The organism is Paenibacillus sp. sgz302164, assembly GCF_056120505.1.
Genome location: NZ_JBVYOL010000027.1, coordinates 1 through 93,351 on the forward strand (window position 1 = coordinate 1; position 93,351 = coordinate 93,351).

General features: G+C 53.0%; 81 protein-coding genes and 2 pseudogenes. 31 read left to right on the forward strand and 52 right to left on the reverse strand.

What is annotated here, in order from left to right; genetic code table 11:
* The 4 genes from AC0LWT_RS31645 to AC0LWT_RS31660 all read right to left on the reverse strand — a co-directional run.
* Window positions 1-720, reverse strand: a 720-nt coding sequence (locus AC0LWT_RS31645; RefSeq protein WP_474685278.1) for a DUF58 domain-containing protein, incomplete at its 3' end; no start/stop codon positions are given.
* A gap of 11 nt (window positions 721-731) precedes the next feature.
* Window positions 732-1,709 (reverse strand): AAA family ATPase, encoded by a 978-nt coding sequence (locus tag AC0LWT_RS31650; protein WP_474685279.1) that lies wholly within the window; start codon window positions 1,707-1,709, stop codon window positions 732-734.
* Window positions 1,710-1,767: 58 nt separating this feature from the next.
* On the reverse strand, window positions 1,768-3,249 hold the full coding sequence (locus AC0LWT_RS31655) for a polysaccharide deacetylase family protein (RefSeq protein WP_474685280.1): 1,482 nt from the start codon (window positions 3,247-3,249) through the stop codon (window positions 1,768-1,770).
* A gap of 342 nt (window positions 3,250-3,591) precedes the next feature.
* A complete protein-coding gene (locus AC0LWT_RS31660) occupies window positions 3,592-4,836 on the reverse strand; it encodes a response regulator (RefSeq protein WP_474685281.1) in 1,245 nt (414 codons plus the stop codon).
* A gap of 331 nt (window positions 4,837-5,167) precedes the next feature.
* Here AC0LWT_RS31660 and AC0LWT_RS31665 point away from each other — a divergent pair, with 331 nt between their 5' ends.
* Window positions 5,168-9,877, forward strand: a complete 4,710-nt coding sequence (locus AC0LWT_RS31665) for a DUF8202 domain-containing protein (RefSeq protein WP_474685282.1) — start codon at window positions 5,168-5,170, stop codon at window positions 9,875-9,877.
* A gap of 127 nt (window positions 9,878-10,004) precedes the next feature.
* Here the strand turns inward: AC0LWT_RS31665 and AC0LWT_RS31670 are convergent, their stop codons facing one another.
* Both AC0LWT_RS31670 and bcp read right to left on the reverse strand, forming a co-directional pair.
* A complete protein-coding gene (locus AC0LWT_RS31670; RefSeq protein WP_474685283.1) occupies window positions 10,005-10,361 on the reverse strand; it encodes a VOC family protein in 357 nt (118 codons plus the stop codon).
* Between the two features lie 12 nt (window positions 10,362-10,373).
* On the reverse strand, window positions 10,374-10,844 hold the full coding sequence (gene bcp, locus AC0LWT_RS31675) for a thioredoxin-dependent thiol peroxidase (protein ID WP_474685284.1): 471 nt from the start codon (window positions 10,842-10,844) through the stop codon (window positions 10,374-10,376).
* Window positions 10,845-11,017: 173 nt separating this feature from the next.
* On the opposite strand from bcp, the gene AC0LWT_RS31680 reads away from it, so the two are divergent.
* Window positions 11,018-12,289 carry a DUF6612 family protein gene (locus tag AC0LWT_RS31680; protein ID WP_474685285.1) on the forward strand — a complete coding sequence of 424 codons (1,272 nt, stop codon included), beginning with the start codon at window positions 11,018-11,020 and terminating at the stop codon, window positions 12,287-12,289.
* Window positions 12,290-13,088: 799 nt separating this feature from the next.
* Here AC0LWT_RS31680 and AC0LWT_RS31685 read toward each other — a convergent pair.
* From AC0LWT_RS31685 to AC0LWT_RS31700, 4 genes are all read right to left on the reverse strand, one after another.
* A complete protein-coding gene (locus AC0LWT_RS31685; protein ID WP_474685286.1) occupies window positions 13,089-14,585 on the reverse strand; it encodes a right-handed parallel beta-helix repeat-containing protein in 1,497 nt (498 codons plus the stop codon).
* Window positions 14,586-14,798: 213 nt separating this feature from the next.
* Complete coding sequence (locus AC0LWT_RS31690; protein WP_474685287.1) at window positions 14,799-15,584, reverse strand: ABC transporter permease; 786 nt, start codon at window positions 15,582-15,584, stop codon at window positions 14,799-14,801.
* Window positions 15,585-15,589: 5 nt separating this feature from the next.
* A complete protein-coding gene (locus tag AC0LWT_RS31695; protein ID WP_474685288.1) occupies window positions 15,590-16,384 on the reverse strand; it encodes an ABC transporter permease in 795 nt (264 codons plus the stop codon).
* Window positions 16,377-17,432, reverse strand: a complete 1,056-nt coding sequence (locus AC0LWT_RS31700) for an ABC transporter ATP-binding protein (protein WP_474685289.1) — start codon at window positions 17,430-17,432, stop codon at window positions 16,377-16,379. Before AC0LWT_RS31700 ends, AC0LWT_RS31695 begins: the two co-directional genes overlap by 8 nt.
* Window positions 17,433-17,674: 242 nt before the next feature.
* On the opposite strand from AC0LWT_RS31700, the gene AC0LWT_RS31705 reads away from it, so the two are divergent.
* The 4 genes from AC0LWT_RS31705 (at window position 17,675) to AC0LWT_RS31720 (ending at window position 26,329) form a co-directional block, all read left to right on the forward strand.
* Complete coding sequence (locus tag AC0LWT_RS31705) at window positions 17,675-18,670, forward strand: LCP family protein (protein ID WP_474685354.1); 996 nt, start codon at window positions 17,675-17,677, stop codon at window positions 18,668-18,670.
* 193 nt (window positions 18,671-18,863) lie between these two features.
* Complete coding sequence (locus AC0LWT_RS31710) at window positions 18,864-20,216, forward strand: glutamate-1-semialdehyde 2,1-aminomutase (RefSeq protein ID WP_474685355.1); 1,353 nt, start codon at window positions 18,864-18,866, stop codon at window positions 20,214-20,216.
* Window positions 20,217-20,741: 525 nt separating this feature from the next.
* Complete coding sequence (locus AC0LWT_RS31715; protein ID WP_474685290.1) at window positions 20,742-25,292, forward strand: glutamate synthase-related protein; 4,551 nt, start codon at window positions 20,742-20,744, stop codon at window positions 25,290-25,292.
* 908 nt (window positions 25,293-26,200) lie between these two features.
* Window positions 26,201-26,329, forward strand: coding sequence for a DUF6254 family protein (locus AC0LWT_RS31720; protein ID WP_474685291.1), 129 nt, complete (start codon window positions 26,201-26,203; stop codon window positions 26,327-26,329).
* Window positions 26,330-26,664: 335 nt separating this feature from the next.
* On the opposite strand, the pseudogene AC0LWT_RS31725 reads toward AC0LWT_RS31720, so the two are convergent.
* Window positions 26,665-26,859 (reverse strand): annotated as a pseudogene (locus tag AC0LWT_RS31725) (hypothetical protein); the annotation flags it as partial.
* A gap of 656 nt (window positions 26,860-27,515) precedes the next feature.
* Between AC0LWT_RS31725 and AC0LWT_RS31730 the strand changes: the two are divergent.
* Complete coding sequence (locus AC0LWT_RS31730) at window positions 27,516-27,842, forward strand: ArsR/SmtB family transcription factor (RefSeq protein WP_474685292.1); 327 nt, start codon at window positions 27,516-27,518, stop codon at window positions 27,840-27,842.
* A gap of 97 nt (window positions 27,843-27,939) precedes the next feature.
* Window positions 27,940-29,724 (forward strand): SulP family inorganic anion transporter, encoded by a 1,785-nt coding sequence (locus AC0LWT_RS31735; protein WP_474685293.1) that lies wholly within the window; start codon window positions 27,940-27,942, stop codon window positions 29,722-29,724.
* An 8-nt stretch (window positions 29,725-29,732) separates the two neighbouring features.
* Here AC0LWT_RS31735 and AC0LWT_RS31740 read toward each other — a convergent pair whose 3' ends face one another.
* The 3 genes from AC0LWT_RS31740 to AC0LWT_RS31750 all read right to left on the reverse strand — a co-directional run bounded on the left by AC0LWT_RS31740 (window position 29,733) and on the right by AC0LWT_RS31750 (window position 33,030).
* Complete coding sequence (locus AC0LWT_RS31740; protein ID WP_474685294.1) at window positions 29,733-30,377, reverse strand: TetR/AcrR family transcriptional regulator; 645 nt, start codon at window positions 30,375-30,377, stop codon at window positions 29,733-29,735.
* Between the two features lie 4 nt (window positions 30,378-30,381).
* On the reverse strand, window positions 30,382-30,909 hold the full coding sequence (locus AC0LWT_RS31745) for a hypothetical protein (RefSeq protein ID WP_474685295.1): 528 nt from the start codon (window positions 30,907-30,909) through the stop codon (window positions 30,382-30,384).
* Between the two features lie 522 nt (window positions 30,910-31,431).
* The gene (locus tag AC0LWT_RS31750) at window positions 31,432-33,030 is read right to left on the reverse strand and encodes a glycoside hydrolase family 28 protein (protein WP_474685296.1); all 1,599 of its coding nucleotides are present in this window, start codon (window positions 33,028-33,030) and stop codon (window positions 31,432-31,434) included.
* Between the two features lie 226 nt (window positions 33,031-33,256).
* Here AC0LWT_RS31750 and AC0LWT_RS31755 point away from each other — a divergent pair, with 226 nt between their 5' ends.
* The 7 genes from AC0LWT_RS31755 to AC0LWT_RS31785 all read left to right on the forward strand — a co-directional run bounded on the left by AC0LWT_RS31755 (window position 33,257) and on the right by AC0LWT_RS31785 (window position 39,302).
* Complete coding sequence (locus AC0LWT_RS31755) at window positions 33,257-34,843, forward strand: plastocyanin/azurin family copper-binding protein (protein WP_474685297.1); 1,587 nt, start codon at window positions 33,257-33,259, stop codon at window positions 34,841-34,843.
* A 13-nt stretch (window positions 34,844-34,856) separates the two neighbouring features.
* On the forward strand, window positions 34,857-35,684 hold the full coding sequence (locus AC0LWT_RS31760) for a cupredoxin domain-containing protein (RefSeq protein ID WP_474685298.1): 828 nt from the start codon (window positions 34,857-34,859) through the stop codon (window positions 35,682-35,684).
* A gap of 120 nt (window positions 35,685-35,804) precedes the next feature.
* The gene (locus AC0LWT_RS31765; protein ID WP_474685299.1) at window positions 35,805-36,374 is read left to right on the forward strand and encodes an RNA polymerase sigma factor; all 570 of its coding nucleotides are present in this window, start codon (window positions 35,805-35,807) and stop codon (window positions 36,372-36,374) included.
* Window positions 36,375-36,376: 2 nt separating this feature from the next.
* Window positions 36,377-37,135: an anti-sigma factor gene (locus AC0LWT_RS31770; protein WP_474685300.1), complete on the forward strand. Its 759-nt coding sequence runs from the start codon at window positions 36,377-36,379 to the stop codon at window positions 37,133-37,135.
* 146 nt (window positions 37,136-37,281) lie between these two features.
* Window positions 37,282-37,512 (forward strand): hypothetical protein, encoded by a 231-nt coding sequence (locus AC0LWT_RS31775; protein ID WP_474685301.1) that lies wholly within the window; start codon window positions 37,282-37,284, stop codon window positions 37,510-37,512.
* A gap of 453 nt (window positions 37,513-37,965) precedes the next feature.
* Window positions 37,966-38,421, forward strand: coding sequence for a MarR family winged helix-turn-helix transcriptional regulator (locus tag AC0LWT_RS31780; RefSeq protein WP_474685302.1), 456 nt, complete (start codon window positions 37,966-37,968; stop codon window positions 38,419-38,421).
* Between the two features lie 65 nt (window positions 38,422-38,486).
* Window positions 38,487-39,302: an SDR family oxidoreductase gene (locus tag AC0LWT_RS31785; protein WP_474685303.1), complete on the forward strand. Its 816-nt coding sequence runs from the start codon at window positions 38,487-38,489 to the stop codon at window positions 39,300-39,302.
* Window positions 39,303-39,423: 121 nt separating this feature from the next.
* Here AC0LWT_RS31785 and AC0LWT_RS31790 read toward each other — a convergent pair whose 3' ends face one another.
* Together AC0LWT_RS31790 and AC0LWT_RS31795 are read right to left on the reverse strand one after the other, a co-directional pair.
* A complete protein-coding gene (locus AC0LWT_RS31790; RefSeq protein ID WP_474685304.1) occupies window positions 39,424-40,455 on the reverse strand; it encodes an S-layer homology domain-containing protein in 1,032 nt (343 codons plus the stop codon).
* A gap of 169 nt (window positions 40,456-40,624) precedes the next feature.
* Window positions 40,625-40,969 (reverse strand): winged helix-turn-helix transcriptional regulator, encoded by a 345-nt coding sequence (locus tag AC0LWT_RS31795; RefSeq protein WP_474685305.1) that lies wholly within the window; start codon window positions 40,967-40,969, stop codon window positions 40,625-40,627.
* 160 nt (window positions 40,970-41,129) lie between these two features.
* On the opposite strand from AC0LWT_RS31795, the gene AC0LWT_RS31800 reads away from it, so the two are divergent.
* On the forward strand, window positions 41,130-41,483 hold the full coding sequence (locus AC0LWT_RS31800; protein WP_474685306.1) for a DoxX family protein: 354 nt from the start codon (window positions 41,130-41,132) through the stop codon (window positions 41,481-41,483).
* A 50-nt stretch (window positions 41,484-41,533) separates the two neighbouring features.
* Here AC0LWT_RS31800 and AC0LWT_RS31805 read toward each other — a convergent pair whose 3' ends face one another.
* The 10 genes from AC0LWT_RS31805 to AC0LWT_RS31850 all read right to left on the reverse strand — a co-directional run bounded on the left by AC0LWT_RS31805 (window position 41,534) and on the right by AC0LWT_RS31850 (window position 51,974).
* Entirely contained in the window at window positions 41,534-42,196 is a 663-nt protein-coding gene (locus tag AC0LWT_RS31805) for a bifunctional 2-keto-4-hydroxyglutarate aldolase/2-keto-3-deoxy-6-phosphogluconate aldolase (protein ID WP_474685307.1), read from the reverse strand.
* Between the two features lie 30 nt (window positions 42,197-42,226).
* Window positions 42,227-43,198 carry a sugar kinase gene (locus tag AC0LWT_RS31810; protein WP_474685308.1) on the reverse strand — a complete coding sequence of 324 codons (972 nt, stop codon included), beginning with the start codon at window positions 43,196-43,198 and terminating at the stop codon, window positions 42,227-42,229.
* A 446-nt stretch (window positions 43,199-43,644) separates the two neighbouring features.
* Window positions 43,645-44,028 (reverse strand): hypothetical protein, encoded by a 384-nt coding sequence (locus AC0LWT_RS31815; protein ID WP_474685309.1) that lies wholly within the window; start codon window positions 44,026-44,028, stop codon window positions 43,645-43,647.
* Window positions 44,029-44,855: 827 nt separating this feature from the next.
* Window positions 44,856-45,716 (reverse strand): inositol monophosphatase family protein, encoded by an 861-nt coding sequence (locus AC0LWT_RS31820; RefSeq protein ID WP_474685310.1) that lies wholly within the window; start codon window positions 45,714-45,716, stop codon window positions 44,856-44,858.
* A gap of 994 nt (window positions 45,717-46,710) precedes the next feature.
* Window positions 46,711-47,481, reverse strand: a complete 771-nt coding sequence (gene fabI / locus AC0LWT_RS31825; protein WP_474685311.1) for an enoyl-ACP reductase FabI — start codon at window positions 47,479-47,481, stop codon at window positions 46,711-46,713.
* A 197-nt stretch (window positions 47,482-47,678) separates the two neighbouring features.
* Window positions 47,679-48,671, reverse strand: coding sequence for a UV DNA damage repair endonuclease UvsE (gene uvsE / locus AC0LWT_RS31830; RefSeq protein ID WP_474685312.1), 993 nt, complete (start codon window positions 48,669-48,671; stop codon window positions 47,679-47,681).
* A gap of 105 nt (window positions 48,672-48,776) precedes the next feature.
* A complete protein-coding gene (locus tag AC0LWT_RS31835; protein ID WP_474685313.1) occupies window positions 48,777-49,097 on the reverse strand; it encodes a hypothetical protein in 321 nt (106 codons plus the stop codon).
* Window positions 49,098-49,436: 339 nt separating this feature from the next.
* The gene (locus AC0LWT_RS31840; RefSeq protein WP_474685314.1) at window positions 49,437-49,757 is read right to left on the reverse strand and encodes a hypothetical protein; all 321 of its coding nucleotides are present in this window, start codon (window positions 49,755-49,757) and stop codon (window positions 49,437-49,439) included.
* Window positions 49,758-49,765: 8 nt separating this feature from the next.
* Window positions 49,766-50,923, reverse strand: coding sequence for a D-alanine--D-alanine ligase (locus AC0LWT_RS31845; RefSeq protein WP_474685315.1), 1,158 nt, complete (start codon window positions 50,921-50,923; stop codon window positions 49,766-49,768).
* A 37-nt stretch (window positions 50,924-50,960) separates the two neighbouring features.
* Window positions 50,961-51,974 (reverse strand): amidase domain-containing protein, encoded by a 1,014-nt coding sequence (locus AC0LWT_RS31850; protein WP_474685316.1) that lies wholly within the window; start codon window positions 51,972-51,974, stop codon window positions 50,961-50,963.
* A gap of 218 nt (window positions 51,975-52,192) precedes the next feature.
* Here AC0LWT_RS31850 and acnA point away from each other — a divergent pair, with 218 nt between their 5' ends.
* Window positions 52,193-54,907 carry an aconitate hydratase AcnA gene (acnA, locus tag AC0LWT_RS31855; RefSeq protein WP_474685317.1) on the forward strand — a complete coding sequence of 905 codons (2,715 nt, stop codon included), beginning with the start codon at window positions 52,193-52,195 and terminating at the stop codon, window positions 54,905-54,907.
* Window positions 54,908-55,043: 136 nt separating this feature from the next.
* Here the strand turns inward: acnA and AC0LWT_RS31860 are convergent, their stop codons facing one another.
* Window positions 55,044-55,955: a cation diffusion facilitator family transporter gene (locus AC0LWT_RS31860; RefSeq protein ID WP_474685318.1), complete on the reverse strand. Its 912-nt coding sequence runs from the start codon at window positions 55,953-55,955 to the stop codon at window positions 55,044-55,046.
* Window positions 55,956-56,192: 237 nt separating this feature from the next.
* Window positions 56,193-56,936: an IclR family transcriptional regulator gene (locus tag AC0LWT_RS31865; RefSeq protein ID WP_474685319.1), complete on the reverse strand. Its 744-nt coding sequence runs from the start codon at window positions 56,934-56,936 to the stop codon at window positions 56,193-56,195.
* Window positions 56,937-58,298: 1,362 nt separating this feature from the next.
* Here AC0LWT_RS31865 and AC0LWT_RS31870 point away from each other — a divergent pair.
* From AC0LWT_RS31870 to AC0LWT_RS31885, 4 genes are all read left to right on the forward strand, one after another.
* Window positions 58,299-58,928, forward strand: a complete 630-nt coding sequence (locus tag AC0LWT_RS31870) for a PadR family transcriptional regulator (RefSeq protein WP_474685320.1) — start codon at window positions 58,299-58,301, stop codon at window positions 58,926-58,928.
* Window positions 58,925-59,302 (forward strand): hypothetical protein, encoded by a 378-nt coding sequence (locus AC0LWT_RS31875; RefSeq protein ID WP_474685321.1) that lies wholly within the window; start codon window positions 58,925-58,927, stop codon window positions 59,300-59,302. Before AC0LWT_RS31870 ends, AC0LWT_RS31875 begins: the two co-directional genes overlap by 4 nt.
* A gap of 59 nt (window positions 59,303-59,361) precedes the next feature.
* Complete coding sequence (locus tag AC0LWT_RS31880) at window positions 59,362-60,381, forward strand: alpha/beta fold hydrolase (protein ID WP_474685322.1); 1,020 nt, start codon at window positions 59,362-59,364, stop codon at window positions 60,379-60,381.
* 236 nt (window positions 60,382-60,617) lie between these two features.
* Window positions 60,618-61,631, forward strand: a complete 1,014-nt coding sequence (locus AC0LWT_RS31885) for an alpha/beta hydrolase (RefSeq protein WP_474685323.1) — start codon at window positions 60,618-60,620, stop codon at window positions 61,629-61,631.
* A gap of 159 nt (window positions 61,632-61,790) precedes the next feature.
* Here the strand turns inward: AC0LWT_RS31885 and AC0LWT_RS31890 are convergent.
* A pseudogene (locus tag AC0LWT_RS31890) lies at window positions 61,791-61,981 on the reverse strand (hypothetical protein); the annotation flags it as partial.
* 208 nt (window positions 61,982-62,189) lie between these two features.
* On the opposite strand from AC0LWT_RS31890, the gene AC0LWT_RS31895 reads away from it, so the two are divergent.
* Window positions 62,190-62,378: a hypothetical protein gene (locus AC0LWT_RS31895; protein ID WP_474685324.1), complete on the forward strand. Its 189-nt coding sequence runs from the start codon at window positions 62,190-62,192 to the stop codon at window positions 62,376-62,378.
* Between the two features lie 28 nt (window positions 62,379-62,406).
* A complete protein-coding gene (locus AC0LWT_RS31900; RefSeq protein WP_474685325.1) occupies window positions 62,407-63,345 on the forward strand; it encodes a hypothetical protein in 939 nt (312 codons plus the stop codon).
* A 155-nt stretch (window positions 63,346-63,500) separates the two neighbouring features.
* On the opposite strand, the gene AC0LWT_RS31905 is transcribed toward AC0LWT_RS31900, so the two are convergent.
* Both AC0LWT_RS31905 and AC0LWT_RS31910 read right to left on the reverse strand, forming a co-directional pair.
* Window positions 63,501-64,265, reverse strand: a complete 765-nt coding sequence (locus AC0LWT_RS31905; protein WP_474685326.1) for a LytR/AlgR family response regulator transcription factor — start codon at window positions 64,263-64,265, stop codon at window positions 63,501-63,503.
* Window positions 64,262-66,034, reverse strand: coding sequence for a sensor histidine kinase (locus tag AC0LWT_RS31910; protein ID WP_474685327.1), 1,773 nt, complete (start codon window positions 66,032-66,034; stop codon window positions 64,262-64,264). Before AC0LWT_RS31910 ends, AC0LWT_RS31905 begins: the two co-directional genes overlap by 4 nt.
* Window positions 66,035-66,284: 250 nt before the next feature.
* Here AC0LWT_RS31910 and AC0LWT_RS31915 point away from each other — a divergent pair, with 250 nt between their 5' ends.
* Together AC0LWT_RS31915 and AC0LWT_RS31920 are read left to right on the forward strand one after the other, a co-directional pair.
* Entirely contained in the window at window positions 66,285-66,467 is a 183-nt protein-coding gene (locus AC0LWT_RS31915) for a Spo0E family sporulation regulatory protein-aspartic acid phosphatase (RefSeq protein WP_474685328.1), read from the forward strand.
* 127 nt (window positions 66,468-66,594) lie between these two features.
* On the forward strand, window positions 66,595-66,969 hold the full coding sequence (locus tag AC0LWT_RS31920) for a hypothetical protein (protein ID WP_474685329.1): 375 nt from the start codon (window positions 66,595-66,597) through the stop codon (window positions 66,967-66,969).
* A gap of 75 nt (window positions 66,970-67,044) precedes the next feature.
* Here AC0LWT_RS31920 and AC0LWT_RS31925 read toward each other — a convergent pair whose 3' ends face one another.
* The 15 genes from AC0LWT_RS31925 to AC0LWT_RS31995 all read right to left on the reverse strand — a co-directional run bounded on the left by AC0LWT_RS31925 (window position 67,045) and on the right by AC0LWT_RS31995 (window position 82,766).
* Window positions 67,045-68,361 carry a deoxyguanosinetriphosphate triphosphohydrolase family protein gene (locus tag AC0LWT_RS31925; protein WP_474685356.1) on the reverse strand — a complete coding sequence of 439 codons (1,317 nt, stop codon included), beginning with the start codon at window positions 68,359-68,361 and terminating at the stop codon, window positions 67,045-67,047.
* Window positions 68,362-68,554: 193 nt separating this feature from the next.
* A complete protein-coding gene (gene folE / locus AC0LWT_RS31930) occupies window positions 68,555-69,142 on the reverse strand; it encodes a GTP cyclohydrolase I FolE (protein ID WP_474685330.1) in 588 nt (195 codons plus the stop codon).
* Between the two features lie 21 nt (window positions 69,143-69,163).
* On the reverse strand, window positions 69,164-69,742 hold the full coding sequence (locus AC0LWT_RS31935) for a TetR/AcrR family transcriptional regulator (RefSeq protein WP_474685331.1): 579 nt from the start codon (window positions 69,740-69,742) through the stop codon (window positions 69,164-69,166).
* A gap of 118 nt (window positions 69,743-69,860) precedes the next feature.
* Window positions 69,861-70,070, reverse strand: coding sequence for a YneF family protein (locus tag AC0LWT_RS31940; protein ID WP_474685332.1), 210 nt, complete (start codon window positions 70,068-70,070; stop codon window positions 69,861-69,863).
* A 91-nt stretch (window positions 70,071-70,161) separates the two neighbouring features.
* Complete coding sequence (locus AC0LWT_RS31945) at window positions 70,162-71,196, reverse strand: HD-GYP domain-containing protein (RefSeq protein WP_474685333.1); 1,035 nt, start codon at window positions 71,194-71,196, stop codon at window positions 70,162-70,164.
* Between the two features lie 38 nt (window positions 71,197-71,234).
* Window positions 71,235-71,756 (reverse strand): methylated-DNA--[protein]-cysteine S-methyltransferase, encoded by a 522-nt coding sequence (locus AC0LWT_RS31950; protein ID WP_474685334.1) that lies wholly within the window; start codon window positions 71,754-71,756, stop codon window positions 71,235-71,237.
* A 311-nt stretch (window positions 71,757-72,067) separates the two neighbouring features.
* Complete coding sequence (gene queG, locus AC0LWT_RS31955) at window positions 72,068-73,249, reverse strand: tRNA epoxyqueuosine(34) reductase QueG (protein WP_474685335.1); 1,182 nt, start codon at window positions 73,247-73,249, stop codon at window positions 72,068-72,070.
* A gap of 30 nt (window positions 73,250-73,279) precedes the next feature.
* Window positions 73,280-73,882, reverse strand: coding sequence for a signal peptidase I (gene lepB, locus AC0LWT_RS31960; RefSeq protein ID WP_474685336.1), 603 nt, complete (start codon window positions 73,880-73,882; stop codon window positions 73,280-73,282).
* 1 nt (window position 73,883) lies between these two features.
* Window positions 73,884-74,435 carry a DUF402 domain-containing protein gene (locus tag AC0LWT_RS31965; RefSeq protein ID WP_474685337.1) on the reverse strand — a complete coding sequence of 184 codons (552 nt, stop codon included), beginning with the start codon at window positions 74,433-74,435 and terminating at the stop codon, window positions 73,884-73,886.
* Window positions 74,436-74,573: 138 nt separating this feature from the next.
* Entirely contained in the window at window positions 74,574-75,005 is a 432-nt protein-coding gene (locus AC0LWT_RS31970) for a GNAT family N-acetyltransferase (protein WP_474685338.1), read from the reverse strand.
* 1,142 nt (window positions 75,006-76,147) lie between these two features.
* Window positions 76,148-77,806, reverse strand: a complete 1,659-nt coding sequence (locus AC0LWT_RS31975; protein WP_474685339.1) for an extracellular solute-binding protein — start codon at window positions 77,804-77,806, stop codon at window positions 76,148-76,150.
* 60 nt (window positions 77,807-77,866) lie between these two features.
* Complete coding sequence (locus AC0LWT_RS31980) at window positions 77,867-78,739, reverse strand: carbohydrate ABC transporter permease (protein ID WP_474685340.1); 873 nt, start codon at window positions 78,737-78,739, stop codon at window positions 77,867-77,869.
* A gap of 14 nt (window positions 78,740-78,753) precedes the next feature.
* The gene (locus tag AC0LWT_RS31985; protein WP_474685357.1) at window positions 78,754-79,689 is read right to left on the reverse strand and encodes an ABC transporter permease; all 936 of its coding nucleotides are present in this window, start codon (window positions 79,687-79,689) and stop codon (window positions 78,754-78,756) included.
* A gap of 171 nt (window positions 79,690-79,860) precedes the next feature.
* The gene (locus AC0LWT_RS31990) at window positions 79,861-80,958 is read right to left on the reverse strand and encodes a response regulator transcription factor (RefSeq protein ID WP_474685341.1); all 1,098 of its coding nucleotides are present in this window, start codon (window positions 80,956-80,958) and stop codon (window positions 79,861-79,863) included.
* The gene (locus tag AC0LWT_RS31995) at window positions 80,952-82,766 is read right to left on the reverse strand and encodes a sensor histidine kinase (protein ID WP_474685342.1); all 1,815 of its coding nucleotides are present in this window, start codon (window positions 82,764-82,766) and stop codon (window positions 80,952-80,954) included. Before AC0LWT_RS31995 ends, AC0LWT_RS31990 begins: the two co-directional genes overlap by 7 nt.
* A gap of 413 nt (window positions 82,767-83,179) precedes the next feature.
* Here AC0LWT_RS31995 and AC0LWT_RS32000 point away from each other — a divergent pair, with 413 nt between their 5' ends.
* A complete protein-coding gene (locus AC0LWT_RS32000; RefSeq protein WP_474685343.1) occupies window positions 83,180-83,794 on the forward strand; it encodes a superoxide dismutase in 615 nt (204 codons plus the stop codon).
* A gap of 1,042 nt (window positions 83,795-84,836) precedes the next feature.
* Here the strand turns inward: AC0LWT_RS32000 and AC0LWT_RS32005 are convergent.
* Window positions 84,837-85,235: a CGNR zinc finger domain-containing protein gene (locus AC0LWT_RS32005; protein ID WP_474685344.1), complete on the reverse strand. Its 399-nt coding sequence runs from the start codon at window positions 85,233-85,235 to the stop codon at window positions 84,837-84,839.
* A gap of 302 nt (window positions 85,236-85,537) precedes the next feature.
* Between AC0LWT_RS32005 and AC0LWT_RS32010 the strand changes: the two genes are divergently transcribed.
* On the forward strand, window positions 85,538-85,780 hold the full coding sequence (locus AC0LWT_RS32010) for a hypothetical protein (RefSeq protein WP_474685345.1): 243 nt from the start codon (window positions 85,538-85,540) through the stop codon (window positions 85,778-85,780).
* Window positions 85,781-85,807: 27 nt separating this feature from the next.
* Window positions 85,808-86,491 (forward strand): Crp/Fnr family transcriptional regulator, encoded by a 684-nt coding sequence (locus AC0LWT_RS32015; protein ID WP_474685346.1) that lies wholly within the window; start codon window positions 85,808-85,810, stop codon window positions 86,489-86,491.
* Here the strand turns inward: AC0LWT_RS32015 and mutY are convergent.
* Complete coding sequence (gene mutY, locus AC0LWT_RS32020) at window positions 86,488-87,639, reverse strand: A/G-specific adenine glycosylase (RefSeq protein WP_474685347.1); 1,152 nt, start codon at window positions 87,637-87,639, stop codon at window positions 86,488-86,490. The genes AC0LWT_RS32015 and mutY overlap by 4 nt on opposite strands.
* A 108-nt stretch (window positions 87,640-87,747) precedes the next feature.
* On the opposite strand from mutY, the gene AC0LWT_RS32025 reads away from it, so the two are divergent.
* Window positions 87,748-88,314 (forward strand): hypothetical protein, encoded by a 567-nt coding sequence (locus tag AC0LWT_RS32025; protein WP_474685348.1) that lies wholly within the window; start codon window positions 87,748-87,750, stop codon window positions 88,312-88,314.
* Between the two features lie 31 nt (window positions 88,315-88,345).
* On the forward strand, window positions 88,346-88,726 hold the full coding sequence (locus AC0LWT_RS32030) for a c-type cytochrome (protein ID WP_474685358.1): 381 nt from the start codon (window positions 88,346-88,348) through the stop codon (window positions 88,724-88,726).
* Here the strand turns inward: AC0LWT_RS32030 and acpS are convergent.
* The 4 genes from acpS to AC0LWT_RS32050 form a co-directional block, all read right to left on the reverse strand.
* Window positions 88,710-89,120, reverse strand: a complete 411-nt coding sequence (gene acpS, locus AC0LWT_RS32035; RefSeq protein WP_474685349.1) for a holo-ACP synthase — start codon at window positions 89,118-89,120, stop codon at window positions 88,710-88,712. The two genes, AC0LWT_RS32030 and acpS, sit on opposite strands and share 17 nt — an antisense overlap.
* An 88-nt stretch (window positions 89,121-89,208) precedes the next feature.
* Window positions 89,209-90,057, reverse strand: a complete 849-nt coding sequence (locus tag AC0LWT_RS32040) for an SDR family oxidoreductase (protein WP_474685350.1) — start codon at window positions 90,055-90,057, stop codon at window positions 89,209-89,211.
* Window positions 90,054-91,136 carry a mannonate dehydratase gene (gene uxuA / locus AC0LWT_RS32045; protein WP_474685351.1) on the reverse strand — a complete coding sequence of 361 codons (1,083 nt, stop codon included), beginning with the start codon at window positions 91,134-91,136 and terminating at the stop codon, window positions 90,054-90,056. The genes AC0LWT_RS32040 and uxuA overlap by 4 nt, the downstream gene beginning before the upstream one ends.
* A 22-nt stretch (window positions 91,137-91,158) precedes the next feature.
* Window positions 91,159-91,860: a GntR family transcriptional regulator gene (locus AC0LWT_RS32050; protein ID WP_474685352.1), complete on the reverse strand. Its 702-nt coding sequence runs from the start codon at window positions 91,858-91,860 to the stop codon at window positions 91,159-91,161.
* Window positions 91,861-92,571: 711 nt separating this feature from the next.
* On the opposite strand from AC0LWT_RS32050, the gene AC0LWT_RS32055 reads away from it, so the two are divergent.
* Window positions 92,572-93,306, forward strand: coding sequence for a copper amine oxidase N-terminal domain-containing protein (locus AC0LWT_RS32055; RefSeq protein WP_474685353.1), 735 nt, complete (start codon window positions 92,572-92,574; stop codon window positions 93,304-93,306).
* The last annotated feature ends 45 nt before the right edge of the window (window positions 93,307-93,351 follow it).

Below are 93,351 nucleotides of genomic sequence, written 5' to 3' on the forward strand. Positions count from 1 at the left end.
GTCGAGCAGGAGCATGCGCCTCGCGGCGGCCGCCTGCTCGGCGTCTTTGGTCATCAGCCGGCCCAGCCGGGCTGTGGACTTCCAATGAATGCGGTGATACGGGTCACCGCTTGCATAGTCTCTGACGCCGCCGATGGCTGGCGTCACCGCTTGGGGCAGCGCCGGCGAAGGCTTCGCGCCGTCTTCGCAATGAAACGCCATGCCGGCCCGGTCCAGGGCATCGGGCTTCGGGTACACGACGCAGCTGTGCTGCTGCGTCCCGGCGTTGATCCGCTTCACGGCAAAGCCGAACAAATCGCCTGCCGCCGCTTCAAATTCGGCCAGGCGGTACACGCCGCGCATCAGCCCGGTAATCCGGTAGCGCAGCAGGAACGACTTCCGAAACCACGGGAACAGCAGCCTGCGATATACGAATTTGCTTTCCGACACACTGTGAACCCACGTTTCTTTGACCAGAAGCCATGGCAGCGGCAGCATCGAGGCGTGGACCATATGCAGGGAGACGGCCAACTCTTCTCCCGACATACTGACGGAATGGGAAAGCATCCGCTCCGCGCGAAAGCCTTTCAAAGCAAACATATGCATAAGCGCGGCCTGCAGCAAAATAATGAGCAAACAGTTCAGCAAGAACCAGGCCGCGAACCCGCCGTACATATACGCCAAAACAGCCGACAACCCGGTTCCGGCCGCGAGCAGCATGAATTTACCCCAGCTTTTCATCGCTCCGCCTCCTATTTCGACGAAGCATAGCGAAGCACCGGAGCCTGTGCCGAAGCAAGAAGTCCGGTCATGACCGCTTCCGCGGTTTTCCCCGTCATTCTGGCTTCCGCAGTCAGCTGCAGCCTATGCGACCATACCGGAATAGCCAAGCTTTTAATATCGTCCGGCACGACAAAACTTCTGCCTCGCATATACGCCAAAGACTGAGCGGCGCGCATCAGGGCATAGGACGCCCGCGGACTGGCCCCCAAATACAGATCGGTATGCTGCCTCGTGGCCAGAGCAAGCCTGACAATGAATTCTTTCAGCGTTTCGTCCACGTGGACCATGCGCGTTTCTTTTTGCAGCTGGATGAACTCGTCTTGAACGACGACGGGCTTTAGTTGCTCCAAAGGCTGCCGATCCTGCAGCCGGTCGAGCATTTGCATTTCCTGTTCCGGCGTCGGATAGCCGAGCTGCAGCTTCATCAAAAAGCGGTCCAGCTGCGCTTCCGGCAAGGCGTACGTGCCTTCGAAATCGGCGGCATTTTGCGTAGCCAGCAGCAAAAAAGGCTGCGGCAAGTCGTAGCTGACGCCGTCGATCGTAACCCGCTTCTCTTCCATCGCCTCGAGAAATGCCGCTTGCGTCTTCGGCGAAGTGCGGTTGCACTCGTCGGCCAGCACGATCGGTGTCAGGAGAGGCCCCGGCCGAAACTCAAATTCTCCCGTTTTCGCATTATAAACAGAAACGCCTGTCACATCGGACGGGAGCAAATCCGGCGTACATTGAATTCTTTTGAACTCGCAGCCAACCGTTCTGGCGAGTGCGCGGACCAGCATCGTTTTGCCGACACCCGGCACGTCTTCCAGCAAAATATGGCCGCCGCTGAGCATCGCCACGAAGGCGCGCTCTATCGTTTCTCTTTTTCCGATAATAACTTTCTCGACGTTCATGATCATCCGTTCCACGAGAGGCTGCGGCTGATCGAACGCCCTGGCTTTCGACTGCATAGGCAAGAAGCCTCCTTTATCAAAGGTATGCTTCTAGTTTTTCCAGTCGTCTACCATTTTAGACAGTAGATTTGTGAAAAGTAGACTGCCGGCCGTCCTGGAGCCTATCCGCCGAAAAAAGCAGCTCCGCCCACATGAAGCCCGGACGAAAGGCAAGCGATATTTCCCGTCTGCCCGGTTCCATCACCTCTTCGGCTATCCGCCCGCCCAACAGGTCAATCGTCGTATGAAGAGGGACTATAATCGTCCCGTTTTCAAGCCGCATGTCGGCCAGAGGATACCTGGCCTTTTCCTTGCCCATCGCGTATACCCTGACGGTTCGGTCCGGTATATCGTATTCGATATCGCCGGTGCCGTAATGAACCTCGGCCGTTCTCGCAGCTTCCTGCCATTCGATCCGGCCCCCCAGCCTCTCCACAAGGACGCGCAGAGGCAGCTCGATGCGGCCTCCCCGGACGTCATATCGATCCTTATCCAGCGTCATGCTGTTGCCTCCGCCCAATGCAATATGCAGCGGCTGCGCATCTTCCTGTCCGGCCAGCGCTTGTGCCGATTCCCGGACAGCCGTCTCGGATTGCCGGATCAATTGTTGATTCGGATCCCCCTCGGCCATTTCCGTAGTCCGGGCGTGCGCGAGCACATAGTTTCGGGTTGTTTGCAAAAGCTCCTTGAAATGGCTCGCGCTCATGCTTCGCGTCCATTTGGGCCTGCCAAGCGCGAATTGCTGCGGCTTTACCTGCGTTGTCAGCGGTGCAAAGGCGTAGCCCAGCTTTTTGTAGTAGCTGATGATCTCGGGCAGCGCTTTAACCGACGCCTCATGCCCGGTTCCATCGTGGAGCAAAACGATGATTTCGTGCTCCAGCGGAGACTTTTTAACGGTTTGGACAATTTCCTCGACCGGGACGCGAGCTCTTTTCGAATCTCCGCTGTCTACATTCCAGTCAACGACGGTATATCCCGCCTGATCCAAAAAATAGTAGTAAAACGCGTCAAAATTCGTATAGGTTCCGCCCGGAGCCCGGACCAGTTGGGGCCTGACTCCCGCAAGCTCCTGAAAAATAGTTTCGCTCGTCTGGATTTGCTCCCAAAAAGTTTGAAAATCTCCGTACAACTCTTTATATACGTGATCATAGGTATGATTGCCTAAGGTATGGCCGTCTTTTACCACCCGTTTTACGAGCTCGGGATGCGCTTTGGCTTCTTCGCCAAGTTCGAAAAACGTCGCTTTAATATTTTCTTTTTCCAAAATATCCAGCACTTCTCCCGTCAGCTTGCTCGGACCGTCATCAAAAGTCAGATAGACCGTCGGCTGTTCGGGGACCGTGTAGCTCTTCTCCTCTTTAATCCGCTTGCCGGATTCGAGTTTCCGGTAGAGATCGTCTTGTTCCTGCCTGTTTGCAAATGCCGAGGAATCCCCTTTGTCCGCCGCCCGCGCGGGTATCGCAGAGAGCCAAAAATAGACGAAAACCAATAGAACCGCCATCAGCAGCCGAAGACGTTGTCTTTGTTTGTTTCTGTGACCTGATAAAAAGAAGAGCATGCCGTTAATCCCTCGCTTTTGTTCTATCAATTTAACTTGCTGATAGAGTATATGGGAGAAGGACTTGGAGTATGTCAGTGAAAAATCGTGATTCCCGCGTTATATCCGCGGACTGCTTCCTATAGCGGCAAAATGGAGCCTCCGCGATAGTGTCCGCCTGCGTTTGGACAACGAGCCGAAGCAGACCGGCGACCTGGTCGAACGAACTCCGACATCCACAGAGAGGCCAATCGCACAATCTGTCCGGCCGCAGGACATCCTCTCGCTTGAGCTCCATACTGAGCAACGCAAAAAAGCCGCATCCGGTCCTGTCGACGGGGCAGCTTTTTTGTCACTCAACGTTCAGGTGGAAGCACGGAATGAAGAGGTAATACCTAAAGAATCATTATTTTTGGATCGTCTACTCGTCAGTGCTTTGTCGACGTCCTCCTTCGTCACCCTCTTTGCGTCAGGGGGCAATTGCTTCCTCGATTGTTTGAACCAGTTTACCAGTCTATCGTTCAAGCCAACCCGCAGCTCATTTGAAAACAGATGATCCAGCTTAAGATAGTGCCTCTCCGCTTCACTGCGCCGTCCGGTTGCCGTATAAAGCTTCATCAGCGCCAGTCCGTCGTCTTCGTTATACGGATCCCCCTCCTGAATCCGTTCGTACATCTCGAGCGCTTCCTCCCGCATCCCGGCTTGTTCATAGAATCGGGCTAACGAACGAGCGTGCTGATACCATAGCTTCCTTAGTCTTTCGCGTTCGTCCTCCGCCCACCAATAATCGTACTCCTGGAAATAGTCCCCTTCATAAAGCTCAAGCAACTGCCGCAGTTTGGAGTGACTGTCATCCAAATGATCTCCGCTCACCTGCCGCAAACCATCTTCCCATTCGTCCATATCAATCCGAATGCGGCTTGTGTCAAGCAGATAGCCTTCTTGGATCGTCATATTGCGGATGGGAGCATCGATGCCCATTTGCTTCAAGCACTGTCTGATGTGATAAATCGATGTGTATAATTGACCCGCTGCCTGCTTCGCGTCAAGATCCGACCACAGCAGCTCCAGAAGCGTTTCCTTGAGGACGATATTGCCGCGATGGTGCAGCAAATACGCAAACAGAGCCTGTGTTTTTGCCGTCCGCCATTTCGGAATTTCCGGAGCCCCGCCGCTGTGTTGAAACCGGAGAGAGCGAAAACAGAGAATGCGGGAAGGCGCTGTTGGTTGAACATCTTCTTGTTTATGCAATCTTCTTTGCAGCAATCGTTGAATCGCTTTGTCCAAACGGTCTTGATGCAACGGCTTAAGCAAATAATCGACCGCATTCAATTCGAACGCTTTGACAGCATATTCGGTATATCCCGTTACAAACACAATATCGATTCCCGGACAAGTCTCCTGCGCCAACTCCACCGCATCGATTCCCGATAGTTCCGGCAAGTGAATATCGAGAAACACGACGTCCGGCTGAAGTTCCGGCATTAGCGCTATAGCCTCCCTCGCGTCCCGAAACGAACCGACAATCGAAATCCCGGAATATCCCGAGAGCATTCGCCGAATTTGATTTAGCACTAGCGGTTCGTCATCCACCAACATGATCTTCATCTATTTCACACTCCATGAAATGTATGCATTGTTTATCGGTTCCATTTTGACCGCTATACCATACTATCGGCATTTTGGCAATGGAAGATTAGAGCGTGTGAAAGTACACGCAGCTTGCAAAGATTTTGTAGAGTTCCTTTTGTTATGATCAAAGATGTCGAATAGACATGGATTTTAGCGAGATATCGGGATTGAGGTGCTTTGGCTCCCTATCGGATAGGAGATGAGAACGGAAGAGAGTCATCATTGTTTGATTGATTGATGGGAATGGAATTCGCACAGATTAATTGTATCAGGAGATGATGAAATGGTGTTTGACAGGAAAGGTAGGATGAACTGGAAGAAGCCGCTCAAGCTGCTGCTGGTCGGCGCCTTGACAATAGGTTTATGGCCTACCGTGCTGGCTCCGCAAACGGCCAAAGCGGCGGTGGCAGCAGGGCCGGGCGGGGTTACCACAAATCTTCACTTATGGCTCCGTGCCGATGCCGGCGTGACGGCGGCGAACGGTACAGTTTCAGAATGGAAAGATCAGAGCGGCAATAACCGTGATTTCTCTCAAACCGATGCTACCAAACAACCTGTTTATAGTGATGATAGCAACCGGCTTAATTTTAATAAGGCAGTAGCCTTTGACGGGGTGCAAGATTATTTATTAAATGCGAATGGTGTTCTGGGAAACAGCACCAACAATAATTTTAATATATTTTTAATGTCGGGTATAGGAAGCGGTTCGAACTCCATTTTTTGGGAGGAAACGTCCGGTGGAGGCAGGTTAAATGTGCATCTGCCTTATAGCGGAACTGTTTATTGGGATGCCGGGAGCCAATCTACCGAGCGAGTATATGCTTCTGCAGGAGCAGTAGTGGGCAATCCTTATATTTGGAACTTTAATTATGGAATCAATGGTTCCGGCGACGCAGGTCAATCCATTTATCGTGATGGGAATGCGCTTGTTTCTGTGCCCAGCCGAACGAATCCTTTAACAGGTATTAACCATAAAATGTCACTCGGCTCGCAATATGATAGCGTTGGAACTCCATTAAGTTTTTACAAAGGCCAAGTAGGCGAATTGCTTTTCTATTCAGGTCCGTTGACGGCTACCGACAGGCTTAAAATCAATTCCTATATGGCGATCAAATACGGAATATCGTTAAACAATCTCAATTATTTGAATTCGGATGCCAATCCAATTTGGAATGCAGATTCAACATATAATAGTAATATTGCAGGTATTGCCCGCGACGATGCGCAAGATTTGCATCAAAAGCAAAGCCGTTCGGCGAACGATGCATCGAAGATGACAATTGGCATTGGAGCACAGTTGTCAACGAAAAATGAGAGTATTTCAGAAACGCTTGCAGATAAACAGTCATTAATCTGGGGCGATAACGGAAAAGGTTTAATATTTAGTAAGCAGATTGGCACGACAGACAAAAACCGTGCAGAACGTGTATGGAAAGTCCAGAATACCGGGAATGTCGGCGAAGTGCTGATTGCGATTCCGAAGGATACGATTCCAGCAAATTCGACGTTGCTTGTCAACGATAACGACTCCGATTTCACGAGTGCCACAGAGCATCAATTAACAACAGTAAGCTTTGAGGGAAAAGATTATTTTACGACAAAAACAGCCTTGGCGGATGGCAAATTCTTCACCTTTGCTGCTCCAGTGCCAGTGCCGAATAGTGCAGCGGCAGCGGGCGGGAATACTATTATTCTTACGTTCGACAAAGAGGTAGCGGGGACAAATTTAACCGGGTTTATAATTACAATTGACGGTACACCATCAACATCGGTCATTAATGTTGACCCAACTGACGCTAAGAAAATGATTTTTACTTTACCGGCAGGAACGGATGTCACCCACAAAACAGTGAATGTGTCCTACAATGGCATAGGTAACTTAAAAGGTACGAACGGTGTGCCTGTGAATCAATTCTCAATGGATGTAAAAACAGGCACTTTAGTTAGTGCGGCGAACAACAGTGTCGACGCAAGCCCGCGTAATGTCACGGTAGGCGGTTCGATGACGCTAACGGCAGCGGGAGACCGGCAGTCGGAAACAGGAGCGGTGTACGGAGACGAGAGGTACATCCCGACAAGCTGGTCATCGACGGAAAGCGGCAAATCGGGAACGTTCAGCGCAAGCGGAGTCACCTATACCTCCACTTATACGCCTGCGACAGCAGGCAGTTACACGGTAACGGCTACTTTCACGAAGCAAACGTGGGATGGCAGCGCATGGACAGATACGACCACGACGGACATGAAGACGATCACCGTTACGGCCGCTCTTCCTACGATGGGAGGCAGTGTAGCGATCAGCGGTGAAGCCAAGGTCGGTCAAACGTTGACGGCAGATGTAACGGGGATTACATATACGCCGAGCACAACGGGCAACGTGCCGACTTACCAGTGGTATCGGAACGGAGTCGCCATCACAAATGCGACGGGTTCCAGCTACACGTTATCCGCAGACGATCTCGGCGCATCCATCACCGTAAAGGTCACCGCAGACGGTACGCATGCGACAGGCAGCGTAACGAGCGCGGCGACAGGTGCGGTTGCGGCAGCGGACGGAGCAGCGGCTCCAACCAATGTCATTTTGGACGCAAGTGCGCAGACGCTGTCGTGGAACAATGTATCGGGATATCCCAATGCTTCCGATTATGAGTATTCGCTGGACGGCGGGACAACATGGACGACAGCAACCGCCAATCCGCAGACGCTGACAAGCGTACCGAATCCTGTTTCCAATGCCCAAGTCCGCGTAAAAGGAGACTCCACCGCCGGTCGGGCTCCCGGTGCAGCCGGTACGGCCGCTCTTCCGACGATGGGGGGCAGCGTCGGGATCAGCGGAGTTGCCAAGGTTGGTCAAGCGTTGACGGCAGATGTAACGGGGATTACATATACGCCGAGCACGACGGGCAACGTATCGACTTACCAGTGGTATCGAAACGGAGTCGCTATCACAAATGCGACGGGTTCCAGCTACACGTTATCCGCAGACGATCTCGGTGCATCCATCACCGTAAAGGTCACCGCAGACGGTACGCATGCGACAGGCAGCGTGACGAGCGCGGCGACGGGTGCGGTAGCGGCAGCGGACGGAACGGCAGCCCCGGTAGCGCCTGTAGAAGCTGGCAAAACAGCAACAAGCATTACGTTGCAGGCAGTTACCGGTCAGGAATACAGCAAAGACGGCGGCGTAACGTGGCAGGACAGCCCGACGTTCAGCGGACTGACGCCGAACACCGACTATACGTTTGTAACCCGGGTGAAAGCGACAGCGACTCAGAACGCGTCTGCTGCCAGCGCGGGAACTACGATTCGTACTTCGGTTTCCTCGTCCGGCAATGCGGATTTAAGCAGTTTAACGCTGTCAAGCGGAACGTTAAGCCCGGCTTTTACGTCAGGCACGACAGATGGCTATACCGCAAGCGTGGCGAACAGCGTGAGCAGCATCACAGTGACGGCGACGGCACATGATTCCGATCATGCTGCGGTGACGGCGAGTGTATACAATAGTGCAGGCACATTGGTAAAAGGTCCGATTTCGTTGACGAGCGGCGTCGCTTCCGATTCGCTGCCGCTGAGCGTAGGCAGCAATACGATTAAGGTGGTTGTGACGGCGCAGGACGGAACGACGCAAACGTACACCGTGACGGTTTCACGCGCGTCGGATACGACCTCCTCCTCCGGCTCGCCTTCAACCGGAAGCGGTGGCAGCGGTGGCGGCGGCAGTCCCGGCAGTGCGTCAGACAGCTCGATTGGATTCCGCGTCATCGTGAACGGCAAGGAGTATGATCAAATCGCCACGGGCGCTATAACCAAAGAAGGCGGGAAAAGCGTGCTGGCAGCAACGGTGGATACGGCCAAACTAGCTGCGCAGCTTGAGCAAGAGGGCGACAAGCCGGTCGTCATCGTCCCTGTGGCGACGGTGAGTGCGGACAAAGTGACGGCGGTGTTGACCGGCGATGCAGTGAAAGCGATGGAGAACAAGCAAGCGGTATTGGAAGTGCAGACGGCTAACGGGAACTACAAGCTCCCTGCGGCGCAAATCGCGATCGACCGATTGGCGACGCAGCTTGGCGGACAAGTGAAGCTGTCGGATATCGTCGTCCATGTGGACATTGCCAAAAGCGATGCGGCGAAGGTTCAACTCGCGGCAAACATGGCGGAAAAAGGGAAGTTCAGCGTCGTCGTGCCGCCGGTCGATTTCACGGTAACCGCTTCTTACAACGGCAAAACGGTGGACGTAGACAAGTTCAACACGTACGTTCAGCGGGAAATTCCGCTGCCGGACGGCATCGACTTGAACAAAATCACAACCGCAACCGTGCTTGCGGCGGACGGAACGATTTATCATGTGCCGACCTACATTACCGTTCGCGGCGGGAAGTATTATGCGGTTGTAAGCAGCTTGACGAACAGCACGTACACCTTGATCTGGCACCCGATGACGTTTGCAGATGCAGCAGACCATTGGTCTAAAGACGCAGTGAACGACATGGCGTCGCGGCTGATCGTGAACGGAGTCGACAAGACGCATTACAATCCGAATGCGGCGATTACGCGCGCGGAGTTCGCAGCGATTATCGTTCGTGCGCTCGGTCTCCCCGAAAACGGGAAAAAATCGGCGTACAATGATGTGAAGTCCGGCGATTGGTACGTCGGCGCGGTGGCTAAAGCGCAGGAGTACGGCATCATTGAAGGATACGAGGACGGAACGTTCCGCCCGAGCAAAACGATCACCCGCGAAGAAGCGATGGCGATGATCGCACGGGCGATGAAGCTGACGGGACTTAACGCAAGCGTCAGTAGCGCGGACGCGGCATCCGTACTTGCCCCGTTTGCGGACGGCGCGGCAGTAGACGCATGGGCGAAACAAGCAGTCGCGGCTATAGTGAAGAACGGGCTGGTCAAAGGCTCCGACGCGGGACTGCTGCCGACGAGCGACATTACCCGGGCGGAGACGGCGGCCATCGTGCAACGGATGCTGAGGAAGGCCAATCTGATCGATAACCGAAATTCCAAGTAGAAGAGAAAGTGGCATGCAACGGGGCCGTCCGTCAGCGAATATAAAGCTGAAGGACGGCCCCTTTATTTGCTTGTTGAAATTGTGGCCGCATCCCGTTCTGTCGCCGGGAGCGGCTTTTTTGTCGATTTCAAGCCTCTTTGCAAACCATAAGGCAATTGCCGTCCGGGTCTTTGAACACGAACCAGTGGCCGTTCTCGATGGCCGTGACTAGCTCGACGCCCTGATCTTTGAAATATGCGTAGGCGCCTTCCAGATCGCGCGTCGGGAACATGACCGCCGGGGCTTGAAGCGTTGCGCTCTCCCACCTCGGCATCGTATCCAAAATAACGCCGGGACCCTCCACAGGCAGCGGACAAATATGCCCATGCAAAATGGGCGTATCGAGCGGAAAGCCGAAAAGCCGGCAGTACCAATCTCTCGCTTGCTCAATGTCGCGGACCGGAATAAAAGCTCCGGCCATTTTAGGCAAAAGCGGGCTGGTCATCGCAAATTCCTCCTAATTCAAATCTTTTACCGCATCCAAAACGGATTGCACATGATTTTTCACTCGAACTTTGCGCCACTCCCGGGCGATTCTGCCTTGCTCATCAATCAGGAATGTGGAGCGTTCGATTCCCATATACTCGCGCCCGTACAGCTTTTTGAGCGTCCATACCCCGAATAATTCGGCGACCCTGTGCCCCTCGTCGGACAAGAGCACAAACGGCAATTCGTACTTGGCGATGAATTTATCGTGCGCTTTAAGCGGGTCCGGGCTAATGCCGATGACCTCGGCTCCGAGCTCGGCGAAGTTGCCGTTAAAATCGCGGAAATCGCATGATTCCGTCGTACATGTCGGCGTATTGTCCTGCGGGTAAAAATAGATGACCAGCTTTTTGCCGCGGTAATCCCGCAAAGACACTTCTTTCCCGTTCGATCCGGGAAGGGTAAAATCCGGCGCCGCCGGTCTTGCCGATACTTGCGTCATGAATAGCCTTCTCCTTCTGCATTCCCTGAATTTGCTATATGACACATTATGCGATATTACCAGGGGTACGGCAACTTCATTTGTCAAAAAGCGAAACTTCAGGAACTCTATTGCGTATGAGAAAATATGGAAATTCCAATAGATACTATCATACTTTTGAAGGAGTGTGTGCAATGATCGTTCGTTTCAAACGTTTGACGATGGCAGCGGCACTTGGGTTAACGTTAGCGACACCGGCTTTTTCCGCTTCCACCGCTTTTGCCGACTCGCCTCCCGTGACGCGGGGACAGTTTATCAAGCAAATTACAGACGAGCTCAAGCTGGCCCCAGTCAATAAAAATTTAGGGCTCCCGGCCGATGTCGGCATCGACTCCCCATACGCGGATGCGGTGCGGATCATGCTGGAGCGCAAAACCATGTACGGTTACTCCGACGGGACGTTCCGGCTGGATCAGCCGATCAGCAAGGATGAGGCGTCTTTCGTAATCGGACGCTTTCTCGGAATCGCCGATCCGCTGGCAGGAACGAAACTGAAAGATCATTTTGGCCTGGATTTCGGCAAAGATACGGGAATTACGGCTGACACGGCGTCTGTACTGATCCGAAAATCGCTGGCAAACGACCCCGATGCGTCCGATTGGCTGACGAATGCGGGCAAATCGCAAACCGAGCTGAAAACGTTCCGCGCCGTTACCGATATGAACATGAACATCGCCTTCAAACCGGACCAAGGCATCGAATTGAGCAATATGAAAACGGCTTCCCATTCGCAAATGGAATTCAACGTCGACCAGGGCATGCACCAGACCGTCACGATGAAAACACCGGGCGCGGATTCCAAGGAAACAACGGTCACAACGGAAATATACACCGTCAAAGACGGCACTTTCGTCAAGATACCGAGCCCGCTTACGAACGAAGGCACCGTTTGGTACGATATGAGCAAACAAATGCCGTTTACATTCGACCAACTGCTGGCTCTGCAAAAAAGCAATATGGACTTGAGCAAAACGTTCGTGACACCTTATTTCTTCAGCCGGGATCTCGGCACCGTGGAAGCTGGCGGCAAGAAGCTGCACAAAGTGGAGGTTAACGGGAAATTAACGAACGCAGCGGACATCATTAAAGCGCTGGGCGCCATGGGCAGCATGAACAGCAGCCAAAGCATGTTGAAAGATATGGCCGACTCTATGGAATTGTCGCAAATGAGCGTCTCGATCTCGGCCGTCATGACGTTCGAAGAGCAAACCAAGCTTCCGGTAAGCATGGCCGGCGACTACTCGGTCGCATATGGCGATGGAGCGGCAATACCGGTCGATCACATGGACATGTCCCTGAACATGACGTTCAAAGATATCAATCAGGCTATCGATATCAAACTCCCGGCAGAAGCGAAAGCAGCGAAGCCGTTCTCTCTGCCCGGCGCACCCGCAGGAAACAATTAAACGCGGAACCGTGGAAACAGAAGCCGACGGCACGCCAAAAGAGACGCCCTCCACGGGCGTCTCTCGCATTGTCGGGGAAATAGTGCCATTCGCTTAGGGCAACCGGGGCTAAGCCGGATTGCCGAGATAATGGCGCCAATCGTTCAGGGTAACTGGGGTTAGGCGTTTTTCGGGAAAATGGCGGCTCTCGACCGGAACAACCGGGGGTTGGGCGCTTTGTCGAGAAAATAGCCGCACCTTGGCCGGGGCACCCGGGGTTAAGCGGCTTATCGGGAAAATAGCGGCACTCGCCCCGGAGCACCTGGGGTAGGCGGCTTGCCGGCCCGAAAACCTGCAAAAGTGCAGGCTTTTTCAGGGGAACCGGTTCTTTTTGGGAAAAAGCCTGCGATTGTGCAGGAATTTCTGTGCAGAATGGCCCCGAGCCCCGCATATAGCGAAAAAAACTGCAGATTTGCAGGAATTTTTCGAATCCGGAGCATCAACGAGCAAAAAGATGTACTTTTGCAGGTTTTCCGTGCGGAGCCGATGGAATTTGACCGCCGCCATGCGTCAGCGCTACAAGGCGCGCCCGGGATTCGCGCACGCTACCGATGCCGCGCTTGCTCTGGCAAGCGATTTTTTGCGCCGACTCTAGACAGACACGTTTCCGCCCTGTCTCAAGGATGTCCCGGAGGGCGTCTTTGAAACGGGCTGGTCGATTTCCAGGAGTCTGGCGGGCGGAGTTGCTTTTGTACATACCGCATATGGCGATGGAGTGGCAGTACCAGCCGATCTTCTGCTGAGTTCATCGGGCAGACGTCTAACCGATCACTCGCTGGTTTCTCAAAAGAGCCAGCAGTTGGTTGAAATCTCTTTGCAAAGCGGCGACGTCGGAAGCCGTGGAGTCCGGCATCGCTTTTGGCGTGAATCCGATGTTGCCGATCATCGTCCGTTTAGCCGCGTACGGCGCCGACTTGGGTTCGTCGATCGTGAACGTGCTTGCGCTAATATTCCGCAAAATATTGTTGCTGAATACCATATAATGCTCGGTCTCTTTCACGTAGCCGCCGAAGCCGGTCAGCTCGATGCCATGCTCGCAGTCCGAAATGATATTGCCGTCCATCACAAAATATTTGGGCTTGGACATGCTTACGGCTTGCCGGCACAGCGAGAAAACGTTGCCGTTCAGCGCCAGGGCCAAATCGTCGATGCCCAGGAAGCCCGTTTCAAAGCCGCTGATCGTGTTGCCGGATATCGCATAGCGGGCCGGGCTCAAGCCCCCTCCCGCTTCAATGCAAATCCCGGTTCCCAGCTTCATCGAATTAAACAGCGAGTTGTTGCTGATCGTAATATCCGCAGAGCCCGAGATCAGATTGATGACTTTATTCGTGCTGTCCGGAGTATCGTAACCGCACTCTCTGAATGTGTTGCCGGTAATCGTAATCGATGAGGAGGAGTCTTCGACGTGGATCGCTTCCCGCTGAATGCGGAAGAACGAGTTGTTCGCTACGACGACGTTGCATCCGTAAGCGATGCCGACGGCGAAGCCTTTTTGCGTGGAGGCGGAGCTTGTCTTTTTAAAAATGTTGTTGGAAATAATGATATCCGGAAACAAGGTGAGCTCGGCATCGGCATCTTCTGTTTTTTTGATGTTCAGTTCGATGTAATCTCCGCCACCGTTGCGGAACGTGCAGCCCGTCACCAGCAGTCCTCTGCCCCGGGCAAACTGGTCGAGCAGCACGCTGTACGATGTCTGGGCGTCGAAGGTGCAGTTCGTAATGGAAATGTCTTCAACCGAGACGTTGTCCTCTTTGGCCAGGTTGTTGTTGATGTTGATCCCTTTTTGCCCTTTTACGAAAAGTACGCTGTCGATGCGGATGTTGGCCGCTGTGGAATTTTCTCCTTGCGAGAGATGAATTCCCGTCTTTCTGATGCCGGCCGACGACAAATCCAGCGTTAAGTTCTCGATAGCGGTGAAACTCGCCGAAATATCCACGAGCACCCGCAGCGATTCGCCGGCCGAGATCACCGTCTTGTTGCCCAGTCCGCGCAGCCGGACGTTCGGCTGCCTCAAGTTCAGCGTCTCGGCAAGCACATATGACGCATCCGCGATCACTTCTCCGCCTCCGGCATCTCCGGCCGCATTCACCGCGTCCTGAAGCGACGGGTATTCCGAGGCATAAAACGTATTGACTGGCCCGGCGGCTTTCGTCACCGCAGGTACAAAAGCACCGCCCGCCAGCACCGCAGCGCCTATCGCGCCCAGCGAGGCTAACGCTTTTCTTCTTGTCATCGTCATTTTCCGGTCATCTCCCATGACATTCCTCCTTGTAAATTTCACGCCGCAGCAATCCTTGCGGGTGCTTGTCCTACGTTTCATTATATATTTAGATACATTTTGTATCAAGAAAAACCGCAAAAAAAGCCCTCCGTTCGTAAAGCACGAATGAAGGGCCTCTGTGGTCGACGGACCGCCGTTATGCAGCACAACACCGCGCGCCAGAGAGCTGCGGGCGGTGCGAATTGCGGATCAAGAACCTGCGCCGCGGTAACGTTTGACGCCTATATTCCAGATCGTGAATCCTATGAAGCTGAATACGATGCCGACCACGGGTGTCAGCAGCGCGAACCATTTCCAATTTGCCGGGTCCAAAAAGTAAGCCGCCGGATAAAAGCCCACGAATGCGAAGGGCAAAATCCACGTCAAAATGCTGCGGAGCAGCTTATTGTATATGGTTGCCGGATATCGGCCATAATTTTGAATGTTCCAGATCAACGGCAAAATGCCTGTCGGAGCATCCGAGAAAAAGGAGAGCGAGGTCAGGGATATATAGATTCCCGCATAGATCAGCACCGACCCGATGACAAGAACGATGAAAATGAGCGGATCGTGCCAATGGAACGGAAGACCCAGTTTGACCCAGGAGTACACCATCACGCCGGCGCCGGCCAAGGCGCTGAACAGCGAGGCGGGATCGAGATTTTCCAGCATCAGCTGCCACAGATTATAAGCCGGCCGGGTCAGAATGCGGTCCATTTCTCCTTTGACGATGTACCGCTCGCTGAATCCCCACAAGTTGAAGAAAGTGATAAACAAGCCGTAGGGGATCATAAAATAACCGTAGATGAACAAAATCTGCTCCTGGTTCCAGCCGCCCATGGACGCAGTTTGCAAAAACACAACGAGAATGAAAAACAAGTTAAGGCCGTTAAACAATAAATCCGAAAGCACTTCGATCCAAAAATCGGAGCGGTAAGTGAGCCGGGTTTTCATGTAATTTTTCAAATAATCGGCGATCAGGGATACGTAGAACATGCCGCTCAACCCCCTTGCACGAACAAGCGCGTTCTGGATTTGACCCAAATCATGTAAATCGGGATGATCAGCACGAGGAACCAAATCGCCTGCACGCCCAGCATTGCGTAAACATCCGAGCCTGTAATCTTACCGGTAAATACGGCGCTCGGCAAGTACGTAATAGCTTGAAAAGGAAGCCATTGCAGAACCGTTTCCGACCAGCCCGGGAAAAAGGACACCGGAATGATCAAACCGGAGAAGAGATCGACGGCAACGCGCTTCATGCGCATGAGCCCTTCGTTGTTTTCCAGGAAAAAAGCGCACAAGCCGGTAATGATGTTAATCTGCGTGTTGATCAGGAAGCTGAAAAACAGCATGATCAAATAAATCAGCCAGAGATCCGGCCGTGTCGGCAATTCTACCGGCAGCAGCAGCGATATGACAACCATGCCGGGAGTCGTAAACAGCAGCAGGCGGAAAACCCCTTCGCCCAAGCCTTGCATCATTTTGACCGTTACATAATTGTAAGGCCGTATGAACTGGATAGCTACGCTGCCGTCCCGGATTTCCGTGGCGATCTCGCGGTCCAGGTTGTTGAAATAAAATGCCCGTCCCATCCAAGAGATAGCGACGTACGTCGTCATCTGTCCTAAAGTCATCCCGCTAATTGTCGCCTGCGCGCCATAGATGGCTTTATAGACAAAATAGTAAGACCCGATGTTAAGGGCATAAATTAATATGCCGCTGTAATAATTAACGCGGTAAGCGAGCATCATGAGGAAACGCATGCGGATAATTTCCATATAAGCGCTAAGCATGAATAACTTCTCCTTCTGCCTGCTGCGCTTCCGGTTCCTTTTTGGCCTCCGCCGATCCCGATTTGTAAATTTCGCGGACGATATCGTCCGTATTCGTTTCGACGATTTTAATATCTTCGATTTGCAGGACGCCGACGACGCGGCTCAGCACCTCCGAGACATTGGCCCGGTCCTGCGGAATAAACACCTTGGCCGACAGCTCATTTTCGACCTGCCAGGCAACGTCGAGGCCTTGCGTCAGCTCCTGAAGCCGCTGCAGCGTCACCGGATGGACGAATTGCAGAACGACTTCCTTGCCTTTGCCCCATTTGGCTTTGAGCTCATCCAGGCCGCCGTCGTAAATGATGTTGCCGTCATCCAGCATAATGACCCGCGAGCACAGCGCTTCGATATCCTGCAAATCGTGCGTCGTTAGCAGAATCGTAGTCTCATACCGCTGGTTGAGCGATTTGAGAAATTCGCGGATCTCGGTTTTCACGACGATGTCCAGACCGATTGTCGGTTCATCCAGAAACAGAATCGCCGGATTGTGAATCAAGGAAGCCGCAAGCTCGCAGCGCATCCGCTGGCCGAGGCTCAGCTTGCGCACGGGCCGCGACAGCAGCTCGGACAACTGCAGGCGCTCCACGAGCTCGTCGAGCCGCTTTTTGTAGTCGGCTTCCGAGACGCGGTACACTTTTTTCAGCAGCTGGAACGATTCTACGACGCCGATGTCCCACCACAGCTGGCTGCGCTGGCCAAACACCACGCCGATGCCCGATACGAACTTCTCGCGCTCCTTGTGCGGAACGAAGCCGTTGACCTTGATATGCCCCGAGGTCGGGACGAGAATGCCGGTGAGCATTTTGATCGTCGTCGATTTGCCGGCGCCGTTTTCGCCGATATAGCCGCATATTTCCCCTTTGGGGATTTGGAAGCTGATGTCCTTAACGGCTGTGACATGTTTGTATTCCCTTTTGAACAGATCCTGGAAAGCGCCTTTCAGCCCTCCGCGGCTCTGCTGTACTTGAAATTCTTTGCGAAGCTGATGAACGTCAATCGCCAACATGACTTAACCTCCCTGTCTTCGTAGACTCGGCAACAATTTATTCCATTATTCGCCAGAACTTGCTATCGAAGTTTTGCAACAACTATAATAATGAGCATAAGTGGCTCATTTGAGCAACACTTCCATGATACATGAATTCTGTAAATAAAAAAAGTACAGATGATTAACAATCCCTGTGCGAAAGGAGCTGCGATTCTTTGAAAATAGTGAAGCGGACTTTGCTCCTGATCGGTTTGCTGCTTATGGTGGTTATCGGTTATTACGGATATTCTTTTTATAATTTCGCCAATAACATATCAAATAAATCAGCGGATCCCCAAGGCGGCGGCGGGCCGTTGTCGGCCAAGTCGTTCAAGGGGCAAAGCGATAAATATACGCCTCCCAAATGGGAAGGCAAGCAGCGCGTGAACATTCTTCTGCTCGGCGGCGATTCCCGCGGAATGAAGCAAAACGAACTTCCCCGTTCGGACAGCATCATGCTCGCATCCATCGACCCGGTTACCAAAAAAGCGTACCTTTTCTCCATACTAAGGGATACATATGTGAAAATACCCGGCAGCGGCGACGACCGGATCAATACGGCCATTACGACCGGCGGACCGAATCTGGCGATGAAAACCGTCAGCGATCTGCTCGGCATTCCTGTGCAGTACTATGTGTATACGGATTTCAAAGGCTTCATCGCGCTCATCGACGCTGTCGGCGGCATCGACCTTGAGGTCGAGAAAGATATGAAATATTCCGACTCCGAAGACGACCATGTATACGACATTAATTTGAAAAAGGGCATGCAGCACCTCGACGGCAATACGGCACTCCAGTACGTCCGCTTCCGGCACGACGCCCTGTCGGATTTCTCGCGTACGGAACGGCAGCGCAAATTTTTGATGGCCGTGGCGCAAAAGCTGCAGTCGACAAGCTCGCTCATCAAGCTTCCGCACATCCTGAATTCCATCGATCCATACATCGATACGAATATAAGCGTATCCGACATGCTCAAGCTGGGCTCCCTCGGGTTCGAAGCGAAAGCCGACGGCGTCGTCAGCTCCCAGCTTCCGCCATCCGATCTGCTCGTAGAAAAAACGGTGCGCGGCGCCGCCGTCATCGCGGCGGACAAAAACAAACTGCAAACTTATGTGAAAAACTTGTTCGCAGGCACGGCGGAAGCCGATGAAGGGCCGACGAAGCCGTCGCCCTCTCCTTCGCCCAAATCGCCGGCAAAAACGGCGAAGCAATAGGCCGAGCCTGCGGACATCCTTCACTTGCCGCAGGGTGCTGCCGTTCTCCACAACCGTCCGTGCAATGCCCCGCCCGGCATCGTCAATCTTGCCCGCCTCTGCCCGGAGAATGCCTGTCGGCTTCCACCCGGACAGAGGCTTTTTGCGGGCACCGCCTGCGATCAAATATAGCAAAGGAATGATTCTATTTATGATGGAACGCAAAAGATCCGAACAGCTCTACCAGGAAGCGCTGCAGCATATCGTGGGAGGCGTCAACAGTCCCTCCCGCTCGTTCAAAGCCGTAGGCGGCGGCGCGCCCGTCTTCATGAAGCGCGCACAGGGCGCTTACTTCTGGGATGAAGACGGCAACCGCTACATCGATTACCTCGCCGCCTACGGCCCGATCATTACCGGTCACGCGCATCCGCACGTGACCGAGGCGATCTGCGAAGCCGCGCGCAGCGGCACGCTGTACGGCACCCCGACCGAACTCGAGATCGAGTTCGCCAAAATGCTGAAGTCGGCGATTCCGTCGCTCGACAAGGTCAGGTTCGTCAACTCCGGCACGGAAGCCGTGATGACGACGATTCGCGTGGCGCGCGCCTACACGGGGCGCACGAAGATCATCAAGTTCGCCGGGTGCTACCACGGCCACTCGGATCTCGTGCTCGTGGCGGCCGGCTCCGGGCCGTCCACGCTCGGCACGCCGGATTCCGCCGGCGTGCCGGCAAGCATCGCGCAAGAGGTCGTCACCGTGCCGTTCAACGACATTCCGGCGCTGGAGGACGCGCTTGCGCGTTGGGGCGAGGACGTGGCCGCCGTCATGGTCGAGCCCATCGTCGGCAACTTCGGCATGGTCATGCCCCATGCCGGCTACCTCGAGCGGCTCTGCGCAGCCGCTCGCAAACATGGCGCCCTCGTCATCTACGACGAGGTGATCACGGCGTTCCGCTTCCATTACGGAGCGGCACAGACTTACCCCGGCCTCCCGCTTGCGGAGGAGGCCGGTCCCGAAACGGCGGCGGCGCGCTACGCCGCCGTGGAGCCGGACCTGACGGCCCTGGGCAAAGTGATCGGCGGCGGGCTGCCGATCGGCGCCTACGGGGGCCGCAAAGAAGTGATGGAGCAGGTCGCTCCGCTCGGACCTGCTTATCAGGCCGGCACGATGGCGGGCAATCCCGCCTCCATCAGCGCCGGCATCGCCTGCCTGCAAGTGCTGCGGCAGGCGGACGTCTACCCCAGGCTCGAGCGGCTGGGCGCTTCTCTCGCCGACGGCATCGCCTCGGCAGCGGCCCGTCACGGCATCGCCTTGACGGTCAACCGCATCGGCGGCGCCTTCTCGACCCACTTCTGCGATCATCCGGTCACCAATTACGACGAAGCGAAGGATACCGACGGCGAGCGGTTCGGACAGTTTTTCCGCCTGATGCTGGAGCAGGGCATCAACCTGGCTCCGTCCAAATACGAAGCGTGGTTTTTGACCGTTGCGCACACGGAAGACGACATCGTCCAAACGCTGGAAGCCGCGGATCGAGCCTTCAAAACGATGGCTCTCACGCGCTAACCGATTTCCCTAGAAACGAACTATGAATCGTCTCCGATTCTAGTTCGTTCGTTTTTTTCATGCAAATTTCTGGTTATATATCTGGTTTTATTCACCAATATGCACAAAAGGCAGCGCTTACATTTCGCTTTTCTTATGCCGACTATTGTCTGATGCACTTTTTCATGCTATTCTAAAGTTACTTTTACCCTTTTCGCGGAACGTCTTGTTTTCACCGTGTTTTCCAAGAAAGTTAGGGCGCGTTTTACAAGTTTCGGCAAGCTTTTTGTGCACTGCGCCTTACTATCGCTTAGTCCTTAATGAACTGCATTTTATAAGGGAAGTTCTTTTCGGAACTGGCACGTTATTCAACAAATTTGCATTTTTATGCAGCTGCTTGCATATTTCGGATTTTGTCCGTTTTTTGGAAATTTCGGTGATTGTGCAAAGATTGCGGGGCTTGGCAGTGCAGGAATGCAAGAGCGCAAACGCAAGAGGAGTTTAATTTTGTATTGGAGGTGACGGTCAGGCGACTGACCTAGTGCAATGAATGAGTTGATGCTTAATGAAGGCCGTTTTCAGAACCTGCTAGGAATGGAACACGATAGCTGCGGTATTATTTGTATTATCGAAAAGAACGGCCATCCTTCCCGTGACAATATTCAAAAAACGATCGATGCCCTCGTAAAAATGGAACATCGTTCGGGTTTTATTAACGGCGAAGGCGACGGCTGCGGAATTTTGACTGACATTCCCCGTGCGCTTTGGGAAAAGAAATTAACGGATGCAGGCTTGGACGGCAAGTTGGCCTATGACAACCGTTTTTCAGTTGCTCATATTTTTGTTCCGCGCAAGCTTGATCTCACCGTCGCCGACATGCAGAACGGGATTCGCGAGCTTTTCCGCCAACATAATGTTTCCATTATATTGGAGCAGGAAAACCAAGTGGATAGCAGCGTTCTTGGCCCGAACGGTTTGAATGACGAGCCTACTTTCTGGCAAATCGCCGCTCTTTGCGACCAGGAAGGCGTGAACGTAGCCGATCACCTGTTCGAACTCCACATTGCCATTGAAAACCGCTATACGGTTCATGTGGCTACGCTCAGCAACGTGACAGCCGCCTACAAAGTGATGGGCGCCGCCAGCATTTTGCCTAAATATTTTAACGACACCTGCGATCCTCTTTTCACTGCCCAAGTCACCATCGGCCACAACCGTTACTCGACGAATACGCAATCCAGTTTCTTCCGCGTTCAGCCGTTCTCCCTGCTCGGCCACAACGGAGAGATCAATACGATCAAAAAAATGCGCCTCGAAGCCGATATGGTCGGCGTGCCGCTCGTTGACGGCGGTTCCGACTCCCAGGACATGAACCGGACGATTGAAACATTCATTCACCGTTTCGGAATCAGCCTGTTCGAAGCGATGGAAATGGTATTCCCTCCGATTATTAACGAAATGAAGCAGTTCCGTCCGGAGCTGCAGGACTTATACGTTTATTTCCGTCAAGTTTGGGGCCATTTCGCCCAAGGTCCGGCGGGTATCGTTTCCCGTTACGGCAACGAATGTATTTTCAGCGTCGATGCTCTCGGTCTCCGTCCGGTATGGATGGTGGAAAGCGAAACTTCGCTCTACTTCTCCTCTGAGCAAGGCATCATCACGGTTGGCGACATGGTTGCCGATCCGAAGCCGATCGCTCCGGGCGAAAAAGTCGGCGTTGTGCTCACTCCCGGCGAGCATGTGCAGGTCATTCCTTACCACGAAGTGCAAAGCATCGTGCTTGAGCGCGCAAGCCAACGCCTGAACTTTGACGGACTCCGCAAGTACCTGAACCCTGCCAAATCAGACGCGGAAGCCGCTCTGAACGACAATCTGGCGGCTACGGACCAATTGTACAGCGCATTTGGCTGGGACCGCGAAGGCATTCAGCACATCGAGACGATGTCCGAAACCGGCGCAGAGCCGATTCGTTCCCTTGGTCACGACTCTCCGCACGCGGCTATCAGCTGGGAGCGTCAAAACGTGCCTGATTTCATTAAAGAAAGCGTAGCTGTCGTAACGAACCCTGCGATCGACCGCGACCGTGAAATGGAACATTTCTCGACTCGTGTCATCGTCGGATGCCGTCCATCCGTATACGGCCAAGTCGATTCACAGCTTCGCCTTGAACTCTTGTCTCCCCTCGTGCTGGAAGGTACGAACGGCGTAGACAGCGAAGAGCATCTGTCTCAGCCTTCTTTCGAGCAATTGCTGGCCCTGTTCCGTACGGTAGGCGAAAGTTCCGTTGCCGTTCTGTCGACGACGTTCGCCCGCGGCACATCGCTGCGCGACGGTTTGGACCAAATCGCTTCCAGCGCGCTTGAAGCGGCCCGCAGCGGCGCTTCCCTAATCGTGCTCGACGACGCGGCAGCTCATCAAAACGACCGTTTGTGGCTCGACCCGCATCTGGCCGTATCCAAAATCGATATCGCCCTGCGTGCGGAAAAATTGGCGTTCGGCGACAACCTGCGCCGTCACGTTACCATCGTCCTGCGTTCGGCAGCGATCCGCAACCTGCACGATATCGCCGTAGCTTGCGGCCTTGGCGCCGACGTTATCTCGCCTTACCTGCTGTTCGCGACAGCCTCCGACAAAGACGGCGACGCGGCAGCGGCGCGCAAAGTGTACGCTGCGCTTAGCAAAGGTCTGGAGAAAGTGATTTCGACGATCGGTACGCACGAGCTTCGCGGTTACACGCGTTTCTTCTCCTCGATCGGCTTCCAACCGGAAGTGGCCGAGGTGCTGGATATCGTGAACTACTTGGGCAGCGAGAAAGCCGGAACAGGCTTTGCCCAACTGGAAGCAGACGCGGAATCCCGCTATGCGGATTTCACCAATCCGAAAGCGAAAGCCGCGAAAAACTTCCGCTTCTTCCAGCGCATGTGGAAAGCGTTAGGCGATACCGCATCGGGAACCGCTCCTTACAGCGACTACCGCGACAAACTGCGCGAAGAAGAAAAGAAAAACGCGATTTCGATCCGTCACGTGATGGATTTCAACTACGACAAAGCTTTAAGCGAAGGCCGCAAGGCGCTTGATCCGTCCGAAGTCGACATTTCGATCGGCGGTCATTCCCTGCCGATGCTGATCGCTTCCATGTCGTTCGGTTCGCAGAACGAAACAGCTTTCCGCGCTTACGCCGAAGCCGGCGAACGCCTGAACATGGTTACCATGAACGGCGAGGGCGGAGAGATTAAAGATATGCTCGGACGCTACAAAAAAACCCGCGGCGCGCAGGTCGCATCCGGACGTTTCGGTATTAACGTCGAACTCGCGAACGCCGTCGCTTTCCTTGAAATCAAAATCGGCCAAGGCGCAAAACCGGGCGAAGGCGGTCACCTGCCGGGCTCCAAAGTTACGGCCAAAATCGCCGCAGCACGTAACGCGACAATCGGTTCGGACCTGATCTCTCCTTCGAACAACCATGATATTTATTCGATCGAGGATTTGGCGCAAATCATTTCCGAGTTGAAAGAAGCAAGCGGCCGCAAAGCGAAAATTATCGTAAAAATCCCTGTCGTTCCGGGCGTTGGCACCATCGCAGTCGGCGTAGCCAAAGCAGGCGCGAATGTCATTACACTGTCCGGCTTTGACGGCGGTACGGGCGCGGCTCGTATCCACTCCCTGACTCACGTTGGTCTGCCTACCGAGATCGGCACCAAGCTTGCTCACGTCGCTCTGATCGAAGCCGGCCTTCGCCACCGCGTTGAGCTGTGGTCCGACGGCGGTCTGAAATCCGGCGCAGACGTTGTCAAAATGGTGATGCTCGGCGCGAACCGCTGCGGATTCGGCAGCATCTCGATGCAGGCTATCGGCTGTACGACTTGCCGCGGCTGTCATCTGGATACTTGCCACGTAGGTATCGCAACGCAAATCGACTCTATGGAAGAAGCCGAAGAAAAAGGTCTTCGCCGCTTCGTTCCTCGTCAATACGATCTGGCTGTAGACAGCCTTGTCCGCTTGTATGGCGGCATGGGCGAAGAAGTCCGTGAAATCGTAGCAGCGCTCGGTTTCAAAAGCTTGCAGGACCTTGTCGGACGTTCCGACCTGCTGGAGCAAGTGATCCATCAAGAGCGCATCGACCTGTCCGACCTGCTTCGTCCGGCTCCGCTGCAGTTCGTTTCGGCGGCAGAGCTCGCTTTGGAAGAAGCGGCCGTATCTTCGGATATCCGCATCGCAGCCGGCGCGGAAGGCCAGGAGTTCTTCCCGGATTCCTTGTCGCTTGACGCTCCGATCGTGCGCAACTGGGCCAAAGTGGACGCGGAATCCCGCATTCTCGGAAGCCGCTACTCCAGCCATCGCGTAAGAGACCGTTTCGACGGCAGCTACGATCAGCTTCCTTCGATCGCGCTCAATCTGGTTGACGGTTCCGTTCCCGGCAACGGTCTTGCTGCATTCAACGCCCGCGGCGTAGATATTACCGTTCACGGCGGCGCTGAGGATGGCGTAGGCAAAATGGCGCTCGGCGGTAAAGTGGCGATCCTCAAATCGCTTAGCAAAGATAAAACGTACATTAACGGCAGCGTCGGCAAATCGTTCGGCTACGGCGCGCAAAAAGGCTTGTTCCTGATCCAGGGCGGTGCTGATACTCGCGCCTGCATCCGCTTCTCCGGAGCAGACGTCGTATTCGGCGGGGAAATCACGACTCCGCTGCAGGATGAGCTGGGCGGACTTGCGGCACGCGCGAACCTCAAAGGCTTCGCTTTCGAATACATGACCAACGGCCGCGCCGTCGTTATGGGCGACCCGGGTCCATGGATTTGCGCAGGTATGACAGGCGGCGTGATTTACCAACGTCTTGTCCCTGAAATGGGCCTTGATCAAAAAGCAATCGAACGCCGTATCGCCAAAGGCGCGAAAGTCAAAATCGAAAGCGTCGGCGTACAAAGCAAAAAAGATCTCGCCGAGCTGTTGACAGCTTACCGCGACGAGCTCGCTGCTTCCGGCCAAGCCGAAGCCGCAGCAAAAATCGACGGTCTGCTGAACAACCTCGAAGCAAACTTCATCCGCATCTCGCCGGTTGGCATGCAAGCCGACCAGTCCGTGGCAACGGAGTAATCTTTACAAATCCTACCCTCTACTTGACCCATCGTCGAGTAGAGGGTTTTTGGTTTGTCGCCTCCTCTATCTGAGAGGCAGGCACTCCGGGCGCGGTGTCGCGCTGCGCTGCATGATGGCGGTCGGTCGACCCCACGCGCTGAAAATAGGGGCACAAGGCGGCTTGGCAGGAAGCGAAGCAGCATGCCGGCCCACAAAACCTGTGAAAACCCCCATGACGCCGTAGACGTCACCCCACAGAACGAAAATAATCAGGTCTACTAGGCTGCCCCAGCAAGTCGCGACACCCTGTGAGGGCTAGGGTGTGGCTAATTTGGGGGACCAGCCACTTTTTCTGGGCGCGCCTCCCCCGGTTTAGGTCGTGGAACTCCACGACTGGGCAAAAATCAACTTACTAGGGAGAAAACCTGCGAAAGTGCAGGTTTTTCCCAGAAATCGGCTTATTTTAGCGAAAAACCTGCAAAAGTGCAGGAATTTTCGCTGAAAGTGAACCTGAGCCTATGTTCGCGGCGAAAAGCCTGCACTATTGCAGGAATTGTTCGTGACCACGCGATTAAGGACGCAAATTCATGCATTTTTGCAGGTTTTCTTCGTGCAGGCGAGCGGACTATGGTTATCAACAGCCTGGAAAGCGAAGGAATTTTCGTGCAACCAGGCGGATGGTGCAATCGGCTCTATCGTGTGGGTTTCTGGGCAGAGGTTCTTTCGCGAATCATGAGCCCGGCCCCATTTTTTATCGGGAATTTCTGTATAATTACAGAATTTCTGCACGAACCGGCGTTGCGATTAGAGCGAGACTGGTCTCTCGAAAGCCTAAGACTGGGAAGTGCTCACGGAGAATAAAACTTGCGGCAGTTCGGCAATTTATAAAAGCACTCAAATTCCACTTGCCAAAGGAGTAAATCGCTATGAGCCAATCAAAACGCCGTGAAGAAGCCGCATGGAAATCACGCAAACAAACCCAGAACCCACACGGCAAAGTAAAATCGCTTGAGGAGCTTTCCAACGAAAGTGATGCAAAGAACTCAACCAAGTAGGAAATAAAGCTAAGGGAAATTTATGCAACCCGAGCAGATTTCTTCGGATAGAAAGAGCGGTCGGAATCGGCTGACCTTAGTCTCGTTGGCGGCAGCAGTGGGCCGTTTTCTCACTTCCCGTATGGCTGGTTAACTTTACCTCCCCCCACTTTACCGGTGGGGGCAGGCTTAGCTTGAAGCAATGGGAGAGAGGTCCAACTGCAGCAGTGAGGATTGAGCCTCAGTTGCGGTAGTCAGGCGGAGGCTGAACTGCCACAGCGGGGCTGGATGGAGGCTTAGCTGTTATAGCGGCGATGAGGGCTCAGCTGCGGCAGTGGGTTGGAACCGTCTCTCGGTTACTCGATTACATAAGTTTCGGCAGGCTGCGAAGCGATGAATTCGCTTAGTTCGCCGATTGTATAAATATGCAGCATATGCAAGAGCCGCGTGCACGCCGTGTAGAAGAGCTTGCGCTCGCTCTCACGGCCGTAGCACGCTTTGCTGCCGTCATAGATGAGCACGGCATCGAACTCCACATCCTTCGCCAAAAAAACGGCGCGGCATCTTCATACGGCAGATGCCCCCGGCCAGCGCTTGCTCCGTCTGCTCCCCGACGGCAGGCCAACGCTCAGGCAGGCCGGCATCCCCGGCCAGGACGAGGGCCAGCTCCCGATCTCGGAGCAACTGCAGGTAAACTTCTGTCACATCTACAAATACTTAGCCGTTTCACCTCCGCCTGCAGCGGCTTGAAATGCTCCGCACGACGACACGGGCATGCATCCGCTTTTCCTTTTCAAAATCGTCAAACCGGCCCCTTTGCCTGCCTGCATGTTACGCAGGTGCCGGTAAGCTCTGCGGTAGTCTTCGGCGTCCAGAAGCTCGATTTCGTCCTCGCCCCACCCTTAGTCAAGCTCCCTCTCCGCGTACTATTCCAACGGCTCCAGCAGCGACTCGTGCATCAATTCCAGACGGTTCGGCAGCTTCACCGCAGCGTCGTAGCTGTAGAACAACTCCGCCCCATTCACTGCACGGATACGATTGTCTTATCCCGGAACAGGATCGGCTTAAAGCACATCCCCTGCTTGTAGGCCTGAGTCATTGCCAGGAACCGGATCGTTTGATTTTTTTCGGCCGTGCTTTATTTAACAACTTGTTTCCTGTATTCTATTCATATATTCAAATCTTTAACTTAAGGGGATCAGTTGGGATGAATCGCGAAATTCAGCAGTTTAAATCGGAGTTTTTCAAAGCGTTGGCTCATCCGTTACGGATTCGAATCCTGGAGCTGCTGTGCGAAGGAGATAAGACGGTCAATGAACTGCAAGCGCTGCTCGGAACCGAAGGCTCCGCCGTATCGCAGCAGTTGGCGGTCCTCCGAACAAAGAATGTCGTCAGCGGCACCAAGGAAGGCACATCGGTCTTGTATTCCCTTCGCGACCCTCTTATTAAGGAGCTGCTAAAGGTAGCCAAGCAAATTTTTGACAATCATCTGGTTGACGCCATTTCATTGCTGGAAACCATCCGAAATGAATAAAAAATAGGCGATATTTGTTCATTGACAACAATTTTGCACGGGTGTATATTCCCTATATATTCAAATAATCAAATATATGAAAAAAGAAGGGTTTACGATGAAGTGGTCGGGCAGATTTGAAGGCTACAATGCGGAGTATCTTCGAAGAGATCTTATATCGGGGTTGATTGTCGGTGTTATTGCCATTCCTTTGGGAATGGCTTTTGCAATTGCAGCCGGGGTTAACCCGCAGTACGGGATTTACACAACGATTATCGCCGGCTTTTTCATTTCACTGTTCGGCGGCTCCAAATTCCAGATCGGGGGGCCGACGGGCGCGTTCGTCCCTATTTTGTTTGCCATTGTTATGCAGTACGGATACGAGAATTTGCTTATAGCAGGGTTCCTGGCAGGAGTTTTACTCGTGCTGATGGGCGTATTCAGGCTCGGAGCGCTTATCAAATTCATTCCCCGTCCCGTGACCATCGGCTTTACAGCCGGTATCGCGGTCATTATTTTCACCGGGCAAATTACCAACCTTCTGGGGCTGACAGGCATCCAAAAGCATGAGGATTTTTTGTCGAATATGAAAGAAATCGGCATCCGCATTTTTACGATAAATCCGTATAGCGTCATCACGGCCGCGATTTGTTTATCCATTATTTTGCTGGCGCCAAAGTTTTTCCCGAAGGTTCCCGGGTCGCTGATCGGCCTTGTTATATCCAGTCTTATTGCCGCGTGGTTTTTTGAAGGGCATGTAGCCACGATCGGTTCGACATATGGCGCTATCTCAAGCGCCCTTCCAAGCGTGCATGTTCCGGAGATCACTTTTGAACGAATCAAGCAGCTCATCCAGCCGGCCTTTGTCATCGCCATGTTGGGGGGAATCGAATCGCTGTTGTCCGCCGTAGTCGCCGACGGGATGACGGGAAACCGCCATCACAGCAACCGGGAGCTGATCGGGCAAGGAATTGCGAATATCGTGACGCCATTGTTCGGCGGGATTCCGGCAACCGGGGCCATTGCCCGAACTGCGACTAATATTAAAAGCGGCGCGGCAAGTCCTGTTTCGGGAATGGTTCACAGCATCGTCGTCATGCTCGTATTGCTTTTGTTCGCCCCATTCGCTTCGAGTATTCCTTTGGCCAGTATGGCTCCGATACTGATGGTCGTTGCCTGGAATATGAGCGAGCGCAAAGAATTCGTCCATGTTTTAAAAACGAAAACGAGCGATTCCGTCGTCTTGATCATCACTTTTTTGCTTACGGTGCTCGTCGATTTAACGACTGCCGTTGAAGTCGGGCTGGTACTGGCTGTGATCCTGTTTGTCAAACGGATGAGCGAGATGCTGACAGTCGCAAAAGTTTTGCCCGATCCTTCCGTAAAGCATGAAAAAATGGCTCCCCACATGGTGAAAGAGGGGCACGATTGCCCGCAGATCTCCGTTTTCACGATTGAAGGACCGCTATTTTTCGGCGCGGCAACTATGTTCGAGAAATCGATTATGGGCATGATCCATTATCGCCCCAAAATTTTGCTGCTAAGAATGGGCAAGGTTCCTTTTATGGATACGACCGGTGAAATCAATCTGGCCAGTGTGGTCAAGGATTTCAAGAAACATGGCGGTGAAGTCGTCATCTCGGGCATTCAGGCTCAACCCAAAGAAGTGCTGAACAAAACGGGTTTGGCATCCATGATCGGGAACGAACATTTCTTTGAGCATACGGGAGAGGCTGTCGACTATTCCTTGCAGCTGCTGGATCGCCAAAAATGTTTGGGATGCAAGCATTTCGCCTTCCGCGAATGCGCCGCTTTAGCCGCTCCCGATTCAGACAAAGTATCCGGGTCCGTTTCCCTTGACCGGCAAAACCGCTCCAAAGCGCTCGCTTCGAAGCATCCGTGATGTCGATGTCAGGAACTTTTCGGCGCCAGGCCGGCAAAAAAATCGTCAATAGCGGCTTCCATCCGCTCCGGGGTTACGGTGTCCGGCTGAATAAGCCGGTGAACCGACAAACCGTCAACCAGCGCATGCAGCCGCTCCGCTTCACGCGGTACATCGATGGACGGATCAAGTATGCGTTCTTTTGCAAGCAGCTGCAAAGTTTCCGCCATTGCCTCCCGCATTTGCTTGAAAGTGCGGTGGCTCAGCTGTTTGAGCGCAGGATCGTTAAGCGATTTAACCGTAAAAGAGATCCAGACTTCCATCTCGGACTCCCGCTCCTCATTCATCGGCATGAATTGCAGTATCAATGATTTGGCGGCTTGTACCGTCAAGCCTTCGGCAGACAGATTCAATTTTCGAATTCGCGCTTCAATCCGCTCGACGATCAAATTCATCGCAAATTCAAACATTTGAGCTTGGCTGTTAAAATAATGACGCATCGCTCCCATGGATACGCCCGCCTCATCGGCGATTTTGCGGACCGTCGCCTGCTCCAGCCCCCCTTTGCAAATCACCCTCCAGGAAGCTTCGGCAATCTTTTCCCTTTGCTCGGTATAATTGACCACTTTGGGCATTTCTTCGTATTCCGCCTCCCTATTATCGTTAAGTACCATTGTATTACTTTCGCGGCCAAAGCGTATAGCTGAAGCTCCACACAAAATCGACCGCCAGCACGATGCTCCAGGTCTTGATGGTCTGCCGCAAACTGTCCGTATTGCTATGTTCCCCTGCCAGCCAAATCATACCATACAACAACATACAGCCAATCCCCCAACCAAGAAAATGCAAAAACCACAGACGGCGCTCGCGGCGGGCGTGATCCGCTCCTTTCTTCGGCGGCTTGACAGGCGCCGCGCCTCCGGCAAAACGATACGCGAACTGCTGGTCCGCCCAGCTAATCATCCGGTGGCCAAAACCTATCGATACGCCGATATAAATCGCGGCCAGCCCATGAAAAAAGCCTGCTTCCGCACCATTTCGAAGATCAAGGACCGTCGCCGCCAGCAGCGCCAGATCGATGATCGGCGTGCAAAGAAGCAGTGCCGTGCCCAGACGCTTCCTTCCGAGCAAGTAACGAGCGGCCAAACCCGCCAAAACAAAGATCCAAAAACCGACTTCACAAGCAATGATGAAAAAAGCGATCATGATCAAAAGCTCCTTTTTAGCACAAGTGTATTATAAAAACAAAACTATTTTAGCACAAGTGTACTGCAAAAGAAAAGGAACTATAAATAAAAAAAGCATGTCCAGCGCCAGTGTTCGGTCGCCTAAACATGCTTTTCTTCTTTGTCAGATTTTCCTTATGCGTTTAAACACCAGTACATTTCGTCTCGAAATAATAATGCGGAATCCATGCCTCAAAAGACAATTTTCAGCAAATGTGACCCGTCCGCCAATAAACAGGAAACGAACGCACGGTCTGGCACTGCCGATTACACGGACAGCTGTTATAAATCTGCGGCCATTTATGCGTCTGAATCTGATTATCACTATATCGACTCTGATTATACTCATATCTCTCACCTCGCTTTGCCGGAAGATACTAATAAGAGATTCAGTATCTAGCAAATTGGCAACTGATAAAGTGCCAGCAAGGCGTATGAATCCGCTTGTGCGGTACGGTTTGGCAAAAAAAGAAAGCCACCCGGATTGTGGGCGGCTCTTTTATCAACTAGTGCTTACTGCATCTTTTGGCACGTCTTTCCCCGCTTCAATAGGATGCTTCGCCGCAGAGGTGTCGGTGTCGGACAATTGAATATTTTGCGTCCTGCTGCCGGCCAGTTTCAAGAACGTATCGGTGCCTGCCGGGCTCCATGCCCGATTCAAGGACACATGGTCGCTGTTGTTCAGCGTGTACACCGGACCTGTTTTCGGAATGATTTTCACATTCGTCAATTGAATTCCGCTGGCGAAGCCGGCAGTGAAGCCTGTATCGGCCTGAATGATAGTGTTCTGAATATCCACTCCGCCGACAGGGATGCTCTCGGTCCCTTTGACGGTCACGGCTCCCTTGGCTCCGTCCGCATAAACATGGTTGATATGGATGTTTTGGAACTGAGGAACTTTGCTTTGATCCGTTTTGGAGCTATTGTCGGCCGGATAAGTGACATCGAATGTAATCGCATCGGAAGCTATATTTTTCATAGTGATGCCGTCGATCCAAATGTTCTGAACGAGTCCGCCTCTTCCAACATCGCTTTTGAATCTGAGACCGGTGTCGGTACCGGAGAAGACATTGTTGTGCACATAGATGTTCTTCATGCCGCCGTCCGTGTTGCTGCCTACCACAAATCCGCCGTGCGCGCGGTAAACGACATTGTCTTCGATCACCACATTTTGCAGACCGGGTTCGCCGCCGCTTCCTCCTCCCGACGATTTCATGCAAATCCCGTCATCCCCCGTGTTAACGGTGTTGCGGTAAATGACGATATTTTGCCCGTTGACGTCGATGCCGTCCGTATTTTGGTCGTACCAGTTGTTCGTGACTTTCGTGTTTCGAATGATCACATTTTGTCCATGCTTGATGTTCAGATTGAACATAGGGGAATTTTCCAGTGTCGGTCCGTCAATCAAAACCGAGCTGCTGTTCTCGATGTCCACCATGATCGGACGAATGTCTTTCACTGCGCCATCGACCACCTGCTGCGGCGGATACCAAATATTTTTATCGACATTCCCGCCTGAGGCGACAAGCGCATTCCACTGCGATTCGGGAAGCTTTTCTTTTTTGACGGGCCGCCACGTTTCTCCGCTTCCGTCAATAACGCCTTCGCCCGTAATGGCCACATGAGTTAAATTCGTTCCATAGATGAGAGGGACTGGCCTGCCGTCCTTGGAAGCAGCCGCCTGATATTCTTGGTGATCCTTGCTAAAATCAACGATGGCGCCGGTGTCCAAACGCAAGTTGACATTGCTTTTCAAGGTTATCGGGCCTGTCAGCCAAACTCCGGCGGGAACAACGACAATGCCGCCTCCGGCGTCCGAACATGCGGCAATCGCTTTGGCGAATGCTTCCGTATTTTTCGCGATTCCATCGCCAACCGCTCCGTAATCGGCAATATTGAACCGCCGGTCCGGGAATTGAGGTGCTTGCACATCCGGCATTTGGAATGGAAGACCGATCAAATACGAGGCCATTTCCCGATCTTTCGCAGAATGGACTGCGTCATCCGCCGTCTGTGAACCGCACGCCGTTAAAGCAAAGATAATCGCGCCTCCCAGCAGAAGCGCTGCGCATCGGGCAACTGTTCCTTTTTTTCGTGACAATGGCTGCCTCACCGTAACTCACCTCTTTCGCCGCAATCGTTATACTGATTTTAAATATACATGAAAATTATGACAAAATGATGAAACGCGCTGATCCGGCCGGTTCGCGGCTCGGCAGCATTGACGAGCAGCCGTCAGGGAAAAAAATTTCCCGTCTGCTCAAACCGCTTTGCCGGGACGGTCGTTACCTCTTTAGAATGGATATTTTTATAAGGAGGCAGGATGGATGAAAAAATTTGGATTATCGCTTGTCCTGTGCGCGGCGCTGCTGCTGCCGACAATCGGCGCTTCGGCGGGTGCGGAGGGACAAACGAACGGCTCAGGCGTTACAAGCGACGCGCAAACGGTGGAAAAGCTCGGCCTTCTGGCCGGTGAAGGCGACGGCGTTTCGGCTGCTTACCTGGCCAAAGGCTCGACAAGAATCCAGGCGGCTATAATTTCACTCCGTCTTCAAGGCAAGCTGCAGGAAGCTCTCGATTTCAAGGGAAGCGGCGGATTCGCCGACTCCGGGCAGGTCGACAAGAGCAATCAGGCGATTCTCGCGTATTTGAAAAATCATCCGCAGTACGGCTGGAGCGGCATGGACGATGGGCATTTCGATCCTCTGGCGCCGATCAGCGCCCAGCAGTTCTACAAGGTGCTGCTAGAGGCGATAGGCTATAAATCCGGCACGGATTTCGCTTACGCGGACGCGGAAAAGTTCGCCGCAGGCAAAGGCCTCGGGCAAATCGCAGGCGTCTCCGCTTTGACGAACGCCCACATCGCTACAGCGCTTGTCGAAGCTCTGTCTGCGCAAACCGCGCAAGGCCATTCGCTCTTCGAGATGCTGCAGGGCGGAAAAGTCATCCCCGCCGGCGCAGCGCTCCCGCAAGGCGAACGGATCGGTCTGCGCAGCGACGCCAAGCTCGGTACATATTTTACCGACAAAGCAGGCCGCACACTGTACTTTTTCACGAAGGACGCGCAAGATTTGAACGCCTGCCAAGGAAAGTGCATCGAGAATTGGCCGCTCTTCACGTCGGATCAACTGCAAATTCCTGCCACTTTAAATGCGGCTGACTTTTCCGTATTGACCCGGACAGATGGAACGAAGCAGTGGATGTACAAAGGCTGGCCGCTCTACTATTTCGTCAAGGATAAGGCGGCGGGCGATACTCTCGGTGAGGCCGTCGGCGGCGTCTGGTTCGCCGCAAAATCGGACTACACGGTCATGCTCGGCACCAATACGACGCTCGGCAATTATTTGACCGATGATCGCGGGCGCACGCTGTATTATTTTGATAAAGACAAGCCGCAAACGAGCGTTTGCGAAGGGAACTGCCTCGCCAATTGGCCGGCTTACGGCGCTTCGGGAGGAAGCGTGCCTTCGACACTGTCGGCGGCCGATTTCGGCGCAATTACGCGCGCTGACGGCAGCAAACAGGCGACGTACAAAGGCTACCCGCTCTACTACTTTGTTAAAGATCAGTCGCATGGCGACACCGCGGGCCAAAACGTAGGCAGCGTATGGTTCGTCGTAGATCCGGCGAAATTCGCCGGTACAACAGCCGCCCAGGCGGCGAAAACCTACAACATCGACATCAAAGAGTTCTCGTTCGGGACAAGCCCGCTGACGGTCGAGGCCGGCTCCAAAATCACGTTCACCAACTATGACGATATGAAACACAACGCGGTCGCGGTGGACGGCAGCTTCGCCACTCCGCTGCTCGACAAAGGGGAGTCCTACACCGTTACGCTTGCGAACCCCGGTACCTACGACTTCTACTGCGAGCCGCACAAGCAATTTATGAAAGGCCAAATTATCGTGAATTGAGCGTGATGCAGCGATGACGCTACGAGCATTAGCCGTTTGGTCCGCGCTGCTGTGCCTGCTGCTCCTTTGCGCTTGCGGCGCGGGGACCGCGGGTGGCGCGGCTGGCGCAGGCGGCGCGGGTGGTGCGGGCGGCGCAGGTGGCGCGGGCAGTGCGAGCGCTGCGGGCGGCGCGGCCGGCGCAGGTGGCGCGGGGACCGCGGGTGGTGCGGGCGGCGGCGCGGGCGATGCTGGCAGCGGACACGCGCTGCATGCCGCCGGCAACGACGCCGCGGCTGCGGGCGGAAGCTCCGCCAAAGCGGACGCCGGAAGCGGCGTGTCTGCCGGCGGCGGAGGCGCGGCTGGCAAGGATGCGCCGGTAGACGCATCCGGCGGCGGCAAGCCCGGGGCTGGCGCCGCGGCCGGGAACCTGGCCGAGAGCCCGGCCGTTCAATCCGCGGGCGCGCCCAAGCCCGGCGGCAGCGCTGGCGGCAGCCCCGCAGCCGCAGGCAAAGCGGACCCGGCCGCGAGCGCTTCCGGCACCGGCCAGCCTACCGGCGGCTCGGCCGGGACCACGGAAGCCGGCCAAGCGGCGGGCGACGAGGCCGGTAAAGTGCATGTCGTCGAAATCGTCGATTTCGCCTTCTCTCCTAACAAGCTGGAAATCAAAGCCGGCGACAGCGTAAAATTTGTAAACAAAGATGCGGTAAGCCACACCGCGACCGCCGACGACAAATCGTTCGATACCGGTTTGCTCGCACAGAACAAGGACAAAACGATCACTTTTGACAAAACCCGCGAATTCAGCTATTATTGTTCTCCTCATCCCGGCATGCGGGGCGCCATTGTCGTTAAAGAGAAATAAAGCAGGGTAGCCGGGTGACCGGTTGCCCTTGCTTTTTATCCGGATTGCCGACCGCAATACCCGCAATTTGTTGTATGATAGCATTAAGAGATTATATTGCCGTTCTGGAGGCCGCGCGGAATGAATAACCACTCCGATTACGAACTGATGCTGCTCGTGAAGCTTAAGCGCCAAGATGCGCTCTCCGAACTGTACGACCGTTATGCGTCGCTTGTATATTCGTTTGCCTGGAAAGCGGTGCGAAACGAGCAGGCTGCACGCGACATCGTTCAATCCGTATTTGTGCGGCTATGGACGACCGAATCGGACTACGACCCGGATAAGGGACGTTTTACCAGTTGGTTGATAACGATCACCCGCAACATCACGACCGATTGGCTTCGCAAACAGCGCAGACAGGCCGAAGGGCTTGTCCCGTACGTGCCGGAGGAGCTGGAGCGGATACCCGATTCCCGGGCGGCATCGCCGGAGGAGCATGCTGAGCGGGAATCGCTGAAAGAGCAGGTCCGCCTTGCCTACCGCTTCCTATCGAAGCAGCAAATCGAGCTGCTGGAGCACTTTTATTGGCGCGGCTACAGTTTGAGCGAGCTCGCCGCCCTTTATGAAGAACCGCTCGGAACAGTAAAAAACAGATTGCATCAAACTTTGAAAATATTGCGCAGACATCTGCTGGTGGAAGGAGAGGGATGACGATGACCGAAAAAAACTCAGCATCGGTATGTGACTTGTGCCTGGACGTTATATCGGGCGTTTGTACGGATGAAGAGCGTTTGGCGTTCGAGCGTCACCTTCCCGGCTGCCAGGCCTGCCAGGCCGAAATGGATGAGCTGCGCACCGTATGGGAGGCGCTTCCCGCCGATATGGAACGGATCGAACCGCCGAAAGATTTGAAAAAACAAGTGATGAACGCCGCTTTCGCAGCGGAAGCCGGGCATAACGCCGAAAGCTCCCGCACCGTAAGAAGGCGGAACAGAAGGTCTTTCCAATACGCCGCAGCCCTGCTGCTGATCTTGTTTGCAACCGGAACCGCATGGAACGTATGGCTTTTCCGGGAACGAGCCGCCGCGCCGCTCCCCATCGAAAAAGCGCTCTCCGTACCCGCTGCGCAAATCAAACAGATCGTGATGCTTGAACCGCAGGCGGAAGCCAACGAGGCAAAAAGCTACGGCATCGCCTGCATCGTCGACAACGGGCAAAGCAAACAGTTCGTCGTTTACGTCTTCGGTGCGGCTCCGACAAGCGGCGAGCAGGCGTACCAGGTGTGGCTGCTCAAGGACGGCGTGCGCCAAAGCGCCGGGACGTTCCGCGTCGCGAACGACGGCAAAGGTATCGGCGTACTATCCATGCCGATCGCCTCGGGCAAGCTCACCTTCGATACAATCGGCGTCACGCTCGAACCGGACGACCGCGGCGAGCAGCCGCGAGGCTCAAAAGTATTCGGGTCCGTATAAAAAGGTACCTCACCCAGCTAGCTTCAACACCTTGTTAGAGCAGCAGCAGGCAGTCACCCCCCTATGGACTGCCACGGAAGACAGTACAGCGGCTCGGCGCACGCTAAACCCGCGAACATGTAGGTTTCTCACTGGAAACTATGCGTTTGGCGAAAAAACCTGCAAAAGTGCAGGCTTTTTCCGTAGAAACGGTTCATTTTGGCGAAAAGCCTGCGAAAGTGCAGGAATTTTCGACGAAAATGAATCTGAGCCCCTGTTCGCCGCGAAAAGCCTGCACAATTGCAGGAATTTTTCGTGGCCAGCGTATCAACCGAGCAAAAACTGCACTTTTGCAGGTTTTCCTCGCGCTACCAGGCAGATTGTACGACTGGCTCTAGCGTGTGGGGCTCACAACAGCCTGGCTTTTTCGAAACCGGACCACCAAGGAGCAAAAGGGTGCACTCACACAGTAGACCTGATTATTTTTGGCGTCCACGACGCCATGGGAGTTTTTGCAGGCTTTCGACGCGTTGCCAAGTAGATAAACTAGCTCTTGTGAGCGGTTTTTCTCGCAGTCTGGCTTTTTCCAGTTTCTACGCACAACGTTACCTATGTTCCCAAGCCCTTACGACCGGGGTTCTCGGCAATCCGGCTTATTCGGTCTACGCACAATGTTACCGGCGGCGTTGCCCCAGCTCTTGCGGGCGCACCTCCAGACTTTAAGGTGCCTCGGCGGGCACCTTTTCTCGTTTTTCCGCGGCCATCTCCGAATTTGGTTTGACAACCCCGGTCCTTTTGCACTATTCTATATTTAGTTAAATACTTAACTATATACGTAGCAGGTGATTTTGATGTCGGATCTTCAGCAGTATGTGCTTGACCCTCCACTGCATACGCAAGCTTTTTTTGCTTTGGTCGATACGACGGCTCATTTAGTCGGCGTTTCCGAAAAATACTGGAGTTCCCAAGGGCTTAACGGCGCCCGAATACGGGTCCTGGTTGAAATCTCCAAAGAAGGCGGAACGATTCTGCCTTCCAAACTGGCGCAAAAAATTGGCGTGACCAAGCCGAATATCAGCACTTTGCTGGTCCCTTTGGAAAAAGACGGCTATATCAGCCGCTCCAGCCACCCGGAAGACGGCAGAAAATCGGTGATCGCTATAACCGCCGAAGGCCGGGAACTTTTGCACAAACACCTGCCGGGAAATCGCCGGGAAATCGCCGAAAAAATGAAAAGCCTGAGCGAAGCGGAGTTGAATCAGCTTATTTCTTTGCTGCGCAAGCTGACGAAAGCAGGTCAGGAGTAGCCCTATTTTTTTCACTAATTAGTTAACCATTTAACTATCACCCCACCATCAAAAGGAGCGATCGTATGTCAATTATGATTACTGGCGCCAACGGCCAATTAGGCAAATTCATTATCAAGCATCTCCTGCAAAAAGTCGCGGCGAGCTCCATCGTTGCATGTGTGCGCCAACCGGACAAAGCGGCCGAATTCGCCGACCAAGGGATAGAAGTCCGATATTGTGATTATGACCGGCCCGAGTCTCTTGAACCGGCTTTTACCGGAGCCTCGAAGCTGCTGCTCATTTCCAGCTCCCACACCGATGATACGACCCGCATCCGTCAGCATGCCCACGCCATAGAAGCGGCCAAAAAAGCGAATGTCGGGCACCTCCTTTATACCGGATTTGCTTACCCGGAAAAAGGTTCCGTTTCGCTAACACATCTGCACTTGGCCACAGAATACGCGATCCGCACCACGGGTCTTCCTTACACGTTTTTCCGAAACGCTTTGTACACCGATTTCATCGCCTCTCTCGGTCTGAGCGAAGCTATTGCTAACGGCGAACTGGTCACGTATCCGGGCGAATGGCGGTTTAACACTGTGACGCGCAGCGATCTCGCGATGGGCATCGCGGCTGTTCTGGCGGCGCAGGGTCATGAAAATCGAACGTATGAGCTCACCGCTTCCCGTTCGTGGAGCTTTAGCGAGCTTGTGCAAATTTTATCGGAGCTTGCGGGCAAGCCGATCGCACATCGTGAGGACCCTTCCGTCAAAAGCTGGATTTACGGATTTTTGGCCCGAATAGACACGTCCTCCATCTCGCCTGATCTGGAAAAATTAAACGGAGGAACATGGGTCCCCCTAAAAGAAGCCGTCGGCAGTATGCTCAAAAAGCAATAACGCGCTTGACACAAAAAGCGCCTGCTTCGCAGTCGAAGCAGACGCGTATTACGTTTTCGTGCAAAAGGGGCCCGTCACCTCAAGTAGAAATTTCTGCTTTTGGGACAACCCCTTTCCCTCTTTACGGCAGCAGCTGCAAATACTTCAGCATGACTGCGGCTTGCGTGCGGGTAGCCAAATCATTTGGAGCAAAACGGCCTCCGCTTGTTCCTTCAACAATGCCTGTCTCGACCAGGTGAGACACGGCAGCTTCGGACCAGGCCCCGATGGAATCCCTGTCTCCAAATCGGGCCAACTGCCCGCCGGCGGCCGCCTTGGGGGCACTGCCTTTGAGCTTCAGCGCCCTGGACAGCATGACGGCCATCTCCGAGCGCGTGTTCGGCGCTTCCGGCTTGAACGTGCCGTCATTGAAGCCGCTCACGAGCCCGGCCTGAGCCGCCGTACCGATGCTGGGCGCAAACCATTCTGTCCCGGCAACATCGGCGAAAGCGCCGGCTTTGGCCCCGGTTCCAGCCAGGCCGAGCGCCCGAACGAGCAGCGCCGTAAATTGGCCACGGGTAATCTCTTTGTCGGGCTTGAACTTGTCGGCACTTTCCCCGTCGATCAGCAGCCGGGATGCGAGCAGCTCCACGTCAGCCTGCACCCAATGGTCTTTCAAATCCGCAAAAGATTTCCGGATGACGAGAACGGCCAAAGCTTCCGAGGTCTGCGCAGGAATCGAAATCCAAGCTGCGCCGTCCTGCAGCGATACCGGAACAGACACGATCCTCAGACTTCCATTAGTAGTATCGTACGATACAACTACAGCCTGTTTGGGATCGATCCCGCTTTTCAGCTTCCATACTGCGGCCAGTTCCTGGGCTGAGCCGAACTCCAGCGCTTTGACGCTGCCACCGCTCTCCAGCAAAAACGATGCGACGAGCGGAATCTCCGTCACTGACGCCCCGGCTTCGCGGGCTTTATTAGTCAGCAGCTCCGCCGTTTGTCCGCCCGCCGGCGCGAGCCTGATGCGAAGGAAAGCTTGCTCCTCATCGCCGGCGCCGACTGCTTTCTTAAGCAGAGAGGCCAGCGCCGACAGGTTCAAACGCAAAAGCGCTCCGTCAGCGGTTTCCGCTTCAAGCTCCGCATCGCCGGCGCTCTCGACGCCCTGCAATTTTTCCGCGGTTGAAAACGAATTTTGTAGAATTTTAGAAGTTGAACGGTACGGACCCGCAAAATGGCCGGCTTGCCACACGTCCCGAGTCGCAAAGAAACCGCTCCTTTTGCAATGGCTGCTTGACGCTTCCATTTTAACAAAGAACGGTTATTTATCGCCTTGTCTTTTAACCTTTTGTGTCTATTTCACCGTACAACTCATTCAAATGCTCGATATGAGCCACTCCCCAATCATTCAATGCCTGCAGGACCGTATGCATACCTTTGCCGTATTCCGTAATGGAATATTCAACTTTTGGGGGAACTTGCTGATAAACTTCGCGATGAACGATATCGTGATACTCCAACTCCCTTAATTGTTGGGTAAGCATTTTTTTGGTTATATCCGGTATCGCTTTTTGAAGTTCGCTAAATCTCATTGTGCCGTTTGAAAAAAGGCGAAGCAGAATAACAGGCTTCCATTTCCCGACAAGAATTTCTAACGCCGTTTCAAATTTACAATAGTTGGCCATTGGTCATCTTCCAATCCTTTATTTTCCCAAGGTATATTTTTGTATACTATGTTTAATTTAAGTAACTACTTCTCAAAAGAAATCCTATAGCTTATTATGCACCTATCGGTCAATGGTTACAAGAGGGACATCACTAAGGGATAAGGAGTTGGCGAAATTAATGAATGCTGCGTTATGGATTGTGCAGGGGATTTTAGCATTTGGCTTTATTTATTCCGGTTGGATGAAGGCGTTTCAGTATGAAAAAACAAAAACGTCCTGGACTTGGGCGAATGATGTGCCGAAAGGGTTTGTTTCCTTTATCGGGTTAGCGGAATTGTTGGGGGTACTTGGGTTGATTTTGCCTCAAGCGACGAACATCGCGCCTGTATTAACACCGCTTGCGGCAATCGGGCTTGGCGCAGTCGTTTTTTTCGGGGCCTTATTCCATGTTATGCGTAAAGAATACTGGGCAATTGGCGTGAATATCGTTTTCTTGGCGTTAGCCGCGATTGTTGCGATTGGCCGGTTTTAACGGCTAAAAAAATACGCTCCGCCTTGAATTCGACGGAGCGTGTGCATATCCTACTGTTTGGCGGCCCGGTAGGCCTCGATATATTGGGCGGCTTTTCTCGCCACAAGGCTGTAATCGCCGGATTTGACCGCTTCACTGGTCAAATCGGAACCGATGCCGACCGCTACCGCGCCTGCCTTCACCCATTCGCCGAGGTTGCTCAGCGATACGCCGCCGGTCGGCATGATGTTGGCCTGCGGCAGCGGGCCTTTAATGGCCTTAATCATTCCCGGCGAGTAGAGATTGCCGGGGAACAGCTTCACAATATCGACGCCGAGCTCAAGCGCCGTCTGGATTTCCTGGATCGTCATGCAGCCCGGCATGACGGGCACCCGGTACCGGTTGCAGAGCGCAACCGTGTGCGGGTTCAGCGAGGGGCCGACGACGAACTCGGCCCCGCTCAAAATCGCGGCTCGCGCCGTCTCGGGGTCGAGTGCGGTGCCGACCCCGATGACCGCGCGCTTCGCCGCGTCCTGCGCTGTGCTCGAGTAGCGCTTCGCCAGCTCCTCGATGGCGCGCAGCGCAAAAGGCACGGTCATCGTCACTTCGATGACCTTGATGCCGCCGGAAATGGCCTGCTCGGCCATTTCCACGACTTCGTCAGGCGTGTCGCCGCGCAGCACCGCGACCACGCCTTCCTCGGATATTTGCTGAATCAGTCTGATTTTGTTCATCGGATTCTACACCTTTCTGCGAATAAACATTTAGCGTTCAATATGTTTAACGTCATTAAGCACGGCCTCGACCTGCTCCCAGGTCGGAGCGCCTTCCCAATCGCCCTCGGTCTGCACCACGAGCGAGCCTACCAAATTCCCGATGCGCACCGCTTCGGGATAATCATAACCCTTGAGCACGCCGACCAGGAAGCCTGCGCAAAATCCGTCCCCCGCCCCGACCGTATCCACCAGATGCTCCGCGCGGAAATACGGCACAGCGGTCACGGACTCCCGGTCGACGACATAAGTCTCGTCGTCTCCGCCTTTTACAATAGAAATGCCGGGCAATTCGCGCAGCCTGCGGACGATTTCGTTCCAATCCTCCGTCTCGTAAAGCAGCTTCAGCTCGTCCAGCCCCGGCAAGAAATAATCGGCCTCCCGGGCAAGCTCCAGCAGCGTTTCGCGCGCTTCATCGATGCTCCACAGCTTCAGGCGGAGATTCGGGTCGAAGCTGACCTTGACGCCGTGCTTACGCGCAATGCGGATCGCTTCGGCCGCGGTCTGCTTGCAGGATTCGCTCAAAGCCGGCGTTATGCCCGTCACATGCAAAATTTTCGCCTGAGCGATGTAAGACTCGTCCAGATGCTGAGGCGTCATGCGGCTGGCCGCCGAATTTTTGCGGTAATAATAGACGGAGGTTTTGCCCATGAGCACCTCGCGCATCATAAGCCCCGTAGGCGCCTCCGCCGTAAGCTCGGCACGCGATACGTCGACGCCTTCGCCGCGGATTTTTTTGAGGATCATCCGCCCCAGCGGGTCTTTGCCAAGCCGTCCGCACCAGCCGACCCTGGCTCCGAGCCGGGCCGCGCCGATCGCCAAGTTGCTCTCCGCGCCGCCAAACAAGCTGTGCAGCTCGGAGGAATATTCCAAACCTTTGCCGTTCGTAGGCATCATAAGCGCCATCGTTTCCCCGAAAGTGACGATCTCCGGAGCGTTCGTCTGCATTTGCTGATTCGTCATGCGACCTCCATCCATTAACCGGAGCGCAGCGGGGCGCGCCGGCTAATTGAAACGTTTAAACTATTAATATAGTTTATATTATAGTGCATGCCGGCTCTTTATACCAGAGCTGTTTGAAGGGCTGTGAACGGCTGCAAGGGTTTGACCGCCGCCATGCGTCGGCGGCACAATGCGCGTCAGGGATTCGCGTTTTTTCGAAAACCGGCCGCCGGAACTTGCGCATCTGCTTGTTGGCAATGCGGTGAGCGCCTGCAGAGGCAGAGTGCCTGAAAAAGAGCCGCTCTGTTAGGAGGGGCATGGCGTACCTTCTCTGTGGTCGACCGACCGCACGAAGCGGCTTGACGAGCCAAAAACCTGCGAAAGTGCAGGCTTTTTCTGTGTTTACGGTTCATTTTTAGGAAAAGCCTGCAAATGTGCAGGAATTCCCGGTAAAAATGAGCCTGAGCTCAAGTATTCGCCAAAATTGATGCACATTTGCAGGAATTTTCAGTTGCAAGCGTATCAACGCGCAAAAAACTGCACTTTTGCAGGTTTTCTTCACGGAACCAGGCAGATTGTGCGACCGGTTCTGGCATGCAGGTTTCTGCGCTGGTTCTCCCCTCCCCATCGCCAAACAGATGTGCCGCCCCCAAATGTTCGAGTTTTTCAACAGTCTGAAACTCGTATTTTTTGCTCCTTGCCGCGCTTGCAGAGAAATATTCCTGCGAATCTGCGGCAATTACAGCTGCTGCGCAGAGTTCTGATAGTCGCAGGCTCTCCCTCCAACCGAATCGGTTCCATTCAAAAAAGCAGCAGACCTGAATATTTTCATTCTGTGGGGTGACATCCATGCGCCATAAGAGTTTTTACAGGCCTTCCCTTTTGTTGACCGCCATGCCGCATAACGAACGACTGTGACGTCTCAGACGACAAAACGAAACACTTTTGCTCCGGACGTACCTTGCCCCATATCAAAAATTAGAGCTACCGCGCCCAGTTCCTCCTAATAAAATATCAAGACTTCTCAGGCACTTTGAACGCTTGCTGCACAAACCCATTCGCCGCTCCAGCTACCGCGCCACATGCACCCGCGTACAAAAAAACGAGCGGCACACGCGGTCCCCCGGCTGCCGCGCCACATGCACCCGCGTACAAAAAAAACGAGCGGCGCACGCAGTCCCCCAGCTACCGCGCCACATGCACCCGCGCACAAAAAACGAACGGCGCACGCGATCCCCCGGCTGCCGTTCGTTTTTTGTTCATTCGTTGTTACACTTCCTCGTGTCTAGGAGTCTGTCTGACGGAGTTACTTTGTGCATATCCCAGTAAATCATGACTGCAAATATGCCGTTAACGCTTCGTAGAAGCCGTCATTTGCATGCACACACCTTCTACTGGAGTTCATCGGACAGACTCCCTAGCAGAACGTTTCAAAAAAAACATTCATACAGGACAACCGGTTCGTCTGCGTTATGATCCGTAGGTTCCCGGCGATAACGAACTGGGCGAGCGTTATTCGCCCTTATTTCTTCGTAGCTGCGTTTTAACGAACCTGAGCGTCGTTATCGGGCTCACCCATCGTTCAAACGGGCAGTTTATTTCGAAGTAAGGGGGCCTTGGTTCGTTAGATCCACGTTTTAAGACTTGTACGGTTCATTACAGTTTGTGTGGTCGTATGCTAGAAGCCGGTAGCTTCCGCTTGAGCGAGTTCCTGCTGCAGCTCCTCGTGGATGCTGCCGTTCGTAGCCAGCACGTTGCGCACGGACAGACTGTACGGCCTGCCCGCCGTATCCGTAACTTTGCCGCCCGACTCCGTGATCAGGAGAGCTCCCGCAGCCATATCCCAGGCACTCAATCCAATCTCCCAAAATCCGCTCAAACGGCCCGCGGCCACGTAAGCCATATGCAGCGCCGCCGAGCCCGCTACGCGGAGGTTTCTCACTTTGGGCGCCAAGGCTTGGGCGCCTTTCATATTGACGGGAAGCGCACCGTCCCGATCGGCCGGGAATCCGGTTGCGACCAAAGAATCCGCGAGCTTGGTTTCCCGCGATACGGCCGTTACTTTGCCATGCCTGTAAGCGCCTTTACCTTTTTCGGCGACAAACAGCTCGTCGCGAATCGGGTCGTAAACGACGCCGACGATGACATCGCCTTTGTGCGCGAGAGCAATCGATACCGAGAAAAACGGGAATCCGTGAACGAAGTTCGTCGTACCGTCGATCGGATCTACGATCCACAAATACTCCGCGTCGCTGGCTTCCTCCAGCGCTTTTGCCGAAGCGGCAGGGCCGGGCTCAACCCCCTCCTCGCCAAGAATCGAATGATGCGGAAAGTGCGTCAAAATAAGATTTCGAATCATCGTCTCCGAACCCTTATCCACTTCCGTCACAAGGTCATGCGGGGTATATTTCTGATCGATCCGGTTGATGTCTCCCAGCTTGCTTTTGATCCATTCCCCGGCTTTGGCCGCCGTGTTAATTGCAACTGCAGTAAAGCTTTTGCTCCCCACCACAAAGGGCTCCTGGGTTCCGCTTGCCATTTATATCAACTCTTTCTTGAATATGAATTTGATACACTTAGTATAGTAAATTATACGCAGAAATTACTAGAGCGTTTCATCCCAATTTATTTGTGCATTTTTTACATAAATATATATAATTACATTTTTGTCCATTATTCCTGTTTTTTTTAAAAGATTGCTCGGCGCATCACTTTTCGTATGCGACCGTCCCCTATTCGCACGGCTTGGTGCTTGTTGTCCATCGTCCCCGAGAGGAAAAGGCGGCTTGGCAGGGAGAAAGCCTGCGAAAGTACAGGTTTTTTTCGTGAAAATGGTTCATTTTGGCGAAAAGCCTGCGATTGTGCAGGAATTTTCGATGAAATCGAGTCTGAGCCCATGTTTGTGGCGAAAAGCCTGCACATTTGCAGGAATTTGTCGCGGTTGGCGGATTAACCGGGCAAAAACTGTACTTTTGCAGGTTTTCTCCGCATTTCCAGGTAGATTTGCTATTTTCCAGCGTGTGTACGGGTAATCTCGACAGTTTGATTTGCAGGCTTTCTTCGTGCAACCAGGCAGATGGCGAGACCGGCTCTGGCGTGTGGGGTGGGGGGTGGGGCATGGGGCGTGGCGTGTGCGTGGGGCGTGGGGCATGGGTGCGGGGTGGGGCATGTGACGTGTGGGGTGTGGGGTGTGGCGTATGGCGTGGGGCGGGTGGGGTTCTGGGCAGCCTGACTTTTGCAAGTTTTCTGCACACTGTGTTCCAAAGTAGATGCGCCGACTTCTGGTAGGCGGGTTTGTGCGCAGGCTGACGTTTACTAGTGTTCTGCACGTTATGTTCCCGGGTAGATGCACCGACTCTGGCGGGCGGGTTGTGGGCTGTCTGACTTTCGCGGGTGTTCCGCCGGCACCTTACCGGCGGTATCGGCGGTGTCTTTGCGGGCAGGGGATGTTTCCACATCGTGCCGCCGCGGGAGATTGGAACGAAAAAAATCCGCACGCCTGTTAGGCAGTACGGATTTGTTGAATTGAGCTTTTACACGCCTACGATATGGTAGCCGCCATCTACATAGATGACTTCGCCGGTAATTCCGCGGGACAGGTGGCTCATGAGGAACATCGCCGTATCCCCGACTTCGGCTGTTTCCGTCGTGCGGCGGAGCGGCGCTTTTTCCTCTACTTGGCGGAGGATCGAGTTGAAATCCTTGATGCCTTTGGCCGCCAGGGTGCGAATCGGGCCGGCGGAAATGCCGTTTACGCGGATGCCGTACTGTCCGAGGTCGTTCGCTAAATAACGCACGCTCGCTTCGAGCGCAGCTTTGGCAACGCCCATGACGTTGTAGTTCTTCATCGCGCGCTCGGCGCCGAGGTAGGTCATCGTCATGATGCTGCCGCCTTCGGTCATCAGCGGATATACGCGCTTGGCTACAGCCACAAGCGAGTAGGCGCTGATGTCGTGCGCCAGGGCGAAGCCGTCGCGGGACGTATCCACGAACAGACCTTCCAGCTCTTCGGTTTTCGCGAACGCGATGCTATGTACAAAACCGTGAAGCACGCCGAACTGCTCTTTCAAGGTGCTTGCAAGCGTGTCGATTTCGGCGTCGACGGTGACGTTGCACGGCAGCAGGATCGATCCCGGGATCGTATCGGCAAGCTTGCGCACGCGCTCCTCGACGCGTTCGTTTTCATAGGTAAAAGCGAGCTTTGCGCCTTGCGAAGCAAGAGATTGGGCGATTGCCCAGGCGATGCTGCGGTCATTGGCGACACCCATGACCAATATATTTTTGCCGGATAATAATTGACTCATTTTTTCAAGAAACCCCTCTCACCAATGGTTTGTACTTCGAGTATCCCAATCTTCAAAGTACCCCATTTTTCCAAACATTTCAAGGACAATTCTCACCGATCGCCGAATGGGGTCCGACCACCCGCCGTGCAGCGCCGCAACGTGCACCGGGAGAGGGGGGCGCCTCCCCTCCCCTGCAAGCACCGACCTTCACAGACTCACAGCTCGATAGAAGCCTGATTGACGACGGAAACGCCGCTTCGCTCCCGCAAATCGTCCATTAGCCGAAACAAGGCGGAGTCCTTCATTTTGGCTTCGATCATAACGTCCAGTCTGGGCGTGATCGGCGCAATTTTTTTAAGGAAGGCGAGCAGCGGCTCCGTTTCTACATAATCGGCATGACTTCGCGGATCATGCTCGCTTTTCGGGCTGGAAACGTGAATTTTCGGCGGCAGCATAGCGGCAGAAGCCGGATCGGACCGGGAAGCGTCTGCATAACTCCACGTCCGCAATATTCTCGGCCACAGCTCGGCGGCATCCTCCCCGTTGTTGTTCACTTCATGATGATGAATATCCAGCACCATGGGCGCCTGTGCCCGTTCCGCGAGCTCCAGCGTCTCCATGGCCGTGAACGTTTTATCGTCGTTTTCCAGCGTAATCCGCCGCCGGACTTCGGGACGCAGCGCCGCAAAATTCCTCGCAAACCGCTCGCCCGCCGTCTCCTTATCGCCATATGCGCCGCCGACATGAATGTTGCACATGGCCTCGGGGCCGAGCCCCATCGCATTCAGCATCGCGTTATGACGTTCCAGATCCGCTCCCGACTTCCGCAGCACATCCTCCTTGGGAGTGCTCAGCACCGTAAAATGTTCCGGGTGGAAGCTGACCCGCATCCCATGGCGCCTGACGTAATCCCCCGTCTCTTTGAATTCGGCCGCCAGCACCCGGATCGGATCCCAGTCGGCCAGCAGCTCATGACCGATCAGCGGGATCAGCCTGGAGGAAAAACGGTACACCATAATGTCATGCGCGCGGTTATGCCGCAGCAGCCGCAGCGAATTATGCAAATTTTCGACGCCCAGCCGCTCCAGTTTGCGAATAGCCGCCTCGCGGTCCGCCAGCTTGCTGAAACCCGAAACCGTCATTGTCTTGGACGGAGAAGCGCCTGCGACCACAGTCGACATAGCCACGTACCCAAAGCGAACGATCATGCGCGCGTACCTCCCGTGCTTTTTGGCATAGGTTTCCCTATCCATAAAAAGGACATACCCGGCCGGCGCGGCGCCTTAGCCTTCCCCCTGCCTATGCCCTCACTGCTACATGGAGGAGACGAACACGACGAACCTGTAGCTCAAAAAAGCGGAAGCTCCGATTATCAAAGGACTGAGCGCCTGCAAGCCGATTCTGGTGCCTGCATCTTCCTTGCGCAGACAGAAATAATTTCCCGCAAACCAGATCGTCAAATAGGCCGCCAGCACGCCCAAAGCCGCCAGCCGCTCCTCCTGCCCGGGTGGAGACATAAAGCCGTAATACCCCAAAATGATCCATATGAGCGCATAGGGAGCCGGAATCCCCAAAATGATATTAAACAGCCAATATGCCGAAAAACGGCCGCCTCGCACATCCATCCCCTTCACTGTACACCACTCCCTGCCCGAAACTCGCCTATTCCAATAGTGTAGTCCCCGGACGCGGCGAGAGTAAGTACTAACTTCACATAGTACCATGACCAACCCCTCTGAAACTATGAGATAAACCTCTATCGAAGTCTTTCGAAGATGAGCGACCGCGTTTAGAGGTAGGTTTATTCGCCAATAAGAGTTCTTCGCGCTGTAAAGAACTTTAACATTCTTATGTGGTGAAAAAACACCGCCTCTCGCAAAGTCCTGCCGACAAGCCGGGTTGAGGATCGTGCCCTCCATCCGGTTTGCCTTCAGTCCCATGCGCAGGGACGGTGTTATTTTCGTCATGCCGTTTTATTGCTGCTGCTCGCCAAAAAACATTTCGTGCGCCAGCGCCGTTTGAATGCGCGCTTCCTCTTCGTTCAGCCGGCGCACCAGCTCCATCTCGACCTGCGTCACTTCTTCGCCCTGGAAATTGATTTCGGCGATGGAAGCGACGATTTTGACGATCGCGATAGCCTGGTTGTCAGGCGTGTAGGCGATGACCTTTTGTCCGGTGGGAAATACCCGGAACCCGCTTTTCACCATTTTGCCGCGGCCGTACTCAAGCAGCTCGTAGAGTTCCTGACCGGATTTGAATTTGCAGACGGAATTGAACTCGGTTTGAAATCCCATAGCTTCATCTACTCCACATCAAAAGTATATTGAATCGCTTGCTTCGCTTGATGCCGCTCGATCGCCAAATGGATCAAATCGTCCAGCAGTTCGCCGTAAGGCTTGCCGGATTCTTTCCATAATAGCGGGTACATGCTGAATGGGGTGAAACCCGGCATGGTGTTGATCTCGTTGACATACACTTTGTTATCGGCTTTGCCGAGGAAAAAGTCAACGCGGGACAAGCCGCTGCCATCCACGGCCTGAAAAGTGCGGATAGCCAGTTCTCGAAGCTGGTCCGCCGTCTCCTGGGGAATTTCCGCAGGAATGATCATGGCGGATTTGCCGTCAATGTATTTTGCTTTGTAATCGTAAAATTCATTCGAAGAAACGATCTCGCCCGGGACGGACGCCTGCGGCTCCTCGTTGCCGAGCACGCTGACCTCGATTTCCCGCGCATCGATGTTTTCCTCGACGATCACCTTGCGGTCATATTGGAAAGCGAATGCAACGGCTTTGATCAGCTCCTCCTGATTTCTCGCTTTGGTGATGCCGACGCTGGAACCCAGATTAGCCGGCTTGACGAAGCACGGATACCCGATCGCGGTTTCGAGCTCCAGCAGATGATAGGTCCGGTCCTTTTCCCATTGCGTACGGGTGAAATAGCGGAACACGCACTGCGGCAGCCCCTCCTGCGCGAACACTTTTTTCATCATTACTTTATCCATGCCTACGGCGGAAGCAAGAACGCCCGCCCCCACGTACGGAATGTTCGCTATTTCCAGCATTCCCTGAATCGTGCCGTCCTCGCCGAAGGTGCCGTGGAGCAGCGGAAATACGACATCAAGGCCCGCAGACGGAGCCTGTGCCGCACTATCGGCGCTTTTTGCGGAAATGTGGACTTCGCCCTTGGCTGATAGCGAACCGAAGATTGGGGCCAGCGCGTTGGAGCCCTTGGCGCCGGAGGAGGCCGCGGATTGGCCGAAAGTCAACGCCTGCACATTGGCCGGAGGGGCTTGAAGCTGAGCCCCGCTCTTCCATTCTCCCTGCTTCGATATATAGAATGGAGTTATTTCATATTTATTGAAATCCAACGCTTTCATAACGGCGAGCGCGGTTTGCAAAGACACATCATGCTCTCCCGATTTTCCACCGTAAATCAGCCCTACTCGTATTTTGCGGTTCATTACGTACCTCCGTCTAGTATTCCTACTTCATAATCTACTACATGTCATCGGCAATTCGAACAAATACGTAACGCGTACGTTCGTTCCAAGCCGGCGAATCCCGGTAGTCCCAATAACGGTCGCGGCTGTTATAGGTATGCGCATTGACCAGCGGCATGCCGTTGGCATCCATGGACGTGACGAACGTGTTGTGTTGACACCGTCCGTTGCCGTCCCAATCGTAGCTTATCATATCGCCGGGTCTCAGCTCTGTGGGATCGGTCACCGCAACACCTTGCAATCCCCGTCGGCTGTTCGGCACGAACGATTGCAGGCTGTGGGCAACAGCCCAACTGTAGCTCCAAAGCTCCTGGGAGCCCTTTTTTCCCGAGTACCACCAGCCCGCTCCCCTTTTCCCAGTATAGTCCATCGGCGCCCCGCCTGCAAAGAGGCACTGAGATACATAATTCGTACAATCCACTTCATATTCCAAATATTTCGGATTCGCCGTACTCCACCACGTTTGCGCGTATTCGACCGCTTTTTCCCGATTGTATCGGATTTTCCTTGGAAGGGTTTCACCGCTGTTGAGTATACTATGGTTGAGATACGGGAGCGACGGAGAACGGTTCGTAAGGACCGGTTCTTCCACCTGGTCGGAAAAGAAAGTTCCGGGCTGCCCCGCCGGCATGGATTTCTCGTGTCCGAGCATTTCCGCGCTTCTGACAAGCCATTTTCCGGCGATCGGGTCAAGCAGCACTCGTTCCGCTTCAATCCGCTGTTCGGTATGCCGGGCGGAGCCGATCCGGTAAAGCAGCTGACGGCGCAGCTCGATATCGGCGATGACGCCGTGCGCCGTTTCTTTGACGCGGGTAAGGCGAAACTTCGTTTCACTGCGCAGCGGAACCGCGTTGCGGTCCTGATAGCTGCGGGACAGCCGCCCCAATCTGGCCTCCTGCATCCCGATATAAGCGCTGTCTGCGACAAAAGCTGTTAGCGATTCGGCCGAGCATCGCAGCTCCGCCTGATTTTTGGCGTGAACGTAGTTATAGAGCGCCGGTTTCCAGGACATGGCTTTGTACCTCCGAGCAAGCATGAATTTGATTCAATATATGTTTTTTTTAGATGAAAAATGATTTAAACATGGAATAAACGAAGAGTTACTTTACAAAATAGTGCTAAATAATCCTTTACGGGAACAATGTAAGACGGTATACTTGAAACAGAGGGTATAATGAAATTCAGTTTCATCTAATGAAACGAATGAAGTTTAATTGAGGAGGAAACATCATGTCTAACAAGGACTCTTTTTCCGTACGCAAGCAGTTGAACGTCGGAAGCAAGACTTTCCAGTATTACAGCTTGCCTGACTTTGAAAATCAGGGCAACGGCACGATCGGCAACTTGCCGTTCTCCATTAAGGTACTGCTCGAAGCAGCTGTACGCCAATTCGACGGCAGAGCGATCACGAACGAACACGTCAAACAAATTGCCGGCTGGGCTAACGGCCGCGATGAAAACAAAGAAATTCCTTTCATTCCTGCCCGTATCGTTCTTCAAGACTTCACAGGCGTACCTGTCGTCGTTGACCTTGCGGCAATGCGCGCGACAATGGCCCGTGAAGGCGGAGACCCTAAACGGATCAACCCGCTTGTACCGGTTGACCTCGTTATCGACCACTCCGTCATGGTTGACGCTTTCGGATCTCCGGACGCTTTGAACACGAACATCAACCTGGAATTCGAAAGAAACGAAGAGCGCTACCGATTCCTCCGCTGGGCACAAACCGCATTTGACAATTTCCGTGCCGTGCCTCCTTCAACCGGTATCGTTCACCAGGTTAACTTGGAGTATTTGGCATCCGTTGCAGCGACCAAAACCGTTGACGGCGAAACCGTCGTATATCCGGACTCGCTCGTAGGTACCGACTCCCATACAACGATGATCAACGGCCTTGGCGTCGTAGGCTGGGGCGTCGGCGGTATCGAGGCGGAAGCCGGCATGCTCGGACAACCTCTTTACTTCGTAGCACCTGAAGTTATCGGCTTCAAATTGACAGGCAGTCTGGCTGAAGGCGCAACTGCAACCGACCTGGCGCTGACCGTTACCCAAATGCTGCGCAAAAAAGGCGTAGTAGGCAAATTCGTAGAATTCTACGGCCCTGGCCTCAGCAACATCTCCCTGGCTGACCGCGCAACAGTTGCCAACATGGCTCCTGAATACGGCGCGACAATCGGTTTCTTCCCGGTTGATAGCGAAACTTTGAACTACCTGAGAGGCACAGGCCGCGAAGAAGAGCAAATCGCGCTGGTCGAAGCTTACTATAAAGCGCAAGGCATGTTCCGCACGGACGCTACTCCTGACCCTGTGTTCACAGACGTCATCGAGCTTGATCTGAGCCAAGTCGTACCAAGCTTGGCAGGTCCTAAACGTCCTCAAGACCGCATCGAGCTTACGAACATGAAGGAGTCCTTCAACTCCATCATCCGTACACCAATCGACAAAGGCGGATACGGCCTGACTGAAGAAAAAATCGCGGAAGTCGTCGATGTAACCTACCCTAACGAAACGGTAAAAATGGGTACGGGCGCAGTCGTTATCGCAGCGATCACTTCCTGTACGAATACATCCAACCCTAGCGTTATGCTTGGCGCAGGACTTGTGGCGAAGAAAGCCGTTGCCCTCGGCCTGAAAAAACCGGCTTACGTCAAAAGCTCCCTGACTCCGGGTTCCCTGGTCGTTACCGAGTACCTGATCAAAGCAGGCTTGCTCGAGTCTCTTGAAGCGCTCGGCTTCCATGTTGCAGGCTACGGCTGCGCAACTTGTATCGGTAACTCCGGTCCGCTTCCGGATGAAGTAAGCAAAGCGATCGCAGACAACGATATGACGGTAGCTGCTGTGCTTTCCGGCAACCGTAACTTCGAAGGCCGCGTTCACGCTCAAGTAAAAGCGAACTACCTGGCTTCTCCGCCGCTTGTAGTTGCCTATGCGCTTGCAGGAACAGTAAACATCGACTTGGCAAAAGATCCTATCGGTTACGACCAAAACGACAAACCTGTATACCTGAAAGATATCTGGCCTACAAACCAAGAGATTCAAGAAGCGCTGAGCACCGCTCTGAATGCAGACATGTTCCGCGACAAATACAACAACGTATTCCGCGCGAACGAGCGCTTCAATCAAATCGCGGTTCCGGAAGGCGATCTGTACGAGTTCGATACCAACTCCACGTACATTCAAGAGCCTCCGTTCTTTACGGATCTGGGTACGGTTCTTGACGATATCGCCGATATCCGCGGCGCGAAAACTTTGGCACTCATGGGCGATTCCGTAACAACGGACCATATCTCCCCTGCCGGCAACATCAAAGTTGACAGCCCTGGAGGCAAATATCTGATCGAGCACGGCGTGAAAAAAGAAGACTTCAACTCCTACGGCTCCCGCCGCGGCAACCACGAAGTGATGATGCGCGGAACGTTCGCGAACATCCGTATTCGCAACCAAGTGGCGCCGGGAACTGAGGGCGGCGTAACGACTTACCTGCCAACCGGCGAAGTTGAATCCATCTATGACGCTTCCATGAAATACCAAGATGCCGGCACGAACCTTGTCGTTATCGCCGGTAAAGAGTACGGTACAGGTAGCTCCCGTGACTGGGCGGCCAAAGGTACGTTCCTGCTCGGCGTAAAAGCCGTTATCGCAGAAAGCTTCGAGCGTATTCACCGCAGTAACCTGGTCGGCATGGGCGTACTGCCTCTCCAATTCGTGAACGGCGAAAGCTGGAAGTCTCTCGGCATCACAGGCCGTGAAACATTCGACATCACGGGTCTCAGCAACGACGTTCAACCGGGCTCCACTGTAAAAGTGACAGCTACCCGCGAAGACGGCTCTACATTCGCATTCGACGCCCTCGTGCGTCTGGACAGCATGGTTGACGTAGACTACTACCGTAACGGCGGTATTCTGCAAACCGTTCTCCGTCAAATCATCGCTGAAAAGAAATAATCGTTCGACACGCAAAAAATCCGGGATTGCCGTTTTGGCAAACCCGGATTTTTTTGTGTTCAGGCCCGGCGCTGGGAGTCTGTCCGATGAACTCAGTGGAAGGTATATTTATGCAAAATATCCGTCGGATAGACTCCTATTTAGCCGGACGAGGAGCCGTGGATTCGTCTTCGTACCACGGGTTCAGATGCACAAGCACCTCGTCTACGTCCGCATGCGCGTCCTGTATTTTCTTTTTGATCAAACGGCTGATATCGTGCCCTTCCTGGATCGTCAAATTCCCCGAAACGCCGATCCGGGCGTCTACCAATATGTAATGGCCGTGCTCCCGCGCACGCAGGCGATCGATTCTTCGTACCTCCGGTACAGAGCGGATCAGCGTGGCGTACTGCTCAATTTGCTTCGCGCTCACGCTTCGCTCCATCAGCACGTCGAACGATTCGCTGCCCATTTCATAGGCCAATTTCAGTACTAGGAACGAGACGATCATCCCTGCGACGGGATCTCCGTAGCTGAGCAGCCGGATATCGAAACGGTCTCCGAGCAGCGCCAGCCCAATCCCCACGGAAGCGGCTATGGAAGCATACACATCCGCAAGATGGTCGTAAGCCGTGGCGATCAGGCCTTTGCTGTTCGTTTGACGCCCGACGCGTATGGTATACATGTATAAGAGCTGTTTCCAGATCAAGGAGACCACTGCGGCTGCAAAAGCGATAACGTGCGCCTGCTCCGGCGTTTCGAACAGCGCGCGAATGGAGTGATAGCCCATGTACAGAGCCGCGCCGCCCAAAATAATCGCCACGATAAAAGCCCCCAGCACCTCCGCCTTGCCGTGCCCGTAAGGGTGATCTTCATCGGCCGGTTTGTTCGACACGCGCATGGAGCTGTACGCGGTGGCCGAAGCAATAACGTCTCCCGCGTTATGGATACCGTCGGCGATCAGCACCTGGCTTTTGAATAGGATGCCGACGACGATTTTGATGGCGGTCAGCACGATGTTGCTCGCCAGGCTGATCCAGATCGCCAGCATGGATGCCGTATTGCGCATCGGTGAAGCCACTCCCTTCCATCTTCTAGTATGGCCCGCCGGAAGCAAAACATCCCTCATCCCGCCTTCGGATGAGGGAATGCCGACGATTGACTGCCAACTCCGCCGGACAGGCTCCTGCGAGTCTGTCCGATGAAACACAATATGCAAAATGACAGCAATTATGCGGCGTGAGCGGTAATGTATGCAGTCATTAGTCACCCGGTATGCACAAAAGCAACTCCGTCGGATAGGCTCCTAGCGCAGCATCGTACCCATATGCCGCGCCGCTTCCATGATCAGCGGCGCCTGCTCTTGCATCAGCTCCAGCGTGAGCCTGTTCGCTGGGCCGGACACCGCGAGGGCGGCGACAAGGCGCCCCCCGCGGTCAAGAATCGGTGCGGACACTGCCGCCGCACCGGGTTCGCGCTCTTCGACGCTCGTGGCGTAGCCGAGCCGTCTTGTTTCGCCGAGCTGCTGCCGGAACGCAGCCTTGTCCAGCCCGGCCGGCCAATCGGCCGAGGACAACAGGCGCTCCTGCAGCGCAGGCTCGGCAAAGGCGACGAGCACCTTGCTCGAGGCGCCGACGTAAAGCGGCATTCGCGCCCCGACAGGGGCAACGCGGCGAATGGCGTGGTTGCTCTGCACGGCCTGGATGCGCACGCGCTCGAGGCCGTCCTGCACGTACAGCGAGATCGTCTCGCCGAGCTGGGCGCGCAGCTGCTCCATCTCCGGCAGCAGAATGAGGCCGGGGTCGCCGTCCTGCGACAAATTCGCGGACAGCTCCCAGAGACGGTAGCCGAGCCGGTATTTATCCGTCGCGGCATCGCGCATAATGAAGCCCTTGCCTTCCAACGAAGCCAACAGGCGGTGCACGGTGCTTTTGTGCAGTTCTACCCGGCTGGCGATTTCGGTCAGCGTTAATTCGGACGCCCCCGTAAAACAAAGCAAAATATCTAAAGCGCGCTCAACGGCGCGAACTGTCAGCTTGCCATCTTCCATTACTAAACACCGCTCTCATAGCAAGGTTGTTTCACCATATGAAACTGAGTTCCTTCTAGTATACCAATAACAGCCGCATATACGCAACCATTGTTAACAGACCGCCGAGCAGCTCCACAACAGCCATATTCGGCACTTCCACGGCCGTTTTGCAAACATTCTCATCCCGTTGAAAACATCGATTTAAACGGCTGGCTCCGACAAGTTCATTGCCCACTCGAAGCCCTGCGCGGGCTGTTTGTTTGTGAAGCGGCTTGCCAGCCCGGGTGCCGCCGGGTAGCAAGCCGCGAAAGCCCGCCTATTGAAAAACTCGCTTGCTGTGAGACGGCACGTCCACTTAGGCACGTAGAAAACCTGTAGAAATCAGATGCTTGATAAAACGGCGGGATTGAGTAACCTGAGGGACGGCCTTCTTCCCCAACATACTCATCTCTTGCACGGGTTGCGGCTCTGAGGAAGGGGGCACAAGACGATTGGTTGGGGAAAACCTGCAAAAGTGCAGGTTTTTTCCGCAAAAGTAGTTCATTTTGGCAAAAAGCCTGCAATTGTGCAGGAATTTTCGATAAAAATGAATCTGAGCCCCTATTCGCGGCGAAAAGCCTGCACATTTGCAGGAATTTATCCTGGTCAGCGCATCTATCGAGCAAAAACTGTACTTTTGCAGGTTTTCTTCGCGCAACCAGGCAAATGGTGCGGCCGGCTTTGGCATGGGAGGGGCTGGACAGATGGTCCGCCCGGCTATGACGTGGAGGGGGTCTGCGCAACCCGAAATGTGAGAGTTTTTCATCCCACACTCGTGCTTCAGCTTGCGAAAATTCCTCCACAATCCAAGCTGTTGAGAAAGTCCCATGGATTTCCCCGCCGCGTCCTCCACATCTTCGCAGGTTTTCCCCGAGTTGATAAGCAGATTTGCCTCCCTGGCTGTTTTTTTTCAACACTCTCGCTTTCGCAGGTTCGCGCTGCTATGATCGCTTAGCACCTTCACGAACGGCCTCACCCGAAATTGCCTTCTTCTTCTTCTGGCTACCTTAAACAGAGTGCCGCGATTTTCTCGAGCACACTGACTTTGCGGGTTTCCTAGGTGACGCCAGCAATTTTAGCGCACAGTGGTCCACGGCCTCTCAGTCCCTAAAATATGTATAAATTTCACGGTCAGGTGCAGCATATTTCCTGTAGTCAGGCCCTTGGCAATGTAGCCAAGCTCCTTGGCAATGTAGCCAGGCTCTTGGCGCTGTAGTCGGGCTCCTTGGCGATTACCGAATTTTGGCTGCTTAGCGCAAATTCCGGAGGCTTGACAAAAGATAATCCGCAGTGAGATGATATCTCTTGAAGAGACATTAAACAAAAGCCGGGTGAACTTTTATGAAAAATAACGACATAACGGAGCCGGCTTCAGCATCGGCGCGGCCGGCTGCGGATAATTTCGAACTTACCTCGACTGCATGGACGATATTGGGTTTTCTTTCTTTGCAGCCGCGAAGCGGTTACGAAATTCGCGAGGCCGCGAAACGATCGGTTCGCTTTTTCTGGGGCATCAGTGACGGGCAGCTGTATCCCCAGCTGAAAATACTTGAGGATCTGGGGCTGATCGAAGCGCCCAACGGCGTCGAGGGCCCCAGGTCGCGCCAGCGGTGGCAGTTGACGGGCACGGGCCGAGAAGCTCTCCGCAAATGGCTTGTCAGCCCGTCCGCCCATTTGCAGATTCGCGATGAGAATCTGGTCAAATTTTTATTTGCCGCCCAGGAAGGGCCGGAGCTGCTGCTGCATTTGATCCGGGAAAGACGGGAAAGTTTCACCTGGTTTTTGAACGCAATTAAAGGAACCCAGCCGGGAAGCACGTGGGAAAGTCCGAAGGAAGACTCCTCCCTCGCAGGACCGCTGCTGCTGCAGCGCTATGGAATCGGGTTCGCGGAAGCGGTCCTGGATTGGTGCGACCAAGCCGAGGCATCGCTGCTCGGGGAATCTGTTAACGGCAAGGAGGAATCCGTATGACAAACGGAATGCAGGCCAGCGCCAAAAAACCGGCGGCGGTCACGTTCGCCCAGGTTTTGATGTACTTGGCGGCGGCTGTGAACATTGTGAACGGCATCTATTCGCTAGGCAGCGAAGGAACGGTTAAAAAAATGCTGTGCCTGGCCATGATCGTCGTCGGCGCCGCCTCAATATGGGTCGGAGCCCGTCTTAGCGAACCCCACGCGTCCCGGCGCAGTTTTGCCGTCTCGCTCTCTATCGTGATGATCGCGCTGCGGTTAATCGAATTTGCCGTCTGGCAGAGTCTCGGGTTTTTGCTAGGTGTTATTTTGCCGGTGCTCGTTATTTGGAGACTAAGCGGCTCAGAAGCGAAAAATTGGTTCGGCTTAAGATGACAATCTGACAATCGCCGTGCGCAGAACCCAAGCCACGGCGGGGAGGAGTTGCTGCAACGATGAAACTGATCAAGCGACTGCTGCTAATCATCCTTGCTATTATAGTTATCATCTCGATCGCCACAATCACTTACGCGGCTACCCCTCTCTCTTCCTGTACGTTTTCTGAAAACGTAGTTTCCGACGTGTCGACAAGCGGCCTCGGCCAGTCGGACTCGAACGGCGGGAAGCCGTCCGCTGCGGATCATGTGCAATATGCGGACGCGAATGATCATACTCGTCTGGCTTACCGGGCGTACGTTCCCGCAAACCCGAAAGCTGTTGTCATTTTCTATCACGGTTCGGGCGCGAATAGCGGAGCAGGCTATCAGCCAATAGGGGAAGAGCTGAGTCAAAATTTCGGAATTGCCACGTATTTGCCGGACATTAGAGGTCATGGCTTGTCCGAAGGTCCCCGGGGTGACGCGCCAAGCCTCCAGCAGGTGTACGATGATGTCACAAGCATCATTGACGCTGCGCACCGCCAATTTCCCTCCGTGCCTGTATTTTTGGGCGGGCATTCCGCGGGAGCGGGGTTAGTGGTCAATTATATCAATTCGCCGCATCCCGAATCCGTGAACGGCTATTTGTTCGTCTCGCCGGATTTCGGTCCGAAATCCAACACCATGAAAGAGGGCAACGGGAATTTCGCGGCCGTATGCGTCAAAGCGTTCGTAGCCAACGCTCTGACCGTCGGGCTTCTCAAAGGGCATGCCGTCGGTGTCCGGTACAACTACTCGGAGGAACAATTAAAGTCGAGCATCGGGCTCGTTCAGTACAACAGCGTCAATATGGCGCTGGCGCTCAATCCTTCGAAGCCGTCGCAGGAAGTTGCCCGAATCGGCAAGCCTTTCGGGTTATGGGTCGGGGCTGAGGATGAAATCATGGATCCGCAAAAAGTAGCTGCATTCGCCGGTCTGGCAACGCAGGTAAGCCGGCAATCATCGACGGAAATCGTGCCCGGCGAGAAACATTTGACGATTTTGAACGATACCGCCAAGCTGATGGGCCCTTGGATTTTACAAGCGTCGGCGCATTGATACGAGCCTCCATTTCCACCCTTTTACGGTGGTTGTGGAGGTTTTTTTCTGCCCGAGCCAATACTCCTCTCCCTCCCCGTTCGGAAGGTTCCATTATTACAGGATCGTTACAGCAGGCTTACAAATTCCGTGCGCGGATTGACTTGTAAGCGCATACAGATTAACATTAAATTAAAGAGGTACTTATCAGAATATTTTGTAAAATCGAATATTTTTCATGCAAGGAGGGACGCTTCATGTCTACTACTTCTGTAACACCCGGATCTCTTCACCCTCCTTTGGAGCAGGCGGCTACAATACCGCTCCTGCGCAAAAAACGGCTGATTACGACCATCCTGATTTCATTTTTGCTGCTCTGCATGAGCTTATTGCTCTCTTTCCACGCTTATATCGCCTGGACTTTGGCACGGCCGCACATCGATCCGCTGCACTCCAATCCAATGCAGGCTGTCGGCCTGCACTACTCGAACGTGAGCTTTCCTAGCCGCAACGGCTCCTCTACGCTTGAAGGCTGGCTTATTCCCGGCAATTCGGATAGAACCGTTATTTTCTCGCACGGCTACGGAGGCAACCGCGAAGAACTATGGGTTCCGATCTACACGTTAGCCCGCGAGCTGCATAAGCAGCAATACAACGTTTTGATGTTCGATTACGGTTATGTCCAACCGGGCAACAGCCGCGTTATGACCGGCGGCATTCAAGAATCGCAAGAGCTGCTGGGAGCCATCGACTATATCAAACAGCTGTCCGGCGGGCAGATTTATATTTGGGGCTTCTCCATGGGCGCCGGAACTGCGCTGCAAGCCGCTCTGCAAAGCGGCAGCGACATATCCGGCATGATTCTGGATAGTACCTTCCTGCTCAACCCGGATACGCTGTACCACAATATGAAACAGTACGTCAACCTTCCCAGGTTCCCTTCGCTGCCACTCGTCCGCTTGTTTTTTCCTCTTCTTAACGGGGTAAGCCTTAAAGAAGTGCCTTACAACAAGGTCACAAGCACTTCATATGACATGCCGATCTTCTTCATTCACGGAACCGACGACAGCAAGGCGCCTTATGACCTGATCGAAGACATGTACGCAAAGCAAACCGACCACTCGAAGACGAAGCTGTGGATTTTGCAAAATGCGCAGCATGAACTGCTCTATCGTGCCGAGCCCCAAACTTATTTGAGCAGAACGCTCGGCTTTTTGCGGGGAATTTCCAATCCCGCGCCCATTGATTCCGGTATTTCCTCCTCCCTATAAACCTCGGCCCCTGATGGGGTCAATTTTTTTGCCACAAACAATTTCAATGCCACATGATCCGTTGATTATCTTACATGCCCGACTTGCTGCTATCGTTCTTAAATGGTAAGTATTTACCATAGCATAATTTCAGGAGGATTAGCATGTATCGAATTTTTGTTCGTTTTTCAGCCAGATGTATCGCGTGTTTTTTAATTCATCCGTACGCTTGCTTTCTGTTCGACGCACCTCATCTATTGCTCGGGGTCCATGAAGATGGTGATATAGTCATGCCCTCGTTTAGCCGAAGTTTCATCCGTGCTAATCACCGTCACATGAGACAAATCCTGTACGGCAATCGCGCTATCTAAAGACATAAACGTCCGGGTCAAACATTTCACTAGATAAGGCGAATTGATGGAGGGAAAAATGCTAAACCATGGTTGAAATGCTTGAGCACTTTACGAAATTAACAGAAATCGATTGTTCTAGCTTTATAGATGGCTTGTATTCTTCCTTACAAAACTTTATGATATAGTGTCTTTATACAAAAAAATTTTAGAAAGGTTAGAATAGGATATGGATAAAGATACTTACCGATCAGAAATTCAATTATCTCTCCATATAAGAGTGCGTAAAGCTTTAGAAAACCCAGATATTTCGATTGAAGAGAAGAAACAATTTATAAAAGTTATACGCCCTGAACATCGAGAATTTTTCATTAAAACCCTTTCTGAAGAAACACAAAAGCTTTTTAATATTCCATAATTTAATTACAGAAAGGGGAAATATAAATTTGCTACATGTATTGATTGATGAAAAAGATGAAACAGCATGGTACCCCAATTATTTAAGTGGGCTTAAGAAAGGATTAGAGGCTGCAAAGGTCCCATTTGTTTTCTCTAGTCAAATACCAGATAATCCTGATGACGCTGTCTTGATTACTCGATATACACTTTTTGACCTCTTTAGAGATATTACTTTAAGCCCTAGGAGTATTTATATACAAGAACACGATGTCTGGAATCCATTTACAAATGTACTGGACCAAAAATCGCTGTGGATTTTCAAGCATCCGTCTTTAAAAGCTATTTTCTATACAAATCCAAGTATGGTTCCATGGGGGAAGCGCTGTTTGCAACCAGGCTCCCCAGTCGAAGTAATTGCCGCTGGGTTTCCCTACGATCATGACTACGTCAATGATACTATAAGATCAATAGATCCATCACACAAAAAAGAAAAACTAGTTGTTTTCCCAGGAAGAATGAACGAATTTTATCAACCCTACCTTTCTTTCCGTATGGCTGTAGAATTCAAGGAATTAGGTTATCGGGTTGTAATAGCATCGCCTGTTAATCCTTTGTCTCATTATCCAGTCGAACTATGGAGAGAAGCAGGGATCGAGGTTGGTCGCCTTCCTCATAAGGATTATTATGAGCTATTGTCACGAGCAAGTGCAGCGGTCTCGGTCACAATCGGGGGAAGCTTAACACTAGCATTATATGAGGCTCACTTACTAGGCGCTACACCCATTGCGCCAAAAGGAAGGAATGACCTCCCACCATTCACTGAAATGTATAACCCAAGATACGACCTACTAAATCCAAGAGAGGCCATCGATATGGTTGAAAGCAGGGTAAAGGTGGAGATCGACTCCAAGTGGTTCAGTATAGAAGAGTACACAAATAAAATACTGAAGACTATATATCCAAGCGAACCTTTGATTCTTGTCTGAATGGCTCCCCACCAACAAAGAAACTTATTCATTACTGAAGAAACGACATTGTTCCAAAGTAAATACTTCACGAATGAAGAAAATAAGTTTTACGGTTAAAGTAGCAAAGCGCTACCACCTAAGAACAGGAAGTTAGCGCTTTGCCAAAATTCAATTTACAACTCCCTTGATAGCCTAGCGAACCACGCCTCAAAGTCCTTTCGATTTCTTCTGCTCAAATCAATTTCAATTTCATTATAATTCATCTTTATTTTGTAAGCACCTAAAACAGAGAAGCTAGGAAAAGCCGCACTAATATATTTGAAATTAATTAAACTTGATTGGTTAGCTGCATATATATGTTCTGTACACTGTGCTTGTATATCGGTTAAGGGGGTAGAGGTTTCAATTTCTCCTACCTTATCTTCTACAAACACCTTGACCTTATGCACACCTTTCATTTTTTGGGCATAAATAAACTTGTTCTCATTGATGAATATAGTCCTATAATTACTTTTTAGTTGGATTATTCTTCCTGGTGGCGTTTTAGTATACGCATTGTCTTTTTCAATGATAGACTTGGCTTTTTCAACAGCGATTTGAAGACGTTCAAACGTAACAGGTTTACTCACAAAGTCAATACAATTCATTTCAAGTCCTGCGAGAACCAAGTTATAGTCTTGGGTACCAGAAACCATAATAAGATATGGATTTATTCCCTTATCTAAAATCCTTTTGTATGCCGATATTCCATCAGTATCAGATAATCCAATGTCGAGAAAAACGAGATCCGGATCATATTTTTGACAATCTTCTACAAACCAATCTCCCGAACCCGAAGAACCCAATACTTTAAGATCTAATCGTTTTGCATATATTTCGAGCTTCTCTCGATCAATTACCTGGTCTTCTGCAATCACGACTGAGAGTTCTCTATTCATAAAGCAACCCCCTCCTTTAAAGGCAGAATAATGTGGAATTTGATTATATTCATATCAGAATCAACCTTAATATCGCCGCGATACTTTTGGATTAGATTATGAATAATAGCTAACCCTAATCCTTGATGCCCCTCAGTTTTCGAACTATAACCGGCTTTGAAAAATTGGGTTCGCTGATTCTGATCTATCTCTCTTTGGATGGGATTTGTCACAGCGAAATGAAATTTCTTTCCCTCAACCGAACACTTACATTCAATCCAGCGATTGTCACCTTCAAACTTCTCAACTTCATCAAAAGCATTGTCAATCAAATTTCCAATAATCCTCACAATATCTACAGACATCGACCCCGAAATAGTGTAGTTGATACTCTCAAAATCATGTATGAATTGAATTCTTCTATTCATTGCTGAAACCATCTTAGCTTGGATAATTGCCGCGATCTCAGGCTGTCCAATACTGATGACATCATTCATTAAGTCAATCTCCCCTATAAAAGAGTTTGTAAATTTCTTCAATTCTTCGAACCTTCCAGTTTCAACAAGAGAATGAATGACACTCACATGGTTTAGAAAGTCATGACGTTGGCCGCGAATATTTAAAAACATTTGGTTGACTTCTTCGGTATAGGTTTTCGATGTTTGTTGGACGGCTTTATCTTTGGATTTGCCGATCCAGCGAATTAAAAAGAGTAATAAACCCAATGCAAGAATTGAACCAAGGATAATAATCGAAATCAGAGTTGTAAATTGATGATTAAGACTATTTAAAATAAATTCGTAATCGGATACGATGGCTAAAACATAGGTGTCTTGTTTTTGCATTGCATCTTCATTAGTGCCCCTAACATCATTCAGCATCGTTGTATGTATCGGAATAAAGGTCTTTGTTACGTTCTTCCCATTAATAAATGCTCGATAAGATTTAGCCGTTTTCGTTTTTAGCGTCTCTTGGACGTAACTTGCATCTTTTGGTAAGTCAACAAAGTTATAAGAGCCAAAGAAATAGGGACGAAAAACGAGCGGTGTAAGATCGCCGGCTGGGATTTTGTATGTCTTGGGGTCTTTTCCAAAAGTAGCTGGATTAATCCCTGTAATTTCTAGTAGAGAAGGGTCTTGCTTCAAAGTATTCTGAATAATTGCATCCATGCCTGTGCCCTTTAGATATTTCTTATAATCCGCATCCCCTACATAGGGATCGATGATATAATCCGTTGTACCATCGAAATAATAACCCCATTTGTAAATCGTTTTGGTATCAGAAGCTGCAACTTCATAAGGACCCGACCAATAATTTGGGAGTTTCTGTCCCCAGTTAAGCGAAACATTTTTATCGTCAAATAATTGCTTGAAAGCAATATACCATTCTCCCCATCCCTTAGTACTCATCCCTATTTCTTTGGTGTCCGTTGATTTCGACACAATAATGTCGTCCGGAGTCTTCGTCATCAAAGAGATTTCATCTAAATGGAGATCCGTTTTTAGCTTCTGCAGGTCCTCTTCTTTTACATCCTTCAAGTGAGGAGGTAATGCGTATTTGATAACAATAGAAGCTGTTCGTAGCTCTTCACCGATTTTGTCTTCATACTGTTTTGCTCCGAGCCGCGACTGTTCGATACTGCTTTGTATTTGATTTGCGGTAGTTGTGACTTCTTTTTCACTATTTTTTTCAAGTGCATTCTTTAATACATAATAAAAGAAAGCATTATTTGCAATGATGATAATAATTGCGATTATGGAAATCATCATCATTCTTGTGTTTTTCTCCACATTTGTTCCCCCATCTTTATCGAAAAAATCGATTTTTGGCGTTGCAACAATAATTCTTAAAATCTGACTATTGACGGCATGAATTCATCATATTTCGACGAATTATTTACCAAATAGGCTCAATTTTTGTCCAGATAGGAAAACTGTAACTATTGACCTACTGTAGAGAGTTATAATCGTACTAACTGAATTTCTTAGCTGAATTATATCAAATTAATTCCTTAATATTAACGGTATTACGTTGATTTTTATGATTTCAATTGGAGGAGAGAAATTGGAATATCCATGCATCGAGCTGAAGCGAGAAGAGCTTGAGCGATTAGTAGCGTTGAGAGCATTTAACTTTTCTGATCCTGCAGTTATAGCCCTTTCTCAGGAATTAGATGATCTGCTCAATAAAATACAAAAGCAAATCGAATCATTATCCCGATGAAAGTTAAAAATGGGTAACGGTGAAGAATCGATTATTTACTTGCAGGATATAGCATTTCTAGTTTGACTCGCCTCTTACCGATTACAGGAGAGCGGAAATTAGAGGCGTGGATGAAGGAGGCCCAATCATGAGCCGCAAACACGAAATCAAAACAGTTCGTCGCGGAGCAAAGATGCTTGAGCAATCCGGACACCAGCGCGAATCATACGCCGTTGAAAGTGTCATTTCCGATGCGGAAATACTGAACCGCCGGAGCAGCGAAATATCCTATCTCAAGAAAGGCGATCATGTAGTTATGCACACTTGCATGGAAGCGAGTAATCCGAAGTACATGGGGAAAATCTGGACTTGCAAATCAGATGCCTTTCTCCAAAAAGGTCATGACTACTGTTCAATATTCTTGGAAGGATTCAGCGGTTCATTTTCAGCACAATATTTGCAAAAAGTTGACCTGGAGAAACTGTCTTCTCACATCGTTGGTTCGGATTACAAGGAGATCTAAGAGGCATTCTCCGGCGGCGGCTTCGCCGAAAACAAAAAGGCCCTGTCCGCATCCTGTGCGAACAAGGCCGTAAAACTAGTCCATCTCGTAAATGGAGCCCGATTTGCTTGCGAACAGCTCCGCGTATACTTTTTCCGCGTAGGCGTCCGTCATTCCCGAGACATAATCCGCGATAAAACGCGGCCATGTCCATTGATCTTTATGCCGCTCGTAGCTGTCCATCCAATCCGGCGGAATGATCCATTGGCCTTTCTCCGGATCTTTGAAGCTGTTCCACAAGCTTTCCACGATGATCTCGCTGCGCTTTTGCAGGCGTTGGACACGGAAATCTTTGATCAGCGTCACCCAGGCGAGCTTTTTCACAATTTCCATCGTCCTGAGCAAATCCATATCTTCCGCTCCGTCTTTGACGAGCGTCACCTTTTTCCAACTTTTATCGGGGTCGTCCAAAATGTCCAGGCGGTTCGCAAAGCTGCTCACCCAGCGCGCCTTCATCTCTCTGCGGGTTCTCGACTCCTCGCGGTGGCACTCGATAAAAATTTGCTGCCACTGCTCCAGGTAATCGGACAGCACTTTGCGCACCATGGTCTCGATATCGACCTGTTCCCAGCCGAATTTCTTGCTGTTGGGATCGCTGACGATCTCCAGCACCAGATGCTTGATCAGCCGCTGATCTTCGAAAAAGGTCGCGTTCATCTGAATTTTTCCGGCGCGGATGCCGTCTTCGATGTCGTGCGTGGAATAGGCGATGTCATCGCAAAGATCCATGAGCTGGGCTTCCAGCGTGGAGCAGCCTGCCGGCATCTGCCACTGCTCCCTGAGCTCGCGAATGACTTCCCATTCCGACGCGTACACGCCTTTGATCCGCCCTTCTTCTTCCAGCAAAAAAGGGTATTTGTTAATGCCGAGCAGGACGGCTGACGTCAAATCGAGGCCGCTGTCGCTGCCCGCTCTTTTTTCCAAAAACATCAAAATGCGGAAATTTTGCGCGTTGCCTTCATACTTGAGCCCATGTTCGCTGAGCAAAATATGATTCAGCACTTCTTCCCCTTTATGTCCGAACGGCGGATGCCCGAAATCGTGAGCAAGCGATGCGCACTCCACGACGGTCGGATCAATGACTAATCCGGGATGCTCCTGCTGTTTCAGAAAAGGATTCGTCCGCTCCAGCCGTTTCGCCACTTCTCTGGCGATTTGCGCCACTTCCAGCGAGTGGGTAAGCCTTGTTCGGTAATAGTCGCCGGAACCGGCGCCGAACACCTGCGACTTCCCCTGCAGCCTGCGAAAAGCCGGCGATTGAATCAGCCGCGCGTAATCCCGTTCGAATTCGTCCCGTTCTTCGCTCACTTTAGAGGAAGCCGCTTCTCCAGGCCGAAGCTTTCTAAGGTTCATCATAAGCGTTCCTCCAAATCTTCGATGCAGCTGATATATATATATTGCTGTCAAAAGCTTTCTATATGTTTCGTAATTCAGAATACTATATTCAATTGCGGTGCAACAAGTCATACACGCCTGCCAAAGCAAAAAAAGGGAATGCCGCACAAGGCCTTTGTCACCCGTGCATACACTCCCCCTGAGAGCCCGATTATTTCAACAATGAGAGAAATTCGGAGCGAAGCGTCGCATCCGTGCGGAATGAACCGCGCACCGCGGAAGTCACGGTCTGGCTGCCGTATTTTTTCACGCCTCTGGAGCACATGCACATATGCTCGCCTTCAACGACGACCATAACGCCGTGGGGCTTCAGCACATCGTCCAAAATGTCGGCGATTTCGGAAGTAATCCGCTCCTGCACCTGCAGCTTGCGGGTGACGACATCGACCAGACGGGCGAACTTGCTCAGTCCCGCCACTTTGCCGCTCGGCAAATAGCCGACATGCACCTTGCCGAAAAACGGCGCCATATGGTGCTCACATTGGCTGTAGTAGATGATGTCCTTGATGATCACCAGCTCTTCGTGCTGCTCGTCAAACGTTACGCCCAGCACATCGCTTGGATTGGCGTCGTAGCCCGCGAATATTTCTTCATACATGCGGGTTACCCTTGCCGGCGTGTCCAGCAGCCCCTCCCGGTCGACGTCTTCGCCGATCAGGCGCAAAATTTCTCTGACATGATGCTCGATGAGCTCGCGGTTTTCGGCGACTCTTGTATTTCTGTATTCGATGGATGCCACGATTCGTTCGCTCCTTTTTCTCTACTTCATAAAAGCCTGAATCAGCTTGATGCTGTCCCGCATCGCGGCGCCGTCTTTATGCGCTTTGGTCAGCAGCAGTCCGCCCTGCAGCAGCGATACGATCGGCAGCACAAGCTCGGACGGCTGCATGCCCTGCAGCTTCAGCTCTCCCCGCCGGCAGCTTTCCTGCAAGCATGCTTCCACCATCTCTTCCAGCTCGTTAAAAAAACGGCTGAGCGGTTTTCGCAGCTCTTCCGAGCGGTCGCTCAACTCCAGGGACAAATTGCCGAAAAAGCAGCCTCTGCGGCACTCATGCTCCTCGCAGAAGGCCAGCATCCGCTCGAACAACGCCATGACGCGCTGCTTGGGCGATAGCTGCGGGTTGCCGAGGCTCGGCTCCATCACCGATTCCCGCATGTGCTGCACCTTGCGCTCGATCACTTTAACGCCAAGCTCTTCCTTGCTTTTGAAATGGTAATAAAAATTGCTCTTGCATACCCCGCTGCTGGACAGAATCTCTTCCAAACCGGTAGCCCGAAAACCGTTGTCATGAAACAGGTCCATGGCCGCTTCCAAAATTCTGTCTTTATTGTTCGCCATGAAATATGCCACCTTTTGATAGTACTGGTACGTCCTAGTCACACCGGACGGCAAACGGAAGGGCCGCCTTGAAATCCGTTCATACGGTCATCGGAAGCCCTCCCGGCATTCCATGAGATTATTTCCACTTTTGGTTCTTCATCATGTTCTGAACTTTCGTCATTTGCTGCTTATTCATGTTGTAGCCCATTTGTTTGGCCATCTTTTGCAGCATTTCCGGATTGCTCTGCATCGATTCGATCTGCTTTCTCAAGTAAAACACGCCGATGAAAAAGCCCCCTGCCAATCCGGCAATCAGCGTCAGAATCGGGATGATGATATTCCACATACATGTGCCCCCTGCTTGTACAAAAATAGGATTCCCTTATTTGCTCATCATAGCATTTCTGCTCATTCGTTTACAAATGGACGGCGCGATTTTACGAGAGCACCTGCTCGATAAATACGGTGGTATGCTTCGCCAGATCCATTTCCTTGACCTCGAATTCTTTCTCGCCCGCTTCCTGCTTGATGATTCTGATAACCGGGCGGCTCGGCAGGCCCCTGTGCTGGCCGACGACAACGCCGGATTCCCGCGTAGACAGCCGCACCGACGTGCCTGTCGGATACACGGAAACGATCCTCAAAAAGTGGATCAGCACATCGCGGTCCAGCTTCGTTCCGGCGAGCGCCATCATATGTTCGCATGCTTCGTGAGGCTGCATTTTGCGCCCTGTGGACGTATCGAAGAGCAAATTATCGTACATGTTGGCCACAGCGGTAATTTTCGCATAGAGGTGAATATGGTCGGCTTCAAGCCCTCTCGGGAGACCTGTGCCGAGCAGGTCTTCATGATGCTGGAAAGCAACGTGCGCGATCAGCAGGCTGAACTCACGCTTGTTTTTGAGCAGCTCGAAGCCGCGCCAGGTGTGATGCTTTTTCAAATCCGCCGAATCGTCGTCGCAAATCGCCTCGATTTTTCCGACATCGTGCAGCAGCGCTCCGATCGCCAGCTCTTTCAGCTGCATCGCGTTCAATCCCATGTTGATGCCGATCAGTACGGACATCATGCAGACGTTACTCGCATGTACGTACATCGTGTTATCTTCGGTGCGAATATCGGATAACTGAACGAGCACATCCTTGTTCTTCATCACTTCTTCCAGCAGTGTATCGATGCTGATGCTCATAGAACGGGTGCTGAACTCTTTGCCCGAACGAATGGCGTTGAACGTCTCTCCCATCTGTTTCATGACGGCCCGCTTCGTCTCATCCGAAATGATCTCGGGAATTTCCACATCTTCCATCAGCGGATCTTTGATATAGATCATGGAAACTCCGATCCGGTTCAGCGTATTGATCATGAATACGGTCAACTGCACGCCTTCCGAAAGCAGAATAGCCCCGTTGCTGGAAAAAATCGTCCGTCCCAAATATTGCCCTGGCTCTACGGAATCCAATTGCACGTACTTCATATCGTTCACTCCATGATAGTCGTATTGTGGTTCAGTCGCTACTTCCGAATCCCTTCCAGTTCGAGCAGGTTCACTTTGATATCCAGCCCTCCGCCGTATCCGACAAGCTGGCCGTCCGCCCCGATAATGCGGTGGCAGGGAACGATGACGGGCACCGGATTGCGGTTGTTGGCTCCGCCCACCGCTCTGACCGCTTTGGGGGAACCGATCGCCTCGGCTATATCTTTATAGGAAGCCGTCCGGCCGTACGAGACGGCGAGGAGTGCATTCCACACCCGTTTTTGAAACTCCGTTCCGCGCAGATCCAACTTGTAATCGAACGACGTCCGTTCTTTGCGAAAATACTCTTCAAGCTGCTCCGCTACCGGCTTCAAAGCCTCTTCATCCTCAACCAGCTCATAGGAGCCGAACCAGCGGTTCGCCCAATCCATGATCCTCGTCCGGTTGTCCCCGAACGTGCCGAATTCGATCAAACACAGCCCCTGCTCGCCGGAAACAAGCACCAAAGGCCCGATTGGGGCCGTTATTTCAAAGTACGTCAAAACGGCTGCCGTTTGCATGAAGCTGTCTCCTTCCCATGTATATCCATCTGTCTTGCTGCTTTAATTCTCTAAGCCTATCATATCCGAAATCGCGAGAACGTGCAGTGACATATTGTAGCATTGGCTCTTACCAAGCCACCTGGGGCGGAAAATAAAAACAAGCCAGGGATCGCCGAGGCTTGTTTTGTCGATGTGCGGGCCGCGGTGGACGCAAGCCCGATAGGCGTGGCCGCGGCGGACGCGAGCCCGGCGACGCGGACCGGCTGGACCGCGGCGGGCACGGCCTACGGCCTGGCCGTGGCATGGCCGTGGCATGGCCGAGCCGGGCGTCACGGCCCGCTGCCGCCGGGCCGCGCCGGCGCGGCCTGCGCTTTTTCGAGCTCGCGGATGACGGCGGGCTCCCGCTCTTCGTCCAGCGCCCGGCCGAGCGCGGCGCCCGCTTCTTCCCCGCCGATCCGCCCAAGCGCCCATGCGGCGGTCGCGCGAATCTCCGGGCGCGGATCGGCGCGCAGCAGCTCGGACAAAACCGGCACGGCCGTCTTGTCCTTAAAATTGCCGAGCGCGATAATCGCATTGCGCTGGATCGGCTTTTTCCCCCGCCAGGACGAAGCGCTCTGCCCGTACTTTTCTTTGAACTCCTTATTGCCCATCGTCAATAGAGGAATAAGCAGCGGCTTGACCTTCTCCGGATCGGGCTGCAGCTCAGGCTGGTGCGTCCAGTTCTTGCCCTTGTTTTTCGGGCACACGATCTGGCACGTATCGCAGCCGTACAAGCGGTTGCCGATTTTCAGCTTGAATTCGTCCTCCACGTACCCTTTGGTCTGCGTGACGAACGAAATGCAGCGGCTGGAATTCAGCTGCCCCGGCCCGACCAGCGCACCGGTCGGACAAGCGTCGATGCAGATCGTGCAGTCTCCACACTGATCCATGATAGACGTATCCGGCGGAAAAGGGATATTGGTGATGATTTCCCCCAAATATACCCACGATCCCCATTCGGGAGTAATGACGGCGCAGTTTTTGCCGCTCCAGCCTATGCCCGCCCGCTCGGCGACAGCCCGGTCGGACAGAGCCCCCGTATCGACCATGCTTTGCATTCTGGCCCCGTCGACACGCTCGGCGATGAACGCCTCCAGCTTCCCAAGACGGTCGCGCAGCACATGATGATAGTCGACGCCCCACGAGGAGCGCGAGATGATTCCCCGGTAAGCGCCGGGCTCCGAACGCGGAGGATCGGACAGCTTGGACGGGTAAGCGATTGCAATCGAGATCATCGACTGCGGCTCCTTCAGACTCAGCTCGGGGCGCACCCGCTTCTCGATATCCGGCTCCTCGAAGCCGGACTCAAACCCCTGCTCCCTGTGCCGGAGCAAAATCTCTTTCAACTCGTCGAACGGCGCCGCGGTCGTGAAACCGATTTTATCAATGCCCAGCGACGGCCCCGCCGCGACGATCTCCTGTTTTAGCCTAAGCCAATCCTCCCGTGTGCCCGCATGTATGGAAACGCTCATCCTGCTCACCTCCCGCTGACGCAAGCTCCCCTACAGTCCGGACATTTCGTCAAAAGGCCACAGCACCCATTCCGCGCGCCCTTCGATCAGGCTGACCGGGACCGTGCCGAATCTGCGGCTGTCGGAGCTGGCCTGCCTGTGGCGATTGTCGCCCATGACGAATACGCTGCCTTCCGGCACCTCCGTGAGGCCAAAATCGCCGTCATCCAGCATCGTATCGGTATACGGCTCCGCAACCATGCCGCCGTTAACATACAAATAACCATCTCGGCCTTCAATTCGGTCCCCGGCCACGGCGACGACTCTTTTCACAAGCAGCGGATGCTTTTGCTGCCCATGACCTGCTCCGGGCTCGTGCAAAATGACGATCTCGCCCCGATGAGGCGCCCGGATATAAGCAATCGCCTTATTTACAAAAAGCCATTCCCCCTCCTGCAGCGTCGGCTCCATAGAGCTTCCTTTGACCGTCGAAAGATTAAACCCGAACTTGTGAACCAAAATGACGACAAGCAGCGCGACGAGCATCGATTTGGTCCAATCCCACAGCTCGTGGCTCAAGCTTTTGCTTTCCGTTTGCCCAGCCGTGCCGGATACGATCTTGTTCCTTTCATTTCTTTGCAGAAAGAAACTCAAACTACGCCCCTCCGTTCTTCCGCTTTTCCCAAGTTTCAAAATAGCGCATGACCACGTCGTCCTGAAAAGGCGGCTTCCCGCCGCGGGCTATTTCCAATAATGAGGAAAGCCCGGCCTGTACCTTCTCCTGAACCAACGGGGAGTAATGGTAATTCGTTTTGTGAAGCTCGTATTCTTCCTGATCCACGACATGAACCGCCCCCCCCGGCATGCGGATGACATCCAGATCGTAATCGATATAAGTTATAATATTCCCCGACACGTAAGGAGGAGATGCAATATTGCAATAATATCGGATACCGCTGTCTTCAAGCAGCGCCACGACATTGAACCACCGCTTCGGGATAAAAAAAGATACCCCCGGAACCCGGCTGACCCATTCCTTGCCGTCCGCCTCTTGAATCTTGGTCTGGCTGTTGATAAAAACCATCATGGCCTCCTTGCGATGATCCGGGTGGAGCACGCCATCAGGCACGAGCCAATTCGTGAGCCACATTCGGTGAAGGTGCCCATCGTGTTTGAAGCTTTTAATTACGTATGGTGTAAATTCCATGTCACAATGCCCCTCTGCTCATCCAGCCAAAATGATTCCGATATTATATAGAAAAGCATATCTTACCCCCAATTGCAACGGCGGACAAGATATGCTCCAAAGTTCGAACTTATTGATCTGTATATTTCTGCGCTACGGTCAACAACTGACCTTCTTCAAAATGCTCAGGCGATGAACCGCCCGGGAAAAATCCGACGTGCTGTAGCCCGCCGATTCGTACACAGGCAGCACCATTTCATTGTGCGCATCGACAGTTACCATAATTTTGTTAACTTTCCGTTGGAGGAACCGCTGCTTCATCGCTTCGATCAAAGCTTTGCCGATGCCTTTACGTTGATATTCACTAGCAACCGCGATTCTATAGTAGTAGCCGTTGTTGTTATCAATGGTGCCGATAATTACGCCTAAAATCTGCCCTTCCTCTTCAGCGATCAAGACAAGTTCAGTATCCCAAGATAGCTGGCGTGCAAATGCTTCCATCGTTTCCTCGTAACAGATTTCCGACAAAACATCTTCCAAGAGTTCAGTGACCGATGAAGAATCTGCAAGCTGAAATGAACGAACGTGCATACGGTTCTCTCCCAATTCCAAAATTTTTTTGTACCGAAAATTTTTTTGGTAACGTCAATAATACGACAAAAAAATGCGAAATCCTGCTGAAACGGTGAAAAAACTCACAAAAACTTAAAGTTTTTTGTGCTTTTTTGCTGAAATCGCTTTATTTTAAGCGCTTTCAAGGAAATTGTAGGACTTTTTTACTGCTATCGCCCAAAAATGAGAATAGTCCTGCCGGAAATCCAGCGCAAATTTCAGCTGCGAATACCGCAGATCAGGGGCACCGTTACCGCCGCAGGACCGATTATAGACAAACCAGTACCTAGGAGTCTGTCCGATGAACCACGTAGAAGGTATATATAAGCAAAATGACAGTCATTATGCAGCGTGAGCGGCAATATTTGCAGTCATGATTCACCCGGTATGCACAAAAGTAACTCCATCGGACAGACTCCCGACACTCGCCAAAACCTGCGAAAGTTGGAATGCTGAAAAAGTCCCGACTCGCTACTGGGGTCGTATAACAGACAAACCTACACCCTGCGCCCGGCAAAACCTGCGAAAGTGCAGGTTTTTTCCGTCAAAGCGGCTCGTTTTGGCAAAAAGCCTGCAATTGTACAGGAATTTTCGCTGAAAGTGACCCTGAGCCCGTGTCCCCGCTGAAAAGCCTGCACTTTTGCAGGAATTGTTCGTGGACAGCGATCAAGGACGCAAATTCATGTATTTTTGCAGGTTTTCTTCCTGCAGCCAGGCAGATTGCGGTTATCTCCTCTGATGCGGAGAGGTTTTTGGGCAGCCTGATGCAAGAATGTTTCGTTTTCGTCGTATCAGCAAGAAAAAAACTGCACTTTATACGAAAATAGACTCAGTAGACCTGTATTATTTTCATTCTGTGGGGTGACGTCCTCGGCATCATGGGGATTTTGCAAGTTTCCCCCGTTCTCCCCGTTTTCCCACGCTATCCCGCTATCTTCGCTATCCTCACTATCCCCGCGTTGCCAAGCAGATGGGCGCCTTTTGGTGTTGCGTGTTTTTTCGACAACCCGGAAAGAAAGTACAGGCTTTCTCCCCGTTGCCAGGTCGATAAGCCCGCCTCTGGCATGCAAGTTATTCATGCTTCAATGTCGAATTCTCCCTCGAATCACTCTCGCACCGGATTATTTCATTTGTTCTTTTTGCTCCTTCACGATGTCCCAGACATCTTTGGCGAGAAACGCCTTGTCTTTATTTTGCCGGTACCAATCGTCCATGTACTCCTCCAGCTTCTTGCCGCCGGCTTTGTCCCATGCCGCCTGCGCATCCTTGATCGCTTGCTCGGGGCTGTATTTGCTGCCGCTGATGATCGCTTTGACATAAATGTCGGTAATTTCCTTCAGCACGCTCGTGTGAATGACGTTCAGATCGCCCGGGAAAGAAGGCATATGTTCGCCGATCGTAATGCCCGGATATTGGCGGCTCGGGTCCAGGTACGTTTTTTGCGCTTCTTTGTACATCTCCAGGCCGGCCTTTTGCTCGGGAACGTCCGGATTGAACTGGTTGACGACGAAACTGCATTTGTCGGCCGCGCGGGTCAGGAACATTTCGTAGTCCCCCGCATAGTTGACCTCGTTTTTCGATTTTGTCGGGTTGATAATTTGCGGACAGCCGTTTGCGCCTTTTTTCCAGTGGACGCCTTCGTCACCGTAGATGATTTTGCCGGCCGCCTCGGGCTGCATCATGAACTCGATATAACGGGCCGCCGCCTCCGGGTCCTTCGCCTTCGCGTTGATCACGGTGCTCATTTGCACCGGATTGTCGATGGCGCCCGTGAACAGGCCGAACGGCGATTTCGGAAAAGCAAGCGGAGCGATCTCGGCGCCCGGCACATTTTTCTTCAGCGTCGCGAGATCCGCCGTCGTAAATTCGAACCAGCTTACGCTGGAATTCACATAGATGCCGATTTTGCCGTTAAGGAAATCCTGCTTCGCTTTCATCCCGTCTTTGTCGTTGATGTAATCCTTATCGACGATGCCGCCGTCGTAAAGCTGCTTTTTGAAGGCCAGCGCAGCAAGGTCGTTGTCCCACAGCATCGCCGCTTTGCCGTCTTTGACGCCCCAGGAAAGCATGCTTTTGGACATCGAGCCGCCGAACATTTCGTTCACGGCCGTCTCCGAATACGTGCTGATGTTCATGCCGTACGTATCCTTTTTGCCGTTGCCGTCAGGGTCCCGCTCGGTGAACGCCTTTGCAACCTGCAAAAGCTCCTCGGTCGTCGCCGGGGCTTGCAGGTTCAGCTTTTTCAGCCAGTCGGTGCGGATGAACATCGCATGCAGCGGCACCGCTTCTTTCAGCTTGCCGATTTCATACAGCTTGCCGTCCGGCTTCGTGCCCGCTTTCCGCAGCTGCGGGTACTGCGCGAGCAGCTTTTCGTAGGTCGGCATAAATTGTAAAAGATCGTCCAGAGGCAGCAGCTGCTTCTGCTCATAAATGCCGTTGCGGAGCGGCGTATTGTATTCGTTGACGACATCGGGGGCCGAGCCGGAAGCGAACAGCACGTTCATTTTTTTCGTCGATTCGCTGCGCAGAATAGGTACGAACTTGACGTTGACGGGACCGTTCCGATTGATCCACGCGGTCCAGCGGTTCTCCTCGTACGAGCCTTCGGAAGCAGGAACCGCTCCGCGGTCGTACATCGATACGGTAATATCTCCGCGCTTGGCGGGCGTCTGGGCGGTATCCGGCTTGCCGCTGTCCGCCATGCCGCCCGAGCAGCCCGCGAGCAGCGCCCCGACAGCCGCAGCGATGGCAAAACTTGCCTGCTTCATCCGTTGTCTCATTCCAAAATCCCGTCCTTTTTTGGTGGATTAGGAGATGCCCGGCATCTCGATCGGTCGTCGTTACCCTTTTACGGAACCCAGCATAACGCCTCTAACAAAATATTTTTGCAGAAAAGGATAAAACAGCAGCATCGGAACGATCATCGTCACGACGCCGGCCGCTTTAATCGTCTCGTTCATGACCAACTGCTGCTCAGCTATATCCGTCGTCGCCGTCTGGATGATGTCGTTTTTTTGCAGGATTGCCTGGACGACGACGGTCAAATTTTGCATATCGGTTTTGTTGATGTACATGAGCACGCTCATAAATGCGTTCCAGTAGTGCACACCGTACAGCAAAGCCAGCGTGGCAAGCATCGGCAGCGACAACGGCAGCATGATGCGGACCAGCAGAGCGGTATCGCCGCAGCCGTCGATGGTGGCGGCTTCCTGCACCTCATGAGGGATGTTCTCAAAATAGCTGCGCATAAGCAGCATATTGTAAGTGCTGATCAGCCCCGTCAGCCAAATCGACCAGTAGGAATCAATCAGCGACAAGCTTTTTACGACCAGGTACGTCGGGATGACGCCTCCGGAGAACAGCATCGTGAACACCATTGCCAGCGTCACCAACCGTCTTCCCGACAAGTAAGACCGCGAGAGCGGATAGGCCGCAAGAATCGTTGCGAGCATGCTGAACAGGACGCCTCCGCACGTAATCAGCGCGCTGTTTTTCAAGGCTTTCAAAGCGGGCGTTGCGATGAAAAAAAATTCATAAGCCGTCGTCCGGAAGCCTACCGGCCACAACGAAACGCGCCCCGCTTCGACGGCGGCCCTGTCGCTGAAAGACACCGCAACCGTATGTACGAACGGGAGCAGACAGGTTAAACCGAGCGCGATCAGCAGCACGCCGTTGACGGCGCTAAACATTCGTTCTCCTCTTGTCGGCTTCACGCTTCCCCTCCTCGTCAAAATAAAGCCTGGTCAAACTTGCGGGCGATCCCGTTAGCCAGCAGCACGAGGCCGAAGCTGACGGCCGATTCGAACAAGCCCATCGCTGCGGACAGACTGAACTGCGCTTGCTGGAGCCCCATTTTGTACATATAGGTGCTGATCACTTCGGACACGTCGGCGACGGCCGGGTTTTGCAAGTTGTACACTTGATCGAAGCCGACCTCCATGACCCGGCCGACGGCCAGGATAAGCAGCAGCACGATGGTGCTGCGGATTCCCGGCAGCGTGACGTGCCATATTTGCCGCCATTTGGAGGCGCCGTCCATGCACGCCGATTCGTACAGGGAAGGATCGATGGCCGTGAGCGCGGCCAAATAAACGATTGCGCTGAAGCCCATTTCTTTCCATATCCCCGATCCGAGAAAAATGACAGTCCATGACGCAGAATCGTACAAAAACGTTTTTGGCTCGATCGCCAGCAGCTTCAGCGCCTTATTCACGGAGCCGTAGTCGGCGGCAAACAGCGTCAGCACAATACCGGCCACGATGACCCATGAAAAGAAATGGGGCAAATAGACGATCGTCTGTACCCAGCTTTTCAGCCACCGGGTCCGCACTTCATTCAGCATGACGGCCAACAGGATCGGAACCGGAAAGCCGAACACGATGCCGAGAAAGCTGAGCCAGAACGTGTTCCATAAAATTCGCACCGTGCCCGCCGAAGAAAACAGCAGTTGGAAATGCTTGAAGCCTGCCCACGGACTATGCAAAATGCCGTCTGCGAAGTTGTAGTTTTTGAAGGCTATCAATAACCCGCCCATCGGGACGTATTTGAAAATGATGTAAAAGGCGAACACGGGAAGGAGCATCGCGTACAAGGGGATGTTTTTCCTCAGTTTCCTTTTCCGCCGCATTCCCCGCCCGGCAGCCGGGGCCGGACTTTTCTCCATCGCGCTGTTCACGGCAAGCTCACTCCTTTCCTGCACCGGACAGACGGTTCCAGATCGCGCCGTCCGGCATGTCGACACACACGGCCGGCACGCCGGACGGAGCCCCTACGACACCGCCCAGGGACCCCTAGCCATGCGTCCGGCACCCTACGACAAGCCTTCCGGTACCCGCTACGGCATCCTCCGGTATTCTTTGGGCGACATGCGGTACTGCTGCTTGAACACATTCGTAAAATAATTCGGCTCGTCGAAGCCAACTGCGCAGGCGATCTCGAAAATTTTCAAATCCGTGCTCCGCAGCAGCACAGCGGCTTTGTCCATCCGCACGCGGTTCACATAATTCGTGAAGCTGTCACCGACGGCCTTTTTGAACATGACGCTGAAATAGCTCGGATTCAGGTTTACGCGGTCCGCCACATCGGTCAAGCGGCACGCCTTGTCATAGTGCTCCTCAATGTACTTGAGCGCCTTCTCGATGGCCGTATCGCTTTTGGACGACTGCCACTGTTCCAACAACCGGATAAAGCTCTCGGCTTGTTCGCCGGCCCAACCGACGATGTCCCCTGCCGTTCCGTTCGCTGCCGGCATGTTCCGTGCCGCGGCCGCCAGCGAACCGTCGTCCAGGTCGGGGAACTGCTTGCGGACCGTGCCGTGCAGCGCCGCCGACAGCGTCAACGCCCGGAGCGCCGCCTCGTCCGGCGACAGCTGCCGCAGCTCGCCGACCATTTTGCGCAGCTGCTGCTGCACATACCCCGCTTGTCCTTGCAAAATGCCGGACATCAGCTGCAATTCCAACTCCTTGATCCCCGCCTGATTCAGCGCCAGCTGCCCTTCCGCCACAGGCTGATTGGAGCCGGACAACCTGGTCAGCCTCTGGCTCTCCCGCGCCTGAATATGCCTCGACGCCTTGCCCAGCACGCTGCGGATATCCTCCTCCGTGCACGGCTTGACCAGCAGGTCAAGCGCCCCGTGCCGCACAGCCGCCTGCGCATACTCAAAATGCCTGTACGCGGTAATGACGATCACCATCATATCCGGATAGCTCTCCCGAAGATGTCCCGTAAATTCCATCCCGTCCATAACCGGCATGCGGATATCCGTCAGCACGAGATCCGGCTTGACCCGATGAACCAATGCCAGCGCGTCCTGCCCGTTGCCGGCTTCCCCGACCACTTTCCAGCCGAGCTCCTGGCTTTCCAGCATTTTAACCAATCCTTTGCGAAAATTAGGCTGGTCCTCCACAATAATTACATTCCCGCTCGTCAGCATGCTCTGGGCTCATCCTTTCCAACGGAGTTATACGGCAAAATCAGGCGCATCCCGGTCCCCTCGCCTGCCGTGCTTTGAATTTCTAGCCGATAAGGAGTGCCATGCAGCAGTGCAATTCTTCGCACCACGCTGCGCACCCCGAGGCTTTCCCGTCCGTCCTTGCGCTGGGGTAGCGCAGAGCCGTCAAAATCCAGCAGCCTGACAACCGCCTCTGCTTCCATCCCGCAGCCGTTGTCCTCCACGACAATTTCCAGCGTTTCTTGTTTGCGCCTGGCCCGGATCGTCAGCTTTTTCTCGGACACTTTGTTGCGGAAAGCGTGCATGAACACATTCTCTACTAACGGCTGCAAAATAGATCGCATCATTTCACAGCCCAACACGTCGTCGTCCGCCTCGATCCTCGTTTCCAGATCGGTCTCGAACAGCTCCTGCTGGATTTTCACATAATTCCGGATTTGCTGCAGTTCTTCGCCAACCGTCGTCAACGTCTGCACGGGCATCAGTGAATATTTGAGCATATCCGAAATCGCGGCAATTAATCCGGCGGTCTCCTCCTCGTTGCGAAGGTACAGCTTCCAGTAAATTTCGTTGAACATATTGTGCAAAAAATGGGGATTCAGCTGCGCCTGCAGCGCTTTAAGCTCCGCCTCCCTCTCGCTAAGCTGCGTCAGGTACACCTCTTTGATCAGCCGTCCCACCTGCTCGGTCATCGCGTTGAAGCTGTCGCCGATAAAAGCAAGCTCGTCCTTCGTCCGAACCTCGATCCGCGTATCAAAATCCCCCGAGCGCACTTTGCGTAGCCCTTGCAGCAAATCCGTGAGCGGCCGCAGCAGCTTGCCGGTCGACAGCATAATGAGCACGCTCGTTACCAGCGCGATGATCAGCCCGGACACCAGAATCCGCTCCAACTGCTCGCGGTTCTTGGCGCGTATCTCGGTCAGAGAAGTGCCGCTGACCAGCTTGAAGGAGATCGTTTTGGAAGCGTTCTGGACGTACAGATGATTGTCGAGCACCTTGGTCTCCTCAAGGCCGTTCATCACCCGCAAATCTTTACGCGTATCCGGCGTCGTATTCGTGTAAAGCAGCTCCTGCATCTGATTGAACAAATACACTTGCCCCAGGCCGTCTTTCGTAATTTCCTTGAGCGAGCTCGAAAAAAACGTTTCATCGATCGCCATGACCAGCACGCCGTACGTCGCCAGCATATTATTTTTCATAAACCGCGCCACAATGATCGTATTGCGGTAGCCGCTCGGCTCGATCGAGCTGGGCACAGCCATGTTCATCCACACCATGTCGCCGGAGCTGTTGTTGATTTTGGAACGGATCGTCCGGAACAGGCTCTCGTCCAAATGATTGATCGACGAAGTCGTGTAGCTGAAATACGACGGATTTCCGTTCAGGTCGTACAAGTAAAGCCCGGTCATATTCGGAACGTCGAGCTTGATTTGCAGCATCTGCTCTTCGATCTGTTTTTTATCGAAATAAATGTGAAAAGGGTCCGAAGGCGTATCCGAATTGTTGCTTTCGTTAATGCGGCCGATCATTTTTTCAATCTGGGGGTTGAAGACGATCGTTTGCGAAATGCGGTTGATTTCCTGCACCTTGAGTTCCAGCTTGGCGAGCGCTTCTTCATTCGTCTTGGAGAATTGCTTGCTGATCTCTTGCTCGAACAAGTCGAGATTGTTCCGGTATGTGAGGTATCCGGTAATGCCGAAAGCGAGCAAAATAATACAGGCAAGATTCACGATCAGCTTGACCTGGAAGCTGCTGTTGATTCCTGTAATTAATCGAAGCCACAATCGCACGCTTTTTCGCCTCCATGCTTGAAACTGCATCGCCATTCATTATTGGCACGATTTATTATGAGAATATGAAGTTAATATGAAGTTAATTTTAAGATTATTTGAACGCGCCGGGCGGCATAATGGAAATTTTGGCCGGACAGACGCATAAAAAAGCGGAAAGTTTCGGAATTTAATCTAGGAGTCCGGCGGTAAAACTCAGAAGAATGACGGAGTAATGCGGCACCGGCGGCAACTCCGCCCGCAGTCTCCCGGGGATATCCGGACAATCAGGAGGTGAATGGACCAGTTTCGCCACTGAGCAAAATCGAACGCCTCGGCGGGCTGACTTAGTAAACATAAATGTTGATTTATTATACAAAATGGGTCATAATGAAAGTGTTGAAATTACATATTATTTAGGAGGTATTTTGAAAATGGCACATCAATTACCAGCATTACCATACGCAACCAACGCACTGGAGCCTCACATCGATGCGACGACTATGGAAATCCACCACGGACGTCACCATAATGCATATGTAACGAACCTGAACGCAGCTTTGGACAAACACCCTGCGCTTCATGACAAATCCCTGAACGACCTGATCGCCGACCTGAACAGCGTACCGGAAGATATCCGCACTGCCGTTCGCAACAACGGTGGCGGCCATGCCAACCACTCCCTGTTCTGGGAAACGATCGGCCCTAACGCCGGCGGAGCTCCAACAGGCGCACTGGCAGCAGCTATCGAGAGCGAGCTTGGCGGTTTCGACAAGTTCAAAGAAACTTTCGCGGCAGCGGCTACAACTCGTTTCGGTTCCGGCTGGGCTTTCCTCGCAGTAGGCAAAGACGGCAAACTGAAAGTGTACAGCTTGCCTAACCAAGACAGCCCGATCTTCGAAGGCGAAACTCCGATCCTCGGCCTGGACGTATGGGAACATGCTTACTACCTGAAATACCAAAACAAACGCCCTGACTACATCGCAGCGTTCTGGAACGTTGTGAACTGGGCTGAAGTTGGCAAACGTTACGAAGCAGCAGCGAAGTAATGAACGTCAGCCGCTTCCCCCTTCGGGGCAACGGCTATGAAAGAACCTTCAACACCACTGTCGCAGTGGGGTTGAAGGTTCTTTATTTTGGGGCTTCGCTGCGCGAGCGAACCGCCCGGAAAGTCCGCGGCGGCACGTACAAATTCCGCGCCTCCTTTTGCGTGATAAAAGTCGCCCCACGGCGGTGCAGTTGGCTGTGGAGCGTCTTGGCAAGCCGAAAAGCCTGCGTTTGTGCAGGCTTTTTCAGCGAAAGCGGTTCGGGTTGGGGAAAAGCCTGCAATTGTGCAGGTTTTTTCCGCGAAAGCAGCCCGGTTCAGGGAAAACCTGCAATTGTGCAGGAATTTCCGCGAAAGCAGCCCGGTTCGGGGAAAAGCCTGCAATTGTGCAGGAATTTCCGCGAAAGCAGCCCGGTTCGGGGAAAAGCCTGCAATTGTGCAGGCTTTTCCCCTCAAAATGAGCTTTCGACCGAGTAGCCGACGGAAAACCTGTATTTTTGCAGGAATTCTGCCTTGCAAGCTCATCTACGGGCAAAAAGCCTGCACTTTCGCAGGCTTTTTGCGCATGGGTTGGATTGATTGCCACCGCAGGGTCGGCGCAGCCGTTCGTCTAGCGGCTTGGCAACCGAAAAGCCTGCATTAGTACAGGCTTTTTCCGCGGAAGCGGCCCGGTTCGGGGAAAAGCCTGCAATTGTGCAGGAATTTTCGATGAAATTGAATCTGAGCCCTTGTTCGAGGCGAAATGCCTGTACAATTGCAGGAATTCTGCCTTGCAAGCTCATCTACGAGCAAAAAACTGCACTTTCGCAGGCTTTCTGCGGACGGTTGGACTGGTTGCCGCCGTCAGGTCGGCGCAGCCGTTCATCTAGCGGTTTGGCAACCGAAAAGCCTGCATTAGTACAGGCTTTTTCCACGGAAGCAGCCCGGTTCGGGGAAAAGCCTGCAATTGTGCAGGAATTTCCCTTCAAAATGAGCCAGCACCCGTGCAGACGCCGGAAAACCTGCATTTTTGCAGGAATTCTCCCTTGCAAGCTCATCTAGCCGCTTTATTCGGAGTTTTGCCGTTTTCGATAATTTCGCGCTTTTACCACATTACCGCAATCCTTCATATCGCACCATTTCCTGCTCCGATTTTTGGTCGTATCCAAAAACAACCAGCCACAATGCTCCCCGGGGCATAAGCGGACACGAGACAATAGCTCGGAAGTAAGCAATTCCGCTGCGGAACGTACGATAGGCCACAGGCAATCGCCAACCGTTCGCTCCTTCACCCACTGCCACACAAATCCTTTTGTCGAATCAGCGATCGTTAGATGACCATAACAATCTTTGACATAATCGTTTAAAACCCCTAAATCTTCTTGCCCAGGAGACTGACCTTGAGTCAACGCCCAAAAAATGTTGTAAACCATAACCCGGAGACGGATCACATTTTGGAGAAACATTCGGACGAGTTCCGGCTCGTTGTCATTGAGAAAGAAATACCGTTGCACTTGTTACACAGTGGTTCGGAGTACAGACCTTCTTCCTGATAGCTGCTTTGGTCAATGTAAGTTTATTTGTACCTATGCTAAAAGTGTTGACTAATGAAAACTTGAGATTACAAATGAAAGTCGATGCGTAATTGCTAGAGTGACGTTCATCCGGTCATAGCGAATATACTGCCGGAACACTGCCGGACTCCTACGACGCCATGATCCACGCCAGGTCCTGCCGCAAGGCCCTTCCTCCCCACGATGCTCTCGAAGTGCTTTACGCGAACGCCGGAAAGCTGTACGATATAGATATGGTCAAGCTGTTCCGCAGCAACGTCGCGATCTACCCTTTGGGTCTGAGCGTCTCCCGGTTGAACACCCACAGTATGCAGCGGCCTGTCGTACGTATACTAAGAAGCGCATCCGGACAAGAACTGAGAGACCCTTACGAAGTCGATTTGTCGCGTACGCTGAACATAATGATTGAAGAAATCGGAGAACAGCTGGTCGTTTGATTATGACCGAAATGAGATGAGCGCCTGTTGAAAACGATTGTTCAGCTTCTTCAAAATGTCCCCCTCTTTCAAGAGCTGTCTGAAGAAGAGCTCTTTGGTCTCGCCCCTCTTTTTACAGAAAAGAAAGTGAAGAAAGGCAGAATCCTTTTCCTGGAAGGCGAAATCGGGGAGGAAATGTATTTAATCAAGACGGGTGTCGTCAAAATTTACCGGTTGGACGATGCCAAAGAGATCATTCTTGCCCTGTTCCGCGAAGGCGACTTCTTTGGAGAAATGGCATTGATTCAAGAAGGTCTCACCCGTTCCGCTACCGCCGAAACTTTGGATGCCTGCGTCATGTACACCCTCAAACGCTCGGTATTTGCGCAATACTTGGAAAAGAGCCCCAAGCTGTGCTTGAAGCTCTTGGAGACGACGATGGAACGGCTGCGCAAAGCGAACGAGCAAATTTACGATCTTACTTTTCTCGGCGTCCGCTCGCGCATTATGAAAACGATCGTCCGCCTGTCCGAAGAACACGGAACTCCGACGAAAGACGGGCTTCTGATCGATGTGAAGCTCACCCATCAACAATTGGCCAACATGGTCGGCACCGTTAGGGAATCGGTCACAAAGGTTTTGCAAGAGCTTCTGGACGAAGGGTCGATCGAAATCGATAAGAAAAAGATCACGCTCAAAAATGTGGAAGCAATCCGGCGGGAAATCCGTTAACGGATTTCGGGAACACTGCGATTCGTTTGTCGTGACTGCTTCTGCCAAGCTTTCATAATCCGCAGAAAAACATTAGGAAACGCATACTGCTGCAGCTCATCCGCACCTACCCAGCGATAATGGAACGGAATCCATTCTCCCCCATCCCTCTGGCGGCCCATCTCGCCCAATTTGGCCCGATACACCTTCATGTCCCAAAAAATGTGGCTGAATGTGTGATTCGTATCCGCCAACCATTCCAAAGGACTTATTACGATCTGCTCTTGCTCCGCAAGCGTCTCCCGAAGCTCGTTCATCGTCTCGGCATCCGAACTCCACGAGGCCGCTTTCAGCTCGATATGCGGCAGCTCCCACATGCGGGCCAGCAAGCCTTCCTGCGGGCGCTGCCTGATCAGCCATTTGCCTTCGTTCTCGCCGGTGCCTTCAACCAAAGCTACGGCCCGCAGCTCGGGACGGGGCGGTTTCGCTTTCTTTTTAATGGGCAGCGATTCTTCCATCCCTTCTTCGCGCGCGCGGCAGTGCGCCATTACCGGACACGTCAGGCAGTGCGGCGAACGCGGCGTACACACCATCGCACCGAGCTCCATCAGTGCCTGATTGAAATCGCTAGCCGTTCCTTCCAAAATGAGCTCCCGCGCCAAATGCTCCATTTTTACGCGAGTCGCAGGCTTCATAATATCTTCTTCGATGAGAAAATATCGCGACAGCACCCGCATCACATTGCCGTCCACAGCGGGCTCGGGCTTGTTATAAGCGATGCTCAGGATCGCCCCGGAGGTGTAGGGACCGACCCCTTTTAACGAGGAAATTTCTTCCTTTTCCTGGGGCACGATTCCCCCGTATCTTTCGTGGACTTCCCTGACGGCGCTCTGCAAATTGCGTGCGCGGGAATAGTACCCGAGGCCTTCCCACGCTTTCAGCACGTCCTCTTCGGGAGCGTTCGCCAGCGCCTCCACAGTCGGAAATTGCTCGGTAAAACGGTGAAAGTACGGGATTACCGTATCCACTCTCGTCTGCTGCAGCATCACTTCCGAAATCCATATATGGTAAGGATTTTTGCTTCTTCTCCACGGCAAATCCCGTTTGTTCGCACGGTACCAGTCCAGCAGACCGGTTGAAAAATAATGCTTTTGCTCTTCACTGTACATAAGCTCTTCTTGCTCTCCTTCTCTATCGGACCGGATCAAGTTATAATGGAACAATGGACATGACTTCATTATAAGAGAAGTGTGCAAGAGAAAACCAGAGGTGAAAGTATGCAGAACGCAAAGCAATCGGATTTGGCAAATAAAAGGAAAGCTTGGCTGGCCGGAGCAAAGCCGCTTATTCCGCTGCTCTTTATTTGGGGAGCCGAATGGATTTTCAGCGCCACAGTCGATTTTATGATCATTTGGCGGGATTTTGACTGGCTCAAGCTGGCCGGTTTGATTACGGCGGTTGTCGCAAGTTTGATTCAGATCGGAGGGATGCGCAGGGAAAAAGGCGCCGCGGATCCCGCATCGCAGGACGCGGATCGCATAGGCAATCCGCTGCTTCTGCTGCTGCCTGGAGCGCTGCTGATCGCGGCGGTCGCACTGCTGGAAGCGATCGGCGCCGTAGGGCCGTTATTCGCGCCCGTGCTGCGCTCGTTCCTGCTGGCCGTCGGCTTCGTGCAATTCGGGCTGGTGCTGGGCAGACCGCTGGTCTACCTGGGGCTGTGGCTGTTCGCCTTATCCGCCATTATGGGCGTATGGTATTTGGGCTATTCCGGCATCATCCTCGAAGGGATGGGCGGCATCAGTCTGCTGGCCGGCGGCTACATGCTGCGCGTGTGGGCCAAATAGTATTTTGAGGGATGGAGGTTCGAGTGAAGTGATGAAGCAAAAGTGGTTAAAAAGCGGCGGCGCCCTGCTGATGGGGCTGCTGGTCATTAGCCTTGCCGCGTGCGGCGGCGGCAAGTCCGGCTCCCCGGCCGGATCGGCCGCACCCGCTCCTACCGCAGGCACGGAAAGCAATGAGGCGTTCGTCAAGGCGCAGGAGATGTTTACAACGAACAAGTGCATCAGCTGCCACGGCGTCGATCTCGCAGGCAAGGTCGGACCCAGAACGAACCTGCAAAAGGTCGGCGGCTCGATGAGCAAAGAGCAGATCGCCAACAAGATCAAGAACGGCGGCGGCGGCATGCCGGCCTACAAAGAAAAGCTGTCCGATGACGAAATCGGACAGCTTGCGGATTGGCTCAGCTCGAAGAAGTAACGCCTGCTTGCAATTGTTCCACGATGACATAAGCGGCAGCCATCGTCTCCGTATGCGTAATGCTGATATGGATGCGTGGGCTGCCGCTTATGCATGCCCGCTCCAGCGCAGCTGCCGCGACGGCGCATTCCGGCTTGCCGAGCGCATCCGGCAGCACCTCCACATCCTGAAAGCCGATCTGCTTGCCGATGCCGCAGCCGACCGCTTTCACGACCGCTTCCTTCGCGGCGAACCGCCCTGCCGCAAATTCCGCGAGACGCCCGCGCCGCTGCCGGGCAAGCTCTCTCTCCCGCGGCGTCAAAATCCGCTCCAGGAAGCGGTCCCCCACTGAGCTTTCGAGAATTTTGCGCAGCCTGGAAATTTCAACCATATCCATTCCAACCCCAATAATCATGGACTGCAGCCCTCCGTATCGATTCCGATATCGCTTTGCTGTTCAGCGTACATGATTCCATGGTGCAGGTCAAGATTGTCCCGGCATTTTACACGCCCGAGTAGGCCATGAACCCGCCGTCTACCGGAACCGTGATGCCGGTAACGAAGCCCGCCGTGCTGTCATCGACCAGCCAAAGCAAAGTGCCCAGCAGATCTTCCGGCTTGCCGAACCTTCGCATCGGCGTGTGCGTAATGATTTTGTGCGATCTTTCCGTCAAGGAGCCGTCCTCGTTCGTCAGCAGCTTCCGGTTCTGCTCCGTCAGGAAAAATCCCGGCGCAAGCGCGTTGACCCGGATGCCGACATCGGCCATATGCACGGCCATCCACTGCGTAAAGTTGTCGATGGCCGCTTTGGCCGCGCTGTAGGCGGGCACTTTGGTCATCGGGCTCGGAGCGCTCATGGACGACATGTTGATCACGACGGCTCCGGGTTTGTTGATCATTTGTTTGGCGAAAACTTGCGTAGGTATAAGCGTTCCTAGAAAATTCAGGTTGAACACAAATCCGAACCCTTCTTCGCTCAAGTCGAAAAAAGTCGTGATCTCCTTATTCAGCAAATCCTCCGGCTTAAACGTTTCGTTCGTCGTGCTCCCCTTCGGGTGGTTCCCGCCCGCTCCGTTAATGAGAATGTCGCAGTCGCCGAGCTTGCCCGCGATTTCGGCTGCCGCCTGCTTCATGCTCTCGGCATCCAGCACATTGCAAGCGACCGCGATCGCTTCGCCCCCCGCCTGCCGGATCGCTTCGGCGACGGCTTCGCCTTTTTCGGCTGTGCGGTTGAGAATCGCGACTTTGACGCCCTGCCGTCCAAGCTCTTTGGCCATAGCCGCGCACAGCACCCCGCTGCCCCCGGTTACGACAGCGACTTTGCCTTTTAAATTTTCATGAATGGGTATCATTTGACGACCTCCCGCTTTTTCATGCGTTCCAGCGAATCCCACACGCCCCACAAATACATAATGCCCAGAGCCCGGTCGTAAAGCCCGTACCCCGGCCGGCATTCCTCGTCCCAAATATGCCTTCCGTGATCCGGCCTTGCGTACCCGGTAAAGTTGTTGTCATGATACGCTTTGACGATACCCGCAATATCTACGGTACCGTCGCTCGTCCGATGAGAAGTTTCGATAAAATCGCCGTTTTCGTACACCTTTACATTGCGGATATGCGCAAACGGGATACGATCGGCAAACTCCCGTACCATCGCCTCAATATCGTTATCGGGATTGGCCCCGAGCGAACCGCTGCACAATGTAACGCCGTTGTACGGGCTGTCTACGAGCTTGAGCAGGCGCCTGATGTTCGTCTGGCTCGTCATAATTCTCGGCAATCCGAAAATCGACCACGGCGGATCGTCCGGATGAATCGCCATGCGGATATCATGCTGCTCCGCAAAAGGGATAATCTGCTCCAGGAAATATTGCAGGTTGCTCCACAGATCCTCTTCCGTCACATTTTTATACGCTTCCAAAAGCGGAGCAAGCTTGCTGAGCCTTTCCGGCTCCCAGCCCGGCATCGTGAAATCGGGATTGTCGGCGATGATCCGGACCAGTTCGCTCGGGTCGTCCATCCGTTCGACTTTGGCTTTTTCATAAAAAAGCGCCGTGGAGCCGTCCTCCATCTCCTTGAACAAATCGGTGCGCAGCCAATCAAAAACAGGCATGAAATTGTAGCAAATCGTTTTCACGCCAACTTTCGCCAGCTTTTCGATCGTTTTTTTGTAATTCTCGATATACCGGTCTCTGCTCGGCAGCCCCAGCTTGATGTCTTCATGCACGTTGACGCTCTCGACTACCTCCAGGTGCAGGCCGTAAGGGTCCGCCAGCTGCTTGTAGGCGAGAATTTTGTCCATCGGCCACTCTTCGCCCGCCGGCACGTCATGCAGTGCCCAAACAATGCCCTCAACGCCCGGAATTTGCTTGATCTGCTTTAGCGATACCGTGTCGTTGCCTTCCCCGTACCATCTGAATACCATCCTCATCCTCTGGTCCCTCCATCTCCCTTTAATCGGTAAAATATTGCGGATAGATCGCATGAAGCTCCGGAAGCTCCACATCCAGCTTGCTGATATGAGCCTCCAGCCTGGCGGCCGTCAGCGCCTCATCCCCCTGCTCAATCGCCGCAAGCAGCCCTTTGTGCTCCTCAATCACCTTATCCAGGTAATGGAACTGCTTGAGCGCCAAAAACCTCAGCCTGTTCAGATGCCCGCGCATATGATTGATCACCTGAAGCAGCGTGGCATTGCCCGTCACTTCCAGAATTACGCGGTGGAACTCTTCGTCCAGCTGAAGAAACAGCTCGATGCTGCCTTCTTTCCCCGCAGCTTGCTGCCTCCCGATCAGGTCCAGCAGCGTATTCTTCGTACGTTGGTGCTCCTGCGGGTCCCACATTGTAGCAGCAAGACGAAAAGCCCCGAGCTCCAGATGCTCGCGGATAAAACGGGCCTCGCCCACTTTGCGCTTGGAGATGTGGGCAATGCGCGTCCCCCTCTGCGGAAGCACCTCCAGCAGTTGCTCGCTCACGAGCAGCCGAATGGCCTCTCTGATCGGCGTGCGGCTTACATGCAGCGTCTCCGAAAGCTCATTCTCGTAAATCATGCTCCCCGGCTCCAACCGCAGGGAAACGATGCTTTCCCGGATGGACTCGTAAACCTGGTCCCCGAGCGATTTGCGCTGCTGCGGCGGCAACGGCGACAAAAATGTCATATGACCACCTCACTGTTTTATTTAAGTATACTTGTGTTCTTGTATACAAATCAATATTTACTTTTTTTAATCACCCCTAAGCTGGAGAATGTAGGAAAATACTACGATTTTGTCGAAAATTACATGCTGCTTCTATTGCCCGCATCAACTGCAAAAAAAGAGACTGTCGAGAAACTCTCGCCTGCCGGCACCGGCAAGTCATTAGTAACGAGCAGACACTCCTAAAAGTCAGGCTGTTGGAAAATCGCACGTCAGGAGCCAGCACATGTGCTTGACGCTACCGAAAAACCTGCGAAAGTGCAGGTTTTTTCTCCATAATTGGCTTATTTTGGCGAAAAACCTGCAAAAGTGCAGGAATTTTCGCTGAAAGTGAGCCTGAGCCCATGTCCCCGCTAAAAAACCTGCACTTTTGCAGGAATTGTTCGTGACAAGCGTTCAATGCCACAAATTCATGTATTTTTGCAGGTTTTCTTCGAGCAGCCAGGCAGATTGTGGTTATAGCCCCTGACGCGGGGATTTTTGGGCTGCCTGCACTTTATACGAAAATAGAACACAGTAGGCCTGACTATATTTTCATTCTGTGGGTGAGGTTCACGACGTCATGGGAGTTTTCGCAGGTTTTTGCGGGCTGCCGGGACCGTTCACGAATGCTGGCACCCAAAATTCAGGCCTCCTCGGCCGCCTCTAACAAAAAAAGGAGTTATTTTGACGATGCGACGAAAATCTTGCTTTTTACTGCTTACATGCTCAGCACTGCTTTCACTCTCAGTGGCGAATGCCCAGGCTGCGGAACCTTCGCATGCGAGCCGGCACGTGATTACGCTCAAACTGAACGACCCCCATGCGGTCATGAACAGCCAAACCGTGGAACTGCAGACAGCGCCTGTTCTTATCAATAGCACCACGATGGTTCCTCTGCGTTTTGTAGGCGAAGCATTTGGCAGCAGTGTCACTTGGGATGACCTTACAAGGACTGTTACCTTGACAGCCGAAAAGAAAACGATCTCGCTGACCATAGATAAGCCGACAGCCGCGGTCAATGGAAAAGAGATAGGCCTCGACCAGCCCGCTTTGATCGTGAACAATACGACTATAGTCCCCCTTCGCTTCATTGCAGAGAACATGGATATGAACGTAACGTATGACGCGAACACCCAGGCGATTTCTATGACAAGCAAGCAAACGGAAACGAAGCCGCCGCAGCCCTCACCCGCCGTTCCTAGCCTCATCAAGCTGGAAAAGCCCACGGTCGATAATCTGAGCATTGCCGAAAAGACCGATATTCCAGGATATTACATAAGCAGTAGCTATTGGAGCGCCTCCGTTTATGGAACCGTCATGTCATCGGATAATTCAGGAAACTTGTATTTTTTGACGAGGGGCAATTCCAATGTTGTCAGGTTAGTAGATTTTGGTATAGTAGAGGTAAACGATAGAAACGGATGATAGCGCGTGAAAAAAACGGAAAAACGGCCTTATCCCGTGTGCTTA

Bases quoted from the DNA above. Each gene is read 5' to 3' on its own strand.
- bcp (WP_474685284.1), bottom strand. From the start codon at position 10,844: ATGACGCAAGTATCGGCAAGACCGGCGGCGCCGGATTTTACCCTTCCC.
- fabI (WP_474685311.1), bottom strand. From the start codon at position 47,481: ATGAGTCAATTATTATCCGGCAAAAATATATTGGTCATGGGTGTCGCC.
- AC0LWT_RS31820 (WP_474685310.1), bottom strand. From the start codon at position 45,716: ATGGCAAGCGGAACCCAGGAGCCCTTTGTGGTGGGGAGCAAAAGCTTT.
- AC0LWT_RS31940 (WP_474685332.1), bottom strand. From the start codon at position 70,070: ATGTGGAATATCATCATCCCGATTCTGACGCTGATTGCCGGATTGGCA.
- AC0LWT_RS31805 (WP_474685307.1), bottom strand. From the start codon at position 42,196: ATGAACAAAATCAGACTGATTCAGCAAATATCCGAGGAAGGCGTGGTC.
- acnA (WP_474685317.1), top strand. From the start codon at position 52,193: ATGTCTAACAAGGACTCTTTTTCCGTACGCAAGCAGTTGAACGTCGGA.
- AC0LWT_RS31840 (WP_474685314.1), bottom strand. From the start codon at position 49,757: ATGGGATTTCAAACCGAGTTCAATTCCGTCTGCAAATTCAAATCCGGT.
- AC0LWT_RS31655 (WP_474685280.1), bottom strand. From the start codon at position 3,249: ATGCTCTTCTTTTTATCAGGTCACAGAAACAAACAAAGACAACGTCTT.
- AC0LWT_RS31895 (WP_474685324.1), top strand. From the start codon at position 62,190: ATGGATAAAGATACTTACCGATCAGAAATTCAATTATCTCTCCATATA.
- AC0LWT_RS31920 (WP_474685329.1), top strand. From the start codon at position 66,595: ATGAGCCGCAAACACGAAATCAAAACAGTTCGTCGCGGAGCAAAGATG.
- AC0LWT_RS31715 (WP_474685290.1), top strand. From the start codon at position 20,742: ATGAATGAGTTGATGCTTAATGAAGGCCGTTTTCAGAACCTGCTAGGA.
- AC0LWT_RS32025 (WP_474685348.1), top strand. From the start codon at position 87,748: ATGCAGAACGCAAAGCAATCGGATTTGGCAAATAAAAGGAAAGCTTGG.
- AC0LWT_RS31810 (WP_474685308.1), bottom strand. From the start codon at position 43,198: ATGACGAATCAGCAAATGCAGACGAACGCTCCGGAGATCGTCACTTTC.
- AC0LWT_RS31845 (WP_474685315.1), bottom strand. From the start codon at position 50,923: ATGAACCGCAAAATACGAGTAGGGCTGATTTACGGTGGAAAATCGGGA.
- AC0LWT_RS31880 (WP_474685322.1), top strand. From the start codon at position 59,362: ATGAAACTGATCAAGCGACTGCTGCTAATCATCCTTGCTATTATAGTT.
- AC0LWT_RS31710 (WP_474685355.1), top strand. From the start codon at position 18,864: ATGGAACGCAAAAGATCCGAACAGCTCTACCAGGAAGCGCTGCAGCAT.
- AC0LWT_RS31905 (WP_474685326.1), bottom strand. From the start codon at position 64,265: ATGAATAGAGAACTCTCAGTCGTGATTGCAGAAGACCAGGTAATTGAT.
- AC0LWT_RS31690 (WP_474685287.1), bottom strand. From the start codon at position 15,584: ATGTTCTACGTATCCCTGATCGCCGATTATTTGAAAAATTACATGAAA.
- AC0LWT_RS31990 (WP_474685341.1), bottom strand. From the start codon at position 80,958: ATGCTGACGAGCGGGAATGTAATTATTGTGGAGGACCAGCCTAATTTT.
- AC0LWT_RS31915 (WP_474685328.1), top strand. From the start codon at position 66,285: ATGATTTCAATTGGAGGAGAGAAATTGGAATATCCATGCATCGAGCTG.
- AC0LWT_RS31685 (WP_474685286.1), bottom strand. From the start codon at position 14,585: ATGGGAGATGACCGGAAAATGACGATGACAAGAAGAAAAGCGTTAGCC.
- AC0LWT_RS31680 (WP_474685285.1), top strand. From the start codon at position 11,018: ATGATCGTTCGTTTCAAACGTTTGACGATGGCAGCGGCACTTGGGTTA.
- AC0LWT_RS31670 (WP_474685283.1), bottom strand. From the start codon at position 10,361: ATGACCAGCCCGCTTTTGCCTAAAATGGCCGGAGCTTTTATTCCGGTC.
- acpS (WP_474685349.1), bottom strand. From the start codon at position 89,120: ATGATTATTGGGGTTGGAATGGATATGGTTGAAATTTCCAGGCTGCGC.
- AC0LWT_RS31865 (WP_474685319.1), bottom strand. From the start codon at position 56,936: ATGGAAGATGGCAAGCTGACAGTTCGCGCCGTTGAGCGCGCTTTAGAT.
- AC0LWT_RS31950 (WP_474685334.1), bottom strand. From the start codon at position 71,756: ATGCAAACGGCAGCCGTTTTGACGTACTTTGAAATAACGGCCCCAATC.
- AC0LWT_RS32005 (WP_474685344.1), bottom strand. From the start codon at position 85,235: ATGTTTCTCCAAAATGTGATCCGTCTCCGGGTTATGGTTTACAACATT.
- AC0LWT_RS31850 (WP_474685316.1), bottom strand. From the start codon at position 51,974: ATGTCCTGGAAACCGGCGCTCTATAACTACGTTCACGCCAAAAATCAG.
- mutY (WP_474685347.1), bottom strand. From the start codon at position 87,639: ATGTACAGTGAAGAGCAAAAGCATTATTTTTCAACCGGTCTGCTGGAC.
- AC0LWT_RS31650 (WP_474685279.1), bottom strand. From the start codon at position 1,709: ATGCAGTCGAAAGCCAGGGCGTTCGATCAGCCGCAGCCTCTCGTGGAA.
- AC0LWT_RS31720 (WP_474685291.1), top strand. From the start codon at position 26,201: ATGAGCCAATCAAAACGCCGTGAAGAAGCCGCATGGAAATCACGCAAA.
- AC0LWT_RS31985 (WP_474685357.1), bottom strand. From the start codon at position 79,689: ATGGAGAAAAGTCCGGCCCCGGCTGCCGGGCGGGGAATGCGGCGGAAA.
- AC0LWT_RS31815 (WP_474685309.1), bottom strand. From the start codon at position 44,028: ATGGATGTCACCCCACAGAATGAAAATATTCAGGTCTGCTGCTTTTTT.
- AC0LWT_RS31770 (WP_474685300.1), top strand. From the start codon at position 36,377: ATGACCGAAAAAAACTCAGCATCGGTATGTGACTTGTGCCTGGACGTT.
- AC0LWT_RS31870 (WP_474685320.1), top strand. From the start codon at position 58,299: ATGAAAAATAACGACATAACGGAGCCGGCTTCAGCATCGGCGCGGCCG.
- AC0LWT_RS32050 (WP_474685352.1), bottom strand. From the start codon at position 91,860: ATGACATTTTTGTCGCCGTTGCCGCCGCAGCAGCGCAAATCGCTCGGG.
- AC0LWT_RS31925 (WP_474685356.1), bottom strand. From the start codon at position 68,361: ATGAACCTTAGAAAGCTTCGGCCTGGAGAAGCGGCTTCCTCTAAAGTG.
- AC0LWT_RS31755 (WP_474685297.1), top strand. From the start codon at position 33,257: ATGAAAAAATTTGGATTATCGCTTGTCCTGTGCGCGGCGCTGCTGCTG.
- queG (WP_474685335.1), bottom strand. From the start codon at position 73,249: ATGAGCGTTTCCATACATGCGGGCACACGGGAGGATTGGCTTAGGCTA.
- AC0LWT_RS31745 (WP_474685295.1), bottom strand. From the start codon at position 30,909: ATGATCGCTTTTTTCATCATTGCTTGTGAAGTCGGTTTTTGGATCTTT.
- AC0LWT_RS32040 (WP_474685350.1), bottom strand. From the start codon at position 90,057: ATGATACCCATTCATGAAAATTTAAAAGGCAAAGTCGCTGTCGTAACC.
- AC0LWT_RS31965 (WP_474685337.1), bottom strand. From the start codon at position 74,435: ATGGAATTTACACCATACGTAATTAAAAGCTTCAAACACGATGGGCAC.
- AC0LWT_RS31705 (WP_474685354.1), top strand. From the start codon at position 17,675: ATGGTGGTTATCGGTTATTACGGATATTCTTTTTATAATTTCGCCAAT.
- AC0LWT_RS31795 (WP_474685305.1), bottom strand. From the start codon at position 40,969: ATGGCCAACTATTGTAAATTTGAAACGGCGTTAGAAATTCTTGTCGGG.
- AC0LWT_RS31765 (WP_474685299.1), top strand. From the start codon at position 35,805: ATGAATAACCACTCCGATTACGAACTGATGCTGCTCGTGAAGCTTAAG.
- AC0LWT_RS31945 (WP_474685333.1), bottom strand. From the start codon at position 71,196: ATGAAGTACGTGCAATTGGATTCCGTAGAGCCAGGGCAATATTTGGGA.
- AC0LWT_RS31935 (WP_474685331.1), bottom strand. From the start codon at position 69,742: ATGGCGAACAATAAAGACAGAATTTTGGAAGCGGCCATGGACCTGTTT.
- uxuA (WP_474685351.1), bottom strand. From the start codon at position 91,136: ATGAGGATGGTATTCAGATGGTACGGGGAAGGCAACGACACGGTATCG.
- AC0LWT_RS31800 (WP_474685306.1), top strand. From the start codon at position 41,130: ATGAATGCTGCGTTATGGATTGTGCAGGGGATTTTAGCATTTGGCTTT.
- AC0LWT_RS31885 (WP_474685323.1), top strand. From the start codon at position 60,618: ATGTCTACTACTTCTGTAACACCCGGATCTCTTCACCCTCCTTTGGAG.
- AC0LWT_RS31780 (WP_474685302.1), top strand. From the start codon at position 37,966: ATGTCGGATCTTCAGCAGTATGTGCTTGACCCTCCACTGCATACGCAA.
- AC0LWT_RS31730 (WP_474685292.1), top strand. From the start codon at position 27,516: ATGAATCGCGAAATTCAGCAGTTTAAATCGGAGTTTTTCAAAGCGTTG.
- uvsE (WP_474685312.1), bottom strand. From the start codon at position 48,671: ATGATCGTTCGCTTTGGGTACGTGGCTATGTCGACTGTGGTCGCAGGC.
- AC0LWT_RS31875 (WP_474685321.1), top strand. From the start codon at position 58,925: ATGACAAACGGAATGCAGGCCAGCGCCAAAAAACCGGCGGCGGTCACG.
- AC0LWT_RS31665 (WP_474685282.1), top strand. From the start codon at position 5,168: ATGAACTGGAAGAAGCCGCTCAAGCTGCTGCTGGTCGGCGCCTTGACA.
- AC0LWT_RS32055 (WP_474685353.1), top strand. From the start codon at position 92,572: ATGCGACGAAAATCTTGCTTTTTACTGCTTACATGCTCAGCACTGCTT.
- AC0LWT_RS31700 (WP_474685289.1), bottom strand. From the start codon at position 17,432: ATGTTGGCGATTGACGTTCATCAGCTTCGCAAAGAATTTCAAGTACAG.
- AC0LWT_RS31760 (WP_474685298.1), top strand. From the start codon at position 34,857: ATGACGCTACGAGCATTAGCCGTTTGGTCCGCGCTGCTGTGCCTGCTG.
- AC0LWT_RS31975 (WP_474685339.1), bottom strand. From the start codon at position 77,806: ATGAGACAACGGATGAAGCAGGCAAGTTTTGCCATCGCTGCGGCTGTC.
- AC0LWT_RS31695 (WP_474685288.1), bottom strand. From the start codon at position 16,384: ATGCTTAGCGCTTATATGGAAATTATCCGCATGCGTTTCCTCATGATG.
- AC0LWT_RS31970 (WP_474685338.1), bottom strand. From the start codon at position 75,005: ATGCACGTTCGTTCATTTCAGCTTGCAGATTCTTCATCGGTCACTGAA.
- AC0LWT_RS31735 (WP_474685293.1), top strand. From the start codon at position 27,940: ATGAAGTGGTCGGGCAGATTTGAAGGCTACAATGCGGAGTATCTTCGA.
- AC0LWT_RS31740 (WP_474685294.1), bottom strand. From the start codon at position 30,377: ATGGTACTTAACGATAATAGGGAGGCGGAATACGAAGAAATGCCCAAA.
- AC0LWT_RS32000 (WP_474685343.1), top strand. From the start codon at position 83,180: ATGGCACATCAATTACCAGCATTACCATACGCAACCAACGCACTGGAG.
- AC0LWT_RS31860 (WP_474685318.1), bottom strand. From the start codon at position 55,955: ATGCGCAATACGGCATCCATGCTGGCGATCTGGATCAGCCTGGCGAGC.
- AC0LWT_RS31785 (WP_474685303.1), top strand. From the start codon at position 38,487: ATGTCAATTATGATTACTGGCGCCAACGGCCAATTAGGCAAATTCATT.
- AC0LWT_RS32030 (WP_474685358.1), top strand. From the start codon at position 88,346: ATGAAGCAAAAGTGGTTAAAAAGCGGCGGCGCCCTGCTGATGGGGCTG.
- AC0LWT_RS31660 (WP_474685281.1), bottom strand. From the start codon at position 4,836: ATGAAGATCATGTTGGTGGATGACGAACCGCTAGTGCTAAATCAAATT.